A 115343-nucleotide genomic window follows, 5' to 3' on the forward strand; every position below is an offset into this window, starting at 1 on the left:
AGCGAGGTTTTTAAGTGAAGATTGAATCGCAGTGCTGTCAACTTCTTTTAACCACACCAATTCCTTTTTAAGTTGTGGTAATTCAGCAGAACAAGCATTGTAGGTTAATCCTTTTCCTGTTTCCTTGTAGGCATCCTTCCACTTTGCTAAAAAATGATTGAATACGAAACGTGAACAGCCCATTGTTTTAGCAATGAGGATTTCTTGTTTTTTGTTTGGATATATGCGAAATTTGTACGCTTTGTTGACTAACATTCATTTCACCTCACAACAAGAACGTTTGTTTCCATTTTATCATAATGATACCAGTTTCGGCTATCGCCAACCGACATTCATCTCCCACTTACTCATTGGACTCCGCCCTTTATATTCCTCGAAGTGGGAGTCTTCTGTCGGAAAATGATAAAGTGTCCACTAAAACTATAATCATTGACTAAAGAACCGATCAGAATCACAAACCCTAAAAAGAAACAAGAAAATTCAGGTGAAAATATAGGATATCAAAAACCTCATTTATCAAATGCGCCTTGGCGTATTTGCGCCCAGATTTTATCGAGCTCCGCTCGATAAATTTCCTTTGAAAATCTGTGGCATCCGCCGGAGGCTTTAACTTTATTCAGCCGGGTTTTGAACCCCCACCGAATGGAATACCAATAGGCATTCATCTCACCACTTACAGAAGTGGGAGATTTCTGCTGAGTGAAGTTAAACAATTCGCTTTGAAGAAGCACCCTAAATTTTTTCGGTACTTTCAAAAAATACAAACCAATTAGATAGCGAGTATACTTTCAGGAATGTTTGACCGCACATCCCAATATAGTATTAAGGATGACATTTAGAAGGAGGTATTTCGATGCCTACACATTATAAAACATACACACCATATATCAGTCCATTTGATCCATGCCCGCCTATTAAGGTTAAATCATATTCCACTCCTCCCCACCTTTATTTAGGATTCCAACCACCCAATCTGCCTCAGTTTCCACCAAGAGAAGCATTGAGACATGGAACGCTTTGGAAAGTGTTTTATGATTCGTATTATAGCCCTTATGAAAGAGCAAAGGAGGGTTCTGACACATGAAGCAAATGCCTCCAGAATATTACAGGCAGTTGGAGGAGCTTCAGGTGATGGATTTTGTCATAGTTGAATTAGCTCTTTACCTGGATACACATCCAGGCGATATGGATGCTATCCGGCAATATAATGAGTATATAAAAAACAGAAGAGATTTTCTAAAGCAATTTGAAAAAGAATTCGGCCCCATCACAAGCTTCGGTTACAGCTATTCAAAGCATCCTTGGGAGTGGAAAGAAGCCCCATGGCCATGGCAAGTGTAAATTAACAAAACCATCATTCAAGGAGGTCCTCCCTTTTATGTGGGTGTATGAAAAAAAGCTGCAGTATCCAGTCCGTGTAAGTCAATGCAATCCAATGCTGGCAAAATTTTTAATTGAGCAGTATGGAGGTGCAGATGGTGAACTAGCAGCAGCTCTTCGATATTTAAATCAACGCTATTCCATTCCGGATTCAGTGATCGGGCTTTTAACAGATATCGGCACAGAGGAGTTTGCTCACCTCGAAATGATTGCCACTATGGTATACAAATTAACAAAAGATGCCACTCCTGAACAAATGAAAGAAGCAGGGCTCGGAGCTCATTACGCGAATCATGAAAAAGCATTGTTCTATAATAATGCCGCTGGTAATCCTTGGACAGCGACCTATATCCAGGCCAAGGGGGATCCAATCGCCGATTTGTATGAGGATATAGCCGCTGAAGAAAAAGCTCGTGCTACGTACCAATGGATCATTAACATGAGCGACGATCCGGACCTGAACGATGGATTGCGCTTTTTAAGAGAACGGGAAATCATTCATTCCCAACGCTTCCGCGAAGCAGTAGAAATTTTGAAAGAGGAACGGGATAGAAAGAAGGTATTCTAGTATTTCATCCGAATAGCTGATCTTTCTCCTAACTTTTGATAGCTTGAACGGCAGTGCTTCGTCGAAAAAACTCCGTCTGCACTTAATATGGCAAAATAGCATTTCTGTATACCAAGCAGGGGGCGAACTCCCCCTCTTTCGTCTTTAATTTTTATATCCCTCCACTTAAAGATTGCTTTAGACTTAAGAGCTTTCTTTCAAATTTTTCAGTTGTCATGGGGTAACCAACATAATAGCCTTGTGCATATTTACATGTAGTACCCAATAAAAACTCTAGGTCTGCCTTTGTTTCTACTCCTTCAGCAACCACCTTTAAATTCAAATGTTGAGCTAATGATAAAATACACTGTACAATGGCCGCATTCTCTTTATTGGTTGCAATGCCAGAGATGAATGACTTATCAATTTTTAAAATATTAATCGGATATTTTTGTAAGTAACCAAATGAAGAATATCCTGTACCAAAATCATCTATTGATATTTTTACTCCCAGATTTTTTAAAGCATGCAACTTCTTAATTGTAATCGAGTGGTCCATGATTGCTATACCCTCGGTGATTTCCAATTCGAGATATTGTGGATTAAGTTTTGTTTCGCTTAAAATTTGTGAAACGGATTCAACAAAGTTGTACTCATTAAACTGTTTCATCGAAACATTCACAGCTATTGTTAGAGGAGGAAAACCCTGTTCCTGCCACTTTTTATTTTGCCGGCATGCTTCTCTCATAATCCACTTCCCAAGCGGTAAAATTAAATTGGTTTCTTCCGCCAATGGAATAAATTCAGAAGGAGGAATATACCCGAATTCTTTGTTGTTCCATCTCACTAATGCTTCGACACCAGATATTCGTTCGTGTTCGAGATCCAATTGAGGTTGAAAATTCAATTCAAATTCATTATTTTCCAAAGCCATTCGCAACTGTTTCTGCAAAGTCACTTTACGTTGAAGATTCTGATTGATTTCTGGAGTGTAAAATTCAAATCCATTTTTTGTCTTTTCCTTCACAGAATACATGGCAGCATCGGCATATTTCATCAATTGAACGGCATGTCCCCCATTTTCAGGATATAAACTTATACCAATACTGGGTGTAATGAATAAACTATATTTTTCAACCAAAATGGATTGTTTAAATAGATCAAGAACATCATTGGCCAGTTTTGAAACAGATTGAATTGAACAATTTTGAAAGATGAAAGTAAACTCATCTCCGCCTATGCGGTATACCCTGACGTCGCGATCACATTTATTTATAACCAATTGAAGGAGGTATGATATTTCTATTAAGAGTAAATCGCCTATATCATGTCCCAATGTATCATTTATATTTTTAAAACCATCTAAGTCCATATAGAAAAGAGCCATTTGATTATTCTGTTTTTTCGCCGCCTTGATTGCCTGACACAAGTCCTCATCGAATAGCCGGCGATTCGGCAATTGCGTTAAAGAATCATGATAGGCGAGATTTTTAATTTTCTCTTCCTGCTCCTTTAACTCGGTAATATCGGTTGAAACCCCCAAAACCAAATTGTCATCGATGGTCCGGATAGGTATTCTAAACGTTTTTAACCATTTTTTGTTGCCATATTGATCTTGTATTTCTTCCTCATGTGCAACGAGTTCATTTGAGGTTTTACTTTCTTCCTTCGCAAGAAGATCTGAACTTCTTTTTTCCAACTTTGAAATATCCTCTTCAGTTTTACCAATCATATCGTGTGAGTTAAAACCATGTAAATCTGCAAATGCCTTATTTGCCAATGCATAGGTTCCATCCTGCTTGATAGCATAAATATAGTTTGGATTTACATCAATCAACTTCTGTAAAAAACTCCTTTGATTGTCCAATGCTTTATTCATCTTATTTACCACTTGGACATGTAGTCGTAATGAAAGAATAAAGATGGAAATCGCAAAAAATCCGACAGCAAATCCACTTGGATATAATCTGGTTTCCGGGATAATGTTTAACATTCCAAAAGCATATCCCATGGTAATCGCAATGATGAAATAGAATAGGAATGATTTATATTCGTCATTTTTCATTTTCAAAATCAGCATGACACAAGCTACAATACTTACAACGAACAGGGCTACATTTGAATGGAACGCCCATGAATGTGTGCCATAAATAGGAAAGTAAAAACCCGCATGGCTACCCGTTTCTATCAGAATAATTTCCTCAATGCCTTTTTTACTCCATCCCATTAAATAAACAATAAAACTCCAAACATAAAATAAAAATACAACATATTTGTTAACGAACAATTTCCACCCGCCCCCGAGATCATCCGTTACCAATTCTTTTTCGATTGAATAAGCGAAATGAAATAATGCCGGCGATAACATAATGGATCCAATCCGGAGCAGCCTAAACAGAAAATCTATTGTTTCTTTGGAGAGGAAAGTGTATGCATACAAAACGGTTACATCAAATTGCCAAATACTTGCAAAAAATAAAAAGAGAAACAGAATACGTGACAGCTTTTTCTCCTTAAGAATTTTTAATAATAAAAAACCAATTAATAAGGGAATAACAGCAATTAAAGTAGATATGAGTAAGTTCATACTTCCACTCCCCAAAAATCAAATGCGCCTTAGCGTATTTGTGCCCAGATTTTATCGAGCTTAAGCTCGATAAATTTCCTCTGAAAATCTGTGGCATCCGCCGGAGGCTTTAACTTTATTCAGCCGGGATTTGACCCCCACTGAATAGAATACCAATTTGCATTCATCTCACCACTTGCAGAAGTGGGAGACTTCTGCTGAATGAAGTTAAAGCTAAAATTTATTAATCAGAATACATGTATTGTTACCGCCAAGACCATGCGATGTTACCGCAACTCTGTTCACAGGTTGATAAATCGTTTCATAAACAATCGGTAAACTTTCAAATCCTGTACCCTTTGTAAATAAAGTGGGAGGGATAAAATTATATTCCATAGAAATTAAAGCGGAAATGACTTGTATGACTCCCATAGCTCCAAATGAATGCCCGATTGAGCCTTTAATTGATGAAATTGGTACAGATTCCCCAAATAAATGTTGATGGACGAAACATTCTATTTGATCATTTACATGCAGTCCCAAAGCCTGGCTGTTTACATAATCAGGGACTTGGTTGTTAACCGCCTGTTTCATGGCACTGAGCATCATATTACCTGATGTATCTTTATGGAACATCTGTGAGCCTTCATTATTGGATGAGATGCCTTCAATCTTTCCATATATGGTTGCTCCTCTTGCTATAGCATCCTCTTCTCTTTCCATTATAAGGACACCAGCTCCTTCGGCCATCACAAAACCTTTATGTTCACTTGAGAAAGGTACCCCGGTTTGCCCAATTTCTGTATTGATTTCCACCTGACGTAATTTGTTAAAACCGAAAGTTGACCATTGTCCAAGGGGAGCGTCAGCGCCCCCAACGATACAAATATCCGTTTGATTTTGCTCCAACAGCAGCTTCCCTAACAGGATCGCATCCGAACCTGCGGTACAACCGGTCGTTAGCGTAAACACATGCCCATTCGTACCAAGATGTGATGCAACGGAAGAGGAGATCGTATGTGAATCCACTATTGCAACACCATGAAGGGGGTACTTCTTAAAATCAGTCGCCCAAACGGAATATTTTTCGATTTCTTTTATACTGCCAACCGCCGTTCCGATAATGACGGACATCCGAGAAGGATCTTTTCCTGACACTTCAGCCATTTCGATAGCATCATCAGACGCAGCCATTGCAAGCCGACTTACCTTTGAATAACGCTTGTAATTTCGTTCCTTTATCGTTAAAAATTCACGGGGGATAATACCCGCAACAATATCAGAGTCATTAGGTCCTATTCCTTTTAATAAATCAAGTTTACAAATTCCTTTTTCCAGAGTTTCCTTAAACCCTTCTTTATCATCAATATCCGGAGCTTTTATCCCATACCCCGTGATAACAATATCCCCCATGCAATCACCCGGATTTCTTTTGTTTTTAAGATTCATTTTTTTGATAATAATCACTATCTGTAATGCACCCATATATCCTTTTAAAGTTAATATTTTACTATATTTCCTATAAACAGTCGATTTTCGTCGAACTTCTCTAATTTTCGTACCTTTAGACGCGTGTCCTTATACTTATCAAAAACATATTTTAGAATATTCAATCAAAAAAGCGCATATGAACACATGTTGAAGAGGTCGTTATAAGAAAACTAAAAAAGTGAGCAAAAACAAACCCGAGTACTTCAAATTGAAAGTACCCAGGCTGGGTTTCATTAACTCGCTTTAGCAAAAATACGATTTATTGAATTTGTCGAATCTCCTGAACTTGTTTATTTCGATTGGACACCAATCAATTGTACTTCCCTGATCTCTTTTGCCGCTGCTACCATATTTTTAAGGGCAGCAATGGTTTCTGCTTCTTGTCTTGTTTTTAATCCACAGTCCGGATTAATCCAGTATTGACTGACTGGAATGGTTTGTAATGCACGGTTAACATTAGCCTTTATTTCTTCTTTGCTTGGGACGCGTGGACTATGAATATCATAGACACCAAGTCCGATTTCTTTATCGTACGTATTTTCTTCAAAGGTTGAGATCAGTTCTCCATGACTCCTAGAGGTCTCAATAGAAATCACGTCAGCATCCAACGCGCTGATAGCTTCGAAGATGTCCTGAAAATCCGAGTAACACATATGCGTGTGAATTTGGGTGCTGTTTTGCACAGAAGCGGTAGCGAGCTTGAATGCATTCACTGCCCTTTGCAAGTATTGATTCCATTTCTCCACTTTGAGCGGCAGGCCTTCTCTTAATGCCGGCTCATCAACTTGGATAATCTTTATCCCATTTTTCTCAAGCTCTTCGATTTCCAGGCGTAGTGCCGCGGCAATTTGATCTAAAACGTCAAATCGGGAAATATCATCCCTGACAAAAGACCAATTTAATATAGTGACCGGTCCTGTCAGCATCCCTTTTACTTTTTTCTCGGTCAGCTTCTGTGCATACACACTTTCCTTCACTGTCATAGGCTTATCAAATGAAACATCTCCAAAAATGACTGGTGGCCTGACACATCTGGACCCATATGATTGAACCCATCCGAATTTTGTCACTAAAAATCCATCTAATTTTTCACCGAAGTATTCAACCATATCCGTACGCTCAAATTCACCATGAACTAATACATCCAAACCGATTTCTTCCTGGATATCGATCCATTTCTTGATTTCACTTTGAATATATTCTTCATATGTCTGATCAGTAATGTCCCCTTTACGCCACTTCAACCTTTCCCTTCTAACCTCAGCCGTCTGCGGCAGACTCCCAATGGTTGTTGTAGGCAGTAACGGAAGCTGGAGTTGTTCCTTCTGTATACTGATTCTTTCCTTAAACGGGAGCTTGCGGTCAGTGTTTAAACTGCCTGCCGGATTTGCATCTGTTTGTTTACGATAGTCTGAATGATTCAACGCCTCAATCGCGTTTACACTTTCTTCAATTTCTAAAAGGATAGCTTCTTTCCCGCTTCCAAACCCTTTGGCCAAGAGTGCAATTTCATCCAGCTTCTCATCAGCAAAAGAAAGAGCGTCTTTAATAACGGGATCCAAAGTTTTTTCGCTTTCTGTTGTTACAGGCACGTGAATCAATGAAGAAGAAGCCTGCACAATAATTCTTTCCTTATCAACAATATTTCCGATGGACTCTAACAGCCCGGACTGGTGATTTAGGTTCTGACGCCAAACGTTCCGTCCGTCGATCACACCAGCAGCGAGTATTTTGTCTTTAGGAAATCCGTGCTTGCTTAAGAGATCCAAAGAATTTCCATGCACAAAATCAAGGCCGATTGCCGTTGCTGGCAAGTTCACAATGGTCTCGTACGAGTCGACTGATTCAAAATAGGTTTGAATGATAATGTTGATTTCCGGTATCTCTTTTGCAAACGTCTCATATACATATTCGGCTTGCTCAAGATCTTCTTGCGTCAAAGCAGTTGAAAATATTGGCTCGTCGATCTGGATCCATTTAACCCCTGCCTCTTTCAGTTCCTTTATAACTTGTATATATAAAGGCAGAAATTCCTGAACAATTGAAGGGAACTCATTATCTTCATACCCTTTTCCCAGTTTAATAAATGTGATCGGTCCCAATAGGACTGGTTTTCCCTCGATCCCCAATTCCTCTTTTGCTTCTTTGTAGAAGCTAAGCGGACGATTCTCTTTTAATGAAGGCTTCGATTCATTGAATTCAGGAACGATATAATGATAGTTTGTATTGAACCATTTCGTCATTTCCGATGCTACAGCATCATGGGTTCCACGCGCAATGGCGAAATAAGTCTCCAATTGAGTTCTTGTATCGTCCTCCTGGAACCTCTTTGGAATCACTCCAAACGTGACGGAGGTGTCAAGAACATGATCATACAATGAAAAGTCCCCTACCGGAATTAGGTCAATCCCTTTTTCTTTCTGCTTCCGCAATCCTTCCAAACGGATCGCTTTCGTTTCCTCCAGCAGTTCTTTTTCAGAAATTTTCCCACTCCAAAATTTTTCCAGTTCCCTTTTCCACTCTCGCTGCTCTCCGATTCTTGGATAACCTAAATTTGAACTAAAAACCTTCGCCATACTATTTCCTCCTAATTTCATCGTTTATGATAAAACGAATTGAGATTGTTTTTTCGCATCCAATTCCTTTGTTCTTTGCTGAATATATTTTGCTAATTCGACACTCAACTCATAACGAATGAATGGTGTGATCAAATAGATTCCATTAAAATACTCAATAGCTGTGTCTATTAATTCCTTTGCTATGTCTAATCCTGTTCGGAGCTCCTGCTCCGGGCTTTTAGCAATGGCTATTCTTTTTCGCGTTTCGTCTGTTAATTTAATTCCAGGAACTTCATTATGAAGAAACTCAGCATTTTTTGAAGAAACTAGCGGCATAATCCCGATATATATGGGAGCCTTAATATGTTTGGTCGCTTCCCTTGTCTCAATAATTTTTTCACGGCTGAAAATAGGCTGTGTTAATACATAGTCCGCTCCAAACTGGATTTTTTTCTCCAGACGCTCCGTTGATTTCTTAATATTATGGACATTTGGATTAAAGGCTGTCGCCACATGAAAGTTTGTTTTCTGTTTGAGAGATTTTCCGGAAAAGGAAACACCTTCATTACATTGCTTGATCAGCTTGATCAGATCAAATGATGTTACATCAAAGACAGATGTTGCGCCTGGAAAATCTCCTATCTTCGTCGGATCACCAGTGATCGCCAATATATCCCGAATTCCCAATGTGTGCAAACCCATTAAGTGAGACTGCAACCCAATCAAGTTACGGTCCCGGCATGTCACATGAACCAGCGAAGAAAGGCCGATGTCCCTCTTGACGAGCGATGCCATTGTTTTATTGCATATCCTGGGAGATGCAAGAGAATTATCAGCTACTGTCAAGCCATCGATTCCGGCTTCTTTCAGCGCCTTTGCCCCTTCAAAGAATCTTCTTGTGTCCAAATCTTTTGGAGTATCGAGCTCTACAATAATCGAGCGCTTCGTTTTGACTTTCTCAAATAACGTCAATTCATCAAGCTTTTTTGTTTCTGCTATTTCAATTCTTGCTTGCTCTTTGACCTTCTTTTTCTTAATCGGCTTTAGTCCCTGTATGCCTTCCTTCATGGATCGGATATGGTCAGGAGTTGTTCCGCAGCAGCCTCCCATCAAGCGAACTCCTTCATCCCGGAAATGGGCCGCAAATTTCTTGAAGTATTCCGGCTCAGATTTGTAAAGTAACTTTCCATTCCGAAACTCCGGTAGACTTGAATTCGGATATGCTGATAAGAAGGCTTTTTCTGGGATAGGGACGGTCTCTAAAGCTTTTAGCACATGATACGGCCCCAGCCTGCAATTCACCCCGACCACATCAGCTCCTAAATCCTCCAAACGTTTAATAGCCTCAGATAACAGAATTCCATTTTCAAGGACTCCAGGCTCATGCATGGACACATTTGTAATGATCGGTATATTGGTCACTTGACGCGCTATCTTGAGTACAGTGATCAATTCATCGAGGTCATAATACGTTTCCAACAGAAGGCCGTCCACGTTCTCAAATAGAAGACAATACAGCTGTTCTCTGAAACTTCGTTTAATCTCCTCCGACAGCTCTGAATGAAATCTTGCTCCATGAATTCCACCGATCGTTCCAATTACAAAGGCATCCTTTTTTGCTGCCCTTCTTGCAATTTTAACTGCTTCGCTGTTGATTTCCTTGACGCGTTCTTCCAAACCATATCTGTTCAGTTTAATATAATTGGCGCCATAAGTATTTGTTTGAATTACTTCTGCGCCAGCTTTCAAATATTCTTCGTGAATGTGAAAAATACCATCCGGATGAGTGAGATTCAATTCTTCGAAGCAGCGGTCTATACCGTATGAATAAAGCAGTGTGCCTGTCGCCCCGTCACCAATCAATATTCTTTCTTTTAAACTATCTAACAGATTCAACTTGACCACCTCCTCTTTCTTTTGTTGAAGGCGCCAATCTATCTTTTTCTAATTGATTGAAAGCTTGCTCTAAATCTGAAATCAAGTCATCTGCATGTTCGATTCCTACTGAAATACGCAGAAGACGGCTGCTAAGACCGTAGCTTTTTCTGGTTTCCTCTGGAATATCATCATGCGTCTGTGTTGCCGGGTATGTAATCAAACTTTCCACACCCCCCAAACTCTCAGCAAAGGTGAAAATCTTCAATGCGCTTAAAAACGGAGAGACCCATGATTCATTGGCGATTTCAAAGCTGACCATGCCCCCTTTTCCAGGGTAATGCACGGTTGTCACTAATGGATGCTGGATTAAATATGAATGAATCTTTCTCGCATTTTCCTCATGCTGCCTCATGCGCAAGGCCAATGTTTTCATCCCCCTGATCAGCAGCCAGGAGTCAAACGGCCCAAGCACCGCTCCGCAGGTGTTATGAATTTCAAATAGCTTTGTGCTCAACTCCTCATCACCCGAAACGACCAAGCCAGCCAGGAGATCATTATGGCCGCCCAAATATTTGGTTGCACTATGAATGACTATATCTGCACCCCACTCTATCGGCCTTTGAATCAGTGGAGTGTAAAACGTATTATCAACAATTAACAGTAGTCCGTTTACTTTTGCAATTTCGGCTAAAGCGCGGATATCTGTTTCCTTCATCAATGGATTAGTGGGTGTTTCAATAAATAAAGCTTTCGTATTAGATTGAATCAGCGGATGAATGCTTTCATGTTCTTGATTCCAAAAGGAAAATTGCAAATGATAATTGGTTGAAAACCATTCAAACATCCGATATGAGCCACCGTACAAGTCTCTGACCGCGATAATGTGATCTTCAGATGTAAATAAGGAAAAAACTAATTGAATCGCACTCATTCCAGAGCTGCAGGCAAATCCCCGATTCCCTTTTTCCAATTCCGCTATTGATCGTTCAAGGACATCGCGTGTAGGATTTCCAGTTCTGATGTAATCATAGCCATTTGACAAACCGATATTTTGATGGCGGTATGGTGCTGATAAATAAATGGGAGTGTTGATTGCCCCAAGTGGTTCTTTTCTGTCATTCCCCGTTTGGACAAGCAGAGTTTCCCTTTTTAAAGACAATGTTATTCTCCTTCCCAGATGAGATAATCAAATGCGCCTTGGCGTATTTGCGCCCAGATTTTATCGAGCTCCGCTCGATAAATTTCCTTCGAAAATCTGTGGCATCCGCCGGAGGCTTTAACTTTATTCAGCTGGGGTTTGAACCCCCACTGAATGAAATACCAATAGGCGTTCATCTCACCACTTGCAGAACTGGGAGACTTCTGCTGAATGAAGTTAAAACCCTTTTTCAAAAGAAAAAGGCCTTCCCAACAAGAAGAAGCCCCAAATTAATAGGTTTCTTCTCATCTTCCAAGTTGTTTCCAACTTGATGGATTTAGCACCTTTCCGCATGAAGCGGTGGTTGCTGAGGCGTCATAGGGCCATTCCCTCAACCTCTCTTGATAAGAAAAAAACTGCCATATCAAATTTTATCCTTCCCCAAACAACAAAAAACCGAAAATACAAGCCTAAAAAAGGCTGTATTTCCGGTTGACCGGTCAATACTATTTTTATTGTGTTGGTAAGTTAAATCGAATTATATCCGGTTAACTTCTATTTGTCAACAGCGTTTTCAAAAATACTTTGCACCCATACGAGCAAGTAGCTTCACATGCTATTTCACTTACTTTCATAATATAAATTAATGTCGTACTTTTTTTTCATCTCATCAAAAACGCGATGACGGCTGCTCCAATGCTCCTCATTCCAAATATCATGGCTTTTTTCGATGATTTCACATCTTAAATCATGGAATTCAGTTTCAGCCTTCTCTTTTTTCTCGAAATAAAATTTTAAGGCTCCAAACAAAAGAACTCCCATCAAAAAAAGAAAAATAAGATGGTTTGTCCCTAGCAATGCGGTAATACTGTTCATGATAGAATAGTCGTTTGGAATAACGACGAGTGGGTAGCAGATAAATAACAGGGTCAGACAATATAGTATGAAAAATGACAGAATAAAGAAATGGGTATTTTTATAATGGTCATATTTCATTTTTCTCTCAATTAAGTGTAGCATCATTCTTTTCGTTGCTTCGTCCACCTGCTCATCAAGTGTAAGCCTCACTTTGTCCATACGATCCCCCCCATAAGAAAAGCGAAAGGCCTCAGCCTTAGGCGACAAACAGAAGGCGAATTTTGATGAGGGAGCTCCTCAGCCATCACAGCAAAGCTGCTAATTACATCGTGAAAAGCTTCCTTGAATAAGCTGTGCCGCAGGAGTACATTCTTCCTGAATAAACTTCCGCATGACTTGATCCTTGCGCTGATGGCGCCTGGCCGACTCAGACCGCCACATCCTGTGGCTTCGCTTGCACTAGTTCCTGTACGTCGGCCGGCTCAAGCAGCGACGTCCTGTCGCTTCGCCTGCACTAGTACTTCCTGTACGGCGCAGCTAGACAGATAAAATCTTAATTCGAACAAAATATTTTATCTAATTTTATACTTTCTTACCCTTTCAAAAAGCCCCTCATCTTAATCATATGAGGGGCTAATCCACTTTATGAAACTATTAGGGCAGTGGGATTTTCAATGTTTGGCCAACACTGATTTCATTGCCTGCAAGTCCATTTGCCTGTCTTATTTTTTCAACACCTGCTTGGGAACCATAATATTTCAGCGCAATCCGGAAGAGGTTCTCTCCTTGCTGGACTGTATGGTAAGTGACATTCCCTTCAGTATTTTCATTGTTGGCCTGATTTTGTTCTTCCTGCTGATTCACTGGTGGTTTTTCAGATTCTGCTGCTTTAGCCTGTTCTTCTTTCTTTGCTGCTTCTCTCTTAGCCGCTTCTTTTTTGGCTGCTTCTTGCCTGGCTTTTTCTTTCTCAGCAGCTTCTCTTTTAGCTTTTTCTCTTTTGGCTGCTTCTCTTTTAGCTTTCTCTTTCTCTGCTTCTCTTTTAGCTTTCTCTTTCTCTGCTTGCTCTTTTTTGATTTTTTCTTGTTCGTTTTCCTCTTTTTTGTCGGATTCATCGGCTGATTTTTCCGTTTCCTTTTCTTTTTTGTCTTCTGTTTTAGACTCCTTTTCCATCACTGAATCTTCTGTTTCAAAAGAAACTTCTTCCCCCGAACTACTGTTTGCAGGATTCGCTTTGGAGCGATCCCCATTGTTGATGATTGACAGTATCACGATCGGGAGCATTAATAAAATAAGCAAAAGAACAAGCGGTATAGAAACTTTTTTCTTCTTTTCATTCCCGTTACGAGCTGTATTCGGATTTCTCTTTTCTCTGTGATAATCAGCTCTTGAAGGGAGCGCATCTTTTCCTGTATCCTGTTCGTTTTCGTTATCGGCCATTTGCCGATTTAGACGATTTTGATTCATTTCCATCTTTAATCCCCTCTTCTTACAAATCCTTTCGGAAAGAACCGAACTTTATATATATCCCCAACAAAAAGTCTATCGTAAAATGCATGGCGATTACCGGCCACAGCAGCTGACCAGCCAAGTTATAGACAATGCCAATCCAGAAGCTCAATAAAATGACATTCACCAATAAATACCAATGAGACCAATATCGCAAATGAATAATAGCGAAAATAATGCTTGCTGCCACTAGTCCTACGGATGTTTGCACAATCCCTCGAAACAGCAGCTCTTCTGTAAAAGCAATGACGAAAGCTACAATAGGAATCTGCCATAAAGGCATCGATTTGAATATTTTATTATTGATTCCACCATCGTCATAATACTTTTCCGGCAATAGATTCATCATAATAATATCAATGCTTACTACTACTGCACCATTAACAATCCCCCAAACAAACCACTTGAAATCAAATTTGAATTTCTGACCAATTTCAGCCATATCAAAAATGAAGGCCCCTATTACTAAGGAAATCCCCAGTAATATGAATTGGGTTAAATATAAATGGACTGTAAGCTCCCGATGAGTCATCTGGTCGATGAGCTCTGACTGTCTGCTTTTTCTCATGTAAAATCACTCTTTTTAATCAAATGCGCCTTGGCGTATTTGCGCCCATATTTTATCGAGCTTAAGCTCGATCAATTTCCTCTGAAAATCTGTGGCATCCGCCGGAGGCTTTAACATTATTCAGCCGGGGTTTGAACCCTCGCTGAATAAAATACCAATTTGCATTCATCTCACCACTTACAGAAGTGGGAGACTTCTACTGAATGAAGTTAAACCAATTATCCATCATATGTATGAGATAGCCCTCCCTTTATTTCCCAGCGCTCCAGGTATGCACAATGCCTCGTTAAACATCTTTTGTGAAAAAATTTGCATTATGCTGTTCTTTGCTTTGAATAAAAAAGAAAAGGTTTCTTTAATTTTATCACGAATTGGTTTTTTCGACTATGTTCTCTATGATCTTCCGTGGAATAAAATAGTTCGACAAATTCATTACAGCTTTCTTTTATGTTGAAATGTTGTTTCCAGAGGATTAATATATGTATAGAAATAAATCTTCATGCCAATTATGTTATCCAAACAACATTGACATAGATGAGTGATAGGAGGATTAAAAGTGGCCAAGTTTACAATGGTCGACCAAGACACCTGTATTGCCTGTGGTGCTTGCGGAGCTGCAGCCCCTGATATATATGACTATGATGACGAGGGGTTGGCATATGTCGTCCTTGATGACAATAAAGGCATTGCGGAAGTTCCTGATATTTTGGAAGATGATATGATAGATGCATTTGAGGGCTGTCCAACCGAATCTATAAAGGTTGCCGACGAACCATTTGACGGAGATCCATTAAAGTTCGAATAGATTTCATTAAAGGAGCCCGTCTAAAAAGTCCCTAACATTAATCAGTCGGAGGAAAACGTTTTTCGTTTTTCTCCGACTGATTTGCATTTGTGGGGGGTCCGCCCGAAAGCAGCCAGCGGATGCCTCCACTTTCAAGATATTGTGAGCCATTGCCACAATCCATCTTCAATGGGATACAGATCTTTTTCCTCACTTCTATAGTCAATTAGCGACAGAAGCATAATGAAAATACGGGAACAAGAGGCCAGTTTGGCTGAAATACTGTATGAAAAAAAGGGATACTATCTGGAAAAAGCCATACTGTCCTACTTCGATCAAATACTGGTCAAGCAAGAGGTGATACATCCAAAAAAAGTGAAATACTATTCGCTTTTACCATAATACTGGCAAAAAAAAAGAAATACTGTCCAGACAGGAATGATATCCAAAAAATGGGATGACTTTCTTTTATCTTAGAAGTTCGTCCACTAATCGTGACTGCTTTTATTAGAAACCACATATGATAGGCATTTTTCTCTACTGTCAGTGACCATTTTTATTGGAAACATCAAAGAACGGGCACTAAGCCCGTCCTAACGTCCACTTACTTTTCTGGACAGCCACTTTACATTGCAATGTCAGTTTCTTTCGCCAATCGCTGTTTTTTTGCTTTTTTAAAATGAAATAGCTCATATACTACAGGGATGATGACTAATGTCAGTAAAGTTGCAGCTGACAATCCACCAATAACAACAACAGCTAACCCTTTCGAAACAATACTTCCCATTTCTTCTTTGCCGATTAAAAGTGGGATCATGGCAAAGATAGTAGCCAAAGCTGTCATGATGATTGGCCGGAACCTTGTAGCACCCGCCTCAAGCAAAGCTTGTCGAATTGGCATCGTCTTTTCATTCTGCCTTACCCGGTCAAGTAAGACAATTGCATTTGTCACGACAATTCCTATCAGCATAAGTGCCCCAATCATAGCTCCAATATCAATAGGTGTCCGGGAAATAAGAAGTCCAAGAATGGCACCGATTAAAGCCAACGGCAATGTAAACAGAATAACGAGTGGAGCCCGAAGCGTTTTAAATGTGAGAACCATAATCAAATAGACAAGGCCGATGGAGACAGCCATCAATTGGAATAATTCCATAAACTGTTCCGACTGTGCACTTGCTGCTCCCCCATATTCCAGTGAAATTCCATCAGGCAAAGACAATTTAGCTGCCTTCATATTGACCTCATTCGCTATTTTAGACAGATTTTTCGGGTCTGCCTCCACACTAACACGAACATATTCCTTGTTATCTTTCCGGAGAACACTTGTCGGTTTCTCCGCTCTCTCGATTTTTGCAATTGAGGAGAGCTTCACTGGTTTTTCATTAGCAATAACAGATATTTCCTTTAATTCGCTCTCTGAAGTCGGATGAATAGAGCTGTCAAGCAACACCGAAGTATCTTTGCCATCCAGTTTGATCATACCGATTGGAAATGGGTTAAGCACCATCTGCACTTGCCTTGCCACTTCCTCTGTGTTTACCTTCTTCTGATCAATATTAATATCATAGACCGTTTTTAGCTTATTTTGATTGCTTGTAACTTTTTCTACTCCATCGATTCCCTTTACTTCATCCATCACTTGCTTGGATGCTTTGATTAGTTTGTTGGGGTCGTTTCCGACGACATCCAATGTGATCGTTGAATCACTAAAGTTTACAAGGGATGCAAACATTATGTCGAAATCCGCATCTGCGTACTTTTCTTTTTGCTGATCTATCTTTTCCATCATTTTTTCAGTATTTGCGTCTTTCTTCATCACTACGTGGAAGCTTCCCTGATTTTGTGAATTGATCTGGCTAAACTGTGCATCCTCCGGATTCGAGCCAAGGAAGGTAATGACTTCTTTCACTTCAGGCTGATCCATCAAAAAGGACTCAAATTCAAAAGTTTCATCCTTTACTTTTGAAAAAGGAACATCATCTGGGTAGACCATACTTACGGAAACATCATTATCCGCAGCATCAGCCGCTCCTTTCGGCATAACGACGTACATGCCAACCGCTCCGGCAAAAATAAAGAAAGAAAGTATAAGCGGTACCCATTTATGCCTTAAACTCCAATCTAATATTTTAATATACCGTTTTGGTTTCTTATATACTGGCATTTTTCCCTGCTTCAACATCCGTGAACTCATGAGCGGAACAACGACCAACGCAACAAGAAGTGAGGAAAGAAGCGCATATGTAATTGTCAGCGCAAACGGGAGCAATAATTCTTCAAGTGACTTCACAAGTCCCATTGGTAAAAATACGGCAACGGTTGTCAAAGTCGATGAAGTAATCGCCGCTGCAACCTCTTTTGTTGAGGTCACAATTACTTCTTTGGAAAAATCTCCGCCTTGAGCTTTTCTGAATATGTTTTCTATCACAACAATACTGTCATCCACCAAGCGGCCCACAGCAACGGCAACTGCGCCAATTGTCAGCACATTCAACGTAATTCCGGATTGTGAAAGCAAAAATAAAGTCAATCCGAGAGATAACGGGATGCTCACAATGGTGATGAGTGTCATCCGAATATGCCGTAAAAAGACGAAAATAACAATTGTGGCAAATAAAGCTCCGATGAGTACTGCCTGCATCATGCTATCTACAGAATTAACTATAAATTCAGAAAATGAAATAAGCATAGACGCTTCGATGGTAGGATTAAATTCCTTATTCACCTTTTCCATTGTTTGTTCTACTTTTTTACCAATTGAGACAGCATTGGCATTGGACTCTTTATGAAGAAGCAGCGCTACGGCTTCCTCTCCATTCACCCGCGTGAAAAATGTTTCACTTGAATCACTAATACTGACCTTTGCAATATCTTTCAGTCGAATTTCCGATGCAATCTGCATGTTCTCGAGTTCTTTTATTCCGTCAATCTGTCCAACCACTTTCAAATTGGCTTTTCGGTCATCAATGGCTTCTTCACCTACAGCCACTGCGAGGTTCTTTCCTTGTAGAATCCCCATCAAAGCTTGAACAGGAATATGGTAATCGGTCATTTTTTTCTGATCAAGTGTGATATTCACCTGTGTCTGTTGTTTCCCATGTACAAGCACATTAGACACACCTGAGATCCCCTGAAACATTGGAATGATCTCATTTTCTATTTTCTCCATGTCATCTCGATCGATTCCTTTCGGAAAGGAAAGCCCGATTTGCCATAAAGGAATCATATCCAAGTTTAACTGTGAAACGATTGGTTTCGTATATTCCTCTGGAAGCTCAATACCAGCTAATGCCTCTTGAACCTGAGTTTTAGCTTCTTTCATATCAACCGAAGGATCTAGTGTAATATCTATGGATGAATACCCATCTGCAGACGTGGAAAATACATGTTTTTTACCTTTAACTGATCCAATCGCTTTCTCTATAGGCTTTGTAACTTGTTCAGCCATGGTATCTGCATCTGTCCCCTGCCCCATGACAATGACGGTTACCGCAGGGTTATTTGCGGAAGGCATAAACTCCTTTGGCAATGTAAAGTAACTGAGTGCTCCAAGCCCCAAAACCAAGACAGTCATCAAAATGACAGCTGCCTTATTTTTTAAAGCCCAAGTTGTAAATCTAATCATTCATTTCCCCCTCAAAAAGTATTACTCCCACAACATCCAGTATAATTTATTCTCTGATTTATCATATAGACTTAAGTCGTAATTTTTCTTACTCCTTTGTATTTAGTTAGAGGAGAAAGCCGCACACCTTTAAGCGATCAACACAAACTGAATTTTGACCTCATCATATTATGTGGAACGTCCCCTTGCCTCAAGCGATGTCAGCAATTCGTATCTTCTTGAAGTAATGATGAAAAGAGCCAGCAATGAAAAGCTTCATTGCTGGCTCTTTTAAAATATATTTATATATTCCGATAAACAACTTGCTTATCAATCCAATTACGCATGCGGCTGTATACAAGTAAAAAGATGAGGGTTACAATGAGCCCTTTGATTATATTAAATGGCAGTATGGCGGCTACAACCAACTGGCGGAGATCCGAAGTGGACATTGGATCCCATCCAAGCAAGATTATGTAGGCCGGCAGAATTGCCACATAATTCAGCACACTCATAAAAACTGCCATAAATATGCTTCCAACGATTAGCGATACAGCTAATCCCCATTTTATTTTCAGTTTTTTAAATACATAATAAGTCGGTAATACGAACATAGTCCCTGCCAGGAAGTTCGAAAAGTTTCCAATTGGGATACCGGCTTCGCTGCCGATCATTAAATAATCAAGAATATTTTTAATCAATTCAACTATTATTGCTGCAAGTGGACCAAACATCAACGCAGCGATCAATGCAGGAATATCGCTGAAATCCACCGTAAGATATGCCGGAAACGGCGGGATCGGGAACTTAATGAGCATCAGTACAAAAGACAAGCTGCTCAGCATCCCGATTGCTACAAATGATCTCGTATTAAATTTTTTCAAAATCCTCTCTCCTTTGAGATTCATCCCATGTTGAAGAAAGATAAGCCGAACTTCACTGCCTAAAATGAAAACTCCCTCAAAGTTTAAACTTTTGAGGGAGAATTAAGGCATGTCTTAATAAACGTTCAAATTCCTGCCATTTGAACGTATAGCGGCTACCTTCATCTTCTCCCATCCAGACTATACTGTCGGCTTTGGAATCGCACCAAATCCTGCCTTTATCAGGCTCGCGGGCTCAGAGACTTATGCCTCATTACCGCCGGTCGGGAATTTCACCACGCCCCGAAGATGAATCATATATGTTATTTTGCTTTATTATACAACAAGAGTCCTAATTTGTGAAGATATTTGTCAAAATACTATTATTTGTATTGTTTACCTGTCTTAATGACATCATGTATCCCATTGATTTAGCCGAACTAAGCTTTTATTGAACGACCCAATTTGTTACGCATGAAACAAGATTAGACGTCAATATTCAGCATGTTTCTTCATTTTCTATTTGGCAAAAACAAAGTGAAAGTCGTTCCTTCACCAAGCTTGCTTTCCACTGTCAATTGACCATGATGCGCGTCAATAATATTTTTAGCGATGGCAAGTCCAAGTCCTGTACCGGCCCTTCCTCTTGTTCTCGCTTTGTCCGCCTTATAAAAACGTTCGAATACAAACGGCAGATCTTCCTCCGGTATCCCTGTACCATCATCCTGTACAGATATGGTGATTCCGCCTTGTACAATCGATTGGGTAACTGTTATTTTCCCATTTTCATGCGTATGCCTTATCGCATTATCGATCAAATTCGTTAACACTTGTTCTATTTTGTCAGGGTCGAGCGAAAACATGATGTTTTCTTTATCTATATGGCTTTGCAATTCAATTTTGTTGTCGCGGGCGATTGTTTGAAATTTAAAAGTAATCCTTTCGACAAATGCTCCGACATCCACTTCTTCAAAGTTCAAAGTGATATGCCCCGCTTCCATTCTTGCCAAATCAAGCAGCTCATTGACAAGCCTTCCGATCCGAAGTGATTCGTCGTAGATAATTTTAACGATTTCCTGTTTTTCCTCTTCGGAACCGGCGATATCGTCTATGATTGCTTCACTGTATCCCTGAAGCATCGCAATTGGAGTTCGAAGTTCATGAGATACATTCGACACGAAATCAATTCTGAGCTTGTCCAAACGGCGTTCCTCTGTCATATCTCTTATTACAGCCACAGCACCGCGCACACTTTTTTGATCATGAGTATACAGCGGACTGACAATCACAACATAGTACCGCCCCTGAATCGTTAGTTCTCCGGTATGTTCTTTTTCATCAGCTATCGCCTGTTCCAGCAGGTCCGCCATTTCAGGTGGAATTGGATCCGCTTCGTTCCCATCAATGGGCCATTGCTGCAAAAACCTTTCCGCTGGAGGGTTTGTGATCAAAACGGTACCGTCCCGACTGAATGTCATAACGCCGTCAGCCATACTGCTCAGAATACTTGTCAACTGCTCCTTCTCCTGCCTTAAAACATTCATATTAAATTTCAGACGTTTTCCCATTTGATTGAAAGCAATGGCTAACTCTCCAATTTCATCCTGGCTTAGAAACGGAACTCTTGTATCAAAGTTCCCTTTTGACAATTCAAATGCTGCTTCTTTCATCTTACGCAACGGGGCAGTAATGCGGGTAGATAAAAAGAAGGCAAAGATGGTCGTCAAAACAATGGCAATCCCTGCTGCAAGAAGAATGAGATTGGCTGTCTGTTTCGTCGTTTCCTTCAAAACTCCTAGTGACTGGTAGATGAAGATGGCCCCTGTTTCTTTATCATTCAGATGAAGCGGAACACCAGCCACAAGATAATTTCTAAACCTGCTGCCCGGGTCATGAAGATCAGACAGGGAGAGTTCTTTCTTAACCACTTTTTCTTCTGTAAATACAGTACTCAGTTCATCATCATTCAAAAATACGTATGCAGGAATTTTATTTTTTTCCTCTATATTGGGAGAATAGTGAAACTTCTCTTTGTCATAGGCAATGACAACCCTCATCGGGGCGTCCACGATTTCAAATACAATTTCTTCACCGAGTCCGTCATTCCGATGAGATTCAATAATCCGTGATATTTTTTCAGCTGTATCTGACAAACTCTTTTCAATTTGGTTTACATGATACTTCTCAAAAAACTGTATCAATAGTATGGTAAGAATGATCAAAACAAAGGAGACCAGCAGCAGAATGGTCATCCATACCTTTCCAACAACACTGCGCCAAAGTCTCATTCATTTCCTGCCTCAAATTTGTAACCGACTCCCCAAACAGTGACAATCATTCCTGCTGCTTTTTCCGATACGCGGTTTAATTTCTCGCGCAATCGTTTAATGTGAGTATCAACTGTTCTTAAGTCCCCGAAAAATTCATATTGCCATACTTCTTTTAACAGATGCTCGCGGTCAAACACCTTATCAGGTGATTTGGCTAAAAAATGGAGAAGTTCATATTCTTTCGGAGTTAGGTTCACTTCTTTTCCATCAGCTGTAACCCGGTGAGCATCATGATCAATCGATAAATGCGGATAGACGATAATATCTCGTGCTGTAGGATCCGTTTGAAGAAAGCTTGTTTGAGAAGACCTTCTTAGAACCGCCTTTACCCTTAACACAACTTCCCTCGGACTGAATGGTTTGACAATGTAGTCATCTGCCCCGACCTCAAAACCCTGCACTCGATTTGCTTCTTCGCCTTTTGCTGTCAGCATGATAATCGGAGTAGCCTTTTCTTCACGTAATTCCTTACAAACTTCAATCCCGTCTTTTTCCGGCATCATCAAATCAAGCAAAATACAATGGTATTCATTCATCAGCGCTTTTTCAAGCGCCTCTTCACCATCAGCCGCCTCATCGATAATATAATTCTCACGTTCAAGATACATTTTTAATAATCTGCGAATACGATCTTCATCGTCTACAACCAAAATTTTGACTTCTTGTTCCATTTTCTTTCCCCCTTGGCTTCATCTTAACGTACTTACTTACTATTGTATAAGAAAAACGCCCACACCTAAAGAGTGAGGGCTTTGAGCACAAAATTTCGCATTTATCATGCGTAGGAATGAAGACCTGCGATAATCAAGTTGACGAATACAAGATTGAAAATAATAATTGCAATCCCAACAACTGCAAGCCATGCAGACCTTTCCCCATGCCATCCCCTTGATAATCGCAAATGAAGAAATGCGGCATAGAAAAGGAATGTGATAAGTGCCCAAACTTCCTTTGGATCCCATCCCCAAAATCTCGTCCAGGCAATCTGTGCCCAAATCATGGCGAAAATGAGACCACCCAAGGTAAATACCGGGAATCCGATTAAGACGGACCGATATCCGATCTCATCAACAAGATCAAGGTTGACATTCTTAACAAGCGGTTTTAATAATAAGCTAACCCGCTTCCTGGTAATAAGCCGAATCAATAAATAAAGAATTGTACCGGCAATGACCGTCCAAATAACGGTGTTAAGCTTCTTTGCATTGACAATAGCCGGCACAGTAACAAGCGGGCTCATCCGATCCTTGGTTAGAAGTTCTCCTTCATGGGGTCCAACAAGAGCAGGCAACTGATAAGAGATTTCTGCCGGCCTATCATTTTTATCCACCCAAGCGAAATCTGCATTATAATGAGCTAAATTGAACGATGTTGAGATAATGATAAAAGCGATGGTCGCGACAACACAATACATGATGGTTTCAAGCCAAAAAGATCTCTTATCCTTTACTGTTGGATCAACAGATTTTAATAGATAAATTATCCCCGCAACAAAGCTGATGGACAGGATCGCCTGTCCTGCTGCGGCTGTTGTGACATGGATATGAAGCCAGTCACTTTTCAATGCAGGAATAAGCGGACTGACATCCCTTGGAAACATGCTCCCATAAGCGATTAAAAGAAAGGCTGTTGGCAGGGCAAACAACCCGAGCACATTCAGTTTATAAATAAAAAACAGAAGAATGAATGCACCGACAACCATCATTCCGAAAAAAGTCGTAAATTCGAAAAGGTTACTTACAGGTGCATGCCCGGCTGCAACCCATCTTGTAATGAAATAACCCAGCTGGGATATGAAGCCGATTACTGTTGCAATGATCGCGAGCATTCCCCAGCGGTTAACACCCGTCTGCTTTTCCCTTCCCCTTTTATCGCGGATGGCCCCGCTGAAAAGGAAGGTTGCAACAAGATATAAAATAAGTGAAGCATATAGCAAATTGCTACTTATCTGGACGAGTCCTGTCATCACGTATTCCCACTTTCTTTTCCTTTATTTTCTCCCGTCTGGTCTATGACATCTGGTATAGATGTATCTTTAATAAGATCAGATATATCTTTTTTCAACCCATGCCAGTTTTTATTTGTATGGCCTGCAATTAAAATTTCTCCATCTTTGCGCTGAAGCCAGATTCTTCGGTGCATCCAGAACGAACCTTGAATGACACCAATCATGAAAATAGCGCCGCCGACTCCTAAAATCCATAAAGTCATGTCTTTCCTGACAGTGAGTGCTGTCGCATTCCTTGTATCAATACCTTTGAAAGTCATTTTATAATCGGTTTCTCCCAGCGGCTCCACCGTTTGCCTAATAGCCGTAAAGCTGACTTCCCCCTTCGGGTGTTCTGGAGAGATCATGTTAAATACAAAGGCAGGATTATTTGGATTTGGCGAATTTGTCTGGGGCTCCCCATTTTCGGCAAAGCCCGAAAAATCCGGATAATAGCCAACCAGTTCAACTTTATATCCATTGCCCAAATCATAGCTGTCCTTAGGATCGAATAAATCGATTGTCACATCTCCATAACCCTTTTCCTGCTTCTTGTTCATAAGGGTAAAAGTCATTGACTGAAACTCATCTGACCTATAGCTTTGTTGATAGATGGCGAAGTGGTCAAATTTCAAAGGTTCGTTAACAATTATTTTCGCTTTTTTCACTTCGACAAGATCGCTTTCCGATCCAAGCGTCTGTTCAGGATCCCGTTTGTATAAAACTACGTCAGACTTGAATTCCTTTACTACGGGACCGGCTTTCTCCAATGCTGAATTGTATACTTCCTTATCCTTTTCCTTATCATAAAAATCGACTGTGAATTTTTTGTTTTCCAAGACATATTCGTTATTGGTCCCAGGGATTGTTTTTGTTTCTCCATCACGGAGCCAAAGCACTTCGTCGACATACATACCGGGAACGAACCGCAGCATACCTCCAATCAGGAATATGATGAGTCCAATATGGTTAACGTAAGGGCCCCATCTTGAAAACCTTCCTTTTTCGGCAAGAATGTTTCCGTCTTCTACTCGGATATTATATTTTTTATCCTTAAGTGCTTTTTCGAATTTTTCAATATCCCCGTCCGAAATGTTCGCTTCCTTACGGTTAAAGAGACGCTGTCTTTTCAAAAATCCCTCATGGCGGTCCACACGCTGATTCTTCAATGCTCTATGAAGCGGAATCACCCTGTCCAGGCTGCAAATGACAAGGGAGACCCCGATGGAAGCAATCAGTAGCAGATACCACCAGGAGCTATATAAATCGTGTAAACCAAGCCAATAATAAATTTGGCCCAAAGTACCGTATTGTTCGCCATAATATTGAGCCGGATCCACATTTGGCGGTATGTACATCACTTGGGGAAATATAGTCCCAAGCGCTGAAGCAATCAGCGTGATCACGATAAGCCAAATTCCCACTTTGACCGAGGAAAAAAAGTTCCACGTTTTATCAATGAAAGTCTTATTGTACGTCTGTGACCGACGTGCGCTACCTTCATAACGCATGTCATGAAGTTTTCCCTTCTTTGCCTCATCCGTGAGGGCACGGCCACATGATTCACACAGGATGGTCCCGTGTGGATTGACATGGCCGCAGACACATTTTACTTCATTCATAAATAACTAGCTCCCCTTAGGTTTGATACTCTCCATCATTTCCCTAATCTTTTGCTCTGTTAATTCACCTTCTTCAACTTTTATGACCTTTCCCTCTGGATTTACAAGAAGGGTGGCCGGCAAATTGAAGACACCATACATATTCATAATATCTTTGCTTTTATCTTTTAAAACTGGAAAATCCAAGCCATGTTTTTTCACAAATTTATTAATCTGAAATTCAGGTTCGCCAACATTGACCGCCAATATTTCGACTCCCTGATCTTTGAATTCCTTGTATTGATTATTCATATAAGGCATTTCCCGCTCACATGGCTTGCACCATGTTCCCCAAAAATTCAGGAAAACACCTTTACCCTTATAACTGGACAATTGATGCTTGTCCCCATTCAGATCCTCTAGAACAAAATCCGGAGCCATATCACCTGCTGAAACCTTTGATCTTGATTCCTTCGTAAAGTTTGCATATAAAGTATAAATAACAGCAGCCGTCATTACAGTTAATATAACTGTTCTGATGATCAGACGACGCTTCTTTTTCGAAGCCATAAGAATCAATCCAACCTCCTTAAAGCACAAATATTCAACACACATTATATCACTATATAAGTTTTGTTCAGGCTTTTGATATGAAGGTTATGTGAAAATCGAACAATTCCTCTCTACATCATTGCCCTGTTTTGGCTAGAACTTTCAACCTTTTCACCTCATGAGGAGTCAATTCCCTGAATTCTCCCGCATTTAAACCATGTAGATTGAGAAAAGCAAGATTTTCCCGCTTTAGCTTTATAACAGGATGTCCTATAGCTTCCAGCATTCTTCGCACTTGGCGGTTTCTACCTTCATGGATGGTGATCTCCAAAATTGCACTGTTCTTTCTCTTGTCCGCCGTTTGGAGCTGCACTTTTGCTGGAGCCGTTTTCCCGTCTTCAAGGACAATTCCTCTTTCCAATTTTTTTAAGGCTTCACGAACAGGGATTCCTTTTACCTTGGCAACGTATGTTTTCTTGATTTCATGCATCGGATGCGTCAACAGATGAGTGAATTCACCATCATTGGACAATAGTAAGAGCCCAGACGTATCATAATCAAGTCGTCCGACTGGATACACCCTTTCAGGAATATGGGTAAAGTAATCTGTGACAACTTTGCGGCTTTTATCATCTTTGACTGCGCTGATTACGCCCCTCGGCTTATAAAACAAAAAATACTTTTTTTCTTCTTCTACAAGCGGAATGCCATTTACCTCTATTTTATCCGCTGCAGCCACTTTCGTTCCTAGCTCGGTCACAACTTGGCCGTTCACCTTCACTTTGCCTTCAATAATTAAATTCTCTGCTTTTCGGCGTGAGGCTACTCCAGCCTGAGCAATAACTTTTTGCAATCTTTCCATTCTCTCACCTCTAGGGATGCTTTTTCTGTATGAATTATTGCATACAAAAATAGAAAATCAAAGAATCTTAGCTTTTAGTCATCATTTCTTCAAAAAGTAACGATATTTTTTTCACAAAAAAAAACGCCCGGCCTATAGACCGAACATCATGACCACAATGAGGATTGCTGCCGATATGCCTATGAAGTCGGCGAGCAGACCGACTTTGATTGCGTCTCCCATTTTTTTGATTCCTACTGCTCCAAAATAGACTGTTAATACATAAAAGGTTGTATCCGTGCTCCCCTGTATGGTTGAAGCCATCCTCCCAATAAGGGAGTCTGGTCCATGAACTGAAATGATATCGCTCATCAACCCCAACGCAGCCGTACCGGAAATCGGTCTTATAAGAGCCAGCGGTACAACTTCTGCTGGCACTCCGATCTGATCCAGGATGGGCTTGACCAGTCCTATGAAAAAATCTAGGGCGCCAGATGCTCTAAACACCGTAATGGCAACGAGCATTCCAACCAAAAACGGTATGATGGAGACGGCAATCTTGATGCCTTCTTTCCCGCCTTCAACAAAGGACTCATACGTAGGAATCTTCTTCCATGTTCCATAAAGCAAAATATAGGCGATGATAATTGGAACAATCCATAACGAAATAATAGAGATCATCTGCATTGTCATTTATCTCCCTTTTTGACCCTGCGGTGGTAAAAATACCTGTCGAATATGATAGCTCCGGCGGTTGCACAAATTGTGGCCACTAATGTAGGCCCTACAATATCAGTTGGACCGGCAGAGTTATAGTTCATTCTAATGGCAATCACCGTTGTTGGTATTAAAGTCAGACCTGACGTATTCAATGCAAGAAACGTAATCATAGACCTGCTTGCTTCGGATTTCCCACCATTCAATACCTTCAACTGTTCCATCGCTTTGATCCCAAGTGGAGTTGCAGCGTTGCCCAAGCCAAACATATTCGCGATGATATTTGACAAAATATAGCCAACCGCCGGATGATCACTTGGAACCTCTGGAAAAAGCTTCAGTATGATCGGCTTGAATAAATTGGATAATTTCTGAAGCAATCCTGCATCCTGCGCTATCCTCATCATCCCCAGCCAAAATACAAGGACACTGATTAATCCGATACACAGCGTTACTGCTTCGTTGGCTGATTGGAAAATCGCTTCATTGACTTCTTTCATCTTCCCGTTGACTGCAGCAAAGATAAGTCCAATTACTGTCATGGCGACCCAAATAATATTGATCATGGTATGATTGCACCTGCCTGTCCAAAGAACAGAGCCTTGAGCCTCTTTGTCAACGACATTTTTTCCTGCTGTTCTTCCTCTGTAATATAGACCGGTATTTTTCGAACCGCATGATCCTGTATAAGAATAACTGCCCTGCCAACCTCCCCGCCTTTCATTTCTCTCATGTCCTTAGGTGAAAGGAGCTTATAACGAATGTGTACATCTTTGTACTCTTCCTTCATCAACGGATAATAAACTGAATCCTCTATATATAATGTTCTTTTACCTTTAAACGGCCGTACGTCCTTCAATGGGCCTTCAGGCAAAATTTTCTTCATTTTAAAATGGCTAAAACCATATTCATACATGGAGATATGGTCATTCCAGTCATCAGAAGCATTCAATGTGACGGCAATCATATCCTTGTCCTTTTTCGTGGCTGTTGTCACAAGTGTCCTTCCGGCCCTTTTCGTATAGCCCGTTTTTCCACCGGTGGCATATTTGTATTTTTCAGTCAGAAGCCTGTTTTTATTTTTCCAGTGCTGCGAATGCTCTTCCCGTTCAAAGGAGTATATCTTCGTTCCCGATATGGTTCTAAATGTTTCATTATGCATTGCATAGCGCATAAGCAACGCCATATCATAAGCTGTTGAATAATGTTCTTCATGGCTGTCCAATCCCGAAGGGTTAGAAAAAGTGGTATTCCTCATTCCGATTTCTTTTGCTTTTTGATTCATCATGAAGACAAACCCTTCCATACTTCCCCCTACATGCTCCGCAATAGCATCTGCTGCATCATTCCCAGATCGGAGCATCAACCCATACACAAGATCCCTCAGCTTTATTTTTTCTCCCGGTACAAGATAGATAGATGACCCTTCCTCATAAGCTGCAGAGCGGCTGACCTTCACTGTTTCATCCATTTTTCCGGATTCAATAGCGAGTATAGCGGTTAAGATTTTTGTGATTGAGGCGATTCTCCGGACTTCATGGGGTTTTTTTTCAAAAAGAACCCTTCCTGTTTTCTGCTCCATCAAAACCGCACTGGAGGCACTGACTGGAACATCCGGATCCTCTTTTGGTGAAAAGGCGGTGAGTATCAACATTACACTGATGATAAAAATGACGAACAAACCTTTCAAAAACGACATCCTCCCGCCCCTCTCGTGCGTTTGTACAAGTCTATGCGTCGATCATATTGTTATGATAAAAAAATGGCCCCCAGAGGGAACCATTTTTTTAAGCTTATTCACTTGTACTTGCTGTCAAATCAAAGAGGGGGCCTGCTTCTGAAAGCTTCGGATTTTGTTTAGCCGGCTCCGGTAATGGCGGCAATTCCTTTATATCTGTCAATCCAAAGTAATCGAGGAATTCCCTCGTTGTCGCGTATAAAATAGCCCGGCCTATCCCTTCTCTCCTACCCGCTTCCTTAATTAATCCCTTCGTTAAAAGGGTCCGAAGCGGACGCTCTGTTTTCACTCCGCGGATTTCTTCAATTTCCACCCTGGTAATCGGCTGCTTGTACGCAATGATTGCCATTGTCTCCAATGCAGCCTGTGAGATTGAATCTGTTTGTGTATTTTCTACAAGCTTTTGCAAGACACGGGAAAACTTTCTTTTGGTCACAAGCTGATAAGTCCCGGCAAGCGTCGCAATTGTAAGCCCCCTGTCTTCATTTGCCTCGTATTCATCGCGAAGATCTTCGATTAACTGACCAGCTTTGTTCTCAGATATGTCAAGCGCTGTTCCTATCTGCTTTGGAGTCAATCCTTCATCCCCCGCAGCAAACAGCAAGCTTTCAAGTGCTGCTTTTAAATTAACTGCTTTCAAGAACTAATGACTCCTCTCTTGATGATATATATATTTCTTCGAAATTTTGACTTTGCCATACTATAATGGCATTAGATTTCATCAATTCCAGCATGGCCAAAAAAGTGAGAATGATGAATTCCCTGTCGAGGATATGGAAAAATGATGAAAAGCTTAGCTTCGTATCACTTTTTTCAATTATCTCCAACAATTCATCCATCCGTTGTTGAATCGTTATCCTCGGCCTGGCGACCTTGGCAGACAACGGCTGACGGATTCTTTTTCGCCTTAATAGCTTATTAAAAGCCCCAATCATATCGTAAATCGTTACACCAGATGGCTGGAGCTTAGGTAGTTCATCAGCAAAGTGAGAAAGGTCACTGGGGGGTTTTGTAAAAATCTCGCTTCTCACACTTTCCTTTTGACGAAAAAGCATAGCAGCTTCTTTGAATCTTTTATATTCGATAAGCTGTTCCACTAATTCTGTTCGCGGATCTTCTTCCTCATAAACTGTTTCGTCTTCCTGCACCTCTTCGTTTTTAGGCAAGAGCATTTTGCTTTTAATTGAGAGCAGAGTTGCCGACATGACAAGATACTCGCTTGCCTGATCAAGTTCGAGTTCTTTCATTGTATGTATATATAATAAATATTGATCTGTGATTTCAGCCATTGGAATATCATAAATATCGATTTCCATTCGCTTAATCAAATGCAGAAGGAGATCAAGCGGACCTTCGAACACTTCCGTTTTAATTTGGTAAGACATTAAATATCACCAATTTCGACATAAACATTGATATTTCTACCTTATCATCATACAATACTTTCCTCCGGGTGTGGTCAATATTTTTTTAAAACTTCGATTTAGTATGTTAAACTGATACATAATGCTATCGAAATGGAAGGAGTCATCACTTTTGATTTTTCCTTTATCATACATTGAATTTCTTACCCACTTTCACGGGGACAGAGATTTCTTTGAATGCCACGAAGTTTTGGAGGATCATTGGAAAAAAAACGGCATGAAAAAAAACTCCGTGTGGGTCGGGTTGATCCAAACCGCCGTGAGCTTTTACCATTACCGCCGGGGAAATAGAAAAGGCGCTGTCAAAATGATGAAAAAGGCCATTGAAATTTTAGACAAAAATAGGACCGAAATCTATTCCCTCGGAATAAGCCATGAACAGCTGATGCCAATGTTGATTCGGAGCTGCCATGATATGCAAACAGGTTCGCCATATGAGCCCATTTCTTTTCCTATACTGGATTCCGAATTATTGACTGTGTGCAAGGAACGTGTACGTTTCCTTGGATTGGAATGGGATGGAAACGATAAACTGGATGAGTTTATCATCAATAAGCATATCGCCAGGAGAAGCCTCGATAAAAGCCGCTTCGAAACAGTAAAAGTTTGATAACAGATGAAAAACCCGGATCACTAATCGTCCGGGTTTTCTTCATTCAAGAAACAGCATTTTTCAAAAAATGCCAATGTCTCTTCGGTTGGGCACAGCTTTTTGTCCGCATGGAGCTGTTTCATTGCTTTTACCATACTTTTCCCTATTCCTTCATGTCGATGAGAAGGATTGACACAAATATGCTGGATCTCGATTGTGTCATCTTCAATGACTGCACCAATTAATCCAATGATATCGTCTTCTGCTTTCCAAAGGTAAAGCTGCCAATTGTCGCCTTCTTCATATTGTTTCATTGTTTGCTGCAGCTTCTTTAGGTCTTTTTCATTCGGCATGAACGAGAGAAGACCCATTGCAATTTTTTCAAAGGCTTTTTTATAGCGAATTAACATCATTTACCCCTCATCATTATTATTTCGAATAGTACTTCATTTATTCGGCACAATAAAAAGCCAATAAATCAATCCCCATACGAACGCCATGGCAAATAGGATAGCAAATAAAATAATGTTGTTTTTACGCAAAAACAAACACTCCCGCCAATATTATGATCAGTTATATAAAAATAGTAATTAAATGCGCCTTGGCGTATTTGCGCCCAGATTTTATCGAGCTTTCGCTCGATAAATTTCCGCTAAAAATCTGTGGCATCCGCCGGAGGCTTTAACTTTATTCAGCCTGGGTTTGAATCCCCGCTGAATGAATACCAATAGGCATTCATCTCACCACTTATAGAAGTCGGAGACTTCTGCTGAATAAAGTTAAATCCAACACCGACCATTTTACCGATATTCCTTGTTTAACGCAAATGTTTGTCCATTTCGTAAACCCTATATGGTTGATTTTTCACTAAACGGGATATCAAGTCGCACAAGGTCCTCATACGTTTCTCTTTTGATAACGACACGACTGTTTCCATTTTCCACAAATACAACCGGCGGTCTTGGAATCCGATTATAATTGTTTGCCATAGAATAGCCGTATGCTCCTGTACAAAAAACAGCCAAAATATCATTTGTTCCCGGCTCAGGCAATGAAAGGTCCCAAATAAGCATATCTCCGGATTCACAGCATTTCCCTGCGATTGACACAACTTCATCTTGCTGATCAAGCGGTCTGTTGGCAAGTACCGCTTCGTATTTGGCATCATATAAAGCAGGCCTGATATTATCGCTCATACCTCCGTCAATCGCTACATATTTTCTTACGTTCGGCACAGTTTTTTTGGAACCGATCGAATAGAGTGTAGTACCAGCATCTCCAACAAGGGATCTCCCGGGCTCTATCCAAATTTCCGGCATCGGAAGGGACAACCGATCTGTTTCTTTCCTCACTTCAAAGATCATTTCTGCAACATACTGCTCAGGAGAAAGCGGAATATCCTCCTCAGTGTAACGGATGCCAAATCCACCTCCAAGGTTTAGAACCTGAGGGACAAATCCATATTCGCCATTCCAATAGCTCAGTTTCTCCAAAACCTTTCTTGCAGCCAGCAAAAAGCCAGCAGTTTCAAAAATCTGCGATCCAATATGACAATGGATTCCCAGCAAATTCAAATACTCGCTGTCCATTGAGACGGCAAGTGCAGTTTCCGCCTGGCCGTTTTCCAGGTCAAATCCAAACTTCGAATCTTCCTGGCCAGTAAGGATATAGTCGTGGGTATGTGCCTCAATACCGGGTGTAACACGAAGCAAAATATTCATGTTTTGTTTTCTTTCCTGGCAAAGATGATGGAGCATATGAAGTTCATGGAAATTATCGACAACGATGCAACCGATTTTATAGTCCAGAGCCATTTCCAATTCTTCTTCACTCTTATTATTCCCATGAAAATGAATTTTTTCCACTGGAAATTTCGCAGCCACAGCAGTGTACAATTCCCCACCAGACACTACATCCAAGGAAAGCCCCTCTTCATGGGCAAGCTGAAGCATCGCTATTGACGAAAAGGCTTTGCTTGCATAGGCAACCTGTGATTTGACTCCATGCTTTTCAAACATTTTTTTAAAGGCACGCGCCCGATTTCTGATTAATTCCACATCATACACATATAAAGGGGTGCCGTATTTTTCAACCAATTCTACTGTGTCACATCCGCCAATTTCAAGATGACCTTTATCATTGACTAATGCCGTTCCATGTAAGTACATCTTTATCCCTCCAAACAACATCTATAATCAGAACTGCGAAAGGTGCCAGTCTATCAGCGACAAGCACACATGATTTTTCTAATAAAAAAGCCAACACTTTTACTTTCTACATATTTATGAAAAGCGCAAGCGCCCTTTTAGCGACATACAAACCAAGCACTCCGAAATAAGCTAAAGAAACACAGCACTGATGGATCCGATGTTTAGAGTGCTCTGAATCCAATTTTTTCGAAGAAATGAGCGCAAAGTTTGTTGGTTGCTGGGCGCTGAAGCTAGAAAACGAAATATGTTATACGATATCCGAATATTCACAAAAAAATCTGTTTCCTTTTAACAAATTAATCAGATGTACGCGGATTACGTCACCCAAAAATAAGTAAGCATTACTTTACCATATTTTATGCCTTTTAGCAACGGTCTGTCACGGCTTGCTCTCTGGCTGGCGAAATCGATTGCGTGGATGGACAATGCTTGGCCTAAGCCTACTTCCTGGAACAGGCCTCCTGATGAGCACTTGGAAAAGAGCTACCGGATTGAATGGAATTAACGGCCACATATACGGTGCATTTAACGGTCGCAGCGATATCAAATACAAAATATAAACCGTGCATCCTACTATAAATCCCGGTGCTTTAAATAAAGCAACGGTAATCAACAGAAGCATTCTGAAGATTTTATTTGCAACACTCAATTCATAGCTCGGAGTAGAAAACGTCCCAATAGCAGCAATGGATACATACAGGATCACTTCTGAATGGAACAGACCGACATCCACTGCAATCTGTCCAATTAATACCGCTGCAATCAATCCCATCGCCGTTGACAGCGGAGTAGGAGTATGGATAGCTGCAATTCTTAAAAACTCTATCCCTAAATCAGCAATAAGCAATTGAATGATCAAAGGGATGTCAGATTCTTTATTCGGCCCAATATAAGCGAGTTTTTCAGGTAAAAGCGAAGGTTCTATTACAAAAAGAAACCAAAGGGGCAATAAAAAGATGGATGCCCAAATCCCTAGAAACCTCGTCCAGCGAACGAAAGTTCCGACAGCTGAAGACTGGCGGTACTCTTCAGCGTGCTGAACATGGTGGAAATAAGTTGCCGGAGTAATCATCACGCTGGGGGACGTATCGATAAAAATCAGTACGTGACCCTCCAAAAGGTGGATAGCCCCAACATCCGCTCTTTCTGTGAAGCGGACAAGGGGATAAGGATTATAGCTCTGATTCATTAAATACTCTTCTATTGTCTTGTCCGCCATGGCGATCCCATCGATATCTATGCTGGAAATTTCTTTCCTGATCGTTTCAATCAATTGGGGATTTGCCACATCTTTAATATAGCCGATAGCAATATCTGTTTTCGAACGTTCACCGACTTTATACATTTCAAATCTTAAATTCTCATCCCTAATCCTTCTTCTTGTCAGTGCAGTATTGACAATGATATTTTCCACATAGCCATCCCTGGATCCCCTGACAACTTTTTCAGTATCCGGTTCCTCCGGTTGCCTTCCTGGATAGCTCCGTACATCCACAATCAGTGCTTGCGGTTCACCTTCTACAACAATTGCCGTCAGTCCAGACAGTACCTGATCAGTTACTTCATCGAGAGTTTTTACGATTTCAATTGATTCATGTACAAGCCTGTTCTGGATGATTTCAAAGACATTTTTTGAAGGCCGTTCATGATCATTCAAATTGACAAGTTCTTTAATTAATTCAATGATAAATTCCGTATCGCAAAGACCATTCACATAATACATTTGCACATGAGTCTTTAATATAACCAGTTTCCGCTGGCCAATATCACAGCTTGTTCCCAGGCCGACCCTGTCTTTGAAATACTGCTCAATGAGGTGAAGGTCCTCAGGAATTCTTTTAAAGTTATTTTCTGCTTTTTTTTCCATCATGCAGCTCCTTCACTAATAGCTTCAAAAATTCACAAAAACCAACCATTGGAACAAAGAACCCGCGAGTTTTCCAATGACAAGAGCCATAAGCAGACTGATAAGCAATCCTTCCATTCCTATCCTCTTTGATAAAATCGGCAGTACATTGAGGACTTCAGTAAGAGCCGCCGCAAGCATGCCGATAAAAATTCCGCTGGCAAATCCAATGGGGATCAAAATACCAGCGCCGATAGGAAATGAAGAGTTATTCAAATCCGCAAAGCTGCTCAAAACTACACTGATAACAACTGCCCATTCATAATATCGAATATAATCACCGGTTTTGGTAAGCTGCGTTAGCCGCGGAATCACGCCAAGCACAGTTAAAAATGCAACGAATCCTATTCCCACAGCAACGCCCCCAGACAGGCCTGTGAATATGACTGCAATAGCTTTAATGATCGTCACTGTATTTCGTGCTTTCTTTGTGTTTATTCAGGACAACATATTGATCAAGATCCTGCTGGTAATTAAACATTTCTATTTCCAATGGACTCGGTTCTTTGTTGATCCTTTTCTTGAATAAATGATTAAAAAACAGAATCATACCTAGTCCGAGACCGAGTGAATAAGGAATCTGGACAATATACGGAGTGGAATTTATTTTTCCCGTCATCATCCAGTAAATTTTTTGATGCATTGTCTGCATGCTTGTTTCCTCATGGAAGTTCATAATGGCCAGCCCAGATCCAACAAAAAGGAGCAGCCATACAAGAACAAATAAAAAGGAAGGCACTGACCTCCTTTTTTCCACTAATTCAATGATCGTTTCCGAGGGTCCAATCACTTGAATATCTGAATCGGGATATCGGCTCGTTATTTTACTGATCACAGTCATTACATCTAGGACGATAAACTTTTTCTCTATATCAGAAGTCTTGGAAAGCACAACCATTTGATGCAAGTCTTTCATTCTCTCTGGTGCAATGATCTGTGCCATCTCTCCTAGCTTCATACTGGAGCTCTTGTTAATCGTCAAGCGGCGCTTCATTTGAATGTAAACCGTATTCTCCATCATTCCACATCCCGCATGTTGTTTATGTATTTGTTATTATGCTACATTACATTCCAGCCATTCATTATTTATCAGAAGTGCGTGTTCAAAAAGTTGCCAAATTAGAAGCAAGAAGGTCAAGGCGGCGCAGTTTCGAGCAGCGCAATGTATGCTTTTAGATACATGAGCAGCACAGAAACAAGCCAACGAAGAGATTCGACGCTTATCATTTGGTGACTTTTTGAACATCCTCTAGAAGGTAACCCTTCATTTTTAATGAGTAAAGAGGGTATAACTGTTATGGAAAATTTTATTCAGAGGAAGGTTTTTCTTTGTTCAGCTACGACGTACAGGAAGTACTAGTCCAAGCGAAGCGACAGGACGTCGCGTTCTGAGCCTGCCGACGTACAGGAAGTACTAGTGCCACCGAAGCCACAGGATCGCGGTTTGAGGCGGCCAGCGCCTAGCCCCGCAAGGATCAAGCCGCTTCCCTATGGTGGCTAAGAACTGCCTCCTCGGGAATTGTCTTGTTTGCCCCCGCTGACTAAGGCGATTTTCTTATAAAAGTGCAAACAGAGCTGAACACGGTATGAAGTAATAAGCTTAGACATTCTAATTTCTTATACAAAAAAACGTATGGACCCGACTAAGTGGTATCCATACGCTCTTTCATCTGTTCAAGTATTTTCTTTTCCAGCCTGGACACTTGCACCTGCGAGATCTCCAGGCGTTTTGCCACCTCAGACTGTGTCTGATCTTTATAATATCTCAGGTAGACAATGAGCCTTTCCCGTTCATCGAGCCCACGTATCGCTTCTTCAAGAGCGATTTTATCGAACCATTTATGGTCGTTCTGATCCGACAGCTGATCCATTAATGTAATGGGATCGCCGTCATTTTCATAAACGGTTTCATGTATGGACGCAGGGGTCCGCCCTGCGTCCTGGGCCATAATCACATCTTCTAAGGGTACGTCGAGATGCTCTGCGATTTCTGAAACAGTGGGTACCCTCCCATGCTTTTTCGCGAGTTCATCCTTTGACCTTCGGATTTTATTGCTCAATTCTTTTAAAGAACGGCTTACCTTTACTGTTCCGTCATCGCGGATGAACCGTTGAATTTCTCCAATAATCATTGGAACGGCATAGGTTGAAAATTTGACATCGTATGAAAGGTCAAACTTATCAACGGATTTCAACAAACCGATGCTTCCGATTTGAAATAGATCATCAGGTTCATAGCCCCTATTGAGAAAGCGCTGTACGACCGACCAGACGAGCCTCATGTTTTTCTCAACAAGTATATCGCGGGCTTCTTGATCCCCATTCTGGCTTTTCCGAATATATTCCTTTACTTCATCGTCTTTTAGAAATGATGTGTTTGAGTCTTTTTTAAGTTCCACATCCATAGGCGCGGCTCCTTAATTGCACAACGCTTTATTTTTCGTTAAATACTTGACTAAACGAATGGTTGTGCCTGTCCCTGGGTGGGATTGTATTTCCAAATGGTCAGTGAAATTTTCCATAATTGTAAAGCCCATGCCAGAACGTTCCATTTCCGGTTTTGTTGTAAATAACGGCTGTCTTGCCTCATCAATATTCGCGATGCCAACTCCTGTATCTTTAATCACAAGGTCGACCTTCCCATCCTCAATGACTGTTGAAATATAGACAATTTCTGCAGGATTTTGCTCGTAACCGTGTATGATTGCGTTTGTAACAGCTTCAGAAACTACTGTCTTGATCTCCGTCAGCTCATCCATAGTCGGATCTAATTGGGCGATAAATGCAGCGACTGTCACACGGGCAAATGATTCATTTTGGCTGAGCGCACTGAACTGAATTTGCATCTCGTTTCTCATTATCAGGCAACCCCCAATCTTTCAAGCGCAAATTTTTCAGAAGACTCCAAGCGGACGATTTTGAATAGACCGGACATTTCAAATAACCGTTTGACAGGCGGGGAAATGGAGCAGACAACCATTTCTCCCCTCTTCAATTTAATTTGCTTATATCTTCCGAGGATTACCCCAAGCCCGGAACTGTCCATAAAGGATAGTTTTTCCAGGTTCAGGACAATGTGCAAAATATCATGAGCTTTCATTTCCCTAGTGATCTGTTCGCGTAAATTCTCCGCCGTATGATGGTCCAGTTCACCGGAAAGCCGGATGCATAGAACATCTTGCTTTACTTCCATATCAATCTTCAATCCCACATGCACAGCCTCCTTATGTGTCGTATAGGGATTCAATTCTACCTCCATGCACCCGAATCCTTCTTCATGACAAAACTAGAACCGATTCGCTAATCTTATTGAATTTTCATCATTTTGACTGTGTAAACAGCCCGAATGATCTCTTGTACATCTGCCACCAAGAAGCTTTCTTAACAGCCTTGTCTGCAACCAAGGTCGATTCAGCCAATTTCTTGCCATCTTTTTTAATCACGATCTTGCCAACTTTATCACCTTTTTTGATAGGGGCTTTCAAATTTTTATCCAGTTTCAGTTCAGTGGTGAAATCTTTGGCTTTTTCTCCCTTTTTGGTCAAGAGAGAAACTGGTTCACCGGTCTGTGCATGAACCTCTTTAATATTCCCTTTGCTCACTTTGACCTTTCCAAGATTCTCTCCTTTTTTATAAAGGGAATGAGTAGCATATTGTGAAAAAGCATAGTCAAGCATTTTGGAAATCTGATCATTCCTGCTTTTAGATGTCGGAGCGCCAAAGACAACAGCAATAACACGCATGCCATCTTTTTTCGCCGTGACTGTGAGACAGTACTTCGCCTCACTTGTGAAGCCTGTTTTCAAGCCATCGACTCCAGGATAAAACCGGACAAGTTTGTTCGTGTTAACAAGCCAGAACTTTTTCTCCGAGTCTTCTCTTAAATAAGATTCATATAGCTTTGTAAAATCAGTGATTTCTTCATGCTTCAGCAATTCCTTGGCCATGACAGCCATATCATGAGCGGTACTGTAGTGGCCCTTTGCAGTCAAGCCTGTCGTATTTTTGAATTTGGTATTTTTCAAACCCAATTCTTTTGCTCGTTCATTCATTTTTGCAACGAAGGCTTCTTCGCTTCCTGATATTTTTTCCGCCATTGCTACCGAAGCATCATTGGCGGAAGCAATGGCAATTCCGAGAAGCATTTCTTTTACTTTCATCTCTTCTCCAGGCTCAAGAAAAATCTGCGATCCCCCCATCGAAGCTGCATATTCGCTCGCCCGCACTTTTTCATCCATAGAAATCTGTCCGCTGTCCAGCGCCTCCATGATTAGCAGCATGGTCATCACCTTTGTCATCGAAGCTGGCGGCAGTTTTTCATCGCTGTTTTTGTCATACAGAACCTTCCCTGTATCCCTTTCTATTAAAATTGCCGACCGTGAATCTTCCGACAATTCTTTTTGCTTCTCCTCCGCCAATACCGGCTGTATTGTCAATGAGAATATGAGCAAGAAAGGAAAAAATATACCGGCTAACTTTTTCATCCGAACCCCTCCATTTGTATGATAAAAAACGGTAATGTTTACCAACTATCACCATTGTCTCCCGGAAAGGTTTTTTTATACTTTTGTTTTTTATAAAAAAGAGCCCGGCTTTAACCGCTTTATGTAAAACATGGCTAAATATGCTTAAGGTTGTACTATGCTACCTTAAATTGGATGCCCCTTGAATAGCTTCCTTTTGACTTTTGTCCCGCTTTACCGACTTCCTCTGACCGCCACATCCTGTCGCTTCGCTCTATTAAAAAGGCCTTGCGGTTCAATTATCGCAAGGCCTATCACTTTTTATCACTTTTCAACTGTTAATTCCGAAAGGAAGCTTTCTCCTGCACCCTTCCAACCTATGCCGAAGTTATGTGCTATTGTCGCACCGACATCAGCAAATGTTTTCCTGACTGAAAGCTCCCGGCCGCCATTAAAACGTTTGGAATACACAAGGAGAGGCACGTATTCCCTCGTGTGATCAGTCCCATGATGTGTAGGGTCATTCCCATGGTCAGCTGTGATGATCAATAAATCGTTCTCTTGCATTCTTTCAAAAACCTCAGGAAGCCGCTCGTCGAACTGTTCCAATGCAGCTCCATACCCTTCTGGATCCCGCCTATGACCAAATTTCGCATCAAAGTCAACGAGATTAATAAAGCTGAGGCCAGTGAAATCTTTTTCCATTACCTGGATCAGCTTATCCATGCCATCCATGTTAGATTGAGTCCTAATAGACTCCGTAATCCCTTCACCGTCATATATGTCATGAATTTTCCCAATAGCAATAACATCAAGATTATTGGAAGACAGCTCATTCATCACGGTCCGGCCGAATGGTTTCAAGGCATAGTCATGACGATTGGCTGTACGCTGGAAATTGCCCGGTGAACCGATAAACGGGCGTGCAATCACCCTGCCTACCTTATATTCTTCAGCAAGGGTAAGCTCTCTCGCCTTTTCACAAATTTTATATAGCTCCTCTAGCGGAATGATCTCTTCATGGGCGGCAATCTGCAAAACAGAATCTGCAGATGTATACACAATTAATGCCCCTGTTTTCATATGTTCGGGACCAAGCTGTTCAATGATTTCCGTTCCGCTCGCAGGAATATTTCCTATGACCGACCTTCCTGAAGCCTCTTCAAGACGTGAGATCAGTAACTCTGGAAATCCTGTTGGAAACACTTTAAAAGGGTGGCTGGTGATGAGCCCCATGATTTCCCAATGGCCAGTCAGTGTGTCTTTTCCTCTTGATGCCTCTTGCATCTTTGTAAAAAAGGCAAGTGGCTTTTCAGCCTTATCTATCCCTTTTATTTCCCTGATGTTAGATAACCCGAGCTTTCCCATGTTCGACATGTTCAGCCCATTTACTTTTTCTGCAATATTTCCGAGTGTATCTGCACCAATATCACCAAAATCCTTCGCATCCGGTGCTTCACCGATACCCACAGAATCCAATACGATTAAGTGAACTCGTTTAAATGAAGAACTTTCCACAATCATCCCTCCGAATCAAAAGCTAATAATGTTTAATCGTATCATACCTGTTTACAAACGTTAAAAAAACCGCTTTTGAATGGAGCGGTCTTAAGCACGAGGATGATACTGTTTGTATACATCTTTCAATCTTGATTTGGATACGTGTGTATATATCTGTGTGGTTGAAATGTCTGCATGGCCCAGCATTTCCTGGACAGCCCGCAAATCCGCCCCATTTTCAAGGAGGTGGGTTGCAAACGAATGCCTTAACGTATGCGGCGTCAATTTCTTTTCGATGTTTGCCTTGGCTGCAAGCTTTTTTAAGTTTTTCCAAAAGCCTTGCCTAGTGAGCCGCTTGCCATGATGATTTAAAAATAACGCATCTGTCCTGTTCTTGTCTTTTTGAAGCCTTGGCCTCACGTCTTTCAAATAAAGCTCGATCGCTTTAGTGGCCTCTGCTCCGATAGGAATAATCCTTTCCTTATTTCCCTTTCCCCTGCATCTGACAAAACCGATTGTAAGATGGATGTCATCAAGATTCAAATCAAGAAGCTCACTGATCCGTGTACCTGTCCCGTATAAAAGCTCAAGCATCGCTTTGTCGCGAACTCCAAAAAGAGTTGAACGGTCTGGAGCTTCAAGAAGAGACTGCACATCTGAGACAGAAAGGACTTTCGGTAAATTCTTTTCTTGCTGAGGCGTTTCAATATGTATAGTGGGATCATGCCCGGCGACCTTTTCCCGTAATAGAAACTGGTGGAAAGAACGTATTGATGCGATATGCCGGGCAAGCGTCCTACTAGATTTGCCTTCACCCTTTAGCTGCCCCAAAAATTGTATGATATGCATACGAGTAATGTCATCAAAACTATCGATTTTCAACATGTTTTGAATATAGGCAAGATAGTTCACCAAGTCACGTTCATAAGCCTTTATCGTGTTTTGCGACAATCCTTTTTCCACAATCATGAAATGAATAAAATCCTGCAGACGGTCTTTCATATTCTTTTCTACTCCCCATTTGAATAAAAAAACAACAGGCGAGAGAGCCAATCACTCTCCGCGTCACTTTTATGCTGCTGAATCACTTTGACGGCTGTGCCCTCAGGCTCATCGTATCTCCGATAATTTTCATACTCCTGACTAACCCATATAATACCATAGTAAAACATAATCGTACATGCTGCAAAAAGCAGAAACACCCTTATTACTTGGAAAATCACCCTAGCCGCGTTCCTCATTTTCATCAAACCCTTTTCAAGTATTCAGACTGCTTGTACCAGTAATACATGATATGCAATAAATGTCCGAGTTTATACGTATCAGGGGCGAATATTGATGTTGGAGGATAACTTTGCGAAAAAACACCCATCCTCTACTTATAAAGGATGGGTGTTTTCACTTCATTTCTTTTTGCTGGCTGACGGTTCTTTCCGTTCATTCTCCACTTTATCGTGACAGCGCCAACAAATGCCGTGAAATGTCAGCCTGTGGTCTTTAATTTTAAAATTAAAATCATGTTCAACTTTTTTTTCAACATCTCCGAGAAGATCTTCCTGGATTTCATCCACCGAGCCACATTCAATGCATATCAGGTGGTGATGGAAATGATCGGCACCTTCCTGTCGCAAATCATATCTGGAAACCCCGTCTCCAAAATTAATTTTGTCAACCACTTTCAACTCAGTCAAAAGCTCGAGGGTCCTATATACGGTTGCCAGGCCGATGTCAGGAGACTTATCCTTGACAAGCAAATAGACATCTTCCGCACTCAAATGATCTTCCTCATATTCAAGCAACACCCTAACCGTGGCTTCACGCTGGGGAGTAAGCTTATAGCTTGCGGAATGCAGTTGTTTCTTAATACGATTAATGCGACTTTCCATCAAACAATCCTCCCTCGCCACTATCCCTTTTATTATAACAGACAGTGAATAATAATCAAATTAAAATCATTATAAAAATGGGAGGTTTCTACTTGAAAATCATTATCATTTAGTAATCGACATGATAATGGATTTCATCAATGCCGGCGCAATAAATGCCTCAATACTTGCAGCAAGCGTGATGACAGCCATGGCCGCAATGAAGGACAAAAAATATCGCGCAAACTCCGGAACAAAATGAAAGGAAAAACCCTGCCTTATAAAAATTTTCCTCATGAGCTTAATTGAGAATGCTGTCGAGATAACAGCAATAAATATATATACAGGTATAAACAGCAGATTTTGTGGCAGCAAAGTCACAAAAGCAAGAAGCAGGCCATGCCAGCCCATTTGATTCACAAGAAAGCCGACCGAAAATCCTACAACGACTCCTTTTAAAAACAATAGTATCAAAATCAACGGAAAACCGATAATGGAAATTCCAAGCACCCACATCAACCCGGTGAATTTGACATTGTGAAAGAAGCTAAGCTTTAACAGATCTTCCGCCTGCCCCGTTTTTCCATCCGCCACTTGTCCAAAAAAATGATTCAAGTAATGAAAAAGATCTTCCTTCTGTGCAATTGATAGACTATTGACAATGACCGCTCCGAAAATAATCCCCATGATAAACAAGACCATGATAAATGAATAGATAGAAGAATAGGTCCGAATGTGTCGTGTAATATAACTAGTATACATTTTTTTCCGCATATGCTGCTTCCCCCTGTCCTGCGATTGATACATCATATGAGAAAGAAGCTATGCATATGACTCGTTTCTCTATCATTTTCAAGTTAGGATTGTCTATCATTTCGCAACTTTTCCGTAGCGCCCTCCTCCTCCTTCTTCCAGCTGCAGTTCTCCTGACCTGGCTTTCACAATCAAGTCCGCCAGTCCGTCCGATAGTACGTTTTTCAATTCGGCCTCAGAAACCCGGTGCAGGATATTCATTTCCGATCCGAAATGGCTGTATAGTTTCTCCCTTGTTTTAACCCCCAGCCCAGGTAAAAAATCTAGCGGCACTTGATGGATATATGGCGGCCTTTTAGAAGGATTATTTTCTTGATCCGCCAGCTCTGCAATCCTCTCGGAAACCCCTTTTGTAAATTTTTTCGAACCGCAATTTGTACATATGTCTTCCTGTTTCAATGTGAAACACTTGGCGCAAACCGTCCGATAGTATTTACCCAAAAAAGGATTTAAGCCGTAATTTTCGTCGATTTTATTTCCTCCTACACCATGCAGGGCTTTTTTAACTGCCCTGAAGGTTGGTGCTTCAAGAGTCATTTTTTGATATTCTCTGGCCATCTTAGGCAATGAATGCGCATCTGAATTCGACACAAACGTAAATCCATTCAGTTCTCTGATCTGGTCAGCCATCATTGTATTGGAGCTAAGTCCAAGCTCCACACCGTCTATTAATTTCGGATTCAGAACTTCCTTCAACGATTGCTTCACTCCTTTTCCGTAAAGACTTTTAAAAGGAGTAAAAACATGAGCAGGAATGAACAATCCGTCCAAAGACTTTACTTTCTCTTGAATATTAACAGCTTTTTCGTATACCCGCTGTGTACTCAGTTGAAGATTTGTAACACGCGTCGAAAGCCAACTGGAATATTCCTTGAGTTGTTTAAAACCGGGGAAATAGGCCAACAAATGAATCGGGCCATTACAGCTTTCATCCAGAACTTCCATTTCCGTTCCTGGTATTAATGTCACTTCATTCTCAAATTGGAAACCGCCTTCTTCCATTTCTATTAAGCGTCCCTCTTGAAAGAGCTGTTCCATTTCTGCCAATACTTCAGGGGAGTGACAATCGATCACTCCAACAATGTCAAGCCCTTTGGGAAACTTGGCTGTTTGTAAGATATTTGTCAACGTCAAGCTTTTTGCTGCAGTGATTTTTACCGGTTTCCCTGAAAAAGTCCTGCCTATATGAATGTGCAGGTCCACAAAATACTGTTCCATATCATCTTTTCTCCATCAACTGCAAATATTGGACGGCAAAAACAGTTTTGGCATCATAAATCCTTTTATTTTTCATACAATTAAGTGCTTCCTCAAGCGAAAGTTCAATCAGCTCAATAAATTCATCTTCATCGCCGTCCGCTGGATTTTCCAACTTTTCTAACTCAGTCGCCAAATAAAGATGAATGATTTCATTGGCAAAACCGGGCGACGTATAAAAAGAAGAAATGTACTCCATTTTGCCTGCACGATATCCAGTTTCCTCCTCAAGTTCCCTTTCCGCAGTGACCGCTGATTCTTCCCCTGGCTCCAATTTCCCTGCAGGAATTTCCAACAAAGATCTTTCCAAAGGCTTTCTATATTGTTCCACCATGACTATTTTATTTTCGTCTGTTAGTGCAATCAGGCCAACAGCGCCGGGATGGTGGACAATCTCGCGCTTTGACAGCTCTCCGTTTGGAAGTTCCACTTCATCTACTTGTACACTGATAATTTTCCCTTTAAAAATTGGTTCCGTACTTACTGTTTTCTCTTCAAACTTATTCATTATGCTCAGCTCCCTGTTCTATTTCATTTGCTGATAATCATACATTTTACCATACATCAAGGAGGGATCATGATGAGAGTAAACATTAGTGAAGATCGCATTATTTTGACAGGAAAAGCATGGGAAATTCAAGGCTTGCTTCGAAAGTATGCAAAACAACATAAACTTGTGAAAGACTGGATAGAATCCTGCGCAATGGTTGAATAACGCGACCTACTTCAGATAAAATAGAAAAACGAAGAAAGGCGGGATTTGAATGGAGAAACGCACACTTGGAAAATCGGATTTGTCTGTATCAAAAATGGGACTGGGATGCATGTCATTAGGAACCGATTCGGCCAATGCCGAAAAAATTATAAAAGCGGCTTTGGATGAAGGCATAAACTATTTTGATACTGCCGATTTATACAATTACGGTGTAAATGAAGAATTAGTTGGAAAAGCCCTCGCTTCCATACGTGATCAAGTGGTCATTGCTACAAAAGTGGGGAATCGATGGACAGAAAATAAGGATGGTTGGAGCTGGGACCCTTCTAAAAAATATATAAAAGAAGCAGTAAAAAAGAGTCTCAAACGCCTTGGTACAGATTATATCGACCTATACCAGCTGCACGGCGGAACCATCGATGACCCAATTGATGAAACAATTGAAGCTTTTGAGGAATTAAAATCTGAAGGTTTCATTCGCTATTACGGAATTTCCTCCATCAGACCCAATGTCATTCGTGAATACGTAGACCGTTCTTCCATTGTAAGTGTCATGATGCAATACAGTCTTTTGGACAGACGCCCGGAAGAAGTCATGGCTTCATTGAAGGAAAATGGGGTCAGTGTTGTAACAAGAGGATCTGTGGCAAAAGGCATATTAAGCGATACAATACTGAGCATCAAAGAAAATCAGTGGGAAGGAAAAGAATACCTTGATTACTCTTCAAATGAGATAAAAGAGCTTATAGAAAGCATTCAAGCTAAACTATTACATGATAAAAGGTCTCTGAATGAATTGGCGCTTCAATTCAATTTAGCCAACAAAGCTGTTGCTGCTGTTGTAACAGGGGCCAGCACCATTGAGCAGATAAAAGACAACGCCCGAGCAGTTAACTCAACGGCCTTGACAAAAGAAGAGTGGGCATTTTTACATATGGTGACACGCGAAAGCCACTATACAGCGCATCGTTGAAAATTATCGTTCGCCAAACTTTTACCTTTTTTCTAACATTTCCACATATATTTTATAAACATATTTTACTATAATGGTCATAACGAATCACTTATTCCATTCCCGGGATTTTTCTGAGATAAATCGACAGCTTTCTATTTAAATGAACGAGTATTTGTTTCGTTTCAGTGCTTTTGGTCAACGACATTTTTTTCAGGACTATGACTTTGGAAACGCTTATACTAAGATTTATACTTAGTGAAAAAGGCAAATCTGTTCGAAAGTCAGAGACGCAAAGCCACAGGCCTAAGGTTAATATGACTAACTATGGCGGCTGGGTTACCCGAATACATTCCGTATTTATGGGAGGTAGCAATGAAAAAATCCGTCGTAACAAAGCCAGAGAAGCTGGACGAAGAATGGGTAGAGCTCATATTGTCTGCGCTAAGCGTAGGAATCAGCCCTCAGGAAATTAAGGAATTCTTTAGGGAACGTCTATAGTACATAATCATGACCCGTCAATCGGGAATTTTGCTCTATTCATAACCTATTATTTTATGTTATAATAGGCAAAGAGTAGGTGACTGTGTAAATGATAGGTCAACGAATAAAAGATTATCGGCTTCAAAAAAAATTATCACTATCTGAATTGGCGGACAGAGCTGGAATTGCCAAATCCTATTTGAGTTCAATTGAGCGCAATATCCAATCCAATCCGTCTATTCAAATACTCGAAAAACTTTCATCTGTCCTCGATGTTCCCGTCCATGTTCTCCTTCACGGAGAAACAGGTAAAATCGAATTAGACCACGATTGGGAAGAGCTAGTTTACGAAGCAATGTCTTCAGGTATTACAAAAGAAGAATTCCGTGAGTTTCTGGAATTCAATAAATGGAAAATGAAGAACAAATAAGCGTTCCATGGCGATCATATCGTCTGGGCGTTTTTATTTTGTCTAGAAAATCACTTGGTACCGATCAATTTCTCAATCAAACTGATGGTTTGGGAACACCGAAGGAACGGTTTCCTCCGCTGATTTTTGCATTTTGGGCCGCCAGTTGCGCCCGTTTGGACTTTTCGGACAGTACTTCCTTGATGCGGATAGTATTTCTTTTTTCTGGATAGTATTTGCCTGGGCGCAGACAGTATTTATTCTTTCTGGACAGTATTTGCCTGGGCGCAGACAGTATTTATTCTTTCTGGACAGTATTTGCCTGGGCGCAGACAGTATTTATTCTTTCTGGACAGTATTTGCCTGGGCGCAGACAGTATTTATTCTTTCTGGACAGTATTTGCCTGAGCGCAGACAGTATTTATTCTTTCTGGACAGTATTTGCCTGAGCGCAGACAGTATTTATTCTTTCTGGACAGTATTTGCCTGGGCGCAGACAGTATTTATTCTTTCTGGACAGTATTTGCCTGGGCGCAGACAGTATTTATTCTTTCTGGACAGTATTTGCCTGAGCGCAGACAGTATTTATTCTTTCTGGACAGTATTTGCCTGAGCGCAGACAGTATTTATTCTTTCTGGACAGTATTTGCCTGGGCGCAGACAGTATTTATTCTTTCTGGACAGTATTTGCCTGGGCGCAGACAGTATTTATTCTTTCTGGACAGTATTTGCCTGAGCGCAGACAGTATTTATTCTTTCTGGACAGTATTTGCCTGAGCGCAGACAGTATTTATTCTTTCTGGACAGTATTTGCCTGGGCGCAGACAGTATTTATTCTTTCTGGACAGTATTTGCCTGGGCGCAGACAGTATTTATTCTTTCTGGACAGTATTTGCCTGAGCGCAGACAGTATTTATTCTTTCTGGACAGTATTTGCCTGAGCGCAGACAGTATTTATTCTTTCTGGACAGTATTTGCCTGGGCGCAGACAGTATTTATTCTTTCTGGACAGTATTTGCCTGGGCGCAGACAGTATTTATTCTTTCTGGACAGTATTTGCCTGAGCGCAGACAGTATTTATTCTTTCTGGACAGTATTTGCCTGAGCGCAGACAGTATTTATTCTTTCTGGACAGTATTTGCCTGAGCGCAGACAGTATACCGCTTAAATTGCATTACCGTTTTTTCCTCCCCTATTCTTACTAATAGGTTTTGCTCCATTTAAAAAACTTCAATTTCTACAGTATTTTCTCAATTAAGAACCTTTTTCTTTCAAATGCAACTGTTTTCTCATTTTTACTTACTATTTCCCGACTTTATAAAGAACGATCCGTTCCTTATAATGAACATAACAATGAAAGGGGGTCATGTTTTGTGATCGGGCTTTATATTAAGGAGCTCAGGGAAAAAAGGGGGTTCTCACTCTCCAAACTTGCCCTAAAGGCTGGCATATCAAAATCATATCTAAGCTACATAGAACGGGATATGCAAAAAAACCCTTCATTGCAAGTCCTCTCCAAAATCGCCCGCCCTCTCGGAGTTTCGGTTGAACAGCTTTTGCAAGAAAGCACCCAAAGAGAGATCAAATTAGACCGAGAATGGCAATTGCTGGTGCAAAAAGCAATACACGCCGGCATGAGGAAAGAAGATTTTCTGGAATACTATGAATTCATTCGTTTTAAAAACCGCCATAAGAAAAGATGAATTTCCATAAAGGAGAATGGAACAATGGGAGATCATAAAGGGGGTAATCAGTATCTTGGTTATCTTGATTACGAATGGGTTTTACTGTTAAATGAGGCGAAGCAAATGAGTATTACAAAAGAAGAGATTCTCTTATTTTTTAAGAGTAAAAGGATTCAAGAGGATAAAGAAATAAATTGTTAAATAAGAAAACCGCAAGGACATCTTAGGAGACAAGTACAGGGCGAATGGCGAGGAGGCAGTCCCACAGCCACCGATGCCATTTGACTTGATCCTTGTGCGAATGGCGCCTGGATCTAGGTCGATTTTATACTTTATCTATAATAAGAGGCCTGGTTTTGGCAAAACCAGGCCCTTATGCCTAATATGCCTCCATCATAACATCTTCGCTTACAGTCAGCTCCGGTTCCGTCGATTGTTGAATATCCTCGACTGAATAGCCCTTAGCCACTTCCTTTAATACCAGTCCGTCTTCCGTTACATCTATGACCGCACGATCCGTGATAATCCGATCCACGACTTTCTTACCTGTCAAAGGCAGGACGCATTCGTTTAAAATTTTCGGTTCGCTGTTTTTGTTGACATGCTCCATAATAACAATGATTTTCCCTGCACCATGAACAAGGTCCATCGCTCCTCCCATGCCTTTGATCATTTTACCGGGAATCATCCAATTTGCAAGATCGCCATACTTTGAAACTTCCATTCCGCCCAAGATAGCCAGATTCACATGCCCTCCTCTAATCATGGCAAACGATTCAGCGCTATCAAAATAGACAGCTCCCGGAATAGCGGTCACAGTTTCTTTTCCTGCGTTGATTAGATCGGCATCCACTTCGAGTTCTGTAGGATAGGGGCCGATGCCGAGTAGCCCGTTTTCCGACTGGAGTACCACCTGTTTGTTGCCTGAAATATAGTTGGCCACTAAAGTTGGCATTCCAATACCAAGGTTTACATAATATCCGCTTTTTATCTCTTTTTCCGCTCTTCTTGCAATCTTTTCCCTCACAGCAGCTTTACTCATTTGACAACCCCCTTTCTATGAACTGACTATCCGTCTTTCAATCCTCTTCTCAAGTTCTCCTTGTATCAATCCCTGAACATAAATGCTCGGGGTATGGATGCAACCCGGATCCAGTTCGCCGACCGCTACGAGATTTTCAACCTGAGCGATAGTCACTTTTCCCGCTGCTGCGATCATCGGATTGAAATTTCGAGCAGTCTTTCTGTAGACAAGATTGCCCATCTTATCACCTTTCCAAGCATTTATAAGGCTAAAGTCCGCTGTCAGTGCCTCTTCCAGTACATACTCCTTTCCATTAAATTCCCGGATTTCCTTTCCTTCCGCAATAGGTGTGCCAACTCCTGCCGGGGTATAAAAAGCTGGGATCCCTGCACCACCGGCTCGAATTCTTTCTGCGAGAGTCCCTTGGGGAGTCAGTTCAACTTCGATTTCACCCGCCAATACCTGACGTTCAAACTCCTTGTTCTCTCCTACGTACGAACCGATGATCTTTTTGATCTGCTTATTTTGAAGCAGCAGGCCGAGCCCCCATTCATCCACTCCGCAGTTATTTGAAATGACGGTTAAATCCTTTACTCCCCTATCAACGAGTGCCATGATCAGGTTTTCCGGAATCCCACATAGACCAAATCCTCCAACCATCAGGGTGGATCCATCTCTGATATCAGCCACTGCATCCTGAAATGTCGCAAATATCCTTTTCATCCCGATCCAACCTCCTTTGAATTATTGTTCTGCCAGTTCAACAATCGTTGCTACCCCCTGGCCGCCGCCAATACAAAGAGTAGCAAGTCCTCGTTTTGCCCCTCTCCTTCTCATCTCATACAGAAGTGTAACTAAAATTCTCGCTCCACTGGCTCCGATCGGATGTCCAAGTGCAATCGCACCTCCATTGACATTCAAGATGGACTTATCCAAATCCAGCTCTCTGTCCACCGCAAGCGATTGGGCTGCAAATGCTTCGTTTGCTTCAATAAGTTCTATATCTTCCAGTGACAAACCGGCCTTTTGCAGCGCTTTTTTCACAGCGGATACAGGACCGATTCCCATAATGCTTGGATTGACCCCTGCATTGGCATTAGCTCTAATAAAAGCAAGCGGTTTGATGCCAAGTTCATCCGCTTTTTTTCTTGACATAACCATAATGGCTGCCGCTCCGTCGTTGATGCCGGATGAATTACCAGCTGTGACGCTTCCTTCCTTTTTAAAAGCGGGTCTTAGACCTGCCAGCTTTGCAGCGGTCGTGCCCTTACGCGGATATTCGTCTGTGTCAAAAACAATCGGGTCGCCTTTTCTCTGCGGGATTTCAAACGGTACAATTTCCTCTTTGAACTTGCCTTCCTCAATCGCTTTCACGGCTTTATCCTGACTCCATGCCGCAAATTCGTCCTGCTCTTCTCGGCTGATATGATATTGCTCACATAAATTTTCAGCTGTGACACCCATATGATAATCATTAAAAATGCAGGTAAGACCATCACTCATCATGCTGTCAACAAGCTTTTGATCGCCCATTTTGAAGCCTTCCCTGGCATTTTTCAAAAGGTACGGCGCCTGGGTCATATTTTCCATCCCGCCAGCAACAACTATTTCCGCATCACCTGCCAAAATAGCCTGTGTTGCCAAATGAACGGCCTTCAAACCAGATCCACACACTTTATTAATTGTCATAGAGGAAACGCTTTCAGGAATGCCGGCCTTCATCGCAGCTTGCCGTGCTGGGTTTTGTCCGAGCCCAGCTTGGAGAACGTTCCCCATTATGACTTCATCTACATCTTCTGGTTTAACTCCTGCCCTATTTAGTACCTCTTTGATAGCTGCTGCTCCCAAGTCAGGAGCTGGCGTATTCTTCAACGTTCCTAGAAAACTTCCGATAGCTGTCCGAACTGCACTAACAATCACCACTTCCTGCTGACTCATTCTTTTTAGCCTCCTTTGAATAATGCCTCCTGTAACCTTTCGGTAAAAGTTACAGAAATCCTCTTTTTAACAGAGGAATGGGTGAAAACCAACATTCTTTGCCTTTCAATAAATCTTTAAATTCCTTATAATGAAGATAATGAAACTTCTACGGGTGATAATCGTATATAAGGTAAAAGCAAGTTTGGACAGGAGTGGATGCAGCTTGAAATCGTTTTTTTCTTTTTTTCTTGGAATGTTTACTACTGCTGAAGCAGTTATTATATGGCTTATTTTGTTCTTGGGCTTTGATATGAGCTTCCTTGCCTCATCAGGCATCTCGGTCCTAGCCGGTCTTGTGACATTCTACGGAGTCAAGTTCGTTTCGGACTACCGTTTTTTAAAGAAAAACCGACTGACCCGAAAAGAATACGCCTATATTCAAAAAAATTTGCTGGAAGCCAAAAGAAAGATAGCACGCCTGCAAAAATCATTTTTTTCCGTCAGGACGATGGGAGCCTTCAAACAGTTGTATGAACTAAACAGGCTGGTGAAAAGAATGTACTCCATTGTCCATAAAGACCCTCGGAGGTTTTACCAGTCAGAGCGCTTCTTCTTCTACCATCTGGACTCGGTTGTGGAAATATCTGATCGGTACGCTCGACTTGCTGCCCAGCCAGTGAAAAATGATCAAATCTATCTATCACTGAAAGAAACTCAAAGCACTCTCGAGGATTTGAATGAATCCATCAAAAAAGACATTTACCACGTACTGTCTTCAGACGTGGATGAATTGCAATTCGAATTAGATGTTGCAAAACACTCGCTGAAAAAACTGGAGTATCACCCCCTTGATGACGAAAGGAGTACTAAAAAATGAGTGAACCGATGAATGAAAAAGTATTGAAAGACGAATTTACAGATGGGTTGGATGACTTACTCGCCAATCCGTTTGGAGAGCAGGAGCTCTCTTTACAGCCGCAAACGTCAGAGACCGTTGCCCCCAAGCCGGTTAAGCTTGTGGATGCCTTGCCAGAAGAGAGTAAAAAACGGGCGTTGGATCTTGCAAAGCAAATCGATCCATCCAACCATCAGGCGATCATCTCATATGGTACACAAGCACAGTCACAGCTGCTTAATTTTTCAAGCTCCATGCTGGATCATGTTCAAAATAAAGATATCGGACCGATTGGCGATGTTTTAAATGAGTTGATGGGAAAGTTGAAATCCATCAATCCCGAAGAACTGTCGCCTGAGAAAAAGAATTTTTTCTCTAAAATGTTTGGCAAAATATCAAACTCCATTCAGGAAACGATGTCTAAGTATCAAAAAACCGGCGCTCAGATCGACCGGATCAGCATTAAGCTGAACCAGTCAAAAGATGTGCTCATTTCAGATATACAGATGCTTGAGCAATTATATGAGAAAAACAAGGAATATTTTCATGCATTGAATATTTTTATTGCAGCAGGCGAGTTGAAGCTTGAAGAGATTCGGTCAGAGACCGTTCCTGCTTTGAAGAAAAAAGCGGAAGCATCAGGAGATCAAATGGCATTTCAGGATGTAAATGATATGATCCAATTTGCAGACCGGCTTGAAAAAAGGTTACATGACCTCAAATTAAGCCGGCAAATCACGATTCAAAGTGCTCCACAAGTCCGGATGATTCAAAATACAAACCAGGCTTTGGCAGAAAAAATTCAGACATCAATTGTAACAGCCATTCCTCTTTGGAAAAACCAAATTGCGATTGCTCTTTCCCTTTTCCGCCAGCGGCAGGCTGTTGAAGCGCAGAAACAGGTATCGAAAACGACAAACGAGCTGCTTCTTAAAAACGCTGAAATGCTGAAATCCAATACGTTGGAATCTGCCCGGGAAAACGAGCGTGGGCTTGTCGATATTGAGACATTAAAGAAAACCCAAGCGAATCTGATCTCCACACTGGAAGAAACAATCAAGATCCAGGAAGAAGGCCGGACAAAACGTGCCCAAGCCGAGCAGGAGCTTGTCACAATGGAAAACGAATTGAAACAAAAGCTGCTTAATTTAAAATAAGCTGATGCGACTTAACAGACGGGCATCCCCTTCATAAAACCGAATCTTGCAAATATCATTCAACAATAAGAAAAGCGAAAGGCGCGCAGCCTTAGGCGACAAGCTCAAGGCGAATTTTGATGAGGGAGTTCCTCAGCCCACCACAGCGAAGCTGCTCATTTCAAATGCATCGTGAAAAGCTTCCTTGAATATGCTGTGGCTCCCCATTGGCACTAGGACGTCCTGTCGCTTCGCCTGCACTAGTACTTCCTGTACGTCGGCTGGCTCAAGCAGCGACGTCCTGTCGCTTCGCCTGCACTAGTACTTCCTGTACGTCGCAGCTAGATATATTAAATCTTAATGCGAACAAAATATTTCATCTAATTTTATACTTTCTTACTCAACCACGAAAAACCGGACTTTACTGTCCGGTTTTTTATCTAAGGAGGTTTTTTCATTGAATTTACCGACAAAAGTGACCATTATTGAAGTCGGACCGCGTGACGGTCTCCAGAATGAAGAAAGTTTCGTGGATACCGAAGTGAAGAAAAAATTTATTTTGCAGTTGGTGGGGGCAGGAATCAAAGAGATGGAAGTTACTTCTTTTGTTTCTCCTAAGTGGGTGCCTCAAATGCGTGATGCTGCGGAAATTGTTCAAGCTGTGCCTGCCGGGGTCAAAAGCATTGTCCTTGCACCGAACCGGCGTGGAGTGGATCGGGTGATGGAAACTTCCATCAATGCAGTTGCAGTTTTTGTTGGCGTCAGCAATACTTTTAACAAGAAAAATATCAATAAGCCGACAAAAGAAAGTATGGAAGAATTAATACCTATCATATCCGAATTGAAAAAGAGAAACTATTTCGTCAGGGCCTGTATTTCTACCGCCTTTTATTGCCCTTATGAGGGAAAAGTAGCGGAAGCCGATACAATATCGCTCTGCCGGGAATTTGCGGAAGCCGGGGTTGATGAGCTGAGCGTGGCGGATACAATCGGCATGGCTGTACCGACTGAAGCATTTTCACTTTTTTCAAAGATCAAAAAGGAACTTCCTGAACTGATGGTTGCAGCTCATTTCCACGATACTAGAAAGACAGCCTTGGCCAATATATTTGCTGCACTGCAAGCAGGTATCGACCGCTTTGACACGTCGGCTGGCGGACTCGGCGGCTGCCCTTTTGCTCCTGGAGCGACCGGCAATGTGGCAACGGAGGATGTCGTCTATATGCTGCAGCGCATGGGAATCGATACAGGAATCAACCTTGACAAACTAACAGAAGCAATTGACCTGATTACTCCCGCAGTCTCCAGACCAATCACTACAGGTTATTACCAATTGGCTAGAAAATCCAACTAATCAAACAGGCTCATTCTTCCGTTGAGGATTTCGTTTGGACTGGATAATTGAAAGGCATGGCTCTGTTCAGAAAAATCAATTTCCAGTTGTTCATCCAAAAATAAGAGTTTAGACTGTTCCAGCCAAATTGGCATTTCGTTCGTCATTACCGATATCTCATCGCTTCCCCTCTCCTGCTTGTCTGCAAGCCTGAGAGTGGGAATGCCGCTGAGAGAGCAGCCTTCGATGTCATACATCAGCTTCAGATCCAACTCCCTGCCTGCAAGCTTTTTTTTGATCTGCTCAGTTGCTTTTGGAGTAAGAGTTATATTTACCAACTTTTGCTCACCCTTTCTATTATTTTTAGATGGCTTTATTCTTTCACTTCAAACCGTATACTATTTAAAAGAGGTTCCCAAACGGAAGCTGGCTCGAATTGTACCCAGTTTCGAAAAACTGAGCGTTTAGAAACGAGTAAAGACCATCAAACATTTTTCTGTGATGGTACGTACTGCGTCAGGTCAATGAAAAACAACACAGGAAGATTCTAAACCGGGGGTACAACGGACTTCTGGTTTCAGTTTTCGAAACTTCCTGTTTCTTCTCCATCAATTTTCAACTTCCAAATTCCTTTTTCCGGAAAAGTCAGTTTCCCGCTGTATATATAAATAGGGCTGTTTGTTGAAGCATCCATCTGTTCGGTTTCTTGAACAAAAATATGCTCCGATACCGATTTTCCATTCTCGTTTATTAATTGTACATCAATTTTCTCTTTATCTTTCCCCGAACTTTCTATCGTTATATCTGTTTTCTTGCCAACTTCCATTTCTTTTGGAGATTTTTCAAGTGTATAGTACTCGGTTTTAGGGAATGGGGGCAAAACTTTCAATGAAAACTTATCGAATAATTGACCATCCACGTAAAACGAGAGCTGCCATAACCCTTCCTCGGGAAAAGGAGTAAATGATGTCAATATATGGGCATCATCTCCATTAAGCCCCTGCTGCGATAAAACCCCTTTTGACAATTGAAGGCTTTCGTTATGATTTGCCGCTTCTATTTCGTATTCTTTCCCAGCTAGCTTCTCAGGATTTCCCCAATAGAAAATCATCAGCTTGGCAACCCTTCTTGGATCTTCCGCAACGAAGTGGTCAAAGGTATTTAAAATCCCGACCTTGCCTTCCATTCCAAAAACCTCCTGCTTCGTATCCGGGAGAATAAATGACTGCCCTTGCGGTACACTTTCAAGATCCGTAAAACTCTCAGTTTTGTCCTCCATCGAGGTTTTCATTTGAAAAGATTGACTTTCTTCCTTAGCGGTTTCGCGGCCAATCCCCCCTTCAAGCAGTGAGAAAGCAAGTATCAATAAAATAGCTGAAAGAGAGAGGATCGCTGCAGCTGGCTTAAATCTATTTCTTTGATGAGTTCTATTCTGTTGCAGTTTCGATAATATATTTTGCCGCTGCTCTTTCGTTAATGAATATTTAGGAAGGCTCTTTAGACTTTCTTTGATTTGCTCCATTTCCCTCAAGATCAAACCCCTCCTCTTCTAAAAATTCCTTCAATTTTTTCAATGCACGGTGATAAGTAACATTAACATTGTTTGGGCTGCACTTTAATATTTCACCAGTATCATTGGATGACAGTTCCAAAATCCCCCGCAATATTACCACTTCTTTTTGCTGGGAAGAGAGTCTATCAATGGCATCATATAATTGCCGCTGTTCAAGACTTTGGATGATAATGTCCTCCGATCCAGGGACTTGCTCCCGATCCGCAATGAAATAGTGCCTGATTCTCTGCCATACTTTCTTTCTTCTGTAGCGGTCTATTACAATATTTCTAGCAATGGCTATGAGCCAGGTTTTTGGATGAGAGTTCCCCTTAAATTTGGATAATTTATTCATTGCGATTAAAAAGGTATCCTGCACCAGGTCCTCCACATCTGTAAATCCTGTATAGTAAATAAGGAAACTGGTAATATCTCTTTCATATTTCTCAAACCAGTCTTCAATCGAATACTCCTTCACACTGTCCCTCCTCTCCTTTATATATTAGACGATTATAGATCAATTACCTTACACTTTTCATGAAAAAATAAAGAAGGCTTTAAAGGCAAGGTTCCGGAGACAGAATGGAAAATCAAAAACGCGGAGATGGATTATCCCCGCGTGCATATGTCTTTTTATTTAATTCGCTTTTGGCATATCGGTTGCTGCTTCTTTTTTAATATAATATTTTCCTTGGGTTGCAACTGCCAATATAATCGTCAATACGAACGCCAATATTCCTGCGAAGAAGGCTGCAAACCCTTCCAAGAAACTCCCCATCAATCCAAATGCGGCAATCGTTCCAACGACGCTGGAAATAATCAATGAAAGAACGCCTACCGGATTCCAGGCATATAAATATTCCTGACGGTATTCAAAATAATCCGGACCGATCTTGAGCATTTTTTTAACGACAAATGCATCGCAGATGACGATGGCTGCCCAAGCAAATAGAAATACGCCCTGGAATGTCAGCAACGGACCGAGATGATCCATGACGCCAGCCAGCATGCAGGCAACCGCAGCTGCGGCTGTGAAAAACACCCAGAAATTCCTCCCTGGCTTGAAACGGAAAACATTTTCAAAGAAGTTCGCCAACGAAAGTGAACCGCTGTACAGATTGGTAATATTAATTCGCAATTGAGTAAGGATTGTAAATAAGGCCCCAAAAATTCCAATCAATTGTACAAAATAGATGCCCGGATTTTCCTGCATGAAACGCGCGCCAAACCAGATTCCAATCAGACCCATCACGAAAAAGCATACAAGCGCCGGGATGAATCCTACCATGAAAACGCCCATTTTAAACTGGCTTGGTTTGATAAAACGTGCATAATCTGAAATAAGCAATGCGATAATTCCCACCAGACCGTTCATGATACCGATACAAGTAACAAGGGATGATCCTCCGACAGCCATACCCTCTGGAAGCACACCCCAGAGACTGCCCACATATTCAGGCTCAAGTCTTGAAGCAACGACAATCCCAGCCCCCATCAAAATAACAAATATCGGCAGTGTCCACTTTTGCAGCTTATCAAGCTGCTTCACCCCAAACCAGTTGAAAGGAACAACAGCCAATCCGAAAAATATCATTAAAGACCAAACAGGAATACCTGGAATATATTCATGAACAGCATAAGCCATGATAGCCCCTTCGATGGCACAATACATAATGAAGTTCAAAGCGTAAATAAGGGATGTGATAGACGCTCCAATATAGCCGAAGCCGCCTCCTCTGGCCATCAAGTTCACATTCAGTCCGGATTTACCCGCAATGTAGGCGATTCCAATTCCCAAAACACCTGCAATGATGGTGGCATAGATTTCAGCGAGCAAAGCGTTCACCGCTCCGAAGCTTACGGTCATCAGACTCCCCATTTGCATAAATAGCATAGCTGTAGCCACACCCAGCGTCACATTCGTGATGCTCCACCAGTTCATCCGGTAATGTTCAGGCACGCGCTCTAATGCGTAATCCTCTTTTTTCTCTTGCTTCTCTATGATCTTTCCATCATTTTTAATTACTTCCGCCACACTGTTTCCCCCTCTTATTTTATACTCATATAAATCTTCCTGAAAAATAGTTTGTGTCCTTTTTCCCAGTCACCTTTCCCTCCTTCCCTTAGCAAATAGTAATCGCTTACATCAAAGGGGGCACCTGACCACCTTGATGAAGAACATATCGCAATAATCATACCAACATATGAATTTAGGCCTATTTTTTATAAAAAGCGACAGAAACCTTTTGCTTATCTGCTAAAAGACGAATATGTGATATGAAAGATCACGTTTCGTCATCAAGGATAATCGTTCAATTTTGCAATACACTTTTCACTTTTGCAAAAAATCTAATAATTGAATGTACCTTGGGGATATCTTACTCAAGGAAAAAATAAATAAGAGGAACGCACCTTTATACAAATTCCGGGCCATTATCATAATCAAATGTGTTCGATTCTGTTCAGTAAAATACGCCAGACGGTTCATGATCCGGAACATTTTTGCAAATTATCAAAATGGTGGATTTTGTCTGGCATCTGGAATGGGTCTCTTTAATCGCTTCTACCAATTGTTTCATCAAGCGTCTCAAGCTTTTGCTTACACAATTTTTTCACGTATACATTCGCTTACCACGGGAGCATTGGCGAATGTCATTTTGATTTTGCTTCGTTAAATCATCTACTCTTCTTGCAAGTCGTTTGAAGCAGAGCCATGCCCAAAAGCGCCATTACTCAATATAACGGCGCTCGTTTGCTGAATTGCACATTCCATCAAGTTAATTCTGAAAAGAAACATAACCATATAGGGACTGAGACATCATTAGAAAGTTCTTTTTGCTGTTCTTGATCACTATTATCTTCATAACTGTTTTCGATAGAGCTGAACAACTTACCGCATTAACCGTACCAAAAGAAAAACCACTGCCAAAGGTATCCCCCTAACGCTAACGATGCACTAACCATGAAAATCCCTCAAAAATCCAGTACATCCATATTCCATATATTGTCCTCTGACATGTCACAGCTTTATGAATCTGTGCTATTCATAAAAAATTCATTTTGTTCATCTACACCTAAAACGACCTTATCAAGTGTTATTTTCAGTGGGAAGATTTTAGATTTTTTTTCCGAGAACAACCACCTTCTACCGATGCTAGTTAAAATAATGAAAACCCCGTTTTTGTTTTCTTGCATGAAATGTAAAGAAGAATGAGTAATTGGTTCATTATCACTTTCCAAAATGTTGATTGCTTTCAATTGTTCGCCGACCTTTGGCGCATCTTTTACAACTAAACCAATTTCACTGATATTCAAAATATGATTTACCGAAAATGGTGATTCATTCATCGGATTCTCCTTATATCGTGCAATGAGTTCAACAATATTTCCTGATGGATCTTCAAAATAACAAGCATGTGCAGGCCAAAATGAGAAGTCTGCCTCATCTTCTCCATCCTCTAATAACAGCGTTGTTTTTCCTTTCAACCATGCCTTTGCTTCTTGAAATTGATTGGATGGAATATTGAAAGCAAAATGGTAATAGGGGGCCCCTGCTACATTTTTATTGGTAAATTCTAAAATGCTCGTTCCCACTTGGATTTGAAAACCATATGGACTTTCACCATGAAGGGCAAAACCTAAACATTCCGTATAAAATTCTTTCATTGTTTCTAATTGAGTAGTTTTTAACGTTAGCAACTTGATTTCCATAAAAAATATCCCCTCCTAAAAATATAGTAATCATGATAAACGAGCCCTTAAATATTTACTTCTATAGTTTAATATCCATAGAACTTCTCCTTTAATCAAATTTTTTGATTTATTGAACTCTTACCTTTTCATCTTATGATAAAATACATTAATTCCCAGTATTAAACGAACATATATTCCCATATAATATAGATGCGAATATACGTTCTGTTACGAAGGTGGGAGATAACTGAATGAAGAACAAAGTGATTTTCCTTACAGACATCCAATCGTTCTACGCATCAGTTGAAAAGGTCCGTGACCACTCATTAAAGGATAAACCTGTAATCGTCGCAGGAGATCCAGAACGCAGAAGCGGAATTGTTCTAGCTGCATGTCCATTAGCAAAAAAATTCGGCATTACTACTGCCGAGACTTTAGGATCTGCAAAGCTAAAGTGTCCTCATGTAGAAGTGGTCCGTCCTCACATGCAGCTATATATCGATGTATCTATTCAGCTTGGCAAAATCATGGAACAATTTACTGATTTAGTCGAACCATTTTCAATAGATGAGCAGTTCATGGATGTCACGGGCAGTCAAAGAATATTTGGTCATCAGTTTGAGATGGCTAAAAAATTGCAAATGAAAATACTGAATGATATAGGCGTCTACTCAAGAATCGGCATCGGTCCTAATAAAGTGCTGGCCAAAATGGCATGCGATAATTTTGCCAAGAAAAATAAGGTTGGCATTTTTCGATTAGATGAAAATAATATCGATCGACTATGGGAATTACCAATTGAAAAGACACTTGGTGTAGGTAAAAAAATGGGGAAGCACTTGCGAGGAATGGGAATTTCTACAATTGGAGGATTGGCTAAATTTCCAGTTGAATTGCTGAAGAAAAGATGGGGCATTAATGGAGAGGTTTTATGGCAAACAGCCAATGGTATCGACTATTCGCCGGTCACTGTCAAGACGCATAATCAACAAAAAGCTGTTGGCCATCATATGACCTTGCCCAGAGACTACACGAAAATAGAGGACATAAAAATAGTACTCCTGGAGTTATGTACCGAGGTCGCTCGAAGATGTCGAAAAAAAGGGTATATGGGTGTAACAATATCATGTAGCGTCAGAGGTGCAGACTTTGATTATCCTACTGGATTTAATCGACAAGTGACGCTTCCAGTTCCAACCAATTACGACCTGGACATTTTTCAGGCGGCATACAAATTACTTATAAAATACTGGGATCGCGAACCCATCCGAAGTTTAGGAGTGTCTCTGTCTCACCTTCAGCCATCTCATCAGTATCAGATCGATTTATTTGACAACTACCTTTATCGAGAGCAGTTGAATACAGCGCTAGATAAAATCTGGGATAAATATGGACGTACTGCTATATATAGAGCCTCATCCATCACAAGTGCCGGGCAAGCTCATGAGAGAGCGTACAAAATTGGAGGTCATTATAAATGAGAGTTAATAAGCTCACTCCTGGTTACAATTTACGTTGGGAATCAAGTAGAATGATGCTGCCTGAACATAGGGAACAGTTATTGGAGGAGATGCGTAAACAGCAAGAATTTATCCCTGCTATACTAGACAACGATCAACTTCAAGAAATCGATCGTGTAATCGTTAAATCGATTGAAACAAGGCAAGCTGTTACAATTACTTATGCAAAAAAACATGGGCCTGCTTACTTTTTTGGGTGGATTCAAAAAGTAGATATAAATGAAGGTTGGTTAAAAATGTTTCATAATGCTGATACTCTTACTATTCCCTTTAAGAGGATTATAAATGTTGAAATCAATGGTTAAGCTGATTATAATGATTGACCTATATAACGCTATTTGCCAACAAAAAACCAAGCGGTATGTTTGGCTTTGGCTGAAGAAAAGATCAAGTAGGAGGGGAAGAATCAAATGCGCTTTGGCGTATTTGCGCCCAGATTTTATCGAGCTCCGCTCGATAAATTTCCTCTAAAAATCTGTAGCATCCGCCGGAGGCTTTAACTTTATTTAGCCGGGATTTGAACCCCCGCTGAATGGAATACCAATAGGCATTCATCTCACCACTTACAGAAGCGGGAGACTTCTGCTGAATGAAGTTAAACTCTCTATAAAAAGCTGATTATGCTATAATTTTCCTCATACAATAGAATGGCTCTCTCAAGGGCGGTCTGGCTCATCCCCAATGAAAGGGGGTGATGCTTATGACGGTATTTGAAGCTTTATCACTTTAAATGGACTATTATTAACGATAAAAAAAGTATTTGCTTCTAAATTCAGATGGGTATCCAGTAAAACCTGTAGTTAGATATCTAAAATACTTAGATCATACGGGTAAATCTGATAACACGCTTAAGACTTACTGTTATCACCTAAAACTTTATTACCAATTTTTGAAGCAATCAAAAAATTTTATACGGACTTGGATTTAAATCTATTGGCCTGCTTTATTAGCTGGCTAAGAAATCCTAATCAGTTATGACGCTGTTAAAAATATATTGTTCAAATTGTCCCATCAATATGATGTACATTTAGATATCGTTCAAATACCTGATTTTGATGATGAAAGCTTTATTGATCATCATTATGAGGAAATGGAAAACATTGATAGTACTGATGAACATATAGTATTAAAATTATACGGTAGAGATTTAATAAATTATTACCATCGAGCAATGAATATGGAAGAAAGTGAGTTCAAATATCTTGCTTATTATCAAATCTTGGAGTGCATTTTTGATAAAGTTCATTTGTATGCAACTGTTCAAGATGTAAAACATATCATAAATTCTGATTGGTTTTCAAAGCACAGTAATGAGGATATAAAGATAGTTATAGAAATGGTAGATACATATAATAAAAAACGAAGTGACCGTGAGAAATTAACACTTGTTTTGGAAAATTATTTTAGAGGAAGTTTGCATCATAATGCATTTTTAACTGCTAATAGGTCAATCATTAATATATTAAAAGAAATGAAATTTATTAAAGATGACAAAGAACTTAAAGATTTAAAAAAAGTAGTTGATATCATTTACGACTTCATATGTAAGTGTACCCATTCAAACAGAACATTCCCAGTTAAAAGGAATTTTGAAAATTCAAATCATGAATTAAAGAATTACATTCAGCTAATAAAAAAGTTAACTGAAAAAAATATTATTAATTATGAAAAAAGATAAGGATTCATTATATTATTCACCAATCGGGCGCGATTATGGAATATGATGGCTAACGACTTTGAATCGTTAGTCATTTTTGTGCAGAAATAATAAAGTTGTTTAATTTACAATAAAGTCATTTAAAAAAGAATATAGTTGTTTAAAAATCCTTATTCCACGAACGGAGCAGGTTAGTGGAAGCAATAGTAATTAAGTTTGACTGGGAAAATTGTCGATGATATTAAAAAAGACACCGAAGTGTCTTATGTTTTTCAAATTAAGCATACCGATAAAATGAAATTTAATTACTTAACATTATGCTTATCTTGGGAGCGAGGTATTTTATCGGTGAGTGTATACAAACCATGTAATGCTTGCTGTTAATAATGCTGACGAAATCAAAGCTGTAAGAACACTATATGTTCGCCAAATAAGTATCGTTGACCAATCGAAAGCACAGCACAGTATACCCAGGGCAATCGTAGCGATCAGGAAAATAACTGTTACGATTATTCTCTTTTTTGTCATTGGCTGGCGCTCATTCGTTTTCCTTCTGCGTAATCCTAAGAGAAATAGCAAAACGGCCAATAGGCAAAGAATAATTGTGATAGACGACAAAATGATATCCAAAAGCTGTGTGCCGCTTATTTCATATGACTGAGTTAGATTGCCATCTAATATATCTTTAACTTTTAGTACCATGCTTCTATTGATATTTGCGCCGTTGGTCAGCAAGCAGATGGCTGTTCGTTCATTTAGCAGTATGACCACTTCGGTTCCGAAATTGGGATTGCCCCCTGGGTGCTCTATAATCGTTTGGTCGGCGTTTACCGACCAGCCTGCCGCATAATACATATCGTTGACAGCCGAAACAGACATATCACCCCTATGTGATTTTTCGATAACCGTGTGAAATATTTCGGGTATGTCCTGCACGATACCCATCTGTATGCCCATCCAACGCGCCATATCTTTTGTATTAGAAATGATGTAGGCTGCGGGTTTATTCCCAGCATAATCCGGAGCATTAAATGGAGTTGTCATAAAAAAGGAAGAACGGTAGCCCTGTGCCAACTGTCCGGTGGCTTGAGCATCTTCTTTATAAACATACGTCTGGTGAAGACCCAACGGCTGAAATACCTGTTCTCTCATAAAGTCTTCATAGCTTTGTCCCGACACAATCTCAATAACCAGACCTAATACGTCATAATTAACAGTTCCGTAATTATACTGTTCACCGGGAGGGAACGCCAATTCAGCATCCACGAGCATTTCCACAGTCTTTTGCAACATATCCGGTGTATTGCCTTGTGGAATATTTTGAGTATGCCTAATATTTGTTAGACCACTGGTATGGTGAAGAAAGTTATTTAGTGTAAGGCTTTGCATATCAACAGGTTTCCCTTGATACTTTAACGTAAACCAAGGTAAATATTTTTGGACAGGGTCAGTCATTGAGAGCAGCCCTTGCTCTTCCAACAGCATAATACCCATACCGGTAAAAGCTTTACTGACCGAGGCTAACTCATAGAGTGTATTTTCACTTGCAGACAACCCCTTTTCACGGTCTGCATACCCTGAAGAAAAGTAGAACACTTCATCATCAGCAAGTATTGAGATTGACATTCCCGGCACACCTGATATACGACAGGCATCATCTAGCAACGCTTGTATTGCCGCAGATTTCGAATCTGACAACGCATAACTTTGTGTTGCGAATCCTGAGAATAATATAAATATCGTTAATACAAAAACAATAATCTTTTTCATAAACTCTCCTTTTTGAAAAATTATAAGAGAATAATATAAATAACCTGCTTTTACAACTACTAAACTAAACTAAATTTTAATTTATCTTTCTATTCACCTATATAATATCAAGTAATTGTGAAGAGTTACACTTAACCGAACAGAACTTTAAAGAGCCTTGCTACGTAGAATGTAGTAAGGCTCTTAGCTTTTAATAATCAAAATTCAATAACTTTATTATCATTATACAATTTTTAAATCATTCTTTAAATACATGTCTATAATGAAAGAACACACTTAAATTTATGATAGCTTTTGGCGCATTAATCGCCTTACTGTCGCAAGACAAAAAGAAATAGACCTCCCTTGAGACCTGAACAGTTTTAGGGATTGGTCTATTTCGTTGAACAATCTGAGCCATCCGTCCTTAGGCAAGGGCGACTATTGTACAAGGCCGTAAGTGTTGGTAGCACTTGCGGTCTCTTTTTACCTTTAGTAGTTCTTACCTTTTTTATAACATATTTTTTCACCGAATTAAATATGCATACAATAACTAGCGTTTAGTAATGGCTTGATGTTTCAAAGCAGTAAGCGACTTTTTCCACAACAGATTTATTATAACTCTTTCGTGTGAGCTTTGATGCAGAGCTTTTTTGTTCAGCAAACTCACCCAATCCGGATTCTTAGGCCAAGTTTTCCTGCCCACTTCCTTCGGATTCAGCATCGCCGTAAACACCCTTCTTGTGCCTTCACAACTTGGAACCGCCCGCCCATAATTGAGCATGAATGGTGGGGATACAGCAGTTTTTGCGCTCCTCCCCATTAATGGGATCATTTTGCTGCTGCGACTGGTTCTTAACAATTAGCATTACGGGCACCCATAGCTCCACCAAATTACTTTTTAAAAAATGCTTTTTTTCCAAGGCGTTCAACAAGACTTGGAAATAAAGTGTACAGGATGCTTCCTACGTTCATCCATCCCGGTAAATTGATCTCCCTGCGTTTCTTGAGCATCGCATCCACAACCTGTTCAGACACCCTTTCAGTGGAAAGTATATGCCGGCCTAAATTCTTGACATAGTTTCCACTTGGATCTGCAAGTTCAAAAAAATTCGTAGCCATTGGTCCCGGATTAACAGCGGTCACAAACACGTCATCTCCAGCCAGCTCCATCCGCAAACTGTTTGTGTAGCCCAAAACAGCATGCTTCGTTGCCGAATAAACACTTGATTTCGGAGTGGCTAGCTTCCCTGCTTGAGAAGAAATGTTGATGATATGCCCGTTTTTCCTTCTTCTCATGGAAGGAATCACTTCTTTTGTGCAGACTATCATGCCCACAACATTAACGGCAAACATCCCCTCTACATCTGCTGGTGTCACGTCTTTTGCCTCCGCAAATATTCCATATCCTGCATTGTTGACCAAGACATCGATGTGACCAACTTGTTCAAAAATATCCCGGAAAACTGCGGGGATATCCTCATGCCTGGAAAGATCCAGATTTAAGGGCAAACAGTCTACACCGTACTTTTCGCGGATGTTTTCAGCCATCTGTTTCAGCTTTTTTAGATTACGAGCAAGGAGTACAAGATTGGCACCTCTTGCTGCACATCGATAAGCAATCTGTTCTCCCAGGCCGCCTGAAGATCCGGTAATCGCAACCGTTTTCCCTTTTAAGCGCTCATTTTTTCTCATTGTCTATTCTCCATCAGGCAGAAAAATAAGCCGTACCATCATCGTTTATTCGCTTCGTAACTGCTTCGTTTGAGATAAGATAGTCAAGCTGTGCTGTCGTCTCCGACAATGTTAAGCCAAGTTGCTTTTCATAGACAGCAGGAAATAGGATCTTCGTTAGTTCAAAGGTTGTGAGCGGCTTTTCCTTCAGAAGCTCCAGCACTTGCATGGATCGGTCGTGCTGTCTGGAAAGCCGGCGTTCAATCAGTTCATGCGTCTTTTTCACTTCTGGACCGTGACCTGTAAAGACTTCGCGAATCTCCACACCCAACATTCTGCGAAGAGACTCATTATATTGAAGCTGCGGCTTTGGGCGCTCCTTTAAAGGGTCAAGAGGAGGCTCAAGGAGCGGATTGGAAGAAATCGTTGCCAGGATATGATCCCCCGCAATCAACGTTCCATCCTTCTCACGGTAAAAAACCAAATGGCTTTGTGCATGTCCCGGTGTCTCAAATAAAGTCCAATTTTCAAATCCCGGAATGACATCTCCTTCTTCAATTTCATAAGTCAGCGCACGTTCCGCCGAATATCGTAGAGGCGATTTCAAAGCTAAAAGCATCTTCTCAACATCCCCCTCTATCCCAAATTCGGTAAACAACCGACTGTAAAACAGATCATAGGATTTTAGAAAATCTTTGTCTTTTTCAATCCATGGGCGAACGTACGGATGACCATATACAGGAATATCTTCCGGCAGCCATTCAAGCAGCCCGACATGGTCTGGATGGTGGTGTGTCAATACAACTTGTTCAATATCTTTTGGTTCATAGCCTGTTTCTTTGAGTTGCTTCTTAAATGATTCCCATGCTTCTTCGGTTTTGACACCTGCATCAACCAAAGTCAGAGAATCTCCTTTGATAAGATAAACATTAACGTCTCCAACTGCAAATGGTGTTGGTAAAACCAGCTTGTTAATTTTTTCGTCCATACATACCCCTCAACTTCATTATTTTAAAAAAAGAATGAATAACTTAAGTATGTATAGTTTATCTATTTTTGCCTATAATGTCATTATATTTGGATAGGAATAGAGAATTGTGCCCCAAAACCCCTTGACAATTTTTCATTCTGTCAGCATAATCATATATAAAATTAAGTTAAAATAAGCGATGATCGGGATTAGTAGATAAGCAATGATGAAAGAGATTGGAGTCCAGCGGCTGGAAGGCTCCATCATCCACTATTTTATCGAACCTGCCCAAGTGAGCTGTCAGCCAAAACTGACCGTTCCCCTGCGTTACAGGGTTTTGAGATAACTGCCACCATTGGCAGTTAATAAAGGTGGTACCGCGAAAGTCAACCCTTTCGTCCTTTGACGGATGAAAGGTTTTTTTGTTTTTAATTAGAGAACATAAGTTAGAAGCATTGACTTAAGCGTCTAGCCCTTAAAGAGCCCTTTGGCTGCTGAAAAACCGCTTCTCAGGGCTTTATTGGGATGAACAGGCGCTTGCGCTTTTCTAAATGGAGGGAAAAACACATGAAAATATCATTCATCGGAGCCGGATCCATGGCAGAGGCTATCATTGCCGGTTTAATTGAAAAAAATATTTGTAGGGGTGAAGACGTCTTTGTCACCAACCGCGAAGACCGAGAGAAATTGGAGCAACTGGAACGCCGTTACGGAATCCAGCCGACATATGACATGGAAGGACTGTTCCAAGGGGCTGACATGGTTATTTTTGCAGTAAAGCCAAAAGATGCGGATTCCGCCCTTCTGAAAATCCAACCATACATCCAAGAGGATACCTTTTTCATATCAGTCATGGCTGGAATATCCATCGCATTTATAGAAGAAAAATTGAAAGCTGAATGTGCTGTTGCAAGAGCCATGCCGAATACTTCCGCAAGCGTAGGAAAATCGGCCACAGCTGTTTCATTCAATCAGCGTGTATCTGATAATCAAAAGGAGTTGGCGGCTACAGTATTTTCATCGATCGGAATAACGGCTGTTGTCGAAGAGACCAAGCTCGATGCCATAACAGCCCTTTCCGGGAGCGGTCCTGCTTACATCTACTATGTGGTGGAAGCCATGGAGAAGTCCGCCTGGGAAATCGGCCTTGATTCAAATATGGCAAAGCAGCTTATTCTCCAAACATTGGCCGGGGCCGTAGAAATGCTGAGTTCCTCAGATTGCGAAGCTGCCGAGCTGCGCAAAGCTGTAACCAGTCCAGGTGGTACAACAGAAGCCGGCATCAAAGTACTCCAGCAAAATAATGTGGAAGAAGCCTTTATCCAATGCATCAAGGCAGCGGCGGAACAATCAAAACGTTTGGGTCAAATCCACGAATCGAAACACCTAGTCTGAGGCCTGCTATTGGGTTTCTTTCTCCCCCTCTTGTTATAATAAAAAAGACAAATGACGAAAGGGGCTTTTTACTGAATGGCAATAAAACTATTTGATCCATATGAAATAAACAATGTAATTTTGAAAAATCGCATTGTCATGTCTCCTATGTGTATGTACTCCTGCTATAATGAAGACGGCTTGGTCAATGATTGGCATTATACCCACTATACGAGCCGTGCCGTTGGGCAGGTCGGCTTGATTATCGTGGAGGCGACTGCGGTCACTCCCCAAGGAAGGATAAGCCCGCAGGATTTGGGTATTTGGAGCGATGAACATGTGGGAGGATTGACAAAGCTTGTAAACATGATCAAAGCACATGGAGCAAAAGCAGGTATCCAAATCGCTCATGCCGGCAGAAAAGCCGAGCTTGAAGGCGAAATCCTGGCACCTTCCGCACTCCCCTTCAATGAAAAAATGAAGACACCGAAAGAAATGAGCATCTCTGATATAAAAGAAACGGTCAAAGCGTTTGGAAAGGCCGCCGAACGGGCCAAACAAGCCGGTTTTGACATCATTGAAATTCATGGAGCTCATGGCTACCTGATCAACGAGTTCCTCTCTCCAGTTACCAATCATCGGACGGACGAATATGGCGGAACCATGGAAAACCGCTACCGCTTTTTAAAAGAAATTATCACAGAGGTAAAAGCTGTATGGGACGGTCCGCTCTTTGTCCGGGTCTCAGCCAATGACTATCTTGAAGCGGGCTTAGCTCCATCCCATTATGTAACGATAGCCAAATGGATGAAAGATGACGGAGTCCATTTAGTTGATGTCAGCTCGGGAGCTGTCGCACCAGCGAAAATTTCAACATATCCTGGCTATCAGGTCCCATTTTCCGAAAAAATCAAACATGAAGCAGATATCCCGACTGGTTCTGTCGGTTTGATCACTACGGGAATTCAAGCAGAAGAAATATTGCAAAATAACCGTGCCGACCTTATCTTCCTTGCACGCGCCCTTTTAAGAGATCCATACTGGCCAAGGATCGCAGCGGAAGAACTTGGTTATGAAATTGAACCTCCGGTGCAATATAAGCGGGGATGGTAATGAGAAAAGCGAAAGCGCCTGTTCATCGACGTACAGACTGGAGCAATTCTGACGAGATAAAGGAAACACGCGTAGCAAAGCGGAGCGATGTTGACTTATCGTAGGAAGAAGCGTGAAGTCTGCTAGTCGATAGGCGCTGCAGCTAGACAAATAAGAAAAGCGGAGGGCGACGTTTAGCGACGTACAAACTGGACAGATCCTGACGAGATAAAGGAAAAAGAGAAGCGGAGAGTGCCTGCTTATCGGCGACAAGCATAAGACGGACGCTGAAGAAGGCGTAGTTTGCCTTCAGCAGCGTTTGGCTTATGACCTCGAGCCGATGGCACTCGCAGCTGGACAGCACGGCGAAGCCGTAGGCGAACCGATGTTGACTTATCGTAGGAAGGAAAAGGTTGTGCTAGTCGCTGAGCCCGAGATGGCGACGTTAGCGACTTCAAGATTTTCATTTGAGAATAGCCATACCTTCATTCAGAGGGTATGGCTATATTCGCAAAATCAGAAACTACTTTTGTTTCATGGAAGACTGACTGCGCTTCTTTCTCCAGCCGATCCCAGTCCTCCTTGGTATATCTGGAGCTGATATGGGTCAGGCAAAGAAGCCGCGCATTCGCTTCGCGGGCAATAGCAGCCGCTTGAAGCGTAGTAGAATGGAAGTATTCCTTTGCCATTTCTTCATTTTCTCCTGAAAAAGTGGATTCATGAACGAGCAGGTCCGCATCCCGCGAAAGTTCAACAGCGTTTTTACAGGGGCGTGTATCTCCCAGTATAGCGAGGACACGACCTTTTTGAGGCGGTCCGACAAAGTTACTTCCATTGACGGTTCTTCCATCATCAAGTGTGACCGTCTCCCCGTCCTTCAGCCGCTTATAAATAGGACCAGGTGGTATCCCCGCTTCCAAGAGTTTCTTTGCATCTAGCGTACCTTGTTTGTCCTTTTCAGTAATCCGAAATCCAAAGCTCGGAACAGCATGATCCAAAAGTAAAGCCTCGATCTTAAACTGAGAATCTTCGAAAATTGTGCCGTCAGCAAACTCTATGATAGTGAGTGGGTATTTCAAGTGCGTTCCGCTCACTTTGAGCGAAACCTCAAGAAATTCCAGAATCCCCTTCGGACCGTAAACAGTGAGTTCTGATGTACCGCCCTGAAAAGAGCGGCTTCCCAATAATCCCGGCAAACCAAAAATATGGTCACCGTGAAGATGGGTAATGAAGATTTTTTCGATTTTTCTTGGTTTTAAGGATGTATGCAGGATTTGGTGCTGCGTAGCCTCGCCGCAATCAAATAACCAAACTGCATTTCTTTCTTCCAAAAGCATTAAGGCCAGTGCAGATACGTTCCGCAATTTTGCCGGAACCCCTGCGCCAGTGCCAAGAAACAGAAGGTTCATCAGTTCACCCGCTTTCTATCTTAATCTTATACATATTGATGGGATCACCAGCATCAAGCTGAATTCACCCAGAACATTTCAACGGAATATATTATCGCGGAGGTGTTGTTCATGAAACGCGCCAATATCGAAGACTATTTGGAAAAAGGAATGTACGGCACGAAGCAGACAAAGCTTGAAGAACGAAAGAAGTTTCTCGGTACCATCAGGGAAAGGATAGTCGTCGCCCTTACAAAAAGCCAGGTAATGGAACCGAGCATCTATCCCGAGGTTGAAAAAATGATGAACGAACATCCGAAAACGACCCTCTTGCTAAATGGCGAACTGGGTTATTCCTTTTTATCCGATTATATACAAAAGGCACGCCAAAAGAAAATCCCTTTTTCTATAGTAAAGGACAAAGACCATTGCACGGATATCGGGCTTGTTCTTACCTATCAGCATGCTATTGATAAAAAGGATATTTATATCAAAAAGCGACCACCCAAAATCCCTGAGTCCCAAAAGAAAACAAAGAGTAAGCAAGCTCCCCTTTCTCTCATTAAGCGGATATTTAAGAGAAATTGATCAGGGTTTCTTTTTATCTTCAGGGCTGGAGTCTTGCACACCTATATTCAGAATCGAAGGGCCATATTTCTTTTTCATTTGATGGATCGCATCATATAGTGGCTCTTTTTTTGCTTCTTTTTCATAAGAGAACAAGCTTAGTTGTTCAAAAGCATGATCCGCTTTTAACAAGTCTTGGCCAGTAATTCCCAACAGCCGAACTGGATGGCCATTCCAATTTTTTATAAACAGCGTCTTAGCAGCTTTGAAAATATCATGGGGTTCAACGATAGGATTTTCAAGCATCCGGCTTCTGGTAATGGTCTCGCGATTTTTATATTTGATCATGACAGAAACATTTTTTGTCACATACTGCTTCCTCTTCAGTCTAACCGTCACATTGGCTGAAAGTTTTTCCAGTACAGAAAGAAGTTCGGATTGATTGGAAATATCCCTTGGCAATGTAATTGAGCTGCCGATGCTTTTATTCACAGCTGCAGCTTCTGGATCTACTTTCCGGGGGTCTATTCCGTTTGCCCGTTCTTTTAGCTGGACCCCGCGGATGCCTATGACGGATTGAAGCTGCAAATCATTAGCATGGGCCAGATCCTTGATCGTTTTCACTTTGATTGTTCCCAGTTTTTCTGCTGTTTTTTCTCCTACCCCATGCATTTCGATAACCGGTAAAGGCCATAGGACGCCCGGTATATCCCTTTTCCTCAAAATAGTGATTCCCAGTGGCTTTTTCATATCCGAGGCCATTTTCGCAAGAAACTTATTGGGAGCAATTCCAATACTGCATGGCAGATCTAGTGTATTTAATAAATCCTTCTGGATCATTTCGGCTATCTGAACCGGACTCCCCAACTCTTGACAATCTGTAATATCAACATATCCTTCATCAATGGATACAGGTTCGACGAGGTCGCTATACCTTCGTAAAAGGTCGAAAATAGCTCTTGAAACAAGCCGGTAACGCTCGTGGTTTGGTTGTTTGACGATGAGCTTCGGACAAAGCTTCTTCGCCTCCCAAAGCTGCATCGTCGTTTTAACTCCGTATTTCCGTGCTTCGTAGCTGCATGTGACGATAATCCCTTTTCTTTGTTTGGCATCGCCTGCAATCGCTAAAGGCTTTCCTTTCAAAGAAGGGTCATCCGCAATTTCAACCGAAGCGAAAAAGCTGTTCATATCTACATGAAGAATTACCCGCCCGCTTTTCGGATACAATTTCTTCATCTCTTCATCCATCCCTAATTGGCTGCCACTTCTTCAATCACTGCAACAACCATTTCAGTCAGTTTATTCAATTCCGCGATTGGCATCCGTTCATTCGTTGTATGAATTTCCTCATATCCGACACCTAAATTCACCGTCGGAATGCCAAATCCTGCAATGACGTTGGCATCACTTCCGCCGCCACTTGCCAATAGACGTGGCTTGCGACCAACCTTTTGAGCGGCTTTTTTAGCGATTTCAACAACATAGTCACCATCTGAAAACTTGAAACCAGGGTACATGACATGTATTTCAACATCTGCACTTCCGCCCAGCTCCTTCGCAGCCTCTTCAAAAGCCGCCTTCATTTTTTTCGTCTGGGCGATCATTTTTTCCTCAACAAGAGAACGCGCTTCAGCCAGTATATCCACACGATCAGCCACGATATTCGTTGCTTTCCCGCCTTCAAACCTTCCTATATTGGCTGTCGTTTCTTCATCGATCCTGCCAAGTGGCATTTTGGCAACTGCTTTGGCAGCAATCGTGATGGCCGATACACCTTTTTCCGGGGCGACACCGGCATGAGCTGTTTTCCCATGGATCACCGCTTCTATTTTTGCTTGGGTTGGAGCAGCCACTATGATATCCCCAACAGGTCCGTCACTGTCCAAAGCAAAACCGTACTCAGCTCTAACAAGCTTCGAATCAAGAGCTTTGGCACCGACTAAACCGGATTCTTCCCCTACAGTAATGATAAATTGGACATCTCCATGCTGGATGCTATTTTCTTTCAAAATCCTCACAGCTTCCATCATGGCTGCAAGCCCGGCTTTATCATCAGCACCGAGGATTGTCGTTCCATCCGTCACCACATATCCATCTTTAATGGACGGATTTACTCCGTTGCCCGGCATGACCGTATCCATGTGTGAAGTAAAATAAATGGGCGCTACATTGTCTTTTGTTCCTTTAAGGGTACAGATTAAATTTCCAGCCCCATGGCCCGTCTGTCCCTTCGTATCATCCTCATATACCTCCACACCAAGCTTTTCGAACTTAGTCTTGAGCAGCTTGGAAATTTTCGCTTCATTTTTTGTTTCCGAGTCAGTCTTCACTAATTCGAGAAATTCATCCAGCAATCTCTTTTCGTTTATCATATTTTCTCCTCCTGTCTAAAGTGGAATATTTCCGTGTTTTTTCCGCGGCCTGTCTTCCTGCTTATTATGCAGCATTTCCAAAGCCTGAATCAATTTCAGCCTTGTCTCGCGGGGATCAATGACATCATCTACCATACCTTGGGCAGCCGCTACATACGGATTCGCAAATTTTTCCCGATACTCCTCAATCTTTTGATTTCTTGTCTCATCAGGATGTTCGCTTTGATCGATTTCACGGGCAAATATAATATTTGCCGCTCCTTGTGGCCCCATGACCGCTATCTCTGCATTGGGCCAAGCAAAAACCAAGTCAGCACCAATGGATTTGCTGTTCAGTGCCACATAAGCCCCACCGTATGCTTTTCTCAAGATAACTGTAATTTTCGGGACAGTCGCTTCAGAATAGGCGTAAAGAATTTTAGCTCCATGTCTGATAATACCGCCATGCTCCTGCTTTACACCAGGGAAAAATCCGGTGACATCCTCAAACGTAATAATAGGAATATTAAAGGAATCACAAAAGCGGATGAACCTTGATGCTTTATCCGATGAATCAATGTCAAGGCCGCCCGCAAGAAATTTTGGCTGGTTACAAACGAGCCCAACCACTTCCCCCCGAATCCTAGCAAAACCAACGACAATATTTTTAGCGAATTCCTTCTGAACTTCAAAAAAAGAATTGTTGTCAACAACCTGACTAATCACATCGCGGACATCATAAGGCCTCACGGCATCATATGGCACAGCATCAGCCAAATCCGGCCTTAGCTCATCTCCGGCAATCCATTTCTCCCTCGTTGATTTTCCTAGATTATTTTGCGGGAGGTAAGTCATCAGCTTCCTCACCATGGCAAGGACCTCTTTCTCACTTTCTGCCCGGAAATGCGCATTTCCGCTTATGGTATTATGTACTTTGGATCCTCCGAGATCTTCAGATGAAATTTTCTCACCTGTCACAGTCTCTATCACTTTCGGCCCTGTGATAAACATTTGACTCGTCTTATCGACCATAAAAACAAAGTCGGTAATCGCAGGAGAATAAACAGCGCCTCCGGCGCAAGGCCCCATGATGACAGAAATTTGCGGAATGACTCCCGAATAGATCGCATTGCGATAAAAGACATGTCCATATCCGTCAAGTGATACAACACCTTCCTGGATCCGTGCTCCCCCGGAATCATTTAACCCGATAAAAGGGGCTCCATTTTTCGCAGCCAAATCCATCGCTTTTGCAATTTTTTCTGCGTGCATTTCACCAAGCGCCCCGCCGAAAACAGTGAAATCCTGTGAAAAAAGATAAACCGGCCGGCCGTTTATTTTCCCATACCCCGTGACAACGCCATCTCCCGGATACTTCATATCTTCTAGACCAAAATTCGAAGAGCGATGTTCTGTAAAAGGATTCAGTTCCACAAATGTTCCTTCGTCCAACAGCAATTCGATCCTTTCTCTTGCTGTCAGCTTTCCTTTTTCATGCTGCCTCGTAATCCGCTCGTCTCCCCCGCCAAGCTCTGCTTCCCTCCGACGATCATACAGTTCATTGATTTTATCGTAAATATCCGTCACTCACTTCTCCTCCATGTGTACTTTTTCACATAGTTCATACAAGACACCATGTCCAGATTTCGGATGCATAAACGCGACAAGAGATTTGCCTGCACCCTCTTTTGGTACTTCATCTACCATGCGGACACCTTTTTCTTTCAGTTCGGATATTCGTTCTTCGATGGAATTAATGCCAATTGCAATATGATGGATACCCTCTCCGCGTTTTTCTATGAATTTTGAAATTGGTCCGTTTTCGTTAAGCGATTCCAAAAGTTCAAGCTTCACGTTGTTCGCATCAATGAAAGCGACGCGAACTTGCTGGGATTTCACTTCCTCAACAGCTGTACAGCGAAAACCGAGCGTTTCTGTGTAAAACGCCAATGCTTCGTCAATCGATTTGACTGCTATGCCGATGTGATCCACTTTTTTCATGCGTTTGACCTCCGTTCCGATGATTCATCCCTTGGCAGCAGAGTCATTTTACATGCTTGTCTCATTAAAATATTCCATATAGAATAGAATGTAAAGTGAAAGAGACAAGGAGTGAAAATATTTTGTCCAATAAAAAAGTTCAACGACTGATCATCTACTTAATGCTGTTTGCCATGATTGCCACCACAGTGATGGCCGGATTGTCATTCTTGCTGTAAGCAAAAATCAGACATCCATATTTTCCATATAGAAAAAGGCCCTGCTTGTTGGCAAGGCCTTTTATTGTACTCCGGCTTCGCTGGCCAATTGTTCAAAAGACTTATCAATGAATTCCCAGAAAATAGGGGAGCCGGAAAGGAGCAATAATTACACGTCCTTCACTCAAAAAATTCTTTCCTTCAGTCCTAACGCTTTTGCATTGGTTTGCACGCAGAGTGAAGACGAGATTCATTCTGAAAAAATCAAATGCGCCTTGGCGTATTTGCGCCCAGATTTTATCGAGCTTTAGCTCGATAAAATCCCCTTGAAAATCTGTGGCATCCGCCGAAGGCTTTAACTTCATTCAGCCGGGGTTTACCCCCCACTGAATGGAATACCGATACGGATTCATCTCACCACTTACAGAAGTGGGTGACTTCTGCTGAATGAAGTTAAACTTCCTCGCAATATTGCTCAAAATATTGTTGAAGCTTGTTTACAACAGACATAGGATCATGCCCTTCGATTTCATGGCGCTCAACCATTGTACAGATTTTTCCATCCTTCAACAAAGCAAAAGAAGGAGAAGATGGCGGATAATCAGTGAAGTAGCTTCTTGCTTTCGCCGTTGCCTCCCTATCCTGTCCAGCAAACACCGTCACAAGGTGATCAGGACGCTTATCATAGTGAATGGCATGAACCGCTGCAGGACGAGCCACCCCGCCGGCACAGCCGCAGACAGAATTGATCATGACAAGGGTTGTCCCTTTTCTTGCCAAGGCCCCCTCCACTTCCTCCGGTGTTTGGAGCTGTTCATATCCAGCCTGTTCCAAATCTTCACGCGCCTGCCGCACGATATCATTGACATATAAGTTAAAGTCCATGCTCATCTATTTCATTCCCCTTTCAAAACAATCATAGTTCGTACTAATGTTATCATAACAATTTGATGGTCACTTTATCAAATTTCGGAATTTGATCAAAAGTTTTGGTTTAACTGTAAAAAGTTCGGGTAAGATAAAAATACATCTAGATCCATACCCCTAAACTCCCTAGATGTTTTTTGGACAGCCGAAGGGCTGTCCCTTTTTATTGTTCCAACCATATTTTTGTTTCATTTTTCATAAAAAGCATCAAACAATAGGCCGCTTGCTTTAGCTACAGTCATTTCTTCATTCATTACCTTCTTTTCAACCTCAGGCGCAAGACTTTTAACTTTGTTATCTCCGAAAAAGGATCTTTCCAGTTGTTCTTTAATCTGAGCATAGAGCCATTCCTTGGCCTGCATTTTGCGACTTTCCCAAAACTGGCCCGACTCTTTCGTCATCTTCATGTACCTCAAAACCGTTTCCCAAACCTGCTCGATTCCTTCTTGATACAGAGCAGAACAAGTGAGAGCTGGAGTTGTCCATCCTTTTGTCGCCGGCTGCAAAAAATGCAAAATCTGTTTATATTCTCTCTGTGTTTTTTTAGCCAGATCCAGATTTCTGCCATCAGCCTTGTTTACAATGACAGCATCCGCAAGCTCCATGATTCCCTTTTTCATTCCTTGCAATTCATCACCTGCCCCTGTTAAGACAAGCAACATGAAAAAGTCAACCATGCCCCTAACCATCACTTCACTCTGGCCGACGCCGACCGTTTCGATCAATAAAACATCGTAGCCCGCAGCTTCGCAAGCTATGATTGTTTCTCGTGTTTTTCGATGTACACCCCCAAGTGCTCCCCCTGAAGGGGAGGGCCTGATAAAAGCATTCGGGTGGTTCGCCAAACGCTCCATCCTGGTTTTATCTCCAAGTATGCTGCCCCCGTGCAAAGTTGAACTCGGGTCCACCGCAAGGACAGCCACGCGGTGGCCTTTATTGCATAATAAAAGACCAAAAGACTCGATAAATGTACTTTTTCCGGCTCCCGGAACTCCTGTTATACCGATTCGAATGGAATCACCAGACAATGGAAGAAGATGCTGCAGCATTTCCTCCGCCGTTTTTTTATGACGGTCGGCATTGCTTTCTATCAAGGTGATCGCCCTGGAAAGCATGGTACGATCCTTTAAGAGCAATCCGTCGATGATGCCATCGACATTTTCTTCTATCGGCTTGCGCCTGATGAACTTTTTTTGAATATCTTCACCCATCCCGCTCGCCCACTTCCACATAACCGAGTCTGGCATATATTTCTTCTACCACCTTTTGAGCAGCGATAGGAATGACAGTGCCCGGACCAAAAATTGCGGAGGTTCCGTTCTTTTTAAGGAAATCATAGTCCTGCGGAGGGATGACACCGCCAATGACCACCATGATATCTTCCCGGCCGATTTTCCTCAGTTCTTCCACCAGCTTCGGCAGCAATGTCCGATGACCGGCGGCCAGAGAACTGACTCCAATAACGTGGACATCATTTTCTGCCGCCTGTCTCGCCGTTTCTTCAGGCGTTTGAAACAAAGGCCCGATATCAACATCAAAGCCTAGATCAGCGAAAGCAGTCGCAATGACCTTTGCTCCACGGTCATGGCCGTCCTGTCCCATTTTGGCAATTAAAATCCTTGGCCTCCGACCTTCATTTTCCATAAAGTCTTCCGTCATTTCCTTGATCTGAGACATTTCCTTCTCGTTGGAAAAATGTGAGCTATAAACACCGCTTATTGATCTGATCACCGCTTTATGCCTTCCACATACTTTTTCAATAGCAGATGAAATTTCGCCCAAGGTCGCCCTTTCTCTTGCAGCCTCTACAGAAAGCTCCAGCAGATTCGCCGATTCGTCCGCGGCACCTTCTGATAGCTTTTTCAAAGCTGCCTGAACTCTTTCTTCGGAACGTTGCTCCTTGAGCTGCCTGATCCGCTCAAGCTGCTTCTCCCTTACAATCGTATTATCTATATTTAAAATATCAATCTCTTCTTCCTGCTCCAAACGATAGCGATTCACTCCAATGATTGTCTCCTTTTTGGAATCGATCAATGCCTGCCGTCTCGCCGCAGCTTCCTCAATCCTCATTTTTGGAAGCCCTGTTTCCATCGCTTTCGTCATTCCTCCAAGCTCTTCAACTTCATCGATATGGGCCCATGCCCTTTTCATCAACTCATCCGTCAATGTTTCGACATAATATGATCCGCCCCATGGATCAATGACATTCGTCAAGCCCGTTTCTTCCTGTAAAAAAAGCTGGGTATTCCGTGCAATCCGTGCAGAAAAATCTGTCGGTAGCGCAATTGCTTCATCAAGAGCGTTCGTATGAAGCGATTGCGTATGTCCCATAGCCGCAGCATGAGCCTCAATCAATGTCCGTATCACGTTATTATAGGGATCCTGTTCCGTTAAACTCCATCCGGATGTTTGACTATGTGTTCGAAGCGCCAATGACTTAGGGTTCTTTGGTTTAAATGGGCTCATGAGCTTCGCCCACATCGTTCTTGCTGCACGCAGCTTGGCTATTTCCATAAAATAATTCATGCCAATTCCCCAGAAAAACGAAAGACGCGGGGCAAACGAATCTATATCAAGGCCTGCCTTCAAGCCTGTTCTGACATATTCAAGCCCATCTGCAATAGTATAGGCCAGCTCTATATCCGCCGGAGCCCCTGCTTCCTGCATATGATATCCCGAAATAGAGATACTGTTAAACTTTGGCATTTCCCTCGACGTATATTCAAAAATATCGCCAATAATCCGCATGGACATTTCAGGAGGATAAATATACGTATTCCTAACCATGTATTCTTTTAAAATATCATTTTGGATCGTCCCCGAAAGCTGCTCCCTTTTTACTCCTTGCTCTTCAGCAGTCACGATGTAAAATGCTAGTATGGGAATCACGGCTCCATTCATCGTCATTGAAACTGACATTTGATCCAACGGGATTCCATCGAATAATATTTTCATATCAAGAATGGAGTCGATGGCCACTCCCGCTTTCCCCACATCTCCTTCCACCCGCGGATGGTCTGAATCATAGCCGCGGTGCGTAGCAAGATCAAATGCAACAGACAGACCCTTTTGTCCCATCGCCAAATTACGTCTGTAAAAGGCATTGCTTTCCTCAGCAGTCGAGAATCCCGCATATTGCCGAATCGTCCACGGACGGTTCACATACATTGTAGGGTACGGCCCGCGAGTATAAGGAGGAATCCCTGGCATCGTATCGGCATATTCCAGATGCTCAAGATCTTGCTCCGTGTATAACGCTTTTATATTGATTTGCTCATTAGTTTCAAAGCTACCGTTTTTAAAATCCTGATAATTTTTGGGAGATTTCACGAATTGCGGTGCAATGGATTGGAAGTCCGGCTTTTTATCCATTTAAATCTGCCTCCCATCGGTTAAGTATATCATTCAGCTTTTCAACAATATTTTGACCCGAATAAAATGTGCCGTCTATTTGGAACGATGCCAATTCCTCTTCAGTAATGCTGCCGGCAATATCCAAATGGACGTTGGGCAAGCTTTCTTTTACCCAGCATCCGATATCCGCTGCAAATTCCGCATAAAGGGACTGCGGCCCGCACAAACAAAAGTCTTTTTCCGGTGACTCTAACATGTAACGCTTTATATGCTTCAAATCCTTGAAGCTGTCACTCCAGACAGCTTGTATCCCTGCTGAAGCCAAGACACCAGAAACAAAGTCCGCATATGGCTTGTATGCTTTCAATTCCCCAAGACAGATTAATCTTATCGTTGGAGTTTTGCCCTTTAATGAAAGCTGAGAGGACCTTTGTCGAAAACGTTCAAACTTCTCCGCAAGCCTTACATGTTGAAGCGGATCAAGTTTTAACTTCCCTTCTGCATCCAGACGGGTGGTGCTGCCCGTTTTGGGATATCGAACCTGCTCATTGCCCATAGCATACACGTTCACCCCGACTGCCGACCTTTTTCTAGTTTCCATGTCTTTCAACTGATCAGCGGCGTTTTCTTTTATCTTCCCTTGCAGCCACCCTTCCCGCAAGACTTCAATGATTCCCTCTTTTTTATCAATTTCCTGGAAAAAATTCCATCCTTCATTGACTAAATTTGATGTTAAAGCTTCGATAAAATAAGAGCCCCCAGCCGGATCGATAACCCGATCCAAAAACGACTCTTCTTTTAACAAAAGTTGAGTATTTCTAGCGATTCTCTTTGAAAAATCAGTCGAATGCCCTGACAATTCATCAAATGATCCTACATGGAGGTAATCAACTCCGCCCAATATTCCAGCGAATGCTTCGTTTCCTGCACGGAGCATGTTTACATAAGGATCCAGGACAGATTTTGTAAGATTGGCCGTTTCTGCACTAACCGGGACTGCCTGCTTACCTTCCGGCAGCCCATATGCATCCGCCATCGTCTTCCAAAGCACCCTGAAAGCCCTGAATTTTGAGAGTTCTATAAAAAAATCACTACCAATGGAAAAACGAAAAATCAATTTAGATGCAGTTTTTGCCGGAGTCCATCCTGCTTTTTTCATTTGTTCAATATAAAACACGGCTAATGCTAAAGAAACGCCAAGTTCCTGAATTACTTTGGCTCCAGCCTCCTTGTATGGCTTTGTATCAACCATAACAGTACGAAGGTGAGGAAACTGGAGATCGAGCAGCTTGATCTGTGAAATCCAATCTTCCATTTGTTCACAGTCAGGGGCGACGATGAAACCTTCCGCAAGCTCTGCTGATACGATGTCCGCTGCAACCGCTCCGCTAACTTTAATATTCTCAGCAAGCAGATTTTGAGCGATAATGTCGAAACGGCGACTGTCGGAAAAAATAAGAAGTGGTATTTGATCCAGCGCAATGAAATCGTTCAATTCTTTGAAACTTACATCATCAAGCTTCTCAAGCCGCAAAGGGTCGAATGCGACGGTATCCTGCCCCCTTTGAAGAGATCTTTTGATTTGATGCTTTAGTTTGTTCCAATCATCCTCTTTCAGTTTTTGAGCTATACGCCAACCGCTTTTTTTACCGGGAGGAGAAAAGCCCCGCAAAAAGTTACCTTCTCCAGGATATTGATCTATCCGTCCATAATCGATTTGATTTTGCGTATAAAGGGGAGATAATTGAATACCTTCGTACGTATCGGTGTAAAGGTCTTTCAGGGAAGCATTCTTCAAAGATGATTGCACAGCCTTCTCCCACTCTTTGATTGTCGCTTTTTTGAAGTCTGTTTTTTTTGCCCGATCAGTGAACATGCAGTACACCCTTCCTCTCCATTTGTGTAAGCGATTCCAAATTATTTATCTATTCAATTACCATTTTATTATAGTTATGGAACCCAGACAACCGATTCAGCAGGAAGAGCTATTCCCCATCCGCTCAATCGAAAAATTTCTTGCGTTGCTTAAGCCAAAATCCCGATTCTTTGGTCACAAATCATGTGTCCGCCCCGAATGATTGAGGCACCCTTTCCAGAACAAGGCGTTTTTTTGTAAGTTATTTTACAAAATGCCAATATCAATGATAAAATATCCTATGTACCAATCATCCTACAAATCGGAGTGTGAATTATGTATAAAAGGGCAAACCGTGTATCCTTAGTCGATCAAGTCATTTCTCAAATGGAAAAATTAATTGAAAACGGTCATTGGCCTGTTGGGAACAAGATACCGCCCGAAATGCTCCTCATGGAAGAATTTGATGTAAGCCGCAATACACTCAGGGAGGCCGTCCAAGCCTTGGTGCATGCCGGTTTATTGGAATCAAAACAAGGAAGCGGGACAGTTGTTCGTTCTACAAGTGTATTCGAGGCCGCCATGCAACGCCAAATTGAAAAAACCAGTTTAATCGAAACTTTGGAAGTTAGGCTTGCATTGGAAAAAGAGGCAGCACAGCTCGCTGCAAAGCGGAGAAGCGAAGAAGATATTGCCAGGCTACGAGCCTATATTGCCAAATGCCGCGATGCTGCCGAAAGAAGAAAGTTGGAAGATTTTATAGCGGCAGATATCAAATTTCATCAAGCAATCTTTCAGGCTGCTAAAAACAGCTTGCTGGAAGATTTATATGAACATATGACTAAGCCATTATACTCTTCAATCAAAGATTTGATGGCGATGGATCCGCAGTTTTGTTTTGAAGAAGAAATACATGATGAACTGTTTAGGGCCATATGTGATCAGGATGTCGAGGCTGCAGTGAATGAAGTCAATGAGTATATCGCTCAATTTAAAAAAAGATTGACTTGATGAATCAATGTTGATTTAGGCAACGGACTTTTCGAAAGTTATAGGAGGATGCACTTTGATTAGAAATGGATCATCTTTGGAGCAAATGCCAGGGCGTGAAGTCAATTGGTTATTATTCATAGGAATTATTTTCATTGGATCAAATTTAAGAGCGCCGCTCACTTCGGTCGGCTCGCTCATTCCATTTATACGTGATGATTTGGGAATCAGCCATGCATTAGCCGGGACAATTACCACATTGCCCCTTCTGGCATTCGCTTTTCTTTCCCCTTTTGCCCCCAAAATAGCTACCCGCTTGGGGATGGAGCGGACTATTCTTTTTTCATTAATCCTATTGACTGTTGGATTGATTACGCGTTCCATGTTGAGTGCGGGCTTTCTTTTTGGCGGCACCATTATGATTGGATTGGCAATCGCCGTCGGAAATGTATTATTGCCCGGATATATTAAAATGAATTTTCCTTATAGAATAGGAGTCATGACGGGCATATATGCTGTTTTTATGAATGTGTTCGGTGCTTTGGGGTCCGGCTTGAGTGTCCCGATATCAACAATAAAAGGAATGGGCTGGAAAGGATCGCTTGCCGTTTGGGCTATACTTTCTTTCATCGCCATATTATTCTGGCTTCCGCAATTACGCAAGCAGAATAAACCTACCTTGTCAGCAGCAGCTTCAAAAAAAAGAATGTCCGTTTGGCGCTCTCCTCTAGCATGGAACATCACTTTGTTTATGGGATTACAGTCATTAATGTTTTATACTCTCATGACTTGGCTTCCAGACATATTGCAATCTCATGGATTCAGCTCGAGTGGAGCTGGATGGATGCTGTTTCTCATGCAGTTTGCATTGATTCCGATCACCTTTGTCATTCCGGTGATAGCAGATAAAATGAAAAACCAAAAAGTGTTAGCCGGAGTAACAGCTTTACTGTTCTTCTTAGGGATAGTCGCTTTAATGATTGGTTCTAAATCATTACTATATGTCTCCGTCATACTGATAGGAGTCGCTGGAGGCAGTGCCTTCAGCTTGTCCATGATGTTTTTCAGCCTTCGGACAACTGATGGGCAGCAAGCGACGGAACTATCAGGCATGGCCCAATCATTCGGTTACCTATTAGCCGCAATAGGCCCTGTATTATTCGGAGCTTTATATGATATAAGCGGAAAATGGCAGCTTTCTCTTTCTATGCTTATGATTTTATCCGCAGTCATCTTTATTGTCGGAATTGAGGCAGGGAAAGAAAGGGTGATTACGGATAATACTGCACAAATTGATCCCCTTTCGGAATCTAATCCCGAAAACAGTTAAGTGAAGAAACGAATAGAAAAAATGATTGTACATTCATGCCGGGCGCACCTAAAAATCCCGTCCTCGTTGTTGAGGACGGGATTTTCCTGTTTAATAAACAGATGTATTTTCTCTTGATATATTCTCCAGAATTTCTTTTACCCTTTTTAAGAAATTACCACACACGAGCCCGTCAAGAACACGATGGTCCATTGACAGACAGAGATTCACCATATCGCGGGGGGCAATGCCTCCGTTTTTCAATATCACCGGCCGCTTCACAATTGATTCTATCTGCAAAATGGCAGCTTGAGGATGGTTGATGATTCCCATGGACTGCACCGAACCAAAGGAACCTGTGTTATTGACAGTAAAAGTACCACCTTGTATATCATCGGTTCTCAATCTGCCGTTTCTAGCTTTGTTTGCCAATCCTACTATTTCCTTGGCGATCCCTTTGATGGATTGCTCATCTGCGTTTTTGATTACAGGAACATACAAGATATCCTCACTTGCTACTGCAATAGATAGATTGATATCTTTTTTCTGGACAATTGTGTCCCCTGCCCACACGGAGTTGATCATTGGATATTCCCTTAAGGCCTGTGCCACCGCTTTGACAAAGAAAGAGAAATAAGTCAGATTAAATCCTTCCTTTAGCTTGAACTCATCTTTTATGGAATTCCGGAATTGAACAAGCCCAGTTACATCTACTTCCACCATCATCCAGGCATGCGGAATTTCCTGTTTGCTCCGAACCATGTTTTCCGCAATCTTTCTCCGTATAGGAGTAATAGGAATCACTGTATCTCCTGGAAGGACGGGTACATGCGCAGGCTGATAAGCAAAACCATGGTTGGCAGAAACAACCTTCTGTTTTGGCTGGCCACTTGTGTCATCCTTTGTAGGAATCTTTCCAGCATTAATAAGTTTCTGCAAATCTTTCCGTGTAATGCGGCCTCCCAGACCAGTACCATCCACCTGACCCAAATCGATGTCATATTCTTGGGCCATCCGGACTACCGCGGGTGAATAACGAGCTTTATGCTGATTTTTCATCTTATCATCGTGGCTTTCCGCTGTCTGCGAAACATTTGCAGCCTCGCCCTCAACCGAACGTTCTTCTCCTTGATCCACCTCTATTGCATCGATCGTACATATGATTTCCCCAACTGCGAGTGTTTCGTCTTCCTGAGCAATAATCTCCTTGATGATACCTGAAAAAGAAGATGGTATTTCAGCATTTACTTTGTCAGTCAAGACTTCAGCAAGAGGGTCATATTTTTTGACCTCATCCCCAGGCGCAACAAGCCACTTGCTAATTGTTCCTTCAGTCACACTCTCCCCTAGCTGGGGCATTGTTATATTTTTAACAGCCAAATAAAACAAGCCTCCTTTACCGTATAATCAAAAGGTCACCAATCAAATGCGCCTTGGCGTATTTGCGCCCAGATTTTATCGAGCTCCGCTCGATAAATTTTCTCTGAAAATCTGTGGCATCCGCCGAAGGCTTTGACTTTATTCAGCCGGGGTTTGAACCCCCACTGAATGGAAGACCGATATGCATTCATCTCACCACTTACACAAGTGGGAGACTTCTGCTGAATGAAGTTAAAATTCTGCAAGCTCCCTCATCGCTTTTTCAATTTTTTCCGGATTAATCATGAAATACTTTTCCATTGTCGGTGCATACGGCATAGCCGGCACTTCAGGGCCTGCTAGTCTCTTAACAGGTGCATCCAGATCAAACAGGCACTCTTCGGCGATGATGGCAGCCACCTCTCCAATGATGCTGCCTTCCTTATTATCTTCGGTGATTAATAATACTTTCCCTGTTTTGGAAGCCGCTTCTATGATCGCTTCTCTATCAAGCGGATAAATCGTACGCAAATCTAGGATATGCGTGCTGATGCCGTCTTTCGCAAGCTTTTCTGCAGCCTGCAGGGCCATATGGACACATAAGCCATACGTAATGACGGTAATGTCATCACCTTCACGTTTGACGTCGGCCTTTCCAATCGGCAAGACGTAATCCTCATCAGGGACTTCTCCTTTAATTAACCGATAGGCCCTTTTATGTTCAAAAAACAACACCGGATCTTCATCGCGAATGGCTGCTTTCAACAAGCCCTTCACATCGTATGGCGTTGATGGCATGACTATTTTCAAACCGGGCTGGTTAGCAAAAATAGCTTCGACCGACTGTGAATGATAAAGAGCTCCGTGAACACCTCCGCCGTACGGAGCCCTGATGACAATTGGACATGACCAATCGTTATTCGAACGGTATCGGATACGAGCAGCTTCAGAAATGATCTGGTTTATAGCAGGCATGATAAAATCCGCAAACTGCATTTCAGCAACCGGTCTGTATCCATACATAGCAGCTCCGATTCCAACCCCTGCTATAGCTGACTCTGCTAAAGGAGTATCAATGACCCTTTTATCACCAAACAATTCATATAACCCTTGGGTCGCCTTGAAAACTCCGCCTTTTTTTCCAACATCTTCACCAAGCACAAAAACTTTTTCATCTCGCTCCATTTCTTCCTTAAGCGCTGCCGTAACAGCCTCTATATATGAAATGACTGCCATAAAGCTTCCCCCTCTTACGCCTTCTCATGATACACGTGTTTCAAGGCATCTTCCGGCATTGCGTACGGTGCTTCTTCCGCATAGTCTGTCGCCTCGTTCACTTGCTCCATAATCCGGTCATTTATTTCCTTTTCCAGTTCGTCATCTATCAATCCATTTTCTCTCAGATAGGAACCGAATAATACGATGGGGTCTTGGCTTTTCGCTTTTGCCATCTCATCCGGGGACCTGTATGTGCGATCATCATCATCAGACGAATGCGGCGTCAACCGATTGCATACAGTTTCGATGAGCGCGGGTCCTTCGCCATTTCGGCAACGGTCCGCAGCTTCTTTCACTGTACTATAAACTTCCAACAGATCGTTCCCGTCAATGGTGATGCCTTCCATCCCATATCCTGCTGCGCGGTCGGATACCTTTTCGCAGGCAAGCTGCTTTTCAATCGGAACAGAAATAGCATATTTATTATTTTCACACATAAAAATAACCGGAAGTTTGTGTACACCTGCAAAGTTAGCTCCCTCATGAAAATCCCCCTGATTGGATGAACCTTCCCCAAAGGTAACGAAAGAGACCAAGTCGCTTCCTTCCATCCTGGCTGCCAGGGCAATGCCCACTGCATGGGGAACCTGTGTAGTAACGGGTGAAGAGCCGGTGACAATCCGATTTTCCCTTTGTCCAAAGTGGCCAGGCATCTGTCTTCCTCCGGAGTTTGGATCTTCCGCTTTTGCAAAGCCCGAAAGCATGATTTCTTTTGGAGTCATGCCAAAAGAAAGGACAACTCCAAGATCTCTGTAATAAGGTAGAACGTAATCCTTTTCACGGTTAAGAGCATAAGCTGCCCCTACTTGCGAGGCCTCCTGGCCTTGGCATGAAATGACAAAAGGAATTTTACCGGACCGGTTCAAGAGCCACATACGCTCGTCAATCCTGCGGGCAAGCAGCATGGTTTCGTACATGCCCAAAACTTCCTGATCGCTTAATCCAAGCTCTTTATGACGGTTTTTTGCCATCCTTTCTACCTCCTGATAGATTCAAGTTTCATGTATTTATTTATATATGTATGGCTCGCCCGTCCACTGCAAGTGCCGCTTCGCCCATCACTTCGCTCAAAGAAGGGTGAGGGTGAACGGTTTGTGATATTTCCCACGGTGTTGCGTCAAGGACACGGGCAAGGCCCGCTTCCGAGATCAAGTCGGTTACATTCGGTCCTATCATATGTACGCCGAGAATATCATTTGTTTCCTCATCGGCTACAAATTTCACAAATCCGTCGATTTCTCCGAACACAAGTGCCTTCCCAATGGCTTGGAATGAAAATTTTCCAGTTTTGACTTTAAAGCCTTTTTCTTTTGCTTCTTTTTCCGTCAAACCCACGCTTGCGATTTCCGGATTGCTGTAGATGCACCTTGGTACATGCTCATAATGAATGAGGGACGGATTCTGCCCTGCAATATGTTCTACAGCCTTTATACCCTCGTGGGAAGCGGTGTGCGCCAGCTGCATCCCCCCGATAACATCACCTATCGCATATATATGGGACTCATTTGTCTGGTAATATTCATTGACCTTGATATAGCCATTGTCCAATTCAATATCCGTATTCTGTAATCCGATATTATTGGAGTTTGGTGTCCTTCCAACGGCCACAAGAATTTTTTCCCCAGAAAATCCTTTGGACTCTCCATTTATTTCTGCCGAAATTTTTGCCACACCATTTTCCTTCATGAATGTATCAGGCAACACTTTAGCATTTGTTACGACGTTGATATTTTTCTTTTTAAAAAGCCGTTCCAACTCATTGGACACTTCCTGATCTTCTGCCGGCAATAGTTGATCGGCATATTCAAGAATAGTCACTTCTACACCGAAATCCGCAAGCATTGATGCCCACTCAATCCCGATCACCCCGCCGCCAATGATGATCATTGAACTTGGAAGCTGCTCCATTTCGAGGGCTTCATCAGACGTGACAATATATGTACCGTCAATGTCTAACCCGGGAAGTGATTTTGTACGTGATCCGGTTGCAATAATAACGTTTTTCGGAACGAGCATCTCATTTTCACTACCATCTGTCATCTCCACTGATACAGTTCCTGGTAACGGAGAAAAAATGGAAGGTCCCAAGATGCGCCCAAAACCATCATAAACATCTATTTTACCTTTTTTTATCAAATGTTGGACACCTTTATGAAGCCGGTCAACGATATTCGCTTTTCTTTGCTGGACTTTTTTAAAATTCAGGATCGCTTTTTCTGTCTCAACACCAAACTCTTCACTTTGCTTTATGGTCTTATATACTTCCGCACTTCGGAGCAATGCCTTGCTCGGAATACACCCTTTATGTAAACAGGTTCCCCCGAGAGCTTCATTTTCAACGATAGCTGTTTTCAAACCAAGTTGAGAAGCCCGAATGGCAGCCACATATCCGCCAGTTCCTCCTCCAATAATTACCACATCATACTCCTGGGCCATATATGTCTCCCCCCTTATCTCAAATAACGAGTAATCATGGATATCAACATGTTATCACTGAAACAATATTAAGCTTTATTATATTCTATTGCATAGAATATGCTTATCATTGAGTAAAAATTGACTTCTTGACTTGCGCAATTTTTCAATTCGTTCCTCAGCCATTCGATCTGCAGCCACGTATGTCGGAATCCCGTCCCGCTTGGAGATGTTAATCACTTTTTCAACATTATTGTAGATCGTTTCAACCTTCTTAAGCGCACGCTCTTGATTATAACCATGAAGTTCATCTGCAACATTAATGACGCCTCCGGCGTTTAAAACATAATCAGGAGCATACACAATCCCTTTATCATGGATAATGTCGCCATGGCGTGATTCCTTCAACTGATTATTCGCAGATCCTGCAATGACTTTCGCTTTCAGCTGTGGGATCGTTTGATCATTGATGATTGCACCAAGTGCGCAAGGGGCAAAAATATCTGCCTCTACACCGTATACGTCCTCAGGATCCACAGGTTTTGCGCCAAACGCTTCTACGGCACGATTGACCGCCTCTTTATTAATGTCTGTAACAATTAGTTTGGCACCCTCTTCATGCAAATGCCGGCAAAGTTCAAATGCCACGTTTCCGACCCCCTGTACAGCAACCGTCTTTCCATCTACTGAATCGGAGCCAAACGCTTCCTTCACTGCCGCTTTCATCCCTACAAAACACCCATAAGCAGTTACTGGTGAAGGGTTTCCGGATGATCCAAAGGCAGAAGAACCCGTGACAAAGTTGGTTTCTTCATAGATAAGATCCATATCCTCAACAGTTGTCCCTACATCTTCAGCTGTTATGTAACGACCGTTCAACCCCTGAATAAACCGTCCGAAAGCTCTGAACATCTCTTCATTTTTGTCTTTTTTTGGATCACCGATAATGACCGCTTTTCCACCGCCAAGGTTTAAACCCGCAGCGGCATTTTTATAAGTCATTCCCTTAGCGAGACGCAATGCATCATTGATGGCTCCTTCCTCGTCGTCATAGGTCCACATTCTTGTTCCTCCGAGAGCCGGTCCAAGCGTGGTGTCATGTATCGCTATAATCGCTTTTAGCCCTGATTGTTCATCCTGGCAAAACAATAATTGTTCATAGTCATTCCGGGCCATTGTTTCAAATATCTTCATAAGAGCTCACCCCATTTTATCTTATTTTCAACATCTATTCATAAGAGACATCATTTTACATCAGAAAAATGCACAATATCAAAGTTTAGGATTTCACAATTGATTGTAGCGAAAAGCGCGATGCTTGACAAATGTTTCCGATAGGATATGATTTTTTTGAGATAATATTGATAAGGAGATTTCTATGGCTCGAATTATAGCACTCATCTTGTTGGTCCTTCCTGGTCTATTGGCAGGTTACGGTATAAAATTAATGAGAGATATGCTGTTTGGCGTTTTACAACGCCCGTTCCCATATTTGTGGATGCAGTTTCTCGGCGGTCTGCTTTTTTTTCTGATAGGTTTAGGATTTATTGGCGGCTTTATTTTACATCGTGATCGAAAAAGAAATAAAGTCCAGGACCGTTTCAAGAAGAAAAAAGTACGCTAAGAAAAAGAACTTGGCACAGTCAAAAGTATTATAATGGGCGGAATATGCACCATCCTAAATTTTACTATGGCAGAAGAAAAGGGCAAGCCGCTTGTTCATCGACGTACAGATCGATCTGAAACATAGGGGACGGTCAAACGCAGTCCTCCCGAAGTCAATCCAGCTAGACTGATGTGCCTGCTTTTCGGCGCAAAGCTAGACGCTTCAGAAGGTTTTCTTTTCTTTTAGAAACGATCAGTTTATCCTTGGAGCCGATGGACTTGGCAGGCTCCCTGTCCCTTCCTGTACGTCGGCTAGCTCAAGCTGTGACATCCCTGTCGCTTCGCCTGCACTAGTACTTCCTGTACGTCGGCTGGCTCAGGCTGCGACGTCCCTGTCGCTTCGCCTGCACTAGTACTTCCTGTACGTCGGCTGGCTCAGGCTGCGACGTCCCTGTCGCTTCGCCTGCACTAGTACTTCCTGTACGTCGGCTGGCTCAGGCTGCGACGTCCCTGTCGCTTCGCCTGCACTAGTACTTCCTGTACGTCGGCTGGCTCAGGCTGCGACGTCCCTGTCGCTTCGCCTGCACTAGTACTTCCTGTACGTCGGCTGGCTCAGGCTGCGACGTCCCTGTCGCTTCGCCTGCACTAGTACTTCCTGTACGTCGGCTGGCTCAGGCTGCGACGTCCCTGTCGCTTCGCCTGCACTAGTACTTCCTGTACGTCGGCTGGCTCAGGCTGCGACGTCCCTGTCGCTTCGCCTGCACTAGTACTTCCTGTACGTCGGCTGGCTCAGGCTGCGACGTCCCTGTCGCTTCGCCTGCACTAGTACTTCCTGTACGTCGGCTGGCTCAGGCTGCGACGTCCCTGTCGCTTCGCCTGCACTAGTACTTCCTGTACGTCGGCTGGCTCAGGCTGCGACGTCCCTGTCGCTTCGCCTGCACTAGTACTTCCTGTACGTCGGCTGGCTCAGGCTGCGACGTCCCTGTCGCTTCGCCTGCACTAGTACTTCCTGTACGTCGGCGCCAATGTTGACCTATAAGGGTGCAGCGCCGGAACTAGACAGATTTCACCATCATCGAAATAAAAATTTTTGTCTTATTTTATACTTTCATCAAATGTGGCTTGGCATATTTGCGCCCAGATTTTATCGAGCTCCGCTCGATAAATTTCCTCTGAAAATCTGAGGCATCCGCCGGAGGCTTCAACTTTATTCAGCCGGGGTTTGAACCCCCACTGAATGGAATACCAATAGGCATTCATCTCACCACTTACAGAAGTCTTCTGAATGAAGTTAAACCTAAATAAAAGATCTGCGAAAAACTTGCAGATCTTTTTATTGATATTGCTCCCTAAGTCGGTAAGCCCTCCCCGGATAATCGGTAATGATTGCTGAGCAATTGATGGCAAAAAGTCTCTTCATATCTTTTTCTTTATTGACTGTGTATGGCCTGACAGCAACACCACAAGCTATGGCATCCTGGATTTCTTGATCGGAAATTGATTTCAATTTCGGATGGATACCGCTCGCTCCAAGAGACATCGCATAGTCCCAAGGCTTGTATAAAACTTCATTGTACAACGGTGCTGTCACAATTGCAGGTTCGATTTCCCTGCAGAGAACTAGGGAGTTGTGGTTGAATGAAGAGATGATCACTCTCTTTTCCAGACAAAACTCGCGTACGAGCGCTATGACCATTTCTTCCATGCCTCTGTAAGGATTGACCGCATTTTTCAATTCGATATTACATAATAAGTTGTTTCCCTCAAGCCATTCAAATACTTCGCGCAAGGAAGGTATCCTGCAACTTTTTTTAAAATAATGAAGGGAATGGTAGTTGGCCTTCAGTTTCGAGAGCTCGCTGAACGTCAGCTCGTTAACATAGCCGCTCCCGTTCGTAGTTCTGTCCACAGTGAGGTCATGAATCACGACCACTTCCCCATCCACTGTTAATTGTACATCAAGTTCAATCCCGTCTGCCCCATCTTTTTCTGCCGCAATGAAGGCTTCCATCGTATTTTCAGGGTGAGTTCCTGCAGACCCCCGATGTGCAAAAATAAACGTCATCTGCTCACCGCCTAAAGTAGGTTAATTACATCATACCCTTTTTAGGCATCATATGCGCAAATAGATGATTTAGCGAGAGGGTCAGGAATTTTTTAAGAAGCCTTATGCTCCAGTCTCAGCTTATCTGCAACCATCGCAATAAATTCGGAATTTGTCGGTTTAGCCTTTGACATGCTGACCGTATACCCAAATAGAGAGGAAATCGCATCTATATTCCCTCGGCTCCATGCGACCTCGATGGCATGGCGGATCGCCCTTTCAACCCGGCTCGCTGTTGTATTGAACTTCTTTGCAATGTCCGGGTAGAGGACCTTTGTAATAGCTCCCAAAAGCTCAATATCATGGTAAACCATTGAAATAGCTTCTCGTAAATACAAATACCCTTTAATATGTGCAGGTACTCCGATTTCGTGAATGACAGATGTGATGCTCGCTTCAAGATTTTGAGGTTTTTTGTCTTCTTGGTTTTTTACAGACGGATTTGATTTGAAGGAAGGCATTCCTTTTTCACTAACATCGCGGATATGATTAGCCAAATATTCCATGTCAAATGGCTTGAGAATGAAATAAGAAGCACCAAGCTCCACAGCTTTTGTCGTCACATCTTCCTGGCCAAAGGCTGTCAGCATGATTACATTCGGGAAACGAGTGTCAGAATTCCGCAACCTTTCAAGAACTCCAAGGCCATCCAGGTGCGGCATAATAATATCCAATACTAAGACGTCTGGATCCACCTTTTCCAAAAGGTTTAGACACTCCTGTCCATTGTGAGCGGTTCCAATCACTTCGATATCAGATTGTGTTGACATATAATCTTCTAGTAAAGCAACAAGTTCACGGTTATCATCAGCAAGTACAACTTTTATTTTATTCAATTCTCTTCCTCCCCATTTATAAAAAAAGAATAAAATTGCTTTTACTATATTCTAACAAACAAATACGCCAATGGAAGTTAAATTCCTTTAAATTCTTTTAAAATAAGGAAAAAATACATATAATGCTTAAATTTGCTAATTCTTTCAGACGAATTCGCCTTTTTTTGATAAAATGCACTAATTTTTGTCGAATTTTCTTTTTTTCTAAGAAAATAAGGAGTAAGAACAATAAGAAAAACAAAGGCGCGCAGCTTAAAACAACAAACACAGGATCTGATTTTGATAAAGAAAGCAATTAGTTTTATCCTTTCGCCGATGGGACCTGATAATACGCTGAAGCCAGAGCTGACTTCCTGTCACCTAAAAAAAGAGGGCGCCCCTGCGCCCCCTCAACCTACCTTATCCAAGTTTTGGCGTTCATAAATATCGATTCCAGCTTCATGTAGCATCCATTCGATATGGACACCGTAACCAGATGTCGGATCATTTACAAAGACGTGGGTGACTGCACCGATTAATTTTCCGTCCTGTATAATGGGGCTTCCACTCATCCCTTGAACAATTCCACCTGTTTTATTCAAAAGCCGTTTATCCGTCACTTTTATAACCATTCCTTTTGTTGCCGGAAACTTTTGTGGAACGGTGCTGACAATCTCAATATCATAAGGCTCTACCTGGTTTCCTTCTACAACCGTCAAAATTTTTGCGGGCCCTTCTTTTACTTGATGGGATAATCCAATTGGCATTTCTTTGTCCAATGCCCCATTATTAATATTTTTCTTTAGTTTCCCGAAAATCCCAAAAGGACTGTTTAAAGTGATGTTGCCGATTACATCACGGTTTCCTGAAAAACGAGCCAGCTTTTCTCCGGGATTTCCATTTTTTCCTTTTTCGATGGCTGTTACAGTAGATTTTACAATTTGCCCATTTTCAACAACGATTGGCTTTTTTGTGTCGATATCTGAAATAACATGACCCAAAGCCCCGTATTTTTTTGATTTTGGTTCATAAAAAGTCATTGTACCGATACCGGCAGCAGAGTCCCTTATATATAAACCCAATTTATAATCTTGTTCCTTTTCATCCTTCAGCGGCAACAGCTTTGTTTGAAATTTCTCTTTTTCACGCTGTACAGTAAGGTCAAGTGCTTTACCGCTCTTTCCCGCATCTTCCACAAACGGAGCCACCTGTTCCATTTTCTTAATTTCTTTTCCGTTGATTTTTGTTATAATGTCCCCTACCTGAATTCCTGCCTCTTCACCTGGAGAAGCCTTCTCCGATTTTGTCGAAACAAGATGGTGCCCAACAACAAGGACTCCAAGGGTATTAAGCCTTACCCCGATTGATTGGCCACCGGGGAAGACCTTAAAGTTTTTCAGGACATTTACATCAACTTTTTTTACAGGCAGTCCGGCTATTTGTAGAAAAAGCTCGTCTTTTCCGGGAGCCTCAGCATTTAATGAAACAGATTTTGCCTGTTCCGAATACGTAAAGTTTTCAGGAGAATCCGCCATTGCTGTGACGGCTGTACCTTTAGGAATGATCTGCTCCTGTCCTTCCAGCAATGTAATATTTGCCGGGATATTAACATATTGCTGAAAAGGCTTTGAAAAGCCTAGAAGAAGAAGTGAAACAAGGAGAATTCCGCCTGTTAATTGTCTGAGTCGATCTTTCATACGTCCATTTTCACTCTCCTCGCCTTCTAGTCCACAGTTATAATTTGACCTCAGGAGCCTGCATTTATAACCAGGAGCGTGAAAAAAAGATGTCCAATGAAGGATAGGATTACAAGCTTGTTAATTATTTTTCAGTGTATAGGCAAACTCGACCAATTCTTTGGCATGCTTTTTCGTAATCGCGGTGATTTCAGTTCCGGCTATCATGCGGCCGATTTCATTTATTTTCTCGTCTTTATCAAGGTTTTTGATTGCTGTCCGCGTTCTTCCCTCAGTGATTTTCTTCGAAATAAGCAAATGTGTATCAGCCATAGCAGCTACCTGCGGCAAGTGTGATATACAAAGAACTTGCGAGTAATTTGAGATTTGGTGGATTTTTTCGGCCATGGCCTGAGCAACTCTGCCGCTGACTCCGGTATCCACTTCATCAAAGATAACAGATGTGACCCTCTTTGAAAAAATGGTTTTAAGGGCCAGCATAATTCTCGACAATTCTCCTCCCGATGCAACTTTTGATAAAAGCTTCAACGGTTCTCCCGGATTGGTGGAAAGATAAAATTGCACATCATCTAATCCGTTTATGTTCTCGTCCTGCTTTTGAAAGACCACTTCAAAAACAGTCTTATCCATATACAGCACTTTCAATTCCTTTTGAATAGCGCTTTTTAGTTTCTCTGCCCACTTTTTGCGAAGTTTACTTAATTGAGTCCCAATTTTCAGGACTTCTTTCCTGAGGGAAACATGTACCGCTTGGAGCTCTTCAATCCGGCTATCACGGTGAATGATTGATTCCGCTTCTTCTTTTATCTTTTCCAAATAATCAAGAATATCCTCCACTGTAAAGCCATATTTCCGCTTAAGCTGATTGATTTCATTCAACCGTATTTCAATTTCGTTTAATCTTTGAGGGTCAAACTCCAATAAATCAAGTTCGTTTCTCAATGCTCTTGCTGTATCTTCAAGTAAATAAAAACTATTTGAAATCGACTCAAACATGTCTTTGTAGCTGTTGTCGATTTCTGCTGCTGTTTCTAAAACACTCATGGCCTGTCCGACAAAATCTAAGCCTTTTTGATCCTCTTGAAGGTTTTCATACCCAGCTTTCAGCGATTCAAACAGTCTTTCGTAATTCACCAAACGTTTTTTCTCTTCTTCAAGCATTTCATCTTCGTGTAGTTTCAACCCAGCTTTCTCGATCTCCTGTACTTGAAACTGCAAAAGGTCAAGCCTTTGGGCCATCTGTTGTTCATTTTTACTCAATTCACTGATTTTCTTTTTGACCTCAACCAATTCGGCGTATTTTTTTCGGTAATCAATCAGTTTCTTGGCTATTTCATCCTTACCAAATTCATCTAGCAGAAATAAGTGCATGGATTCGTTCATCAATTCCTGATGCTCATGCTGGCCGTGGATATCGATCAGCATGCCTCCAAGATCTCTCAAAACTGTCAAAGTTACAAGCTTTCCGTTGATTCGGCAAACACTTTTTCCACTGCTAGAAATTTCACGGCGAAGCACCAACATCCCCTCTTCGATTTCAATGCCCAATTCAGCAGCTTTTGCATAGCAGGTATGATTATCATGAACGAAAAAGAGACCTTCAATCTCCGCTTTTGGCTCGCCATGCCGGACATATTCCGCAGATCCGCGGCCTCCTACCAATAAATGGATCGCATCAATAATAATGGACTTTCCAGCTCCTGTTTCTCCTGTCAAAACTGTCAGTCCCTCGGAGAATGAAATGGAAATCTGGTCAATGATTGCAAAATTTCTGATCGTCAACTCCTGTAGCAAAGACCCCACCCCTAATTAAAGCATGTTAATAAAACGTTCATTGATGTCTTTGGCATTTTCGCTTGTTCTGCAAATAATGAGACATGTATCGTCACCACATATACACCCCATGATTTGGTCCCAATCAAGATTATCGATCAGTGCTCCTATTGCCTGTGCATTTCCAGGAAGCGTTTTCAGGACCAGAAGGTTTTCCGTACTATCAATGCTGACAAAGGAATCAGTCAGCGCCCGCTTCAATTTTTGCAGCGGATTAAAACGCTGATCCGCCGGAAGACTATACTTATAACGGCCATCCGGCAAAGGCACCTTCACAAGATGCAATTCTTTAATATCGCGGGAAACTGTTGCTTGTGTCACATTAAAACCTTGGTTTTTAAGGTAATCAACCAATTCATCCTGCGTTTCGATTTCTTTATTCCCAATCACTTCACGGATTTTTAAATGCCGTCGTCCTTTGCTCAAATTACCCACCTCATTAATTTTACAGCGTATTGTATTTTTATACGTTCACTATCAAGTATTATAATTAACCAAAAACAATGGCGCAAGCGACTGTTATTGATATATAAGGTTCAAGTGACCTTTTTAACCACAATAAAGTCGGCTGCCGATTTATTCAAGAAAAAAAGGCAATCCTTATTAGATTACCCTTTTTCCACATTTATTTTATTCAAATGCTCATGGGCCTCTCTTACCACATCCGCTGCCGTTACCCGACTCTTATCCATTCCAGTATCCTGGCCGCCTTCCCACTTTAAGTGGATTAAAAATTCAATATTCCCTTCCCCACCGGTAATAGGCGAGAAAGAAAGATCTATGACTTCATAGCCCTCTTTAATCGCTATATCCTTGATTTTGTGAATGACTTCTTCATGAATTACGGGATCACGGACAATTCCTTTTTTTCCTACCTGCTCTTTTCCTGCTTCAAACTGTGGTTTGATAAGGGCGACCACGTCACTGTGCGGAACAAGCAGTTTTTTTAAAACGGGCAATATTAACCTTAAGGAAATGAATGAGACATCAATGGAAGCGAAATCCGGTTTTTCACCTGGAAAATCTTCAGGGGTCACATACCGAAAGTTTGTCCTCTCCATTACAACCACACGATCATCCTGGCGTAGCTTCCATGCGAGCTGATTATATCCTACATCAAGTGCATAAGACATAGTGGCTCCATGCTGCAGCGCGCAGTCTGTGAACCCTCCTGTTGACGCTCCAATATCTAGCAGGGTTTTGTCTTTGACCGAGAGTTCAAATGTTTTTAAGGCCTTTTCCAACTTTAATCCGCCCCTGCTTACATAGGGCATCTGGCTACCTTTGACCTTTAGCGGGATATCGACACTCACTTTCTCCCCAGGTTTGTCCAACCTTGTTTCATTTGAAAAAACAAGACCAGCCATAATGGCTCTCTTTGCTTTTTCCCTTGTTTCGATCAATCCTCTGTCAACTAATAAAACATCAAGTCTTTGCTTACTTGCTTTCATTTATTCAAGCCCTTTTTTGTTTTTTTGGCATAAGTGACTTTATTTTGACCACTATATTGTCTGGTGTCAGTCCTATTTCCTTTAGAAGCTCCTTGACACTTCCATGTTCGATAAATCGGTCAGGTACGCCCAGACGATCTATAAATGCATGTTGGTAACCGTGGTCATGGGCAAACTCCAAAACAGCACTTCCGAACCCACCTTGAAGAACCGCTTCTTCAATCGTAAGAACAGGAAGATGCGCTCGAAAAATGTCATGCAGCATGGCTTCATCCATCGGTTTGATGAATCGCGCATTGACGACCTGAACAGATATGCCCTGTTTTTCCAAACGGTTAGCTGCCTCAAGTGCCATAGGGATCGTCGTGCCAAATGTTAATATGACTGCATCTTTTCCCGTCTTTAACACTTCCCAAGATCCGATCGGAATTTGTTTCAATTCTTGATCCATTGGCACCCCATAACCATTTCCGCGAGGGAAACGGAGTGTAATCGGACCATCATCATATTTCAAAGCCGTGTTAACCATATGCTGTCCTTCGTTTTCATCCTTAGGCATCATTAAGACCATATTCGGCAAATTTCGTAAAAAAGCTATATCAAATACGCCCTGATGCGTCTCTCCATCAGCACCAACAAGGCCAGCCCGATCAACACCAATAAAAACGTTCAAGTTTTGCCTGCTTATGTCATGAAGTACCTGATCATAGGCTCTTTGCAAAAAAGTGGAATAAATAGCCAAAAAAGGCTTCATTTTTTGTGTGGCTAGTCCTGCTGCCATTGTTGCGGCATGCTGCTCAGCTATACCTACATCAAACATCCTGTCCGGAAATTCAGAAGCGAAGCCTTCAAGTTTCGAACCCACTGGCATGGCCGGGGTAATGGCTACAATCCGCTCATCCTTCCTCGCGATCTTCCTGACAGTTTCACTTACCAAAGTGCTCCATGAGGGTGGGGTGTTGACAGGTTTAATGAAGTCCCCTGTATCAATTTTATACTGGCCTGTTCCATGCCAGTTCCCGATTTTATCGTGCTCCGCCGGGCTGTACCCTTTCCCTTTTTTCGTAATAACATGTAAAAGGACAGGGCCTTTTGTTTTCTTCGCATAGGCTAGGTTTTCAAATAAAGCATCATAGTCATGTCCATCGACAGGACCAAGGTAAGTAAAGCCCAGCTCTTCAAAAAATATGCCAGAAACAAGCATGTATTTAAGGCTGTCCTTTACTTTTTCCGCCGTAGCGGCCAGCTTCCCGCCAACAGCAGGAATCTTCTTCAGTAAATAATCTAGTTCTTCTTTTGCCCACTTATATTTCCCGGCTGTCCGAAGCCTTCCAAGGACATTGTGCAATGCACCTACGTTAGGTGCAATAGACATTTCATTGTCATTTAGAACGACAATCATATCTTTTTGTTCATGCCCGATATGATTCAAGGCTTCCAAAGCCATTCCACCGGTAAGCGCCCCGTCACCAATGACAGGAATCACATAATTGCTTTCTTTTTTTACATCTCTCGCAATGGCCATTCCCATGGCAGCAGACAAGGATGTTGAGCTGTGGCCTGTTTCCCATACATCATGCTCGCTTTCCGACATTTTTGGAAATCCGCACAACCCCTGATATTGGCGCAAAGTATCGAATTGGCCAGCCCTTCCCGTTAAAATTTTATGAACATAAGATTGGTGTCCAACATCCCAGATAATCTTGTCTTTTGGGCTGTCAAAGCATTTATGAAGGGCGATGGTCAGCTCGACCACTCCCAAATTCGGACCGATGTGTCCGCCGGTTTTTGATAAAGTTTCTATAAGGAAACGTCTAATGTCGGAACTTAATTCCTCCAATTGTTCTTTGTTCAGACCTTTAAGAAAAGAAGGATCTTTAATTGACATGAGATCCAAAAGGATCACTCACTTTCGTTTCTTGTTTTTTTGCTTCGTTTTTTTCTTCTTATTGTCTTTAATGATTGAAAGATGGAAATCTTTCTTCAAGAAATTGCATCACCTGTCCCACACGAAATATTATATCCCGTGAGTACGAAATGGCAAAAGATTTGCCAAGCGCCTTTCCACCTACTGTCAGTGCTGCAATAAGGCTTGTCAGCCCAACGTTTATTGCATATTCGGCCGGAGAAGCACTGGACAGGCCGGCACTTTGGGCTATTTGGATGACAACGAGCGCAGCAGCCGTCCCGCTGATGATGCCGGATATATCCCCTATGACATCATTGCAAAAGCTTGCCACACGGTCGGCATTCCTTACAATCCGTATGGATTGTTTAGCACCATATATCTTTCTTGAAGCCATCGAATGGAATGGTGTTTCATTTGCAGCAGCTGCAACAATCCCAATCATATCAAAAAAGATCCCAATTAATACAATAAACAGCACAACAAGAAGACCATAGGTCCACGATACTCCAATCAGTATACCATTGGAAGCAATTGAAAAAATAGCCGCTAACACGAAAGTGATAACGGCAATGCTAATACTCCATTTTATGGAATTTTTTATCAATTCATTCATAATAAACGTTCATTTACCGTTCTTCTTCGTTAACTCGGATGGTCATAAGAAGAGTAAAAATTATGGCTTAGGTCCAGTAGGTTTTCCCAGACAAGTACCGTATGTCGCCATAACGGCGGTTTCCCTTTAAACTCATCTTGGCATTGTCGCCAAATGCCAGACTGGATTACCACTTAGTCCGCACTCTAATCCCCTTCATATGTCCCTTGGAACAGTCTAGGAGATTTCCCCAACAGCCTTTAACCTAGTTCCTAGCCTCTTTTGCACTGATTTCATATGGACTGAAGAAAACAGCACGATGGCCAACCGAACTGCTCTCTTATAACCATAATCCCCTCAAGCTTCACGCAAGGCAGGCTACGCTGCTAGTGATGCCCTTCATCACGTTGCAGGTCTATACTTCGCTTTCGTACAATGCATTTAAGCTAGCCGAACAGGCGAAGCCTCCACGGTAAAAGGGTTTACGCCCACATGCCTTTGCGGATCGCCCTTATACCTTTACTCCCAGCTCAAGCCGGAACAAGGAACTTCATCGATGTGCCCCCTTTAGTGAATTTTTAGACTCACCTTCAGAACTGGTAGGCCGACTAGAATACTGCACCATCCAATAATCTGCAAAAAATTATACCATAACCGGTGTTCCAATACAAACATTAGTATTAATGCGTGCGTTCAGCTATTAGATCAGTGATTTGACTAAGGATTTCAGTATTTAAATTTGTTTGGCCAAGTGCTTTCTTTGCCTCTTCTATGTGGAGGGAAAGATGCTCCCTAGCACCTTCAAGTGTAAGGACGGACGGATATGTGCTTTTATCCCTTCCAGTATCGCTCCCTACCGGTTTTCCCATCACTTCTTCATCACCTGTCACATCCAGGATGTCGTCGCTGATTTGGAAGCTCAGCCCTAAATGGTGTGAAAATTGTTCAAAGCAGTCCAACTGCCGGCTGTCGGCGCCGCCAATAATAGCTCCTGCAAGAACACTAAACGTTAGAAGCTTACCCGTTTTATGAATATGGATATATTCAAGTTCACTGATACCCAGTTCTCTATTCTCGCCTTCCATATCCGCAACCTGACCTGCGACCATTCCTTCTGGACCTGCACACTTAGACAGCAAGCGGAGTAGTTCAATTTTTTGACCAGCCTGTAAATGTTGATCTTCGGCGATCAACTGGAAGCTGTATGTAAGGAGCCCGTCCCCCGCTAAAATGGCCATCGCTTCGCCAAACACTTTATGATTTGTCGGTTTACCCCTTCTGAGGTCATCATTATCCATACTTGGGAGATCATCATGGACCAATGAATAAGTATGGATCATTTCCAGAGCAATAGACGTTGCCAGTCCGGCCTCCGACTTTTTTCCAAAGGAGTCCAGTACAGCAAAAAGAAGCAGAGGCCTGATCCTTTTTCCTCCAGCTTCAAGGGAATATGCCATTGCTTCCTTTAATATAGACGGAGCATCAAGCCTGGAGATACAATTCTTCAGTTCTTTATTTAAAATTTCCTTGTGTCTTTCCATGAAGTCATTCAAAATGTCCGTCAAGCTTGATCCTCCTCACTGACTTGGAACTCTTCTTCACCGTTTTCTGTTAAAACCTTTGTCAATTTTTCCTCAGCATATTTTAACTTATCATGGCAGATTTTAGAAAGTTCCATCCCTTTTTGGTATATTTCAAGCGCTTCTTCCAATGGGATATCCCCTTCTTCCAGCCTTTTTATGATTACTTCAAGCTGCTCAAGGGCATCCTCAAAAGTCAGTTTCCCGCTCATTCTTTCGCACCTTCTTCTTTATTATCGATTGTACAATTCAGTTTTCCATCCACAAGTGTCAATACCAATTTATCTCCGACTGTTCCCTGGTGGACACTTTTAATCAGTTTTCCCTCTTCTGTATAAGCCACGTTGAAGCCTCTGCGAAGTATACTTAAAGGGTTAAGAGCATCGAGCGTAGCCGTTTTCCCCATAAATTCGGTGATTTTTGATTTTACGACCGCACGCACTTCCTGCTGGAGTCTTTTTTCAGCTCGTTCAGCTCGCTCTTTATTCATTTCCAACAGTGCAGCCGGATGACTTCTTGTCAGCCTGCTGCTCAGCTCTGCATAACGGTTTTTTTTCTGAACAATAGCATGGTTATGTGCTGTTTGAAGTGTTTCTTTCATTCTGTCAAGCTGCTCCCATTTTTGCTCATACAGCTTATGGGGATTTCTCAGTATGTAAGACTGCTCCATATAATTCAATTGATTTCGCCTTGTTTTGATGATAGCTCCCATGGCTTGATAAAGTCGGGCTTTCCGCTGCAAAAGCTGCTCTAAGAGATCTTCGATATGAGGGACTGCCAATTCCGCTGCTGCTGTCGGGGTTGCGGCTCTGAGATCGGCGACAAAGTCTGCAATCGTCACATCTGTCTCATGGCCGACCGCGGAAATAATAGGAATACTTGATTCGAAGATCGCCCTGGCTACTATCTCTTCATTAAACGCCCATAATTCTTCTATAGATCCCCCGCCGCGTCCGACGATTAAAACATCGGCGACATTTCCTGCATTTGCTTTCTGTATTGCTTCTGCGATCGTCTTGGAAGCAAGTTTCCCTTGCACAAGGGCAGGGATAACCAATATTTGTCCCATGGGATATCTGCGTTTGATTGTGGTGATGATATCCCGGATTGCTGCACCTGTCGGAGAAGTAATAATACCAATCACCTTAGGGAAAGCCGGAATAGGCTTTTTAGTTTCCCTTGAAAACAATCCTTCCTTTCCAAGCTTTTCTTTTAACTGTTCAAAAGCAAGAAAAAGTTCACCTATACCATCAGGCTGCATCTCCTGAACATAGATTTGATATTGCCCGCTCATTTCATAGACGCTTATGCTCCCCCTAAGAAGAACATTCATGCCGTTTTCCGGGATAAACTTCATTCCGGAAGCATTTCTGGCGAACATAACAGCCATAATCCTTGCATCTTCATCTTTCAATGTAAAATACATGTGGCCGCTCGAGTGCTTTTTAAAGTTGGAGATCTCTCCTTTAACATACACCTGCTCCAAGTGAGGGTCTGCATCGAATTTTCTTTTTATGTACTTCGTTAAAGCTTTTACTGTCAAATATTGTGGATGTTGAATTTCCAAACTGCCACCCTCCACTTCTTGACTTTCTTTACTCACAAAAAAGCTGTCCCTTTGTTATAGTTGACAGCTTTTCTACTAGTTCATATTATATTCTACTATTATTTAATTGTCATTGCGATCATTTAAACGCTTTTGTGCTGACTTTACAGTATTATACAAAAGCATCGTAATAGTCATCGGCCCGACTCCGCCAGGAACGGGTGTTATATGGGAGGCTTTGCTTTTCACGTCTTCAAAGTCGACATCACCACATAATTTGCCGTGTTCATCTTTATTCATGCCGACATCAATGACCACAGCTCCCTCCTTAATATGATCTGCTTTAACCATTTTCGCTCTTCCAACAGCTGCCACAAGAATATCCGCCTGCTGTGTAAAAGATTTCAGATCATTCGTTCTTGAATGACAGTATGTAACAGTGGCATTTTCATTCAACAACAATTGTCCCATCGGTTTTCCCACGATATTGCTTCTGCCAATGATGACAGCATGTTTGCCTTCAGGATTAATGCCAATGTATTTCAGCATTTCCATGACCCCAAAAGGTGTACATGGCAAAAATGTATCCTGTCCGGTCATCATTTTTCCGATATTGATAGGATGAAAGCCATCTACGTCTTTTTCCGGAGAGATGGTTTCAATGACTTTTGTCTCAGAAATATGTGGAGGGATCGGGAGTTGGACCAAAATACCATGAATGGTGTCATCTTCATTCAATTCCTTGATTTTATCAAGAAGCTCCTTTTCGCTCACATCTGCCGGATATTCAATCAATACGGACTCCATTCCGATGGCTCTACAGCTTTTTTGTTTGGATGTCACATAGGTGCGTGATGCAGGGTTATCTCCAACCAAAATGACTGCGAGGCCAGGCTTTACTCCTTTGGCTGTCAGTTCAGCCACTTCTTTTTCAAGCCCTTTTCTTATTTCCTGAGATATTTTTTTTCCATCAATCAGCTTTGCTGTCATCATCATTCCCCCTACTGTTCTTCACCGTTGATTTTCGATAAAATTCCATTTACAAACTGCCCCGACTTTTCATCTCCGAATGTTTTCGCCACTTCAATCGCTTCATTGATAGCCACATTTGGAGGAACCTCAGTAAATTTCAATTCATATGTCCCGACACGCAGCACATTCAGGTCAACCTTGCCTAGGCGGTCAAGGGACCACTTTTTCAGATGGCTACTAATTTCTTTATCGATCCCTTTTAAGTTAGCAGCAGTACCCATAATCAAATCATGCAAGAAGTCATCAGATTCTCCATCTTGCAGCACATTCCTCAGGGCATCTTCGGGAGGAATATCGCTCATATCTATTTGAAATAAGGCCTGCAAAGCTTTTTCGCGCGCTTCTCTTCTTTTCATTTTCAAAAAAGCTCCTTTAATCTAGGCATTTCAGCCATTTGAGTTTTTCTTAGTTTACCACACAAGAAGAAAAACAAGCATTCGGTCTACCATTTAAAAATGCCAAAGGGGTTTCACCTTTGGCCTGGTCTATTCCGTCTCAAATTCTTCTTCAGATTCCTGTTTACTTTGATCGAATGTCACACCAACAATATGAATATTCACTTCTTCTACTTCTAGTGCCGTCATGTTGAACAATGCTTGGCGGATATTATCCTGCACTTTTTGGGCAACCGTCGGAATGGAAACACCAAAGTTCATAAGACAATAAACATCCACAATGATTCCTTCTTCAGAGAGTTCCACCCGGATTCCTTTTCCGTGGTTTTTCTTTCCAAGTCTTTCAACCACTCCAGATGCAAAATTGCCCCTCATTTGAGCGACGCCTTCTACTTCTGAAGCGGCAATACCAGCAATTACTTCAATCACCTCAGGAGCTATTTCAATCTTCCCGTGACCCTGTCCGCTTTCTTGCGTCATTTCGAGCATGTTCAATTGATCTTCCATTAAAGGCACCTCCGTTTATTTTTAATTCATGACTGGATGCAGTTCCAGAAACTTCGTATTGAAGTCTCCACTCACAAACGTTTCATTTTCCAGTAACTTCAAGTGGAAAGGAATGGTCGTATGAACCCCTTCAATGATAAACTCCTCAAGCGCACGTTTCATTCTTGCAATGGCTTCTTCCCTAGTGGAACCATAGGTAATTAATTTAGCAATCATGGAGTCGTAGTAAGGTGGAATCGTATATCCAGGATAAACACCTGAATCCACACGTACCCCCATCCCTCCTGGAGGCAGGTACATCTCAATTTTTCCTGCAGAAGGCATGAAGCCTTTTTCTGGATTTTCAGCATTGATCCGGCATTCAATGGACCAGCCATTAAATTCAACATCCTTCTGTTTCACCGACAATTCTTTGCCTGATGCTACTAGAATCTGTTCTTTAATCAGATCAATCCCTGTTACCATTTCAGTGACAGGATGTTCCACCTGAATTCGTGTGTTCATTTCCATAAAATAAAACTCCTGATTTTTATGGTCGTAAATGAACTCGACTGTTCCCGCACCAGTATAATCAACCGCTTCTGCCGCCTTTACAGCAGCCGTCCCCATTTTTTCCCGTATGGCTTCATTAAGCGCTGGCGACGGAGTTTCTTCCAAAAGCTTTTGGAGCCTGCGCTGAATGGAACAGTCTCTCTCTCCCAAATGGATTGTATTCCCATGCGCATCTGCCAATACTTGAATTTCCACATGTCGGAAATCATCGATATATTTTTCGATGTACACCCCTGGATTTCCGAATGCGACAGCCGCCTCCTGCTGGGTGATTTCAATACCTTTAATCAGCTCTTCTACCGTTTTAGCCACTCGGATTCCACGGCCGCCGCCGCCCGCTGTGGCCTTAATAATCACAGGATATCCGATTTCGTCGGCAATTTGTTTTGCCTCATCAATCGTTTCGACAATTCCATCTGAGCCAGGTACAATCGGCACTCCTGCGGCCTTCATTGTTGAACGGGCCACATCTTTTGTACCCATCCTCGTTATGGCTTCTGGGCTCGGCCCTACAAAAATGATATTGCATTCGCGGCAAACCTCTGCAAAATCCGCATTTTCAGCTAAGAACCCATAGCCAGGATGAATGGCGTCACATTCCGTCAGTTTGGCCACACTGACGACATTGGCTGAGTTCAAATAGCTGTCTTTGGAGGCTGTAGGCCCAATGCAATAAGCTTCATCTGCCAATTGTACATGCAATGCTTCTTTATCGGCTTCAGAATAAACAGCAACTGTTTCTATGTCCAGTTCCATACATGCACGTATGATACGGACAGCAATTTCTCCCCTGTTTGCTATTAAAAGTTTCTTTATCATTTATTTCGCTCCTTACTTGGGCTCAACTAAAAATAGCGGTTGGCCATACTCCACAAGTTCGCCATCCTTCACAAGGACTTCCACTATCTTACCTTCAACTTCCGCCTCGATCTCGTTAAACAGCTTCATTGCTTCCACAATACAAACGATGGAATCCGAGGTGACTTCGGAACCGACTTTCACGTACGGATCACTGTCTGGAGAGGAAGCTTGATAAAAAGTTCCAACCATTGGAGAAACAATTTTATGTAAAGTGCTATTTTCTGCAATTTCCTGGACCGGAGCTGTTTCAGGTGCAGCAGGAGCTTTTTCTACTGCCGGGACTACAGGAACAACTTCCTGGCGAATAACAGGCTGCGGTTCTTGAACCGGTTCTGTCACATATTGAATTGTCTCCTGAACAGGTTTATTTACTCTTTTTTTCAGCTCAATTTTTGAGCCGTCATGCTTATAGACAAACTCCTCAATGTCAGATTGATCAATAAGTTTTATAATTTCACGGATTTCCTGAATCTTCAGCATACACGACACTCCTTAAAAATTATGAGTAGCTCTTAATATCATAATATAACAGGTTGTACAAATTCAACGACGACAGGGTAAATATACAGAAATAAATAGTAAAATGCAACAAGAAAAGTGAAGATGCCTGTTTATCGACGTACAGACTGGAATGGTTCTGACGAGATAAAGGAAACACGCGTAACGGGGTGAAGCGATGTTGACTTATCGTAGGAGGAACCTTGAAGTCTGATGGTCGATAGGCATCGGAACTAGACAACAAGAAAAGTGAAAGCGCTCGGTTAGCGACGTACAGACTGGAGCTGAAATGTAGAAAACGGCGTATAGGGGCGACAAGCGCTGGCTGCCGAATGTTGCCACGTCCTGTGGCGCTGGCGGCACTAGGACATCCTGTCTGTCGGCTGGCTCAAGCTGCGACGTCCTGTCGCATCGCCTGCACTAGTACTTCCTGTACGTCGGAGGGCAATCCAACGAAGTCGTTCTTTGACTTCATTGGATTGACCGAAGCGACCTCGAGCCCCTGCCGTCTGCAACTAGACAATAGTTCCTCCGACGAGATAAAGGAAACACGGCGACGAAGGCCGCCTTAAGCCGCGCCATCCTGTCGCTTCACTTGCACTAGTACTTCCTATGCGTTGCGGGCAACAATTGAATCGACGGACCGCTGTTCACTCTGACAAAATCAAAAATGCGATCAAAAAGAAAGACGGACAGGCCCCCTTCCTCTCCGTCATTTGCCTATTTTGTTTGAAATTCAACCGTGGCAACCGTCTGTGTACCGATTTCCTCCCTGACTACTTGAAGGATACGTGCTGCATCAGCCTTGGAATGCTCTTTAGCTATTACTGTAATAAGCATTTCATTATTATCGGTCCGGACCAACGCATCATCATATCCGAGGGACTTGATAAGGCTTTCCAAAGTCTTCTCTTTTGTTTCAAGGGCGGTTAAATCCTGCATCTTTGTATATAATTCATTTTTCTCTTTGGCGGTTAGATCCGGGGAACCAACTTGGGAAGTTAAATCTGTAATTTCTTTGCTGCGTTTATCCTGAATTTCCAACCTTATTGTCTCAAAGGCCTCATCCCCAGATGCTTCAGTGATCACCTTCATATCTTTTTCATTTGTTGCCGTTTCACCTGAAGTCTCTTCTTTTCCACCTGTCGCGAAGTCTTTCTTGGCCGGATCAGATGTTACATAATATACGGACAGTACTACGACAAGGCTCAGCATAGTTAAGAGCCAAACTGTCTGTTTCTTTAAAAGCATTATGAATCCCCCTTTGACTTTTTCGGCATGACAGCCACTTTATGACTTGGAACATTAAGACCTCTTGTTACTGCCTCGACGATCCATTTTTTCACCTGGATATTTTCAGCTCCGCCTGCTACCACAAGAACCCCCTCAACCTCCGGCTTTCTCGTTTCCAGAACAATTGGAACCTCTTTGTCCCCTTCCTTGATCAGGACAAGCTGGTCCTCAGTTGATTGATCTTCGATTTTTCTCGTTCCGCCCTCTTTATCTTCTTCAACTGTCGTTTGATTTTTTAAAGTCTGGTTTTTTTCCAACACTGTTTTTTCTGTTGCTTCAACATTTACAACAACCGTAACATCGTGCACACCAGCTATTTGCTCTAGAGCTTCTTTCAATTGATTTTCATATCGATTCTCCAATTCTGTCATACCATTTTCAGAGTCCTTTTTTCTGCCAAAGGCTTCTGCATCATCAGCACCAGCTTCCAGTTCTTTCATGACTGCAGCTGAATCTTTCTCTTCTCCAGCTTTCCATAAATCAGAGATGATCATTAAGGCCGCGCCCACAAGCACAAGAATAAGAACGTAAAAGAATTTGTTGTTTTTCTTTTGTGATGGATTTCCTTTAAGATCTCCTGCCCATAAATTTTTCAACCAATCAAGAGGACCGTTTTTTTTACTCATGGATCATCGGTTCCTCCCTTCACTACCAATTCTATTTTCGAATCTGGCACGTCCCATTCGATTGCGAGCATGTTCCGGAGCTTTTTTGTCCTTCTGGATTGATTATGCCTTGGCTGATCTTTAATCTGAATCGATACCTGCTCCACCTCGGCCACTGAATCTTTTTTTCTCATCGGCTCGACATAGACAGTTATTTTATTAATAGACTTCAAAATGCTTTCCAAATCCTGTGCGGGAGAAGAAGTGCTGGATATATTGATATTGGTTATGGTCATGCCATGACTTGCAATCATCTCCTTTTCAACTTTCTCTTTAAGTTGGACAGCCATTTGCTCTAATATATATGCATGCTGTGATGTTTCTATTTCTCTTTTTTTTTCTTCCAATAATTTTTCCATAGCAGGGTTTTGACTACTTTGATCATTTAAAAATGAATGTAAAGCTTGATCAAAATCAGTGGAGAGAAATTTAAATATGGGCGTCACGACAATGGAAATCAACAAGAGGCCCACAACAAACTTCACATATTTCTTCATCGCTGTATCTGGGAGTAGCATGTCCACGATCATTGCCAGCAAAATAAAAATAACGATATTTATAATCCATTCTGAAATAAGCTGCACGAAAACTCCCTCCCTATCAGCGAATCATCATCGTAACGTTCCCTGATGTAATGACGATGGTTACACAGAGAAAAAACATGAAAGAAACGATCGCTAAGGACGCAAAAACATACATCATACATTTGCTTATCAAATCTAGACAATTGATAATGGGGCCGTCGCCTACAGGTTGAAGCAAAGCACCTGCAAGCTTATAAACTAGAATAATGATCAGTATTTTCACTGCCGGAAAAGCAGCGATCAGCAAAATGATTGCTACTCCTGCCAGACCGATCGTATTTTTGATCAATACAGATGCAGTTAATACCGTATCCGCTGCATCCGTGAACATTCTTCCCACAACAGGCACAAAATTGCCGGTGACATATTTGGCCGTTCTGATAGCAACACCATCTGTCACGGCCGTCGCTGTCCCCTGGATGGAAATAACACCTAAAAGCACGGCCATGAAGGCACCAAGAATGCCTATGCCCGCTTTTTTAAATAGGTTGGACAACTTTGTCACCTTATAATTTTCACTCAATGCGCTGACAATCCCCAGAAGCAATGCCATAAATAAAAGTGGCAATACAACGGTCTGAATAAGGAGACCGCTCGTCTGGATCAAAAAGATTAACACAGGATGGAAGAATGCAGCAGAAGTGACACCACCTGACGAAGCAATCAAGGCAAGAATAAGCGGAATCAGAGCATAAATAAATTGTGACATCGATTCAATTGCCGTTACCGCATAGTCTACTGTGACCCGAAAACTATTAAGCGCGATGATAATAAGAACCATAAATACAACCGCATAGGCAACCTTGGAAACGGCTCCTTTCTCAAATGCTGTGTGCAGCGATTGCAAAAATGCGCTGAAAATCGTCAATAGTAATAGTGTTCCCAGCAACTTTCCATTCATGGTCAGCTCTTGAAAAGCAAAAGCCCCAATTCCCCGAAACCACTCTTTAATGGAAAAAGACTTTTCTCCTTTTAAGAATTCAAGAAGTGTCCCCCTCTGACTTTCAGGCAGATATCCCCCATACTCATCCATAATGCTCTCCCAAAACCCTTGGAGTTCTTCAATTCCCAGCGTTTCAATCTGTTCATCCACCATTTTTGTGATGATATCATTTGATGGTTCTTCTTCCTGCTCCGCCTGAATTGCAGATGCACCTGTAAAAAGTACAAAACAGAATAAGAACAGCTGGATTATGTTCCGCATATTCTTCCCCTCCGCCTATCGCGCTGTTATCTGACTGGCATCATATTGATGATGGTATCAATCAGAACAGTCAAAATGGGGACAGCCAAAGCCAGGATAAGTATTTTCCCTGCCAATTCGACCTTCGCGGCTATGGCTCCCATTCCGGCATCTTTGCTTATATGTGAAGCAAATTCAGCAATATAGGCAATTCCGATAATTTTTAATATTGTTTTCACATACATCGTATTAATACCAGCATTTGCAGCCAAAACTTCGATTGTTGCAATGATCCCATGTATCTGGTCAACCAAAAATAAAAAAATGGCACATCCCGTGAACAGAATTAGCAAAAAAGCAAAGGTCGGCTTCTGCTCTTTGATGATAAGGGCTAAAAAAGTGGCAATGAGGGCAATGCCCGCTATTTGCAGTATGGCAATGACCGCTCCCTCCCATCATTGAAATAAGAAGACCGATCTTATTTTTTGAAAAAGATCATCTACGATAGTAACAACCATGAATAAAATATAAATAAACCCAAACAAAGTGACCCATTGGGCGTATTCCTTTTTCCCGACTTGGTCAAGAATTGTATGCAAGAAGGCAACAACGATGCCGACCCCTGCTATTTTAAAAATTACATCCACATCAATGCCCATCTCCTATTTCCTCCCATCCTTAAGAAAAGCGAAAGCGCAGGCAAACAATATGATTCCCGAGGAGGCAGTTCTTCAGCCACCACAGGGAAGCGGCTTGATCCTTGCGGGGGTAGGTGCTTGCAGGCTCAGATCGCGACATCCTGTCGCTTCGCTTGCACTAGCACGTCCTGTACGTCGACGCTGGCTCAGACCGCGACTTCCTGTCACTTCGCTTGCACTAGCACGTCCTGTTCTTCGGCTGGCTCAGATCGCGACTTCCTGTCTCTTCGCTTGCACTAAGCACGTCCTGTACGTCGACGCTGGCCAAGAAAAACTTCTTTTATATAAAGTTTTCCATAGCAAGTTATACTTTCTTTCCTCCTAAAAAAGCAGGATTATGAACAACAGTCCGGATAAAACGCCTAGGCTCTTCATAATTTTTTCGTATTTCTTTTGCTTCTCCCTTGCTTCATCCTCTTCCCTGTCGAGATGGGTAACTGCCAGCAGAATTTGTTTTTGTTGGGTATATCGGTCATGCCGCCCAAGACTTTCACCAAATTGCATGAGGATTTCATATTCTCCAGTTTTCATATCCGTGTCTTGCCATACCTCATCAAGACTTTCCTTCCATGCTGACTT

General features: G+C 41.9%; 116 protein-coding genes, 2 pseudogenes and 3 riboswitches (1 of these 121 running past the window's edge). Of the genes and pseudogenes, 25 read left to right on the forward strand and 93 right to left on the reverse strand.

The genetic code is table 11. From position 1 onward, the window contains the following. Window positions 1–255, reverse strand: a 255-nt coding sequence (locus D5F11_RS00005; protein ID WP_185830406.1) for a helix-turn-helix domain-containing protein, incomplete at its 3' end; no start/stop codon positions are given. Window positions 256–509: 254 nt separating this feature from the next. Then, window positions 510–665 carry a hypothetical protein gene (locus D5F11_RS25720; RefSeq protein ID WP_185830407.1) on the reverse strand — a complete coding sequence of 52 codons (156 nt, stop codon included), beginning with the start codon at window positions 663–665 and terminating at the stop codon, window positions 510–512. A gap of 188 nt (window positions 666–853) precedes the next feature. Between D5F11_RS25720 and D5F11_RS00010 the strand changes: the two genes are divergently transcribed. The 3 genes from D5F11_RS00010 to D5F11_RS00020 are packed head-to-tail and all read left to right on the forward strand — an operon-like array spanning window position 854 to window position 1948. Beyond that, window positions 854–1084: a spore coat associated protein CotJA gene (locus D5F11_RS00010; RefSeq protein ID WP_120115101.1), complete on the forward strand. Its 231-nt coding sequence runs from the start codon at window positions 854–856 to the stop codon at window positions 1082–1084. Further along, on the forward strand, window positions 1081–1341 hold the full coding sequence (locus tag D5F11_RS00015; protein WP_120115100.1) for a spore coat protein CotJB: 261 nt from the start codon (window positions 1081–1083) through the stop codon (window positions 1339–1341). Before D5F11_RS00010 ends, D5F11_RS00015 begins: the two co-directional genes overlap by 4 nt. Before the next feature lie 37 nt (window positions 1342–1378). Next, window positions 1379–1948: a manganese catalase family protein gene (locus D5F11_RS00020; RefSeq protein ID WP_120115099.1), complete on the forward strand. Its 570-nt coding sequence runs from the start codon at window positions 1379–1381 to the stop codon at window positions 1946–1948. Between the two features lie 151 nt (window positions 1949–2099). Here D5F11_RS00020 and D5F11_RS00025 read toward each other — a convergent pair whose 3' ends face one another. The 9 genes from D5F11_RS00025 to D5F11_RS00065 all read right to left on the reverse strand — a co-directional run bounded on the left by D5F11_RS00025 (window position 2100) and on the right by D5F11_RS00065 (window position 14490). Further along, window positions 2100–4514, reverse strand: a complete 2415-nt coding sequence (locus D5F11_RS00025; protein WP_120115098.1) for a sensor domain-containing protein — start codon at window positions 4512–4514, stop codon at window positions 2100–2102. Window positions 4515–4727: 213 nt separating this feature from the next. Then, window positions 4728–5978, reverse strand: a complete 1251-nt coding sequence (locus tag D5F11_RS00030) for a beta-ketoacyl synthase N-terminal-like domain-containing protein (protein WP_120115097.1) — start codon at window positions 5976–5978, stop codon at window positions 4728–4730. Between the two features lie 296 nt (window positions 5979–6274). Then, window positions 6275–8560 (reverse strand): 5-methyltetrahydropteroyltriglutamate--homocysteine S-methyltransferase, encoded by a 2286-nt coding sequence (gene metE / locus D5F11_RS00035; RefSeq protein WP_120115096.1) that lies wholly within the window; start codon window positions 8558–8560, stop codon window positions 6275–6277. A 24-nt stretch (window positions 8561–8584) separates the two neighbouring features. Continuing rightward, window positions 8585–10438 (reverse strand): bifunctional homocysteine S-methyltransferase/methylenetetrahydrofolate reductase, encoded by a 1854-nt coding sequence (locus D5F11_RS00040; protein WP_120115095.1) that lies wholly within the window; start codon window positions 10436–10438, stop codon window positions 8585–8587. Then, window positions 10422–11579: a PLP-dependent transferase gene (locus D5F11_RS00045; RefSeq protein WP_120115094.1), complete on the reverse strand. Its 1158-nt coding sequence runs from the start codon at window positions 11577–11579 to the stop codon at window positions 10422–10424. Before D5F11_RS00045 ends, D5F11_RS00040 begins: the two co-directional genes overlap by 17 nt. Before the next feature lie 2 nt (window positions 11580–11581). Further along, entirely contained in the window at window positions 11582–11812 is a 231-nt protein-coding gene (locus D5F11_RS00050; protein ID WP_120115093.1) for a hypothetical protein, read from the reverse strand. Window positions 11813–11860: 48 nt separating this feature from the next. Then, a riboswitch (SAM riboswitch) is annotated at window positions 11861–11969 on the reverse strand. Window positions 11970–12179: 210 nt separating this feature from the next. Then, a complete protein-coding gene (locus D5F11_RS00055) occupies window positions 12180–12635 on the reverse strand; it encodes a DUF2663 family protein (RefSeq protein ID WP_120115092.1) in 456 nt (151 codons plus the stop codon). Window positions 12636–13070: 435 nt separating this feature from the next. Continuing rightward, window positions 13071–13886, reverse strand: coding sequence for a LysM peptidoglycan-binding domain-containing protein (locus D5F11_RS00060; protein ID WP_120115091.1), 816 nt, complete (start codon window positions 13884–13886; stop codon window positions 13071–13073). A gap of 16 nt (window positions 13887–13902) precedes the next feature. Further along, complete coding sequence (locus tag D5F11_RS00065) at window positions 13903–14490, reverse strand: CPBP family intramembrane glutamic endopeptidase (protein WP_120115090.1); 588 nt, start codon at window positions 14488–14490, stop codon at window positions 13903–13905. Between the two features lie 556 nt (window positions 14491–15046). Between D5F11_RS00065 and D5F11_RS00070 the strand changes: the two genes are divergently transcribed. Next, entirely contained in the window at window positions 15047–15295 is a 249-nt protein-coding gene (locus tag D5F11_RS00070; RefSeq protein ID WP_120115089.1) for a ferredoxin, read from the forward strand. A 604-nt stretch (window positions 15296–15899) separates the two neighbouring features. Here the strand turns inward: D5F11_RS00070 and D5F11_RS00075 are convergent. The 13 genes from D5F11_RS00075 to D5F11_RS00135 form a co-directional block, all read right to left on the reverse strand. Further along, window positions 15900–18902: an efflux RND transporter permease subunit gene (locus tag D5F11_RS00075; RefSeq protein ID WP_120115088.1), complete on the reverse strand. Its 3003-nt coding sequence runs from the start codon at window positions 18900–18902 to the stop codon at window positions 15900–15902. A 281-nt stretch (window positions 18903–19183) separates the two neighbouring features. Then, a complete protein-coding gene (locus D5F11_RS00080) occupies window positions 19184–19765 on the reverse strand; it encodes an ECF transporter S component (protein ID WP_120115087.1) in 582 nt (193 codons plus the stop codon). Between the two features lie 159 nt (window positions 19766–19924). After that, window positions 19925–20059, reverse strand: a riboswitch (FMN riboswitch). A gap of 197 nt (window positions 20060–20256) precedes the next feature. Beyond that, a complete protein-coding gene (locus D5F11_RS00085; protein WP_120115086.1) occupies window positions 20257–22032 on the reverse strand; it encodes an ATP-binding protein in 1776 nt (591 codons plus the stop codon). After that, entirely contained in the window at window positions 22029–22745 is a 717-nt protein-coding gene (locus tag D5F11_RS00090) for a response regulator transcription factor (RefSeq protein WP_120115085.1), read from the reverse strand. Before D5F11_RS00090 ends, D5F11_RS00085 begins: the two co-directional genes overlap by 4 nt. Before the next feature lie 104 nt (window positions 22746–22849). Continuing rightward, a complete protein-coding gene (gene ccsB, locus D5F11_RS00095; protein ID WP_120115084.1) occupies window positions 22850–24040 on the reverse strand; it encodes a c-type cytochrome biogenesis protein CcsB in 1191 nt (396 codons plus the stop codon). Further along, window positions 24040–25683, reverse strand: coding sequence for a cytochrome c biogenesis protein ResB (gene resB / locus D5F11_RS00100; RefSeq protein WP_120115083.1), 1644 nt, complete (start codon window positions 25681–25683; stop codon window positions 24040–24042). The genes ccsB and resB overlap by 1 nt, the downstream gene beginning before the upstream one ends. Before the next feature lie 6 nt (window positions 25684–25689). After that, window positions 25690–26232, reverse strand: a complete 543-nt coding sequence (gene resA / locus D5F11_RS00105; protein ID WP_120115120.1) for a thiol-disulfide oxidoreductase ResA — start codon at window positions 26230–26232, stop codon at window positions 25690–25692. Between the two features lie 118 nt (window positions 26233–26350). Continuing rightward, window positions 26351–27076: a pseudouridine synthase gene (locus D5F11_RS00110; protein ID WP_120115082.1), complete on the reverse strand. Its 726-nt coding sequence runs from the start codon at window positions 27074–27076 to the stop codon at window positions 26351–26353. 132 nt (window positions 27077–27208) lie between these two features. Continuing rightward, window positions 27209–27742 (reverse strand): spore maturation protein, encoded by a 534-nt coding sequence (locus tag D5F11_RS00115; protein ID WP_120115081.1) that lies wholly within the window; start codon window positions 27740–27742, stop codon window positions 27209–27211. A gap of 2 nt (window positions 27743–27744) precedes the next feature. Continuing rightward, window positions 27745–28338 carry a nucleoside recognition domain-containing protein gene (locus D5F11_RS00120; protein ID WP_120115080.1) on the reverse strand — a complete coding sequence of 198 codons (594 nt, stop codon included), beginning with the start codon at window positions 28336–28338 and terminating at the stop codon, window positions 27745–27747. Continuing rightward, the gene (locus D5F11_RS00125) at window positions 28335–29471 is read right to left on the reverse strand and encodes a D-alanyl-D-alanine carboxypeptidase family protein (RefSeq protein WP_120115079.1); all 1137 of its coding nucleotides are present in this window, start codon (window positions 29469–29471) and stop codon (window positions 28335–28337) included. Before D5F11_RS00125 ends, D5F11_RS00120 begins: the two co-directional genes overlap by 4 nt. Window positions 29472–29565: 94 nt before the next feature. Continuing rightward, a complete protein-coding gene (gene scpB, locus D5F11_RS00130) occupies window positions 29566–30150 on the reverse strand; it encodes an SMC-Scp complex subunit ScpB (protein WP_120115078.1) in 585 nt (194 codons plus the stop codon). Continuing rightward, a complete protein-coding gene (locus D5F11_RS00135; RefSeq protein ID WP_120115077.1) occupies window positions 30137–30895 on the reverse strand; it encodes a segregation/condensation protein A in 759 nt (252 codons plus the stop codon). The genes scpB and D5F11_RS00135 overlap by 14 nt, the downstream gene beginning before the upstream one ends. A 151-nt stretch (window positions 30896–31046) precedes the next feature. Here D5F11_RS00135 and D5F11_RS00140 point away from each other — a divergent pair, with 151 nt between their 5' ends. After that, a complete protein-coding gene (locus D5F11_RS00140) occupies window positions 31047–31544 on the forward strand; it encodes a DUF309 domain-containing protein (protein WP_185830409.1) in 498 nt (165 codons plus the stop codon). Window positions 31545–31567: 23 nt separating this feature from the next. On the opposite strand, the gene D5F11_RS00145 is transcribed toward D5F11_RS00140, so the two are convergent. From D5F11_RS00145 to D5F11_RS00220, 16 genes are all read right to left on the reverse strand, one after another. After that, a complete protein-coding gene (locus D5F11_RS00145; RefSeq protein WP_120115075.1) occupies window positions 31568–31936 on the reverse strand; it encodes a GNAT family N-acetyltransferase in 369 nt (122 codons plus the stop codon). Window positions 31937–32374: 438 nt separating this feature from the next. Next, window positions 32375–33694: a diaminopimelate decarboxylase gene (lysA, locus tag D5F11_RS00150; protein WP_120115074.1), complete on the reverse strand. Its 1320-nt coding sequence runs from the start codon at window positions 33692–33694 to the stop codon at window positions 32375–32377. Between the two features lie 421 nt (window positions 33695–34115). Beyond that, window positions 34116–35603, reverse strand: coding sequence for a spore germination protein (locus tag D5F11_RS00155; protein ID WP_185830410.1), 1488 nt, complete (start codon window positions 35601–35603; stop codon window positions 34116–34118). Between the two features lie 24 nt (window positions 35604–35627). Then, the gene (locus D5F11_RS00160; protein WP_120115072.1) at window positions 35628–36053 is read right to left on the reverse strand and encodes a stage V sporulation protein AB; all 426 of its coding nucleotides are present in this window, start codon (window positions 36051–36053) and stop codon (window positions 35628–35630) included. After that, window positions 36040–36660, reverse strand: coding sequence for a stage V sporulation protein AA (locus D5F11_RS00165; protein ID WP_120115071.1), 621 nt, complete (start codon window positions 36658–36660; stop codon window positions 36040–36042). The genes D5F11_RS00160 and D5F11_RS00165 overlap by 14 nt, the downstream gene beginning before the upstream one ends. 625 nt (window positions 36661–37285) lie before the next feature. Beyond that, entirely contained in the window at window positions 37286–38047 is a 762-nt protein-coding gene (gene sigF / locus D5F11_RS00170) for an RNA polymerase sporulation sigma factor SigF (protein WP_120115070.1), read from the reverse strand. 12 nt (window positions 38048–38059) lie between these two features. Continuing rightward, the gene (gene spoIIAB, locus D5F11_RS00175; protein ID WP_120115069.1) at window positions 38060–38500 is read right to left on the reverse strand and encodes an anti-sigma F factor; all 441 of its coding nucleotides are present in this window, start codon (window positions 38498–38500) and stop codon (window positions 38060–38062) included. A 2-nt stretch (window positions 38501–38502) separates the two neighbouring features. Next, window positions 38503–38853, reverse strand: coding sequence for an anti-sigma F factor antagonist (spoIIAA, locus tag D5F11_RS00180; protein ID WP_120115119.1), 351 nt, complete (start codon window positions 38851–38853; stop codon window positions 38503–38505). A 109-nt stretch (window positions 38854–38962) separates the two neighbouring features. After that, a complete protein-coding gene (locus tag D5F11_RS00185) occupies window positions 38963–40126 on the reverse strand; it encodes a D-alanyl-D-alanine carboxypeptidase family protein (protein WP_120115068.1) in 1164 nt (387 codons plus the stop codon). A 303-nt stretch (window positions 40127–40429) separates the two neighbouring features. Then, complete coding sequence (gene deoB / locus D5F11_RS00190; protein ID WP_244862077.1) at window positions 40430–41623, reverse strand: phosphopentomutase; 1194 nt, start codon at window positions 41621–41623, stop codon at window positions 40430–40432. Between the two features lie 90 nt (window positions 41624–41713). After that, window positions 41714–42607, reverse strand: coding sequence for a site-specific tyrosine recombinase XerD (xerD, locus tag D5F11_RS00195; protein ID WP_120115066.1), 894 nt, complete (start codon window positions 42605–42607; stop codon window positions 41714–41716). Window positions 42608–42615: 8 nt separating this feature from the next. Further along, window positions 42616–42846 carry a YqzK family protein gene (locus D5F11_RS00200; protein ID WP_120115065.1) on the reverse strand — a complete coding sequence of 77 codons (231 nt, stop codon included), beginning with the start codon at window positions 42844–42846 and terminating at the stop codon, window positions 42616–42618. A 162-nt stretch (window positions 42847–43008) separates the two neighbouring features. After that, window positions 43009–43491 carry a ferric iron uptake transcriptional regulator gene (gene fur / locus D5F11_RS00205; protein ID WP_120115064.1) on the reverse strand — a complete coding sequence of 161 codons (483 nt, stop codon included), beginning with the start codon at window positions 43489–43491 and terminating at the stop codon, window positions 43009–43011. 105 nt (window positions 43492–43596) lie between these two features. Beyond that, complete coding sequence (spoIIM, locus tag D5F11_RS00210) at window positions 43597–44244, reverse strand: stage II sporulation protein M (protein WP_120115063.1); 648 nt, start codon at window positions 44242–44244, stop codon at window positions 43597–43599. Window positions 44245–44340: 96 nt separating this feature from the next. Beyond that, complete coding sequence (locus D5F11_RS00215; protein ID WP_120115062.1) at window positions 44341–45501, reverse strand: endonuclease Q family protein; 1161 nt, start codon at window positions 45499–45501, stop codon at window positions 44341–44343. 1 nt (window position 45502) lies between these two features. Continuing rightward, a complete protein-coding gene (locus tag D5F11_RS00220) occupies window positions 45503–46048 on the reverse strand; it encodes an NUDIX hydrolase (protein ID WP_120115061.1) in 546 nt (181 codons plus the stop codon). 72 nt (window positions 46049–46120) lie between these two features. On the opposite strand from D5F11_RS00220, the gene mciZ reads away from it, so the two are divergent. The 7 genes from mciZ to D5F11_RS25725 all read left to right on the forward strand — a co-directional run bounded on the left by mciZ (window position 46121) and on the right by D5F11_RS25725 (window position 49985). Continuing rightward, complete coding sequence (gene mciZ / locus D5F11_RS00225; protein ID WP_120115060.1) at window positions 46121–46255, forward strand: Z-ring formation inhibitor MciZ; 135 nt, start codon at window positions 46121–46123, stop codon at window positions 46253–46255. A 49-nt stretch (window positions 46256–46304) separates the two neighbouring features. Beyond that, window positions 46305–47228 carry an aldo/keto reductase gene (locus D5F11_RS00230; RefSeq protein ID WP_120115059.1) on the forward strand — a complete coding sequence of 308 codons (924 nt, stop codon included), beginning with the start codon at window positions 46305–46307 and terminating at the stop codon, window positions 47226–47228. A gap of 235 nt (window positions 47229–47463) precedes the next feature. Then, window positions 47464–47554, forward strand: a riboswitch (cyclic di-GMP riboswitch). Between the two features lie 28 nt (window positions 47555–47582). Then, window positions 47583–47708 carry an anti-repressor SinI family protein gene (locus tag D5F11_RS00235; RefSeq protein WP_120115118.1) on the forward strand — a complete coding sequence of 42 codons (126 nt, stop codon included), beginning with the start codon at window positions 47583–47585 and terminating at the stop codon, window positions 47706–47708. Window positions 47709–47799: 91 nt separating this feature from the next. Continuing rightward, complete coding sequence (locus tag D5F11_RS00240; protein ID WP_120115058.1) at window positions 47800–48120, forward strand: helix-turn-helix domain-containing protein; 321 nt, start codon at window positions 47800–47802, stop codon at window positions 48118–48120. Window positions 48121–48253: 133 nt separating this feature from the next. Continuing rightward, the gene (locus tag D5F11_RS00245) at window positions 48254–48712 is read left to right on the forward strand and encodes a hypothetical protein (RefSeq protein WP_126646469.1); all 459 of its coding nucleotides are present in this window, start codon (window positions 48254–48256) and stop codon (window positions 48710–48712) included. Window positions 48713–49472: 760 nt separating this feature from the next. After that, complete coding sequence (locus tag D5F11_RS00250) at window positions 49473–49802, forward strand: helix-turn-helix domain-containing protein (protein ID WP_120115056.1); 330 nt, start codon at window positions 49473–49475, stop codon at window positions 49800–49802. A gap of 24 nt (window positions 49803–49826) precedes the next feature. Next, window positions 49827–49985 carry a hypothetical protein gene (locus D5F11_RS25725; RefSeq protein ID WP_185830411.1) on the forward strand — a complete coding sequence of 53 codons (159 nt, stop codon included), beginning with the start codon at window positions 49827–49829 and terminating at the stop codon, window positions 49983–49985. A gap of 178 nt (window positions 49986–50163) precedes the next feature. Here D5F11_RS25725 and D5F11_RS00255 read toward each other — a convergent pair whose 3' ends face one another. Genes D5F11_RS00255 through D5F11_RS00265 form a run of 3 tightly spaced genes read right to left on the reverse strand, consistent with a single transcriptional unit; the run spans window position 50164 to window position 52746 of the window. Beyond that, entirely contained in the window at window positions 50164–50826 is a 663-nt protein-coding gene (locus tag D5F11_RS00255) for a CoA transferase subunit B (RefSeq protein WP_120115055.1), read from the reverse strand. A gap of 15 nt (window positions 50827–50841) precedes the next feature. Then, window positions 50842–51531, reverse strand: coding sequence for a CoA transferase subunit A (locus tag D5F11_RS00260; RefSeq protein WP_120115054.1), 690 nt, complete (start codon window positions 51529–51531; stop codon window positions 50842–50844). A 21-nt stretch (window positions 51532–51552) separates the two neighbouring features. Beyond that, a complete protein-coding gene (locus D5F11_RS00265; protein ID WP_120115053.1) occupies window positions 51553–52746 on the reverse strand; it encodes an acetyl-CoA C-acetyltransferase in 1194 nt (397 codons plus the stop codon). Window positions 52747–52951: 205 nt separating this feature from the next. Here D5F11_RS00265 and D5F11_RS00270 point away from each other — a divergent pair, with 205 nt between their 5' ends. The 3 genes from D5F11_RS00270 (at window position 52952) to D5F11_RS00280 (ending at window position 56113) form a co-directional block, all read left to right on the forward strand. Further along, window positions 52952–53605 (forward strand): 5-bromo-4-chloroindolyl phosphate hydrolysis family protein, encoded by a 654-nt coding sequence (locus D5F11_RS00270; protein WP_120115052.1) that lies wholly within the window; start codon window positions 52952–52954, stop codon window positions 53603–53605. Beyond that, complete coding sequence (locus D5F11_RS00275) at window positions 53602–54780, forward strand: toxic anion resistance protein (RefSeq protein WP_120115051.1); 1179 nt, start codon at window positions 53602–53604, stop codon at window positions 54778–54780. Before D5F11_RS00270 ends, D5F11_RS00275 begins: the two co-directional genes overlap by 4 nt. A gap of 436 nt (window positions 54781–55216) precedes the next feature. Further along, on the forward strand, window positions 55217–56113 hold the full coding sequence (locus D5F11_RS00280; protein ID WP_120115050.1) for a hydroxymethylglutaryl-CoA lyase: 897 nt from the start codon (window positions 55217–55219) through the stop codon (window positions 56111–56113). Here the strand turns inward: D5F11_RS00280 and D5F11_RS00285 are convergent. From D5F11_RS00285 to D5F11_RS00305, 5 genes are all read right to left on the reverse strand, one after another. Beyond that, entirely contained in the window at window positions 56110–56430 is a 321-nt protein-coding gene (locus D5F11_RS00285) for an iron-sulfur cluster biosynthesis family protein (RefSeq protein WP_185830412.1), read from the reverse strand. The two genes, D5F11_RS00280 and D5F11_RS00285, sit on opposite strands and share 4 nt — an antisense overlap. 239 nt (window positions 56431–56669) lie before the next feature. Next, complete coding sequence (locus tag D5F11_RS00290) at window positions 56670–57623, reverse strand: single stranded DNA-binding domain-containing protein (RefSeq protein ID WP_120115048.1); 954 nt, start codon at window positions 57621–57623, stop codon at window positions 56670–56672. After that, window positions 57577–58122, reverse strand: coding sequence for an RNA polymerase sigma factor (locus D5F11_RS00295; RefSeq protein ID WP_120115047.1), 546 nt, complete (start codon window positions 58120–58122; stop codon window positions 57577–57579). Before D5F11_RS00295 ends, D5F11_RS00290 begins: the two co-directional genes overlap by 47 nt. Before the next feature lie 159 nt (window positions 58123–58281). Beyond that, window positions 58282–59679 carry a purine-cytosine permease family protein gene (locus D5F11_RS00300; protein ID WP_120115046.1) on the reverse strand — a complete coding sequence of 466 codons (1398 nt, stop codon included), beginning with the start codon at window positions 59677–59679 and terminating at the stop codon, window positions 58282–58284. Window positions 59680–60671: 992 nt separating this feature from the next. Beyond that, window positions 60672–61355 (reverse strand): VOC family protein, encoded by a 684-nt coding sequence (locus tag D5F11_RS00305; RefSeq protein ID WP_185830413.1) that lies wholly within the window; start codon window positions 61353–61355, stop codon window positions 60672–60674. Window positions 61356–61588: 233 nt separating this feature from the next. Here D5F11_RS00305 and D5F11_RS00310 point away from each other — a divergent pair, with 233 nt between their 5' ends. Both D5F11_RS00310 and D5F11_RS00315 read left to right on the forward strand, forming a co-directional pair. Beyond that, a complete protein-coding gene (locus D5F11_RS00310; protein ID WP_120115045.1) occupies window positions 61589–62818 on the forward strand; it encodes a DNA polymerase IV in 1230 nt (409 codons plus the stop codon). Continuing rightward, window positions 62815–63162 (forward strand): YolD-like family protein, encoded by a 348-nt coding sequence (locus tag D5F11_RS00315; RefSeq protein WP_120115044.1) that lies wholly within the window; start codon window positions 62815–62817, stop codon window positions 63160–63162. Before D5F11_RS00310 ends, D5F11_RS00315 begins: the two co-directional genes overlap by 4 nt. An 82-nt stretch (window positions 63163–63244) precedes the next feature. Here D5F11_RS00315 and D5F11_RS25730 read toward each other — a convergent pair whose 3' ends face one another. Then, window positions 63245–63412 carry a hypothetical protein gene (locus D5F11_RS25730; RefSeq protein WP_185830414.1) on the reverse strand — a complete coding sequence of 56 codons (168 nt, stop codon included), beginning with the start codon at window positions 63410–63412 and terminating at the stop codon, window positions 63245–63247. A 535-nt stretch (window positions 63413–63947) separates the two neighbouring features. On the opposite strand from D5F11_RS25730, the gene D5F11_RS00320 reads away from it, so the two are divergent. Beyond that, window positions 63948–64535 (forward strand): hypothetical protein, encoded by a 588-nt coding sequence (locus D5F11_RS00320; RefSeq protein ID WP_126646470.1) that lies wholly within the window; start codon window positions 63948–63950, stop codon window positions 64533–64535. Window positions 64536–64856: 321 nt separating this feature from the next. Here D5F11_RS00320 and D5F11_RS00325 read toward each other — a convergent pair whose 3' ends face one another. The 3 genes from D5F11_RS00325 to D5F11_RS00335 all read right to left on the reverse strand — a co-directional run bounded on the left by D5F11_RS00325 (window position 64857) and on the right by D5F11_RS00335 (window position 68925). Beyond that, on the reverse strand, window positions 64857–66284 hold the full coding sequence (locus D5F11_RS00325) for a serine hydrolase domain-containing protein (RefSeq protein WP_120115041.1): 1428 nt from the start codon (window positions 66282–66284) through the stop codon (window positions 64857–64859). 873 nt (window positions 66285–67157) lie between these two features. After that, window positions 67158–67958, reverse strand: coding sequence for an SDR family NAD(P)-dependent oxidoreductase (locus D5F11_RS00330; protein ID WP_120115039.1), 801 nt, complete (start codon window positions 67956–67958; stop codon window positions 67158–67160). Window positions 67959–67971: 13 nt separating this feature from the next. After that, window positions 67972–68925, reverse strand: coding sequence for an MBL fold metallo-hydrolase (locus tag D5F11_RS00335; RefSeq protein ID WP_120115038.1), 954 nt, complete (start codon window positions 68923–68925; stop codon window positions 67972–67974). Between the two features lie 549 nt (window positions 68926–69474). Here D5F11_RS00335 and proC point away from each other — a divergent pair. Further along, a complete protein-coding gene (gene proC, locus D5F11_RS00340) occupies window positions 69475–70302 on the forward strand; it encodes a pyrroline-5-carboxylate reductase (protein WP_120115037.1) in 828 nt (275 codons plus the stop codon). Between the two features lie 75 nt (window positions 70303–70377). After that, window positions 70378–71394, forward strand: coding sequence for an NADPH dehydrogenase NamA (gene namA / locus D5F11_RS00345; RefSeq protein WP_120115036.1), 1017 nt, complete (start codon window positions 70378–70380; stop codon window positions 71392–71394). A gap of 464 nt (window positions 71395–71858) precedes the next feature. On the opposite strand, the gene rnz is transcribed toward namA, so the two are convergent. Continuing rightward, window positions 71859–72782, reverse strand: coding sequence for a ribonuclease Z (gene rnz / locus D5F11_RS00350; RefSeq protein ID WP_120115035.1), 924 nt, complete (start codon window positions 72780–72782; stop codon window positions 71859–71861). Between the two features lie 111 nt (window positions 72783–72893). Here rnz and D5F11_RS00355 point away from each other — a divergent pair, with 111 nt between their 5' ends. Further along, entirely contained in the window at window positions 72894–73349 is a 456-nt protein-coding gene (locus tag D5F11_RS00355; protein WP_120115034.1) for a YueI family protein, read from the forward strand. On the opposite strand, the gene D5F11_RS00360 is transcribed toward D5F11_RS00355, so the two are convergent. Genes D5F11_RS00360 through mce form a run of 4 tightly spaced genes read right to left on the reverse strand, consistent with a single transcriptional unit; the run spans window position 73350 to window position 77680 of the window. Then, window positions 73350–74564, reverse strand: a complete 1215-nt coding sequence (locus D5F11_RS00360) for a DNA polymerase IV (RefSeq protein ID WP_120115117.1) — start codon at window positions 74562–74564, stop codon at window positions 73350–73352. A gap of 14 nt (window positions 74565–74578) precedes the next feature. Continuing rightward, window positions 74579–75700: a M20/M25/M40 family metallo-hydrolase gene (locus D5F11_RS00365; protein ID WP_120115033.1), complete on the reverse strand. Its 1122-nt coding sequence runs from the start codon at window positions 75698–75700 to the stop codon at window positions 74579–74581. A gap of 15 nt (window positions 75701–75715) precedes the next feature. Beyond that, window positions 75716–77266, reverse strand: coding sequence for an acyl-CoA carboxylase subunit beta (locus D5F11_RS00370; protein ID WP_120115032.1), 1551 nt, complete (start codon window positions 77264–77266; stop codon window positions 75716–75718). Then, entirely contained in the window at window positions 77267–77680 is a 414-nt protein-coding gene (gene mce / locus D5F11_RS00375) for a methylmalonyl-CoA epimerase (RefSeq protein ID WP_120115031.1), read from the reverse strand. It abuts the gene before it with no gap. A gap of 95 nt (window positions 77681–77775) precedes the next feature. Between mce and prli42 the strand changes: the two genes are divergently transcribed. Next, the gene (gene prli42, locus D5F11_RS25735; protein ID WP_306428752.1) at window positions 77776–77898 is read left to right on the forward strand and encodes a stressosome-associated protein Prli42; all 123 of its coding nucleotides are present in this window, start codon (window positions 77776–77778) and stop codon (window positions 77896–77898) included. Window positions 77899–78002: 104 nt separating this feature from the next. On the opposite strand, the gene D5F11_RS00380 is transcribed toward prli42, so the two are convergent. From D5F11_RS00380 to D5F11_RS00400, 5 genes are all read right to left on the reverse strand, one after another. Next, a complete protein-coding gene (locus tag D5F11_RS00380) occupies window positions 78003–78242 on the reverse strand; it encodes a hypothetical protein (RefSeq protein WP_120115030.1) in 240 nt (79 codons plus the stop codon). A gap of 88 nt (window positions 78243–78330) precedes the next feature. Beyond that, complete coding sequence (locus D5F11_RS00385) at window positions 78331–78768, reverse strand: BrxA/BrxB family bacilliredoxin (RefSeq protein ID WP_120115029.1); 438 nt, start codon at window positions 78766–78768, stop codon at window positions 78331–78333. Between the two features lie 224 nt (window positions 78769–78992). After that, window positions 78993–80051, reverse strand: coding sequence for a methylmalonyl Co-A mutase-associated GTPase MeaB (gene meaB, locus D5F11_RS00390; protein ID WP_120115028.1), 1059 nt, complete (start codon window positions 80049–80051; stop codon window positions 78993–78995). Then, window positions 80008–82176, reverse strand: a complete 2169-nt coding sequence (scpA, locus tag D5F11_RS00395; protein WP_120115027.1) for a methylmalonyl-CoA mutase — start codon at window positions 82174–82176, stop codon at window positions 80008–80010. The genes meaB and scpA overlap by 44 nt, the downstream gene beginning before the upstream one ends. After that, window positions 82169–84034: a methylmalonyl-CoA mutase family protein gene (locus D5F11_RS00400; RefSeq protein WP_120115026.1), complete on the reverse strand. Its 1866-nt coding sequence runs from the start codon at window positions 84032–84034 to the stop codon at window positions 82169–82171. The genes scpA and D5F11_RS00400 overlap by 8 nt, the downstream gene beginning before the upstream one ends. A gap of 315 nt (window positions 84035–84349) precedes the next feature. On the opposite strand from D5F11_RS00400, the gene D5F11_RS00405 reads away from it, so the two are divergent. Then, window positions 84350–85024 (forward strand): FadR/GntR family transcriptional regulator, encoded by a 675-nt coding sequence (locus D5F11_RS00405; protein WP_120115025.1) that lies wholly within the window; start codon window positions 84350–84352, stop codon window positions 85022–85024. Between the two features lie 85 nt (window positions 85025–85109). Next, the gene (locus tag D5F11_RS00410) at window positions 85110–86333 is read left to right on the forward strand and encodes a CynX/NimT family MFS transporter (protein ID WP_185830453.1); all 1224 of its coding nucleotides are present in this window, start codon (window positions 85110–85112) and stop codon (window positions 86331–86333) included. 90 nt (window positions 86334–86423) lie between these two features. Here the strand turns inward: D5F11_RS00410 and D5F11_RS00415 are convergent. From D5F11_RS00415 to D5F11_RS00435, 7 genes and pseudogenes are all read right to left on the reverse strand, one after another. Next, a pseudogene (locus tag D5F11_RS00415) lies at window positions 86424–87353 on the reverse strand (dihydrolipoamide acetyltransferase family protein); the annotation flags it as partial. A gap of 168 nt (window positions 87354–87521) precedes the next feature. Then, window positions 87522–87671 (reverse strand): annotated as a pseudogene (locus D5F11_RS27960) (biotin/lipoyl-containing protein); the annotation flags it as partial. Between the two features lie 56 nt (window positions 87672–87727). Further along, complete coding sequence (locus D5F11_RS25740) at window positions 87728–87883, reverse strand: hypothetical protein (RefSeq protein WP_185830415.1); 156 nt, start codon at window positions 87881–87883, stop codon at window positions 87728–87730. A 40-nt stretch (window positions 87884–87923) separates the two neighbouring features. Continuing rightward, on the reverse strand, window positions 87924–88907 hold the full coding sequence (locus D5F11_RS00420) for an alpha-ketoacid dehydrogenase subunit beta (protein ID WP_120115021.1): 984 nt from the start codon (window positions 88905–88907) through the stop codon (window positions 87924–87926). A 14-nt stretch (window positions 88908–88921) separates the two neighbouring features. Beyond that, window positions 88922–89920 (reverse strand): thiamine pyrophosphate-dependent dehydrogenase E1 component subunit alpha, encoded by a 999-nt coding sequence (locus D5F11_RS00425; RefSeq protein WP_120115020.1) that lies wholly within the window; start codon window positions 89918–89920, stop codon window positions 88922–88924. 40 nt (window positions 89921–89960) lie between these two features. Beyond that, window positions 89961–91385 carry a dihydrolipoyl dehydrogenase gene (gene lpdA, locus D5F11_RS00430; RefSeq protein ID WP_120115019.1) on the reverse strand — a complete coding sequence of 475 codons (1425 nt, stop codon included), beginning with the start codon at window positions 91383–91385 and terminating at the stop codon, window positions 89961–89963. 78 nt (window positions 91386–91463) lie between these two features. Then, entirely contained in the window at window positions 91464–92558 is a 1095-nt protein-coding gene (locus D5F11_RS00435) for a Leu/Phe/Val dehydrogenase (RefSeq protein ID WP_120115018.1), read from the reverse strand. Between the two features lie 184 nt (window positions 92559–92742). Between D5F11_RS00435 and D5F11_RS00440 the strand changes: the two genes are divergently transcribed. Then, window positions 92743–92988, forward strand: coding sequence for a DUF2627 domain-containing protein (locus D5F11_RS00440; RefSeq protein ID WP_120115017.1), 246 nt, complete (start codon window positions 92743–92745; stop codon window positions 92986–92988). 1076 nt (window positions 92989–94064) lie between these two features. Here D5F11_RS00440 and D5F11_RS25745 read toward each other — a convergent pair. The 24 genes from D5F11_RS25745 to spoIIIAB all read right to left on the reverse strand — a co-directional run. Continuing rightward, window positions 94065–94229, reverse strand: coding sequence for a hypothetical protein (locus D5F11_RS25745; protein WP_185830416.1), 165 nt, complete (start codon window positions 94227–94229; stop codon window positions 94065–94067). 73 nt (window positions 94230–94302) lie between these two features. Then, the gene (locus D5F11_RS00445) at window positions 94303–95034 is read right to left on the reverse strand and encodes a glycerophosphodiester phosphodiesterase (protein ID WP_120115016.1); all 732 of its coding nucleotides are present in this window, start codon (window positions 95032–95034) and stop codon (window positions 94303–94305) included. A gap of 92 nt (window positions 95035–95126) precedes the next feature. Next, the gene (gene spo0A / locus D5F11_RS00450; protein ID WP_120115015.1) at window positions 95127–95909 is read right to left on the reverse strand and encodes a sporulation transcription factor Spo0A; all 783 of its coding nucleotides are present in this window, start codon (window positions 95907–95909) and stop codon (window positions 95127–95129) included. A gap of 389 nt (window positions 95910–96298) precedes the next feature. Continuing rightward, window positions 96299–97585 (reverse strand): SpoIVB peptidase, encoded by a 1287-nt coding sequence (gene spoIVB, locus D5F11_RS00455; protein WP_120115013.1) that lies wholly within the window; start codon window positions 97583–97585, stop codon window positions 96299–96301. A 120-nt stretch (window positions 97586–97705) separates the two neighbouring features. Further along, window positions 97706–99379: a DNA repair protein RecN gene (gene recN, locus D5F11_RS00460; RefSeq protein ID WP_120115012.1), complete on the reverse strand. Its 1674-nt coding sequence runs from the start codon at window positions 99377–99379 to the stop codon at window positions 97706–97708. Window positions 99380–99394: 15 nt separating this feature from the next. Next, window positions 99395–99844, reverse strand: a complete 450-nt coding sequence (ahrC, locus tag D5F11_RS00465) for a transcriptional regulator AhrC/ArgR (RefSeq protein WP_120115011.1) — start codon at window positions 99842–99844, stop codon at window positions 99395–99397. Window positions 99845–100026: 182 nt separating this feature from the next. After that, entirely contained in the window at window positions 100027–100869 is an 843-nt protein-coding gene (locus D5F11_RS00470) for a TlyA family RNA methyltransferase (protein WP_120115010.1), read from the reverse strand. A 4-nt stretch (window positions 100870–100873) separates the two neighbouring features. Continuing rightward, window positions 100874–102757, reverse strand: a complete 1884-nt coding sequence (gene dxs / locus D5F11_RS00475; RefSeq protein WP_373316026.1) for a 1-deoxy-D-xylulose-5-phosphate synthase — start codon at window positions 102755–102757, stop codon at window positions 100874–100876. Window positions 102758–102824: 67 nt separating this feature from the next. After that, on the reverse strand, window positions 102825–103391 hold the full coding sequence (locus tag D5F11_RS00480) for a hypothetical protein (protein ID WP_244862076.1): 567 nt from the start codon (window positions 103389–103391) through the stop codon (window positions 102825–102827). A gap of 659 nt (window positions 103392–104050) precedes the next feature. Continuing rightward, window positions 104051–104935, reverse strand: coding sequence for a polyprenyl synthetase family protein (locus D5F11_RS00485; protein WP_120115009.1), 885 nt, complete (start codon window positions 104933–104935; stop codon window positions 104051–104053). Next, the gene (gene xseB / locus D5F11_RS00490; protein WP_120115008.1) at window positions 104932–105162 is read right to left on the reverse strand and encodes an exodeoxyribonuclease VII small subunit; all 231 of its coding nucleotides are present in this window, start codon (window positions 105160–105162) and stop codon (window positions 104932–104934) included. The genes D5F11_RS00485 and xseB overlap by 4 nt, the downstream gene beginning before the upstream one ends. Further along, window positions 105159–106511, reverse strand: a complete 1353-nt coding sequence (gene xseA, locus D5F11_RS00495) for an exodeoxyribonuclease VII large subunit (protein ID WP_120115115.1) — start codon at window positions 106509–106511, stop codon at window positions 105159–105161. The genes xseB and xseA overlap by 4 nt, the downstream gene beginning before the upstream one ends. A 108-nt stretch (window positions 106512–106619) precedes the next feature. Beyond that, a complete protein-coding gene (gene folD, locus D5F11_RS00500) occupies window positions 106620–107486 on the reverse strand; it encodes a bifunctional methylenetetrahydrofolate dehydrogenase/methenyltetrahydrofolate cyclohydrolase FolD (protein WP_120115007.1) in 867 nt (288 codons plus the stop codon). 11 nt (window positions 107487–107497) lie between these two features. Beyond that, on the reverse strand, window positions 107498–107884 hold the full coding sequence (gene nusB / locus D5F11_RS00505) for a transcription antitermination factor NusB (protein WP_120115006.1): 387 nt from the start codon (window positions 107882–107884) through the stop codon (window positions 107498–107500). Between the two features lie 129 nt (window positions 107885–108013). Then, window positions 108014–108430, reverse strand: a complete 417-nt coding sequence (locus D5F11_RS00510; protein WP_120115005.1) for an Asp23/Gls24 family envelope stress response protein — start codon at window positions 108428–108430, stop codon at window positions 108014–108016. A 21-nt stretch (window positions 108431–108451) separates the two neighbouring features. Next, complete coding sequence (gene accC / locus D5F11_RS00515; RefSeq protein ID WP_120115004.1) at window positions 108452–109801, reverse strand: acetyl-CoA carboxylase biotin carboxylase subunit; 1350 nt, start codon at window positions 109799–109801, stop codon at window positions 108452–108454. Window positions 109802–109813: 12 nt separating this feature from the next. Beyond that, complete coding sequence (gene accB / locus D5F11_RS00520) at window positions 109814–110323, reverse strand: acetyl-CoA carboxylase biotin carboxyl carrier protein (RefSeq protein WP_120115003.1); 510 nt, start codon at window positions 110321–110323, stop codon at window positions 109814–109816. 738 nt (window positions 110324–111061) lie between these two features. Then, window positions 111062–111592, reverse strand: coding sequence for a SpoIIIAH-like family protein (locus tag D5F11_RS00525; protein WP_120115002.1), 531 nt, complete (start codon window positions 111590–111592; stop codon window positions 111062–111064). Continuing rightward, window positions 111592–112260 carry a stage III sporulation protein AG gene (spoIIIAG, locus tag D5F11_RS00530; protein ID WP_120115001.1) on the reverse strand — a complete coding sequence of 223 codons (669 nt, stop codon included), beginning with the start codon at window positions 112258–112260 and terminating at the stop codon, window positions 111592–111594. Before spoIIIAG ends, D5F11_RS00525 begins: the two co-directional genes overlap by 1 nt. Continuing rightward, entirely contained in the window at window positions 112257–112883 is a 627-nt protein-coding gene (spoIIIAF, locus tag D5F11_RS00535; protein WP_120115000.1) for a stage III sporulation protein AF, read from the reverse strand. Before spoIIIAF ends, spoIIIAG begins: the two co-directional genes overlap by 4 nt. 16 nt (window positions 112884–112899) lie before the next feature. Then, entirely contained in the window at window positions 112900–114087 is a 1188-nt protein-coding gene (gene spoIIIAE, locus D5F11_RS00540) for a stage III sporulation protein AE (RefSeq protein WP_120114999.1), read from the reverse strand. A 26-nt stretch (window positions 114088–114113) separates the two neighbouring features. Then, window positions 114114–114497: a stage III sporulation protein AD gene (spoIIIAD, locus tag D5F11_RS00545; RefSeq protein WP_120114998.1), complete on the reverse strand. Its 384-nt coding sequence runs from the start codon at window positions 114495–114497 to the stop codon at window positions 114114–114116. A 24-nt stretch (window positions 114498–114521) separates the two neighbouring features. After that, a complete protein-coding gene (gene spoIIIAC, locus D5F11_RS00550; RefSeq protein ID WP_066137476.1) occupies window positions 114522–114725 on the reverse strand; it encodes a stage III sporulation protein AC in 204 nt (67 codons plus the stop codon). Window positions 114726–115085: 360 nt separating this feature from the next. Next, a protein-coding gene (gene spoIIIAB, locus D5F11_RS00555) for a stage III sporulation protein SpoIIIAB (RefSeq protein WP_120114997.1) crosses the window boundary here: on the reverse strand, window positions 115086–115343 show its 3' end. The gene runs 258 nt beyond the window's last position; only the last 258 of its 516 coding nucleotides appear in the window; the start codon falls outside the window, past its right edge; it ends in the stop codon at window positions 115086–115088.

It is taken from the genome of Siminovitchia terrae, from assembly GCF_003605405.2.
In the GTDB taxonomy this organism is placed as follows: Bacteria; Bacillota; Bacilli; order Bacillales; family Bacillaceae_C; genus Siminovitchia; species Siminovitchia terrae.

Coding starts and splice junctions, on each gene's coding strand:
- D5F11_RS25720 (WP_185830407.1), bottom strand. CDS start 665: ATGAATGCCTATTGGTATTCCATTCGGTGGGGGTTCAAAACCCGGCTG.
- D5F11_RS00010 (WP_120115101.1), top strand. CDS start 854: ATGCCTACACATTATAAAACATACACACCATATATCAGTCCATTTGAT.
- D5F11_RS00015 (WP_120115100.1), top strand. CDS start 1,081: ATGAAGCAAATGCCTCCAGAATATTACAGGCAGTTGGAGGAGCTTCAG.
- D5F11_RS00020 (WP_120115099.1), top strand. CDS start 1,379: ATGTGGGTGTATGAAAAAAAGCTGCAGTATCCAGTCCGTGTAAGTCAA.
- D5F11_RS00025 (WP_120115098.1), bottom strand. CDS start 4,514: ATGAACTTACTCATATCTACTTTAATTGCTGTTATTCCCTTATTAATT.
- D5F11_RS00030 (WP_120115097.1), bottom strand. CDS start 5,978: ATGGGTGCATTACAGATAGTGATTATTATCAAAAAAATGAATCTTAAA.
- metE (WP_120115096.1), bottom strand. CDS start 8,560: ATGGCGAAGGTTTTTAGTTCAAATTTAGGTTATCCAAGAATCGGAGAG.
- D5F11_RS00055 (WP_120115092.1), bottom strand. CDS start 12,635: ATGGACAAAGTGAGGCTTACACTTGATGAGCAGGTGGACGAAGCAACG.
- D5F11_RS00060 (WP_120115091.1), bottom strand. CDS start 13,886: ATGGAAATGAATCAAAATCGTCTAAATCGGCAAATGGCCGATAACGAA.
- D5F11_RS00065 (WP_120115090.1), bottom strand. CDS start 14,490: ATGAGAAAAAGCAGACAGTCAGAGCTCATCGACCAGATGACTCATCGG.
- D5F11_RS00075 (WP_120115088.1), bottom strand. CDS start 18,902: ATGATTAGATTTACAACTTGGGCTTTAAAAAATAAGGCAGCTGTCATT.
- D5F11_RS00085 (WP_120115086.1), bottom strand. CDS start 22,032: ATGAGACTTTGGCGCAGTGTTGTTGGAAAGGTATGGATGACCATTCTG.
- D5F11_RS00090 (WP_120115085.1), bottom strand. CDS start 22,745: ATGGAACAAGAAGTCAAAATTTTGGTTGTAGACGATGAAGATCGTATT.
- ccsB (WP_120115084.1), bottom strand. CDS start 24,040: ATGACAGGACTCGTCCAGATAAGTAGCAATTTGCTATATGCTTCACTT.
- resB (WP_120115083.1), bottom strand. CDS start 25,683: ATGAATGAAGTAAAATGTGTCTGCGGCCATGTCAATCCACACGGGACC.
- resA (WP_120115120.1), bottom strand. CDS start 26,232: ATGGCTTCGAAAAAGAAGCGTCGTCTGATCATCAGAACAGTTATATTA.
- D5F11_RS00110 (WP_120115082.1), bottom strand. CDS start 27,076: ATGGAAAGATTGCAAAAAGTTATTGCTCAGGCTGGAGTAGCCTCACGC.
- D5F11_RS00115 (WP_120115081.1), bottom strand. CDS start 27,742: ATGCAGATGATCTCTATTATTTCGTTATGGATTGTTCCAATTATCATC.
- D5F11_RS00120 (WP_120115080.1), bottom strand. CDS start 28,338: ATGATCAATATTATTTGGGTCGCCATGACAGTAATTGGACTTATCTTT.
- D5F11_RS00125 (WP_120115079.1), bottom strand. CDS start 29,471: ATGTCGTTTTTGAAAGGTTTGTTCGTCATTTTTATCATCAGTGTAATG.
- D5F11_RS00135 (WP_120115077.1), bottom strand. CDS start 30,895: ATGTCTTACCAAATTAAAACGGAAGTGTTCGAAGGTCCGCTTGATCTC.
- D5F11_RS00145 (WP_120115075.1), bottom strand. CDS start 31,936: ATGTTAATTCGCTATAAAAAAGCCTTTGAAAAAATTGCAATGGGTCTT.
- lysA (WP_120115074.1), bottom strand. CDS start 33,694: ATGTACTTACATGGAACGGCATTAGTCAATGATAAAGGTCATCTTGAA.
- D5F11_RS00155 (WP_185830410.1), bottom strand. CDS start 35,603: ATGGAAAAAAAAGCAGAAAATAACTTTAAAAGAATTCCTGAGGACCTT.
- D5F11_RS00165 (WP_120115071.1), bottom strand. CDS start 36,660: ATGGAGAATACGGTTTACATTCAAATGAAGCGCCGCTTGACGATTAAC.
- sigF (WP_120115070.1), bottom strand. CDS start 38,047: ATGGATGTGGAACTTAAAAAAGACTCAAACACATCATTTCTAAAAGAC.
- spoIIAB (WP_120115069.1), bottom strand. CDS start 38,500: ATGAGAAACGAGATGCAAATTCAGTTCAGTGCGCTCAGCCAAAATGAA.
- D5F11_RS00185 (WP_120115068.1), bottom strand. CDS start 40,126: ATGAAAAAGTTAGCCGGTATATTTTTTCCTTTCTTGCTCATATTCTCA.
- xerD (WP_120115066.1), bottom strand. CDS start 42,607: ATGAAAGACCGTCTGCAGGATTTTATTCATTTCATGATTGTGGAAAAA.
- D5F11_RS00200 (WP_120115065.1), bottom strand. CDS start 42,846: ATGAGGAACGCGGCTAGGGTGATTTTCCAAGTAATAAGGGTGTTTCTG.
- fur (WP_120115064.1), bottom strand. CDS start 43,491: ATGGAAAGTCGCATTAATCGTATTAAGAAACAACTGCATTCCGCAAGC.
- spoIIM (WP_120115063.1), bottom strand. CDS start 44,244: ATGCGGAAAAAAATGTATACTAGTTATATTACACGACACATTCGGACC.
- D5F11_RS00215 (WP_120115062.1), bottom strand. CDS start 45,501: ATGGAACAGTATTTTGTGGACCTGCACATTCATATAGGCAGGACTTTT.
- D5F11_RS00220 (WP_120115061.1), bottom strand. CDS start 46,048: ATGAATAAGTTTGAAGAGAAAACAGTAAGTACGGAACCAATTTTTAAA.
- mciZ (WP_120115060.1), top strand. CDS start 46,121: ATGAGAGTAAACATTAGTGAAGATCGCATTATTTTGACAGGAAAAGCA.
- D5F11_RS00230 (WP_120115059.1), top strand. CDS start 46,305: ATGGAGAAACGCACACTTGGAAAATCGGATTTGTCTGTATCAAAAATG.
- D5F11_RS00235 (WP_120115118.1), top strand. CDS start 47,583: ATGAAAAAATCCGTCGTAACAAAGCCAGAGAAGCTGGACGAAGAATGG.
- D5F11_RS00240 (WP_120115058.1), top strand. CDS start 47,800: ATGATAGGTCAACGAATAAAAGATTATCGGCTTCAAAAAAAATTATCA.
- D5F11_RS25725 (WP_185830411.1), top strand. CDS start 49,827: ATGGGAGATCATAAAGGGGGTAATCAGTATCTTGGTTATCTTGATTAC.
- D5F11_RS00255 (WP_120115055.1), bottom strand. CDS start 50,826: ATGAGTAAAGCTGCTGTGAGGGAAAAGATTGCAAGAAGAGCGGAAAAA.
- D5F11_RS00260 (WP_120115054.1), bottom strand. CDS start 51,531: ATGAAAAGGATATTTGCGACATTTCAGGATGCAGTGGCTGATATCAGA.
- D5F11_RS00265 (WP_120115053.1), bottom strand. CDS start 52,746: ATGAGTCAGCAGGAAGTGGTGATTGTTAGTGCAGTTCGGACAGCTATC.
- D5F11_RS00275 (WP_120115051.1), top strand. CDS start 53,602: ATGAGTGAACCGATGAATGAAAAAGTATTGAAAGACGAATTTACAGAT.
- D5F11_RS00305 (WP_185830413.1), bottom strand. CDS start 61,355: ATGGAAATCAAGTTGCTAACGTTAAAAACTACTCAATTAGAAACAATG.
- D5F11_RS00310 (WP_120115045.1), top strand. CDS start 61,589: ATGAAGAACAAAGTGATTTTCCTTACAGACATCCAATCGTTCTACGCA.
- D5F11_RS00315 (WP_120115044.1), top strand. CDS start 62,815: ATGAGAGTTAATAAGCTCACTCCTGGTTACAATTTACGTTGGGAATCA.
- D5F11_RS25730 (WP_185830414.1), bottom strand. CDS start 63,412: ATGAATGCCTATTGGTATTCCATTCAGCGGGGGTTCAAATCCCGGCTA.
- D5F11_RS00320 (WP_126646470.1), top strand. CDS start 63,948: ATGGAAAACATTGATAGTACTGATGAACATATAGTATTAAAATTATAC.
- D5F11_RS00325 (WP_120115041.1), bottom strand. CDS start 66,284: ATGAAAAAGATTATTGTTTTTGTATTAACGATATTTATATTATTCTCA.
- D5F11_RS00330 (WP_120115039.1), bottom strand. CDS start 67,958: ATGAGAAAAAATGAGCGCTTAAAAGGGAAAACGGTTGCGATTACCGGA.
- D5F11_RS00335 (WP_120115038.1), bottom strand. CDS start 68,925: ATGGACGAAAAAATTAACAAGCTGGTTTTACCAACACCATTTGCAGTT.
- proC (WP_120115037.1), top strand. CDS start 69,475: ATGAAAATATCATTCATCGGAGCCGGATCCATGGCAGAGGCTATCATT.
- namA (WP_120115036.1), top strand. CDS start 70,378: ATGGCAATAAAACTATTTGATCCATATGAAATAAACAATGTAATTTTG.
- rnz (WP_120115035.1), bottom strand. CDS start 72,782: ATGAACCTTCTGTTTCTTGGCACTGGCGCAGGGGTTCCGGCAAAATTG.
- D5F11_RS00355 (WP_120115034.1), top strand. CDS start 72,894: ATGAAACGCGCCAATATCGAAGACTATTTGGAAAAAGGAATGTACGGC.
- D5F11_RS00360 (WP_120115117.1), bottom strand. CDS start 74,564: ATGAAGAAATTGTATCCGAAAAGCGGGCGGGTAATTCTTCATGTAGAT.
- D5F11_RS00365 (WP_120115033.1), bottom strand. CDS start 75,700: ATGATAAACGAAAAGAGATTGCTGGATGAATTTCTCGAATTAGTGAAG.
- mce (WP_120115031.1), bottom strand. CDS start 77,680: ATGAAAAAAGTGGATCACATCGGCATAGCAGTCAAATCGATTGACGAA.
- D5F11_RS00380 (WP_120115030.1), bottom strand. CDS start 78,242: ATGAAGTTAAAGCCTTCGGCGGATGCCACAGATTTTCAAGGGGATTTT.
- D5F11_RS00385 (WP_120115029.1), bottom strand. CDS start 78,768: ATGAGCATGGACTTTAACTTATATGTCAATGATATCGTGCGGCAGGCG.
- meaB (WP_120115028.1), bottom strand. CDS start 80,051: ATGCCAGACTCGGTTATGTGGAAGTGGGCGAGCGGGATGGGTGAAGAT.
- scpA (WP_120115027.1), bottom strand. CDS start 82,176: ATGGATAAAAAGCCGGACTTCCAATCCATTGCACCGCAATTCGTGAAA.
- D5F11_RS00400 (WP_120115026.1), bottom strand. CDS start 84,034: ATGTTCACTGATCGGGCAAAAAAAACAGACTTCAAAAAAGCGACAATC.
- D5F11_RS00405 (WP_120115025.1), top strand. CDS start 84,350: ATGTATAAAAGGGCAAACCGTGTATCCTTAGTCGATCAAGTCATTTCT.
- D5F11_RS00410 (WP_185830453.1), top strand. CDS start 85,110: ATGCCAGGGCGTGAAGTCAATTGGTTATTATTCATAGGAATTATTTTC.
- D5F11_RS25740 (WP_185830415.1), bottom strand. CDS start 87,883: ATGAATGCATATCGGTCTTCCATTCAGTGGGGGTTCAAACCCCGGCTG.
- D5F11_RS00420 (WP_120115021.1), bottom strand. CDS start 88,907: ATGGCAGTCATTTCATATATAGAGGCTGTTACGGCAGCGCTTAAGGAA.
- D5F11_RS00425 (WP_120115020.1), bottom strand. CDS start 89,920: ATGGCAAAAAACCGTCATAAAGAGCTTGGATTAAGCGATCAGGAAGTT.
- lpdA (WP_120115019.1), bottom strand. CDS start 91,385: ATGGCCCAGGAGTATGATGTGGTAATTATTGGAGGAGGAACTGGCGGA.
- D5F11_RS00435 (WP_120115018.1), bottom strand. CDS start 92,558: ATGAAGATATTTGAAACAATGGCCCGGAATGACTATGAACAATTATTG.
- D5F11_RS00440 (WP_120115017.1), top strand. CDS start 92,743: ATGGCTCGAATTATAGCACTCATCTTGTTGGTCCTTCCTGGTCTATTG.
- D5F11_RS25745 (WP_185830416.1), bottom strand. CDS start 94,229: ATGAATGCCTATTGGTATTCCATTCAGTGGGGGTTCAAACCCCGGCTG.
- D5F11_RS00445 (WP_120115016.1), bottom strand. CDS start 95,034: ATGACGTTTATTTTTGCACATCGGGGGTCTGCAGGAACTCACCCTGAA.
- spoIVB (WP_120115013.1), bottom strand. CDS start 97,585: ATGAAAGATCGACTCAGACAATTAACAGGCGGAATTCTCCTTGTTTCA.
- D5F11_RS00470 (WP_120115010.1), bottom strand. CDS start 100,869: ATGAAAGCAAGTAAGCAAAGACTTGATGTTTTATTAGTTGACAGAGGA.
- dxs (WP_373316026.1), bottom strand. CDS start 102,757: ATGTCAATTAAAGATCCTTCTTTTCTTAAAGGTCTGAACAAAGAACAA.
- D5F11_RS00480 (WP_244862076.1), bottom strand. CDS start 103,391: ATGAATGAATTGATAAAAAATTCCATAAAATGGAGTATTAGCATTGCC.
- xseB (WP_120115008.1), bottom strand. CDS start 105,162: ATGAGCGGGAAACTGACTTTTGAGGATGCCCTTGAGCAGCTTGAAGTA.
- folD (WP_120115007.1), bottom strand. CDS start 107,486: ATGACAGCAAAGCTGATTGATGGAAAAAAAATATCTCAGGAAATAAGA.
- nusB (WP_120115006.1), bottom strand. CDS start 107,884: ATGAAAAGAAGAGAAGCGCGCGAAAAAGCTTTGCAGGCCTTATTTCAA.
- D5F11_RS00510 (WP_120115005.1), bottom strand. CDS start 108,430: ATGGAAGATCAATTGAACATGCTCGAAATGACGCAAGAAAGCGGACAG.
- accC (WP_120115004.1), bottom strand. CDS start 109,801: ATGATAAAGAAACTTTTAATAGCAAACAGGGGAGAAATTGCTGTCCGT.
- accB (WP_120115003.1), bottom strand. CDS start 110,323: ATGCTGAAGATTCAGGAAATCCGTGAAATTATAAAACTTATTGATCAA.
- D5F11_RS00525 (WP_120115002.1), bottom strand. CDS start 111,592: ATGCTTTTAAAGAAACAGACAGTTTGGCTCTTAACTATGCTGAGCCTT.
- spoIIIAG (WP_120115001.1), bottom strand. CDS start 112,260: ATGAGTAAAAAAAACGGTCCTCTTGATTGGTTGAAAAATTTATGGGCA.
- spoIIIAE (WP_120114999.1), bottom strand. CDS start 114,087: ATGCGGAACATAATCCAGCTGTTCTTATTCTGTTTTGTACTTTTTACA.
- spoIIIAC (WP_066137476.1), bottom strand. CDS start 114,725: ATGGGCATTGATGTGGATGTAATTTTTAAAATAGCAGGGGTCGGCATC.